The organism is Natrialba hulunbeirensis JCM 10989, assembly GCF_000337575.1.
Taxonomy (GTDB): domain Archaea; phylum Halobacteriota; class Halobacteria; order Halobacteriales; family Natrialbaceae; genus Natrialba; species Natrialba hulunbeirensis.
The window spans coordinates 1-97,467 of sequence record NZ_AOIM01000002.1; the positions used below are offsets into that span (position 1 = coordinate 1).

Below are 97,467 nucleotides of genomic sequence, written 5' to 3' on the forward strand. Positions count from 1 at the left end.
TACAGGACGTACTCGTCGGGGAAGGCAACCGTAGCGATGTTCGTGATGCCGAGGTCGATGCCTGCTACGCCGTCGCCAGCTGAATCCTGCGTCTCGAGTTCGACTTTGCAGACGAAGTGAAGCTCCCAGTCGTCACCGTTCCAGACGGCCCGAACGTTCTGGACGCGGTTGATTTCCGAGAGGTCAACGTCGGGGCGTGTCTGGTATTCACAGAGGATGAAGTCCGACCAGGTCTCTTTCAGACTCGACCCTTTCGAGAGTCGGACGCGATTGTTCTTGGGATCGTGTTTGAAACCATCTGCTTTGAACGTGATCGTACTGCGTGGTCGTTCATCGCCGTGTTTGCGGTAGCCAGGTGGGTTCGCATCGCTGTCTGTCTGTCNACCATCTGCTTTGAACGTGATCGTACTGCGTGGTCGTTCATCGCCGTGTTTGCGGTAGCCAGGTGGGTTCGCATCGCTGTCTGTCTGTCGCAGATCGAACCACGACTGGAAAGCGTCAGAAAGTTCTTCGATGACTTTCTGACTGGATTGGGCGTTCAAGTCTTTCCAGCACTCGCGGTTCTTCATGTACGCTTTCAACGTTCCTTCATCAGGGATTTCGCCGGTTGCATCCCAGATGCGGTCGGCTGTCCAGCGTGCGACGTTCCAGATTTTCGCGGCGGAATCGCCGAGCGAATCGAGGCCATCGTCGACCTGTCGCTGGTTCTGGATAGAACCAACGTAGGTGCGAGTGACCTCGATCGCCATATATAGCCTATGTAGATAAACTAACNAATATCCAGCCTGCTGTCGACGGTGGATCGTGTAGTTCAGTGACGCGATTCACGCCCACCGTAAACGGTGGGATTCTCTCGCTGTCCAAAGATAGGTCTTGGACGAGAACCTCTCTACTAAGATGAAAATTCGATACAGTTTTGAACTAGGGCTATATTCTACATAGTAGGTAACATACCTCGCGGTAGGAGATAGCAACGACGATCGATTCAACCAGTGGACGAGATGATTGACCGCCGAACGGCTCAGTGCCGCATCGGCGAATTTCAATCAAGCGACCGCCTCACGACTGGAGACCACTACCAACTTCACAATGTCAGGGAACGAAACCGCATCGGCAGGGCAAGACGATTCCCCCGATCCAGACGCACGTACCGCTCTCGAACCGGAGCCGCAGGATCAACGGCTGCTTTCACGACTACTACACGCAGATTTCCGAGCGGGGGCCCGCGATTCCATCGGGATCTTGCTGGGTCTCATTCCGTTCGCACTCGTCTTCGGTATTGCCGCCGACAGTGCAGGACTGTCGACACTGCAAACGATCGCGATGTCTGCGGGCATCTTCGCGGGGACCGCACAACTCGTCATGGTCGAACTGATTGACGCGAACGCGGGGCTCGTGATCATCGTCTTTACTGGCTTGGTGATCAACCTTCGAATGCTTATGTACTCGGCGTCGATCGCACCCCACTTCACTGAGTACGGAAAGAAGACGCGTGCGTATCTCGCATACTTCCTCACGGATCACGTCTACGCGGTGTCGATCGGCGAGTACGCAGATGAGGATAGTGACCGCAACAAGCGTCTGTACTACCTTGGCCTTGGCGTGAGTATCTGGCTTGTATGGGTTGCAACGACAATCGCTGGCTTCGTGCTCGGTGCAGGGATTCCCGACTCCTGGAATCTCCAGTTTGCGATTCCTCTCGTCTTCCTTGCGATCCTGATCCCTGCTATCGATGCTTACCCGCAACTCGTTGCCGCGCTCACGAGCGCTCTCGTCGCGATTGTTGCGGCACTCGCCGTCTCTCAGACCGGTCTTCCCGAGGGTGCTGACCTTCTCATCGCCGCGAGCGTAGGGATCGCTGCCGGCGTCGCCGCCGAGGAGGTGATGGGACAATGAACGAGTACTCAATGTTCAGCATCTGGGCTGTGATCGTCGCAATCGCCATCGCTACCTACCTCATCCGGCTCTCGTTCATTCACCTGTTCGGCCGGATCAACCAGGTTCCTGCGCGCATCAAACGCTTCCTCAAGTTCGTCCCTGCAGCTGTGCTGGCGGCGCTCGTTGCACCCCAACTCGTCACGCCAAGCGCAGCAGTCACCGAAATGATCCTTGACGAACGGCTGCTTGCCGGTGTTGTTGCCGCCGCAGTCGCGTGGTGGCGAGGCGACATCTTAGCGACGATCGTCGTCGGTATGATCGCCCTCTGGACGTTCCAATTCTTGCTCTTCTGACGGACTAGTTCCGTCAGATAACCGTTTTTCCAGTCGGCGATTGCTTCCCACTGAGACGAACACTCGAAAGAAAACGTATTTAACATTCTTCTGTGAACAATCTCATGATGGCGTATAGCTACGAGCCACATCACTACGAAGACTTCGAAGAAGGCCAAGAGTTCGAAAGTGTCGGTCGGACCGTCACGGAGGCCGACTTCGTCGTACACTCCGCGCTGAGCGGTGACTGGACAGAGCTTCATACCAACAAAGAGTATGCAGAGGAAAGTTCATTCGACGGCCGTATTGCCCACGGCCCGATGACGTTCGTGCAGGCAACGGGCTTCGTTTACCGAACTGGTATTGTCGAGCGTACGGCGTTCGCGTTTCTCGGTATGAACTATATGGACCTCCCAAACCCTGTCTACATCGGGGACACGCTCTCTCTCGAAATGGAAGTGAGCAAGAAAAAAGAGGTGAGCAGTCGTGACGATGCAGGACTTGTCGTCTTCGACACGGTGATGACTAACCAAGACGAGACCGTTGTCTTCGAAGGCGACATGAAGTTCCTAATCAAGCGTCAGGAATAACGGTCGACGTCTCGGATCACTCGAAGTGATTCGTCTACAGACCGAGGAACGCTTCTGCGTTCTCCCAGAGAATTTTGCGCTGGACCTCCTCGTCGAAGTCTAGCTTGGCGAACTGCTCAAGCCACGATTCGGGTTCAAGCATCGGGTAATCGGTGCCGAACATGACCTTGTCTGAGAGCAGCGTCTTGGCGTAGTGTAACACCTGCTCGTCGATATAGCGGGGCATCCACCCCGAGAGGTCCATGTAGACGTTGCCCTTCTGCTGGCAGATGGCGAGCTGTTCTTTCTCCCATGGGTAGGCTGGGTGAGCGATGAGGATCTGCAGATCGGGATGGTTAGCTGCCACATCGTCGATCAACATCGGGTTGCCATATTTGACTTTTAATCCACGGCCACCAGGCGAGCACGCGCCCAGTGTTGAGTTGCCACCGTGGAAGACGACTGGGACGCCAAGGTCCTCGATCGTTGCCCAGAGCTCTTCGTGTTCGGAATCAGATGGATCGAATCCTTGGGCGATCTGCTGAAACTTAAACCCTGAGAGGTCGAGGTCTTCGACGCAGCGAATCGCCTCCTCGACGCAGTCATCCTTGAGCGGGTCGACAGAACCAAACCCGACGAAGAAATCGTCGTACTCGTCACGGATGTCCGCGACGTAGTCGTTTGGCACCGGCGGGTTACCCGTGTTTGTTTCGGCGTCCCATCCAAGGAGGACGGCTCGACGGACGCCGGCTTCTCGGTACTCCTCGATCATGTTTTCGTAGGTGTCCGTTTCGAGGTCCGCACCGAATCGATCGGCAGCATCCTGCATCATCTGCCCACCGGCGTCGTGAAGAAACTCGCTGGTCGGTTGGTGAGCGTGCATATCGATTGCGCGCTGCTCGCTGGGGAGGCTATCGATTCCCATACGAGTACGGATGTAGTGATACCATAAAGGTGTACTCACACTGCATCATACTCTTCCCAATTGGAGAACGGGCTGGTGAGGTGGCATATCGCCCGTCGGCGTCCCCGTGTCTGATAGAGTGCTCCATGTCTCTCATCAGTATACACGGAAAACAGCAAAGTACCGCGGGGCAAGCCCTGAGGCACCCTTGCTGTATATCTGTAGAAACTGCTATCCGTTGTTCTGTCCGGAGTCAGAAACGTGAACTGTCTCGCCAACTACTAATCGTGGTCCCTTCCCGGGGATGGTAAATTCTGCAGCATCTTCTTGGACTTCTTGACCGACCTCAGACTTGAACGCCTCGTTGAGCGCTTGTGAGTTCTCGAAAGTGAGTTCGAGAACACCGTCGTATTCCACCTCGGTTGGATTGCCAGGGACGGACGTGCTATATCGTTCCAATCCTGGCAATTCAGAGGCAAGTTCGGCGTGTTCACCCTGCCAGTGCTCAACGAATTCCTCATGACTATACTCGTCATCTCGAACGAGAAACTCGACTAGCTTTACCATACACAGAACTATACAGTCAGCTGACTTTGTTCTATCGGTACTGCACATTTTCATTAGTCACTCTCTTCGAGATGGCTCCTGAAGCAACCTTGTTCGACACTAGTTCTCCATACAATCGATGACACCACGTATGGTTGTTTGGCCAATGTGTATGATTATGAAAACCATTAACACGGAAGGGACCTGAGTATCGTATGCAATGAAGTACTCCGGTCCGACAGACCTGTATATCGCAGGCGAATGGACTCAATCCAATAGTGGCGAGACAATCCAAACCGAAGACCCCGCAACAGAAGAGAAGTATGCGACAGTCCAAAAGGCGGGTGCTTCGGATATCGATGCAGCAGTGAAAGCAGCATCTGCCGCGGTCTCTCGAGGCTCAGAGTGGCGCAAGATGAGCCCTGATAAGCGTCGTGAGAAAATCCACGCAATGGCAGATGCCATTGAAGAGATGAAAGACGAGATCTCTATGGTTGAATCTCACGACAACGGTAAAACGCCATTTGAAGCGGGACTTGAGGTCGATATGGTGATCGACACGTTCCGATATTACGCTGGCTGGACCGACAAGGTCGAAGGCAGTGAGGTCCCAGTTTCGGATTCACGGATTAACTATACGACGCGTGAACCTGTCGGTGTGACTGCCCACATCTCTCCTTGGAACTTTCCGTTCCAATTAGCCGGTCGTAGCATTGCACCAGCGTTGGCTACTGGAAATAGTGTCGTCCTCAAACCGTCGAGCATGACGCCGCTCTCGGCACTATACTACGCAAAAGCCGCAGAAGAAGTCGGACTTCCGTCGGGAGTTATTAATGTCGTCCCAGGCTCCGGGTCTGAAGCTGGAGGGGCACTTGCCAGTCACGAAGATGTTGACCACGTTACTTTCACTGGAAGCACTGAGGTTGGTAAAACGATCCAGCAGGATGCTGCAGAAGCAGTAGCTGGTGTTACACTAGAACTCGGTGGAAAAGGTCCTGCGATCGTCTTGCCGGATGCTGACCTTGATGCAGCGTCTCGTGGTGTCCAGTATGGTATCTTCATGAATGCCGGTCAGATGTGCTGGGCGAACTCTCGCCTGCTTGTCCACGAGGACGTATACGATGAGATGGTTGAGAAGATTTCCTCAATTGCTGAGGGTATCCCACTGGGTGGTGGTATTGATGATGATGGTCAGATGGGACCAGTTGTCAGTGAGGACCAACAGCAAGAGATTCTTGACTACATTGAAACTGGGAAAGAGGAGGGCGCTACCGTGGTTGCTGGCGGAGGAACTCCTGAAGAAAAAGACAGCGGACATTTCGTTGAACCGACGGTGTTTGCTGACGTCACCAATGATATGACTATTGCCCGTGAGGAGATATTTGGACCTGTACTATCGATCATCGAAGTAGGCGACGACGCTGAGGCACTCAACGTCGCAAACGACTCACCGTTCGGATTGACTGCTTGCGTGTGGACGAATGATCTGAGTCGCGCACATACGTTCGCTGACCAACTCGATTACGGAATGGTCATGGTCAATGAGACGCCCAATACTTGGCCACAGACTCCCTTCGGTGGCACAAAACAAAGTGGCCATGGCCGTGCTCAGGGTGAGATGGCTATCAATGAGTACACAGAAGTCAAGAACGTACACATCAAGTTAGAGTAAATCGCCTCGGGGCCAAGCCACGAGGCTTTTGCTGATGCCGAGCAAGCGACGACCAGAGCCATTGCTCGTCGTAGTCGAAAAATCGAGAACGGGTGCCTTGAGTTGATTACTCGAGTACCCGAACGGAGGCAGGATCGATCCCCACCGAGACGGTATCGCCCCGGCTGTACAACGTGCTCCCCTCGGTCCGAAGCGTGACAGTACGGTCGTCTGACAATCTCACGAGGAGTTCCGTGCGCTCGCCGAGATACGTCACCCGTTCAACTGTCGTCTCGAGTGGCCCACCAAAGTCAAATGCCTCGGGACGAACCACCGCACAAACGGCGCCACTTCCATCGAACATGCCTTCTATAGTAACAACAGCTGATCGAGAAACGGATTCTACTAAGCACAGCTAACAGTGAAGAAAAGTAAGACCACACCGGCTTTCGAGTGAAAACACCCTCTGTCAGAAAACTAGAATCGTCTATCTAGTCGAACGTGATAGGAAAACGGCGAAAATTGAGTCACAGAATAGTGTTGCCACTCTCGAGATTCAAACCCGGAACGGCGGCCAGCTTAGTCGATAGGCCGCATGAAGTTCGCTACGGCGGCGACGAACACCTCGAACTTGATGAGCGGTTCACCAGCGAACTCCATCCCGAGACGCTTTTTCGCGAGCCGATCGACGAGCATCCAGGTGTTGAACAGCAAGATCGCGAAGAGGAAGTAGAACAACCGGGGCCGATGGTCGGAGCTTCGGGTCTCGGCGATGAATTTCTTGACCTCTTTGAACCCGTTCTCGATGATCCATCGGTCACGATAGCCGTTGATGAATCGCCGTAGGTCCGCCGGATCATCGCCTTGGTGGTTCGTCGCGAAGACGACCCGGTCAGTTTCCTTGTCCTCGATATCGTCTTTGTCCCACTTCCCGATCGCCACGAGCGTCGTGTGAGCATTTCCACTGCCGCTGTGGTGATCGCCGAAACCGTAGTTCCGCTTGATGCTCAGTGGCGTATCGCCCTCTTCGAATCGGTGATCGATTTTATACCGCTCCTCGAGAACCTCACGTCTCACACGCTTTCGCTCTTCCATCTTCGCGACGTACTCGACGTCGAATCGGTCGGCAGTTCGGAACCCGCGGCCGTAGTGGAACTGGTTGTGAACCTCTGAACAGCGCCCGTAGGCGGCGTCCATATACACCGTGTCCACGACCACGAGGTCCTGCGCTCGCTCGACGAACTGACTGACGTGGCCGGCGAGTTCTTCACCGCTTCGCCCGTCAATCGGTTCGACGCCGTAGATCATCGGACAGGTATGCTCAGCGAATGCCGCAGCGGCGAACTGGAAGCCGTATTCGATATCCTCGTCTTGCTTTTTAGTGCCGTTCACCCACTGCACACAGTCCCGTACGCGCTTGGCAGCAGCCCGTTTATCTGGGTCGTCGAAGTTCGCGTGCTTGATGTCCGCTGGGTCCTCGCCGACGATCGGCTCGAGCTCCCACTCCTCGATCGCCTCTTTCGCCTCTGACCGTTCGCGATCGCCCCAGTCGTCATTGTCGGGGTCGGCGATCGTTTCGAAGCTGAACGTCTTCCCGATCCCGGTGTACTCGACGGTCGTCACGTCGATTGCAATGTCGACGGGCCGGTCGTAGAGGCCGATATCCTGTGCCCCGCCGACCATACTTTCGATTGCGGCGTCGAACATCTCGAGCATCTCCTCGAGACACAGCCCCTTCATGTGGTCAAAGAACGTCTTCCCGTGGGGCAGTTCACCGTCCTCGGGGCAAGCGTAGATATCGAAGACGTCGCCGCCACCGTAGACACTCGAGTTCGTCAGCCCGCAGTGGGCGATCACCTCGAGAAAGAGGTTTTTGCGGATCTCCTTGCTCTTCCCGCGTTGGAAGCTGATATTCGGACAGACGTGGCGCATCAACTCGTTCACGAGCCGTCGAATCTGCTGTTTCGTGAGGCCGTCCGGGTCGAGTTCTTCTTCCGACTCGCCTGGATTCAGGTCCTCGTCCTCGCTCCATAGCTCGTGCATCTCGACGAGGTGGGTGTGTCGGCGGCAGTAGGCTTCGACCTCGTCGGCGACGTCCGTGATGAACTTCTCCGCTTGAGCGAGGAATCGCCGGTTCGCACAGCGAGTGATCGTCGTCTGGTGAGGCGTCTCCGGCGTGTGGTACACCTGGAGGGCAGGATACTCGTTTTCGTCACCGAAGTCCGGTTCGAAGCCCAGTGTGAACGCGATCGTGGGGTTGCGCTCGAGGAAGTCCGCGAGATCCTGGTGATAACGGATTCCTCGGAGTTCGGCGTAGATGAACGACCGGAGCATTACCTCGAACTCGTAGATTTCTGGGTGGTCATCCCAGTAGGGATCGTTGAATTTCTCGAGTGGGATATTCGCGTTTGTCACGGCATTGGCCACGTCGATCTCGTCGTTGAGATCGTCGATAATTTCGTGGGCGGTGGTGAGAGCAGCTTGATGGGTAGAGTGTTTTGGATCAACTGGATCAGCAGAGTAGAAACTATTATACGGGTTTTCTCCAGGCTCTCGGGAAATGTTATCTAGGTCAATCGAGTTTAATGTTTCACGGTTGCGTTCCTCCCACGAACGAGAATCAGCAGAAGTGGATGCAGTAGAAAGAGAGGNGTTATCTAGGTCAATCGAGTTTAATGTTTCACGGTTGCGTTCCTCCCACGAACGAGAATCAGCAGAAGTGGATGCAGTAGAAAGAGAGGTGTTTTGTTCCGGGAATCTGTTTGTCATTACCCCATACTTTCCTGAGTTCGAATAAAAAGTATACGCTCCCAGAGTGAAAGTATAACCCATTACCATCGATTGGGTATTCGACAACACGTGGTTTCTTTTCCGTTGCTTGACCTGTTGATTATGCGCACAGGGCACGAATGTCGTACGTTATCTAGCCTGACTATGCCATATTGAACACCACAATTTTAGTTAGCTCTTATCGTTATCTCCATTAGCTATAAGTGTATTTTCACAATACATAGAATCATGGATGCGGAGAAAGCGCACGCCGCCTACATGGTCCTCCACAAACGGTCGTCGATATTCAAACGACTCATCGATGGCCCGGCTTATCAAAACCAACTGGTCGACGAGGTAGACGCCTCACAGTCGACGGTTTACCGTGGGCTCAAACAACTCGAAGATCACAATCTAGTCAAAAAACAGGATGGTATGTATGCACCGACGACGTTTGGCGAAATCATCTATACACAGTATGAGCGAACCGATGAAATCGTCCAGACGTTTGTAGAATCGAAGCAATTACTCGAAACAAGACAGGAGATTGGATCGGTTCTTGATCCGTCAGTCGCTCTTGATGCAACGACACTTGTAATCGGGAAGACGAGACCAGATCGTGTGTACGAATATCTTGAAGAACAAGTCTCTGAAGCGGCTAAGATTAGCGGTGTTGTGCCAACTATTTTCTCGGCTATGGTAGAGACGTATTTGACTCAGGCGACAGCGAACCAACTGGATGCCGAATTTGTTTTCGGAAAGAAGGCGACTGAACATGTGCAAACGGAACTCAGTAACGAATTCAAAACACTCCTTAATACCGGAAATTTCGAGGCTTATTCGTACTCTGGTGAAGTCCCGATGGGAGTCGTCGTGATCACAGAACCTGTCGAACATGTTCTTGTTGTCCTTCACGACGATATTGGTGTTGTTCGCGGCGTCATTGATTCTAAGGACAAGGCCGCAGTTACGTGGGCGAGAGACTGGTATTCAAAATATGAAGCCGAGAGTATGCCGCTAACACTCTCTTGAACCCTCCTAACAACAGTTCTGATTTTGACAGCCATATTTCACTCTATTGGTGTGTTTAAAAAATATAGTGCTCAAGTTTGAGACTACTGATCGACACTTGTTGAATACTGTGGCTATCAAGACAGTATCGCTGATCAAACACCTTGACTTTGAGTTTCTGTCGGAATACGACGTGTTTGTTTCCGCTTCAAGGAGACAAATACGAGTGTTCTTCGTGTGTGTTTGTTCCCCCGTCATTGTGACTACCACTCGGGGGAATGGTATTGATTGAAATACTTTGAAATTAATGTATTTGGGGAATTAATTGAGCTACTATTTCATCCACCTTATTATTGGCTAATAGGTTATTCACACATTGATTAATTAGTTGCGGCCTGAATATTTTTTCATGGAGTAAAGTAAAGATAGTTGTCCACAATCGACTAGACGCGATGTCGGACAATGTCCCATCGAAGAAATGGAGAGTGATCACCGATGAGTAGCCACTACAGCATAGGAATATTCCAGACAGAAAAGGCAACAGAAGAAGAGAACTGGTCACCGATGTCTTCAGCTGAGGATGCGGTAGAAGAGGTATTTGATGACATGGGTGAAGATGCCGTTGTAACATCATATTTCATCGAGATACCGGCACCGACAGAGAACCTCGATGAATCATTCCTAACTTGGCGTGAGAGTGATGCTTTTCCCGATCCACCACATCCAGCCGACGACAGAAAAGAATATGATTACTTACTTGACTGGTGGCGTGACTATGCGGAGTACCAGCTCGACGCAGGGCAAACATCCAGTGATTCGAATGTCCTCTTGACATACGATGCTGACGACATTTTCGGGAGGGCTGGTGCGGGAACAAACTCGACATTCGCCACCGCAGGAAAAGCTAACTGGATAGCAAATTTCGAGTGGGATGATGATAGTGGCCAATCAGAATTCCAGGATGATTCGAATCCCTACAGAGGCACAAGTACTGTGATTCACGAAATCGGGCATAATATTATCGAATACATGGATCATGAGCCAGATTGCTTCGATGACCCATCGGGAGCGGGTCATCATGTCATGGGGAATGCTTCATTCTACGAGGACGGTGGGATCATAGGAAGTGATGATTACGCGGGCACGCCAATGTCTCGGAGTGGGTCGTATTTCCCATGTATGGCTGAGGGTGGAGAAAATCTCTGTGGTAATGAAGTAACCGATGATGTTGATGAGGTTGATGCTAGTGACCTCCGATACAGTGATTGTTCACAGAACAATATTCGAGATCCTCTTTAGAAACAATGACAGATAACACTGACAGCGAAGACAGCCGAATTGACAGGCGAACAGTTCTGAAAGCATCCAGTGCCTCAATAGCGGGAGCCGCGATTTCGACACCAGTCTCTGCTGATTCCAATGAAGATGATCGAAATACTGCGAATCGCGACTCTCCGTATCAACCCGATGTTCGTATAATCGACAACTCATCTGATGATAAACCCATAGACGTGTCATATAGGCGGGTAACTGAAGAAGCTGATGCGGATAAGCAGCAACCCGATACAGACACCCAACAGGTTGGTACAGATGACCGTGAAATCGACAGCATTACTGTCAATACAGTCGGAATTAACAGTCAACAATTACAGGAAGAACTGGATGCTGCTGTGGCTAACGCCGATACAGATGGGGATAATATCGGAACCGAATCAACCGATAAAATAGACCCGAGCGCGATTTTGCAGGACGCAAAAGCCGAAATTGAGCGCATCGAAATCCCGCATAACGAACAGATCGAATTAGTCGCGATGTACGGTGATGATTCCGATTCTACGCGAATTAACGTAGGAGAGCGCGGTGCAGCTACAGAGGAAACTGCCCTCGTTACTGTTGATCCCGATGGATCGGTTTCAGTCAATTTGGATATCGCCTGTCACTGATAATTGACATCTCATTTGGGACTTCCCCGGTTTCACAGTTTTTTCGAATCTTGTCTTGAGCTATACCCAGTTGCCACTGAGCGATTGATCTTAGAGATGTCGCTCCAAATACACCTGTATGTGTAGTAGATGTGATTTTGAAAAGAGTGTAGGATCCGACCGCGCTATTTTCCCCTCAAAAATTCATACTGACTGGCCAATCCCCGCCTTCACTGGGTTAGGTTGAGCGAATAATCTCAACCACTTCAATATGTTATTTTGTATGGTATTACTGTTTAGGGCTCGTCGATTGGTATTGGGACAATATACTCAATGTAATCTCTGTTGGAAAGTTTCGCAACATTACACTTGTCTATCGGAGTATCTCTAGGAGTCGAATAGCCTCGAGTGTCCTCAGAATGAGTCGCATCATGTCCGAAGATACTCTCTAACTCTTTCAACTCGTCGTCCTCGATATCCTCTTGATATCCGATTTCCACATTGATTCCGTCATATTCTGGTCGGGTAGTGCTATCCCCTGATGGATCGTTGTATTGACTCTCATCAAGTGGTGCATTGATCTTCTCATCGTTGAGTTCATAGTCACATGATGAAAAGTCGTATCCTCCAGACATATCCTCTGATTCACCCTCTTCTTCTGTATCGGTTTCTTCATCGTCGGTATTGGTTTCCTCATCATCTCCACCGGTACATCCTGAAAGACCAACGACAGCAGACGCGCTAGCTAGAGCAAGCAATGTTCGCCGATTCATGTTTTTCCATTGTCCATAGTGTCCTAAATGTTTTCTGCTTGGTTTCCTTCGTTTCTGAACCGGGTATTGATTACTTGAGGATGTCGACCTTTAAGTCTAAACGTCGGGGGTCAACTGTGATGCCCTGAAAGTGCTCACTGTCGAGGTGTTTCTCGGCTGATTGAACCGAAATACGTTAGATCTTTCAGTGAGTTGTTGCAGCGGTGTCGCAATCGCCCACTGGTACAGGCTGACCGCGACTCATGATACGCCTGGGAGCTCGCACTCCTCAACTGTGACGTCCAAATCAACTTAACGACCTGGTCACTTCTCAAACGTCACGAGTTCGCTGATGACTGGCGGCAGCTCGCTGCGGGTGGCCTTGAGCAACCAGAGACAGACGTGAACCCACCGACCGACGTTGACATAGTCGACCTCGCCAAGTCAGTCGATGTCGATCGCCGCACTCTCGAGTGGAACGGTGATGTTTGGGTGCTGGCCGATCCCTCGCTGCTCAACCAGGATACGAACGATATGTTTCGTCGAACCCTTCGCGTCGTCACTGATCGGTTGACCGAAGGTGGCACCCACTACCCGTACGATCATCTTGAGAACAGCGGTCAGCGTGCCGAGTGGATCGAGCGCTGCCTCGAATCTGGGGAGATCGTCGATCCAAGGTCGATTCGTGCCGGCGGTCGGAAAGGCGTCACGGACGACCAACGAGGCCTTGATTCTTTCTAGAATCTGGTAGCTACCAGTATCAGATATCGAAGAGTATGGTCTAAATAGCCGGTTCGGTTGCTCTATCGCTGGAACAAAGCCGTGCTTATCATAGAGGTATCTCCATTAGCTGTAACAACTGCAACTATTCACACACTGATCGCACAGCAGTCGTGCGATCAGGTGTGCATTGACTTGCAGTGGCTACTATAGCTCGACGATGCCGAGATCCAGTTTGCCGTCCCGTACTGCTCCTCGAGCTCCGGCGTTCGTAGACATCCGTTGGTGTTCCGGTCTGCTTGAGCCGGCCGTCGTTGAGAACGGCGATCCGGTCGGACATAGCCATCGTCTCTGTCTGGTCATGGCAACGTAGAAGGCGGTGACATCTGTAGTAGGAATTAGAAACAATCACTCACTTTGGTATAGAGAACTGGTCAAGAGCTGTATCAACGCCGTCGTAAGACCGTCGAGTGACTCAAAGAAGTGGTTGCTGAGAGCAGCTTGGAGGTCCCTCCAGCACTCCGCAACAGGATTTAGCTCTGGCGAGTACGCCGGTAACGTGACGGAGTCAAGATCGTCACGAGCCGTCAGGTCCGTGACGGCCGTCGCCTGAAAATACGGCGCTCCATCCAGCATAATGAGCAAGCTCCTTTCAAAATCTTTTCATGACGTAAAAATAAAATATTTGGCGTGTTCGGCAGTTACGCACTCTTCGAATCGAGAGAAAAAGCTATCACCGAAGACGGTGGTCGCGCCCAAGAGACACGTCCAGTCACGTTGACCGGATAATTCCACAGACGGCCACGTTCCGCGGGAAAACCACGCGGCACGCGGCTCGACTTGCACGGGTTTTTTGGTTTGATCGATACAGACTACTGTGGCGTCCATCTCCCGCCGCTTTTTTTGAACTCTTCGCGGAACGTTTCTTGCTCGTCAGTATCAGATTGGGCAGCTGTACGGCGTGGTTTTTGATAGCTCAATCCCGCTTCTTTGAGCAACCGCCGGCAACTCGGGATTGAGTACTCAATATCGTAGGTTTCCTCAAGATACTGCTGGACGAGCGCCGGCGTCCACGCCGGCGCGTCGAGTCCAACTTCCTCAGGAGATTCGTGGACAGTTGCTTCAAACTGGTCTTGCTCTTTTCCCGACAGCTTTCGATTTCTCCCAGATCGATGAGCATCAGACACAGCTTGCTCAAGCGACTCATCAGTATCGAGTCGCTTGAGCCAACTGTAGATTGTCCGTCTCTGCACACCGTACCACTCGGCTAATTCAGTCTGATTAACACCGTTTTTGTACGCTATTGCGGCCAAGAGGCGTTGTGTCGGCTTCTTTTCATCCACATTGTCGAGAGCATCTTGCAACTCTTCAACAGAGATTTTGCCGAGGTGATCCACTATCTGTTGCGACACTCTGTGAGCAAGTAGTTCTAACGGTTACTATAGCGATACACTACATCTAGTTTGGCAGAAACTCCCAAACACCACCCTTGTCACACAAACTTATTGTCCGGTATTTCAATACGCTATACGTTGTGTCTCTCAAGCAGTCAAAATCGATCGAGCGGCTGTATCAAGAGGTCGCCGACTACGACCTCGTGATCGTTCCGGACTCGCCGCTCGCAGACGCTCTCAACAGACGTCTCGAGCGACCACACTTCGGGTCGTTCGCAATCACACCTCGACGGCTCGCAACGCGCCGTCGAGAAACCGCTGAGGATCGGACCGCGTTCCTCGAGATAATCGACGAGACCGATCTCAGCTGGAAGGAAATCGCCTATACTGTCGGAAACGTGCTTCAGTGTTGGGAGTACCGGGGCAGCGCCGATGCAATACTCGAGTACGATGCATTTGATACACCGGCAACCAGAACTGTCGTCGATCTCGTCGATTCGCTGCAGACATCCTCTCGACTGCTCACAGAGTACGAAATCGATGGTGGGACAGACAAGTCAGTCGTAGTCGTTGGTGAACGCCAGTTGACGAACCTCGAGCGGTCGATTCTGCCCAACGAGTATGCTTCGATCGACCGATTTACCGGGAAGACGTTTGATCTCCCAGCGTTTCGGATCTTCGACTCACCAGCAGCGATTGTCGACGCGGTTCTCGATACCGTCACCCAGGAGAACGCAGACGACGTTGGCATCGTCCTTAACTCGAGTAGCGACTACTCGCCGCTCATCGAGTCAGCACTCGAGACAGCCGAGATTTCATACTATGGCGGCCCTGGGTTCATGGACGTTCGCGATCACCGAGCGTTCGTCCAGTTGCTTCGCTGTACGACAGCTGGGTCTGACACCCGCGTACACTCTGTGAAGCCACTCCTTTCGTGCCTCGGTGCAACAGTGCCGGTCGAACACGACGAGAAGCGGCTTGTGGACGTCGATGATCCCGAGATTGACTGGCTTCGGGAGTTTACTAGACAGACGGACGCCCTCACGTTTGAAGCGGCGTTGAACGCGTACGAAGATCGAACAGGACGAACGCTCGAGGCGTTTCGTGACGAACTTGAGGAACTGGGCGTACTCGAGGACCCGATCACGGCAGACGCGATTGATCGATTGGCGTTCTACCTCGAGACGTACGAAGTGCCGATCGACCGGGATAACGAGGGAGTCCTACTGGCAGATGCAAAATCAGCGTCGTACGTTGACCGGCCAGTTGTCTTCTATCTGGGACTCGATGAGGAGTGGACGCATGACTCGCCGAACCGCCCATGGGTCGACCGTGATGCGGAGTACGAACGAAACATCGACAGCTTCCAGTCACTCCTCCAGAGCGGTGCGACACAGCACTATCTCGTCCAAGATGTGGCCGGTGGGTCACCGATCACACCATGCCTGTACTTCGATGAGTTGCTCGAAACCGAGTTCGAGCGGTTCAGTGATCTCGAGTCGGTCCGTCACGATCGGTCCAACCGATCACTCGGCGATGGGTTTGATCCGGAACCACTGGATGTAGCTGTCGAACCTGAGCGTGTGGAGGCGGTTAGTCAATCAAGTCTAAACAGCTATATAAATTCACCACGGGACTACTTCTTCGGTCGACTCGTCGAGACCCCGGACAAGCACTACTTCGTCGAGGGGAATCTCTTCCATGACTTCGCTGAGTTCGTTGTCAACCATCCCGAGTTCGTCGACGATGCGTGTCTCGAGGAGGTCGTCGATGTCATGATCGAGGAAACGCGTGCGTTCCATCGAACGCTCGACCTTGAGACACAGCGAACACGGTACCGAATCGGTCTCGAAACGATCTGTGAGTACCTCGACGAGCAGACGCCGACTGAAATGACGTTTCTGACACCGTCGAGTGGCTGGGGGACTAATTTCTTCGCAGAGTATTTTGATCGGGATGTCGACTCACCAGCGACTGAGCGGTGGTTCGAAGACGAAGACCTACGGCTCAAGGGAAAAATCGACCTCGTGCAGTCGCCGACACAGCTTGTTGATTTCAAAAGCGGATCCAGAAACTCCGCTTCACAGGTGATCAAACACGCATCCATCGAAGAACCGAGTGACAAGCCGAACTTCCAGGCACTGTGCTATCTTACCTACTGGCGCCAGCAACAGCCTGCCGAGCCACTCGAGTTCACGTTCTTCCACTTCCTCGAAACACTCGATGACGTGGTCGCCGGCGAGGCAACACTCGAGGACTGCCTGACGACGGTGACCTACCATCCGGCCGCGTTCGATGAGTACGTCCAGTCCCAACTGGTCTATGAGGAACTCTGTGAAGACGCTGCGAACGACTGTAACAAGACGTTCTCGAAAACCGACTACGAGACGTATGTGTCGGTGTTCGATACTCACGAAATTCCCAAAACGAGGGACGCAGACGAGATGGCTGACTCTGCCTTCGGCGAGGCGTTAGTCGAACACCTCGTCGAGGACGTGGGCGACTACAAGTACGTCAAAAATGGCTGTATGCAGGCGTTCAGGCATCTCTGTGGCTATCGCAAAGAAGGCTACTTCGAGGAAGACATCGATGCCTTCGAACGCTTCGTCGACGAACAACTTGAGGAGTTGAACCGGTATCGGCGTGGTGAAAATCGCTTCCCGATCTGCGGTCGTGCTGATGAACCGAACTATCGATACGTAAACAACCGCGATATGTTACTCACCGAATCCCGGCCGACTCGAGAGACCACTTGTAGTATTCAGATCGAAGAAACGGTTCCAACTGATCCAACGGACTCGGAGGTGAGTCGATGACACCACCGACCGATGAAGCAGCCCTTGCAACGCCGACTCCCAACGAGGGCCAGCAGGAACTAATCAGCAGTACGGATGGACTGTACCTCGTCGACGCCGGTGCCGGTACTGGAAAGACGTTCACAGTCACTCGTCGGTACGCGAATATCGTTGCCCAAGACGACATCGAACCCGACGATGTCCTGTTGATCACGTTTACCCGGAACGCGGCGACGGAGATGAAAGACAGGATCGTCGCCAGCTGTGACTACGATATGCGAGCGTTGAACGATGCACCCATACAGACCTTCCACAGTTTGTGTAACGACATTCTCGACCAGCACGGCTTTCACGCGCCGTCGTATCTCGGAATCGATGACGTGATCACCGGCTCGACACAGGTCCTTGAGAACGAGACGATCGAGCGGGAGTATTTCCGCGGATACATCGGTCGCTTCAGTGACGATCACGACGAGTACGCCGATCTCCTTCGGTGTCTCTCCGACCCGACGGAACTGCTCGATCTCATCAACAACCTCGCTTCGAAGGGCATCTTCCCGACATCAGACGACTGGTACCGCGATTCCAGAGCAGCTCTCGAGGGAAATTTTGACGCGTTCAAAGCGGCGTTCGATGAGATAAATCAGCCGCGAAACGGCGGGAGAAAGCAATCAAAGCTCCGTTCGAGTCTCGGCGGATACGGGAAGAACAAGTGCTATCTCCCGGATGCACCCGATCGGAACGAAGTACGCGGTGAGTATGGGTCGAAGTCCGTTCCCGAAGATGTCGCCGAACGGGTCTTTACGGAGAATCGCGACCATCTCATCGAGTTCATCCACGACGTCTACTTCGAGTACCTCGAGTTCGCCCTCGGTCGAAACTACCTGAACTTCTCGTTCCTCCAGCTCTTTGCGTTCGTCCTGTGCTGTGAGGATGATGCGCTCCGCGAGTCGCTTGCGTTCGAGTACGTGATGATCGATGAGTTCCAGGATTCGAGTGAGATCCAGTTCAAACTCGCCTTGTTTCTTTCGGGGACGAACAACTTCTGTGTCGTCGGGGATTGGAAGCAGAGCATCTACTCGTTCCAGTACGCTGCCGTCGAGAACATCACCGACTTTGAGTCCAGACTCAAGCGCTTTGCCGGCGAACTAAACGATGATGCCGACCGTGTCTCGTTCCCGCTCGAACCTGTGACCCGGATCGAACTCGAGCAGAACTATCGCTCGACACAGTCGATTCTGGATTTCTCCGAGAACGCACTCACCGCACCGGGCAGTAGTCGGGAATCCATCGATCAAGAGTCGATTCTAGAGCAGATCGTCTCATTGTTTTCGAACACCGATCAGGACCACTCACGGATTGAGGCGATCCAGCACGCTGACGAACACGAGGCGCTCCTCACGAAGATACAGGAAATCGTCGGCAACGACGAGTATGCAGTCGAAGAGGACGGCGAGTTACGCCCGCCAACGTACGGCGATATCGCTGTTCTCACTCGAACCCGTGATTACGGTCGGGAACTCCTCTCGACCGCTGAGACGTACAAGTTCCCTATTGCGTACGAGGGTGGGATAGAACTCTTCCGCACTGATCAGGCGAAACTCTTGCTGGCCTGGTTGCGCATTCTCGAGAACGGATCGGCAGCTAACCGTGGATGGGCAGTCGTCTTAGAGCGTGCCGGTTACACACTCGATGAGATTGACTACATCCTCGATCACGAGCGGTATCCGGATGCGATGCAGGAGTTCCGATCCGAACTCAATGCCCTCGAGACGCACACGGCCGTCACGCGACGCGTGTTCGATCGCTACGGCTACGACGGAGCGACACCTGACGTTATCCTCACGACGATACAGTCGCTTCACAGTTCGACGACGATGACTCGAGGAGGCCTGATTCGGATTATCGAGGATGGGATCGAAAACGGCTACACACAGGACGTTCAGGCCGCCGCAGGGGTTGATGCAGTGACGGTGCAGACAATCCACTCGGTAAAGGGGCTTGAGCATCCGATCGTAATCCTCGGGAATATGAACAGCAGGGCGTTCCCGCCGTCGGGAGGGTCCAGTGGCACCATCACGTACTCCGAAACGACTGGGCTCCGTCAGCGAAAGTGCTATGACGACACTCACGGCGACCCCCATATCTACGATAACTGGCGAGCCGACGTTCTGCGACGCTGTCAGCCGACCGAATACGATGAGGAACGACGGCTTCTCTACGTCGCGATGACCCGTGCTGAAGACCACCTACTATTTGCAGCTGGTGAGGAGCCAAACACCTTCCTCGAGAAACTCCCAGTCGAGATTGACGTACTCGAGCCGGATGTTTCGCCAGTCGACCGTGACGAGACCTCACGCACGCAGTTTAGTGTTGATATTCCAGCGTCACCCGGCCCTGACGGGTATTCACCACACTCGCTCATGGATGACAGCGTCTACGAAGAGGTTTCTGCTGGACGGGGGACGGACTTCGGTTCTCAAGTGCACACGTTCGCCGAAGAGTACGTGCTTGGGAAGGGCGTCACACCTGACAACGACGACGAACGCCACGTGAAGACGTTCCTCGATGAGCTTTCAGGGGAGCTACGAGTCGAGGAGCAAGCGTACCTCCCACTCGAGGTCGATGGAGAGCACGTCACGATTTCGGGTATCGTCGATCTGGTTCACGTGACTGACGACGCTGTTGAGATTGTCGATTTCAAAACGGATCTCAGTCGCCATGCCGAGTCTGAGTATCGAATCCAACTCAGTGTCTACTACCACGCCCTCGATGAGTGGTTTCGCGATCACGCTGTCTCTGCATCTCTCTTCTATACGGCAGAGGGTACTCGAGTCGAAATTGATCCGTTATCGGAAGCGGAACTTGCAAGACTCACAGACAGTTAGCCTGAGGTGCCAATAGCTGAAAGTACCTAGGTAGTCTGGAATTCAACGTCGGCACGGGATTTAATTTTACTATATCTGACACAATAACATTAATGGTTTTCAATGTTTCAAACACTCTTAAACTGTTCTAATGGATTGGACGTTTCTACAGAGTAGCCACGTTCGGTAGAAGGTCGTTTCGCCTGTTTGGTGATGGGTTTTCGTTTTGCGGAGGGTGCTGTCCCAGTTTCGAAGTGGGTGGGGTGTATGGCAGGAGCGGCAGACCCCGCCAACACCGGGGAGACTGATGGAATCGCGGTCGGTGGTGTGGCCACACTCGAGTGTGTTGCTGGACGGACTGCGTGCTTCGTTAATTTCAATCACTCCTTTTCCGGATAGAGGGGCAAAAAGAACGCTGCGGGGCGGTGTCCTGGGCTGTTCCCCAGCGCAGCCGAGCGACCGGGCAGTGTAGAGAGGCCGCGGGGAGGGGGAGGTTGACCTAGAAGTTATCGGCGCTGTTCGTCGATTGCTTGTTTCGCTCCAGTATAAGCAGCGTTCTCAACGTCAGTAATGATGTCTTCCGTGGATACTGGTAGTTCCTCAGCGTCGTTAATACTCTATTGTAAATGGAATCCAGCTCTGGATTCCCACCCAAGTCAAAGGGTATGATTTACAGGTACTCTCCACACTGGTGACGATAGTTCTTGCAGCGTCCGCTACCTTGGTGCTCTTTCGGTCGCTCAATGGAGGTACTGGCAACGACTAACTCGGAATATGCGGAGGTACGGCTCCTCAGGCTCTGTTTCTGTTGGTTTCAGTTTCACTGTGGCTGGATTGCTTATATCTTGCTCTGGGTTCGATACTGATTGTAGAGGGGGCGGACACACCACACCCTGTCGCAGTCACACGCTCTCCCCCTTTCACACCACTTTCAGTAACTCATGTCCACGGCGAACCCACCATCTCTCGGTACATGCCCGTTCTGTAACGCCGCGATCACGACGACCAACGTGATCCTCGAGTACGAAACAGAAACGGGACCGGCAGTATACGCCGAGTGTCCGGAGTGCCGAGACGTCGTGAACCCACAATAACCGCCGTCCTATGCTATTTGGAGGTATGAGTCGGTCGCTGGCCCGGACATCCCAGACAGAAGTCGTGTACGAATGCCGGCGCTGCGGAACCACTGTCGATAGAGAGACTGAAGTCTGTTCAGCATGCGAATCAGATGCGATTGTCCAGCACCGAATCTCCTGACACATGCCAGCAGAATACGACCGGATTCTGGATGTTGTGGCGGAGAACCCGGGAGCCACTGTCGAGGAGATCACGGACCTGGCACATCATCACGGCATCACCGACACACGTATCCCGGATCTCCTCTCAAAAGCGGAGAGCAACGACGACCTTCTCGAGTTTGACGGACGGTACTGGGTAATGCGGACAGGCAAGTATCGGTTCCATCTCTACGATCACCCGGAAACCTGACTCCCCTTCCAGGTTTCACAGGGAGGAAGTGGTATCGAGACCAGTTGTCAACTGCTGTTGCGTCTGAAGCCCTGTGTGGAACCGCTGAACGATCTTTGACTGATGCTTCGGACACGCCATTGGGATGAGAGCTCCATCCTGGACCTGAATCAAGGGATGCGACGAATTGTACGGGGCGAGACGGCAACCGGGACACGATACTCCGCCGGCTGGTCGATGATGCAGGAGATCAGCTGTGTCCTCGGACGTTAATCCACAGACCGACGAGAACTGCTCGAGGTGTTCGTCACAGCTGAGGACAGAGATCGTCAGCTGATCCAGGAGGAGAAACGCTACGTCTTGCTGCCCGTCAGACTGGACGACAGACTGGCACGCATCACATCCGATCGCCGACAACGGCTGCTGGACATCTGGTGCTGCCATCGTGTATCCGCATGCCGCCATACAGGTAAGTCATGGGGTGTTACACCTCCCTGCAACCGCTGGTGGGGACAACTTCCTCGAGTCTAGAAGAGCGCTCCAACAGCTGACCAGATGCTTGTGCAACATTGTCCTGTCCCTTCTCGACGAGGACGACCTCCGAGCGCAAGATGTGAAGTACGGACTCGAAGACGAGATCAACGCTCTGCTCCGGTACCTCGAGACACGCAGCGAGACTGAAGACGGCTTGTTTCCCAAGTGGATCGGGTTCCAAGAGCTTGCGGCTGACTACGAGGTGGACCTCCCACGATAAACAGAGCGCGAATGTTGCACTTGATTTGACTTAGTTTGCGCAGGATAGTCATCGCTCGGTACAGACAGTATATTTATCAAGAAGGTTGAAGATGAGCAGATGATGGTGACTGTACAGGAAGATTCGCACCGAGGCAAAGTCTGCAAAGCACTCTCAACTACGAATTGGATGACTTGCTACGATGTTGCCGATGCTATAGGATACTCGGTAGAGGGTACCTCAAGTGTTCTGTCAGACGTATATAGGGCCGAATACGTGGAACGAAGAGAGGTCAGAAACAATCAGTCTGTGGAGTACGAATACCAGTTGAAATCCAACGTCAGCGTTCAATAAGCATACCTACGTACCGGCTAATTCACCGTGTGAGAAAGCAATAATTCCCATGAGAGTCTTCTATACTACCCTGCTTTCGAACTAGCTCAAACATCAATCCATTTATGACACTCTTCACGAATGAGAGCTACCAATGAGCGTCCGGTTCCTACATACAGCAGATTTGCATTTAGGAAGTCAACTTAAAACACAGCATCGGCAGGCGACCGGATCGATCGAGACACTCAATTCTGCTATTTACACTGCTGTCGAACGGCTGTTCGACACTGCGATTAACGAGGATATCGACTTCGTGGTCATCGTTGGCGACCTTTACGACGAAGATTCTCGGAGTGTCAAGGCTAATGCGTTCCTGAAAGAGCAGTTCGATCGACTTGCGGATCAAGATATTCCAGTGTACGTCACCTACGGGAACCACGATCCAGTCGGCAGTGCAACGACGTATGTCGATCTGCCGGACAACGTCTACGAGTTCGATCACGAGGACCCCGAGGAATTTCACTACCCTAGCGAGGAGTCACCAGAAGCTCGGATCTGGGGCCAGTCCTACCGTGATCGCCATGAAAATCGGTCGATGTATCACCGGTTTACGCCAGCTGACGATCGAATCCCGAACATCGGTGTCCTCCATACAGGTCTGAACCCCGATGGCCGCCGGTACGTGCCAGTCTCCCGGAGCGACCTCGAGAGCAAGGACAATATCCACTACTGGGCGCTCGGACACATCCACGACCCACGAATCTACGAAAACGAACAGCCGATTGCCTACTCGGGCGTCCCGCAGGGCCGCCAAATCACGGAGCCAGGACTCGGCGGCGGCTATCTCGTTGAACTCGATGCTGACGGCGACTACGAGATCGAGTTCGTCCCGACGAGTCCGGTCGTCTGGCGAACCGTCGATGTCGACGTGGGAAGCGACGACATCGCTTCGATCCCGGACATCGAGCGTCGGGTCGAACAGAGCCTCAAGGAGTTTTCAGCGCCGACCGATCTGTTCGATGGCACCACCGTAGCTGTTCGCGGCCCTGACTGGGATATCGACGGTTACGTCTGCCGATGGAAACTGACCGGGAACGGCCCGGTTCACGAGACGCTATCGAACGACGACGAGGCAATCCACGAACTCACTCGACGGCTCAGGGATGGATTACCATCACGGCGGCCGTTCGTCTGGACTGAGGCCGTTCGAGACGAGACTGGACCTCCGATCCCAGCCATTGACGACCTCCGTGGCAGCGATCGGGTGATCAACGAGTACCTCGAGCTCGTCGACGAACTCGATGGAGAGAAGGCTCGCGACCAATACCGAGACGACGTCGGCATGGTTTGGGAGGCGGTGGCGGACCACGAAGACGGACGACCGGATGAACTGTCACTCACAGACGATCGACTCGACGACCTCATCGAGCGGGCACAAGAGCGTGTGCTCGAGGAGTTAGCACGTCGGAGGGCGACATAACATGTATCTAAACGAACTCCGAATCGACGATTTCGGCTGTTACAGGAACGCACGGCTCGACAATCTCGACGACAGTCTCGTCGTCATCGGCGGCCCACAACGAGCCGGAAAAACGACGTTCATGCAGGCGCTGCGGCAGTTCCGTGACGGCGTCAGTCAAAGCGACGGCCTTCCACCAGCAACTGACGAGTATCGGATCGACGCCGAGATCACACACGACGGGCAGGAGTACCGATACGTACTGAGTGGGCATTCGTCACCGTCGGTCTCCCCAATTAGTGGCGGACCAGAGATTGACGTCAACGATATCTTCGGACCCGTTACAGAACGCCAGTACAAGAACCTCTATACGATTAGCCTCGACGAGCTTCGACGGCTCCCACCTGGAATCGACGATTCGGAAGATCTGGCTCGTGTCCTGCTCGGTGGGGCATACGGTGATATCGCTGAAATCCCGGACATAGAGGAGTCGTTCAGCGATCGAGCCCATACAATTGGACTCTCGAAGGGGAATCCGAACACCAAAACGTCGCAACTCAACAGCCCATACCAGACGATTCGAGACGGAATCGAAGCCCGGAAAGAAGCGAGTCAGCAGGTCGATGAGTACAGATCAGTAACGGAGAACCTCGAAGACAAACGCGCTGAACAAGCCGAAATCGATGAAGAAATTGCCCGCAAACAGCAGACGCGCGACCGGCTGAACGTTCTCAAGGAGCTTTTCGAGCCACTACAGGAGCTCGAGACGCTGAACGCACGGCTCGAAGATGCCGATCTCGATGCGATCGACGAATTCCCGACTCACCTAACGGATCGACTCGAACACTTCGGGGAAGAATTCGAGACGGCCACAGTGGACTTCGCTGAAGCACGTCAGGAGTTCGACCAGGAAGCCACGATCGATACGACCGACGACTACTACGACTGGCTCCTGGAACACAAGACGGAGATCGACACCCAAACGGCTGATCGGAAGTTGTTGGCCAAGACCGCCGAGGAACTCATAGAGCGTGGGGAGGATCTTGAGACGAAAAAACAGGACATCAAGCGGAAGATATCGTCCTTACACTCCGAGTGGGACGGGTCGTTCGCCCACATCGACGAGATAGAAACCAGCACTGTCGACACAGCGCGAGTTGCTGAGCTTGCGTCGACGATCGAGGAGCTTCAGAGTGAACGGTCTGAGTTGCAGACCTCCATCGAATCAGCGCGGACACGAAAGCAGAAATTCGAGTCAGAACTCGAAGGGATGGAAGAAGAACACGAGGAAACCAGAGAGATTACCGTTCCGAAGCGCAAGCCAGCGATCGTCGCAGGAATCGCGCTTGCTGTCGGGACGGGCGTTGGATTTGCAGCCACACCTATCGCTGGCGGAATCGTTGGACTCGCCGTCCTCGCCGTCGGTCTCTATGCAATCGATTCGACGGTGACTGTCGAAACGACCGTCAATGCTGATCCATATCGCGAAGTCAAAGGCCAGGTAACGACGCTTGAAGGCGATATTCAGGCCAAATCGGAACGACTTGCAGAACTCAACGACGAAATCGAAAATAAGCAGGTGAAGCTCACTGCGCTCGTCACCGAGCTGGGACTCCCAGAAACGCTCCCGGCAAGCGAGGTACCAGGGTTCTACGAGCAGATTGTCGAACTCGACGGAGAAATTGCCGCCTATCGCGCGGAGCGAACCGAATGGGAAGGAGACAAAGAGCAATTCGCCACCGACCTCGAAGAGGTCGCGACGCTCCTTGCAGACGTAACTGACGTTTCATGGACGGCTGAAGCGCCGCTGAAAGATGTCGGCAACGTGTTGAACACACTCGAGTCGGTCGCCGACGATCTCGAACTGGCACGGGATGTCCGACGTGCCGAACGCGAACGCACTGAGTGTATCGAGGACATCGACGCCGTCCTGACTGAATGGGACGAAGACCGGTCGGTTGACCCGACTACTGACGACGAGGAAATTCTCCAGCATATCCAGGCATTCAATGACGAGGCCGAGCGAATCAACGAACTCGAGGATACAGTCGAGACACGCGGCCAAGTCGAAACCCAAGTTACCACCCGGCTCGAGAACGAGTCGGCACGAGATGCGTTTGAGCCGCTTCGAGAAGACGACGAGCCGTGGATCGATGTCGTTCACAATACTGCTACGAAGTATGCCGACACCGGCGCGATTGCAGATGAGATCCGCGTGCAAAACACGCAAATAACAGAACTGAAGGATCGACGAGATACGCTACGAGAAGCCTGTATCGGACTTAAACAGCGACAGGACGACCTCGCATCTGAAGACGATCTGCAGGAGGCCCAAGCACAAATTGACGAAGGCCGCGTCGAATTCGAACGGCTCGGTGAAGCATATGCGGTCAACCGGATTGCCGAGACGATGGTGAGACAGATTCACGAACGACTGATGGAAAATGTCGTTCATTCACTCGTCGATGATGCTAGCACGGTTTTCCGTAAGATCACACAGGAATACGAAGGCATCGAGCTCGAAGGTGACGTTCAGGACCTCAAGTTCCGAGCGCTCCGAGACGAGAAGCCTGCACACGGCGTTGGTGAATTGAGTCGGGCGACTGCCGAACAACTCTTCCTTGCTGTTCGCCTGGCACGGATTCGACAAACTGACGTGTCACTTCCTGTCGTTCTGGATGATGCTGCGACCAACTTTGATCCGAATCACATGAGTCGCGTATTTGATGTCATCGATGAGCTAACAGCGACGAATCAGGTGTTTTTCCTCACATGCCATCCACAATGCGTTCGAATCACAGCATCGAACGAGTGTGCTGCACAGTACTGGTCGCTCAACAGCGGACAGTTCACCCGACGAGAAACCGCGGATACGCTCGAACAGCAACTTTCCGCTGACTAGCAAGTTCTCCTCCTTCTCGTCAAGAAGAACTGGGTCTAGACATGCCGCACAATGGCATCTAAATCGAACAAACGGACGTCATCACGCTCTGACACAGCCTCCTGGACAGACAGCGTTGCACCATTTCGTGTGAATAATGCGTATTTTTTCTCTTTCTCACCATTATCCGGAGTCCAGCGGATTTCAGCAGCATGATCCTCGAGTGAGGCAAGGGCTCCGTAGTCAAGCGGCGCATTGGTGAACTTGCACTCCCCCACGACCATCGTCCCATCTGTGGTAAATCCAACAACATCAACTTCATGCTCTTTGTACCACCAGCGGCCGATATCGAGAAACGTTTGCTCTGGGTAGAGGTTTGGGAGGGCGTCCTGGCATAGTGTCTCGAACTCCGGACTAACGAAATTCGGAAGCTCTGGTTCAATAATCGCCTCGACTGCATCTTCACCTAAGCGTTCGTATCTGTCTTCTTTCCCGTAGACGAAGCGGAACCAGAAACGAAACAGGGGATCCAAGAGACGATAGCGTCCACGGCGTGACTTTGCTTTCTCTTCAGTGATGGGGACCTCTCGTTCGATAAGCCGTAGCCGTTCTAACTTTTGGGTATACGTCGAGATCTGCTTCCCATCGATACCGACTGCTTGGGCGATTTCGTTTGATGTCGTCTTCCCCGCCGCAATTGCGGTGAGGATCGCAAAGTACCGGTTTGGATTTGTCAGTTCGGTCCGGAGTACATACTCTGGCTCGTTGTGGAGATACCCCTTCTGGGAGAGTACTTCTTCAGCGAGGACTGTCCTGAGGTGCTGGTCGAGATCGACGCCGTCGAGATAGTATGGCACACCGCCGAAGATACCCCATGTGAAGATTTGCTCCTCGGGAGTGTAGTCGTCTGGAACAAACTCCTGTGCAGCAGCGAAGTTGAGGGGGCGGAGATCAATTTTTTCCGTGAATCGCCCATACAGAGGACTGTTCCCCAGAAGGGTCGCTTCTTCCATCATACTAATTGATGAACCGACCAGAATGAGTGTTCCTGAGGTGTGCTGGAGTCGCTGGTCCCACAACCGCTGGATGACCGATGGAAGACTTTCGTCGGCGTCGATAAGGTAGGGGAATTCGTCGAGAACTACGACTCCGTCTTGGTCACCGATGTATCCGAGCAGTGCTTCCCAGTCCTGTTTAATCTGTGTGATGCCGGGGAAGGTCTCAGATGCGACGTCAACGAACTCATCAAGTTGTATCTGGGAGGTGGTTTCTGTGGCCTGATAGACGACCGCATCATCCCGATCTGAGAGTGAGTGCTGGACAAGCTGGGTTTTCCCGAGGCGTCGCCGACCGAAGATGACGACCATCTCGCCGTCATCGGACTCGTAGCACCCACGCAATCGGGAGAGTTCGTCCTCCCGGTCTACGAAGTGGCTCATAGGTGTACACCGACCCAGCGAAGAATAATAGTTTCGACTAACCTATTTTGGGATAGGCTAATTGGGAATTGGCTATCCTCGAGTTCGTTAGTAACCGAGTTGGGTCAATGGCACGGCCCGTGGGTGCAAGCGGATACCCAAGCAAACCACGCTTCCTTCGAGGCCCGACGCACAAGTCCACAAACCACAGCTAGATCCCACGGTCTAGTCAGGGTGCCTTCGGGGGCTCAAGACCGACTCGCTGTCCCACGAAGGAATCCTCGCGCTTCAACGCGGGGAGGATGTCACCTCTGGGCACGCTGTTCCGGCTAGGCGACCGTAGTCCGTTATCTGCTGATGGCGTTGGTGGTCAGCTCCATAACGAAATCCTTCTCCTCTATCTTGAAACGGTTTAGGCAGAATTTTGGATAGGCATATTGGGATTTCGTTATCTATATCTCTTTGTCGGTGTGAATTGGATAACGATGCGACCTGAAGACTTTGTCGAGGGGGCTCCAGGCGAGGTGGAGATGGTTGACGGCATCTTCGCATTCAGCCCGGACCCGCTCCCCCCAGATCTCGACGCCACACACAATCTGGTTGATAAGAACGGGGATGCGATGTATGCCGTGGGTCAACTCTCCGATCTGGATACATGGCTCGATTCGCCGGAGGTCATTCTGAGCCCTCTCATCCATCGTGAGGCTGTCGACTCCTCAAACATTGAGACGACGACGCGACTCACGCTCTCGGATATCTACCGGCGGGAAGCCGGCGAAGAGCCTGGACAAACGGCAACGGAACGCGCTGATATTACGGAAGCACAAAACTACGTCAAGGCAATTACGACCGGGATTGAAGCGCTCCGCGAGGGTGCTGACTTGGACCGGGACTTACTGTGCCAACTGCATGAAATATTGCTGCAAGGTGCCCGTGGAGAAAAAAAGAGCCCAGGTGAATTTCGTGAAGACCTCGTGGGGATCGATCAGCCAGGAACGCCGCTCAGTGAGGCTCGGTTCGTTCCAACACCGCCGGCGAGTATTCCGTATGCACTCCGGAGTCTGCTCCAATATATTCGGTCAGGACCTACGTACGCGCCGCTAGTCGACCTAGCGTTGATCCATTACCAATTCGAGACGATACATCCATTTCAGGATGGCAACGGGCGACTTGGTCGCCTCCTCGTGATGCTGGCGCTCTACAAGTGGGAGCTATTGCCCGGGCCGTATCTGTATCCGTCGTCGTATTTCAACGCGAACCGTGATGCCTATCTCAACAGGCTGTTGGCCGTGAGTCGTGATGGTGCCTGGACAGAGTGGGTGTCGTTCTTCATTCAGGCGATCGCCGAACAGGGACGTGAGGCATATACTGTCGCCCGGGAACTTCTTGCTCTGCGTGATCGTTATCGGGAGCAATATCAAGACCAGGGCGTCGTCATCCGCGAACTCATCGATTTCATCATCGAACACCCGTATCTCACCGAACCACAGGCGGTCGACGAGCTAAATCGATCACAACCAGCAGTCAATCAGGCCATTCGACGCCTCTGGGACGACGATGTGCTACGAGAGACAACAGGCCAACAACGAAACCGCCGATACGAAGCCCCTGATGTCCTTGAGGTCGTCGAACCATACAACCCTTAAAAGGTGAGATCCCCCGGCAGCGAGGAGCTGCACGCAGAATACGCAGAACGGGGTCACCTTGAAGCGGGCTCGTGATCGGGATCTTGCTCTCCACCCCGGACAGGACATCGAGTACGTGGTCGTCGACGATGAGAAGACCTCGCGGAGACATGGGTACCGGAGTTGACGGCGTTCGCGAACACGAAGTAGAATTAACCAACACGAGAGTCATCACGAAAAGGTTTGTTGGTTAACCGTGACCCCTGCGAGGACGAACCCCCACACCCCGTGTGCGAAATGAAATTGGGAAGATGACGGGAGGAGTGTTTAAGCAGAGAGCCCATGAAACACGCAGAACAGAGGATTTCATCGTGGAAAGACCTCAAGGAGAGAAAATAGAAGTAACTACTGTTGGTCCTTAAGGGCCCCAAGCAAACAGTCACGATGTGCTCGAATCGTCGCCGGCGACGTGTTTGCACTGTCTGCAACCTCTTGCTGTGAGAGCCCGTAGCCAAACTCGTGGCTGGCTCGGTATAGACAGGTTGCAGCGAACCCTCGGGGATGACGTCCAACCGTGACCCCAGCATCTTCTGCGAGCGTTGCCAACTCGAGTGCTCGGTGTCGAATCTCGTCTGGTACCCCCAATGTGGCAGCGAGTTGCGGGAGGAAATTCTGTGGCTGTGGAATCGTTGTAGGAAGCTCGAGTTCGGTGTTCATCACCGAGTACGCACATTCGAGGTCTGACCGTGAGCACGTCGCCAGCTGACTGATCTCCTCAAGGGTCCGTCCGAGTCCGTTGCATCGACACACTGCGTAGACGCTCGCTGCTGCAACTCCATCGAGTGACCGGCCCTGACAGAGGTCCTCTGCTTGAGCACGCCGAAAGAGCGTACACGCCTGTTCGCATAGGGAATCCGGTAATTCGAGCGCACTTACGATCCGACGGACTTCGCCGAGACCGTATCCAAGATTCCATTCACGCTTCGTTCGCCACTGGCTGCGGCGATGCTCCCGCCGAAGGCGGTTGAGTTGACTCTGTTTTCGTCCGGGGATTGTGTTCCCTCTCCCATCTTTCTGCCATCCAATCACAGTTGACAGTCCGCGGTCGTGTCGGCCCGCTGTGAGCGGAGTACCAGTTCGGCGCCGGCTCAAGTTCTCAGGTGAGTCGAACCACTCCGGCCCGTAGTCGAGGTGGTCTTCATCAACGATCAAGCCACACTCTCGACAGCGTGTTTCGTGGTCTGCTGTGATGACCTCTCCTCGGCACTCAGGGCACGATGTCGTCGATCGCGTTGTTTGCGCTGTCTCTTGAGTACAGTGACTGCTGGATATCTCGTCTGTAGCCATCTTGCTCCGACGAGGCAACTGTCTGTGCACCCCGTCACCCCTTTCGGGGCCATAAACTGTCGCAAGACTACAGGAAACCCACCAACGGGCGTAATCGCGCACATCTTCACCGGAAGTGGTGGTGTCTGGCGTATATATACAAAGCCGATCACCGGAAACAGCGGAAGCAAAGGTTAAGGAGGTTGCCTCGAGAATTCTGCCATAATGGCCGAGTTTGGTTTCCAACCCACTGGAAACATATTCCGCGAACGCGAGGCGCTGCTTGAGGAGTGGACGCCCGACGAACTAGTTGGTCGGGACGAGGAGTTACGACAGTACCACGCTGCCCTCCAACCCGTGATCGAGGGGGAGACGCCATCCAATATCTTCCTCTATGGGAAAAGCGGCGTTGGGAAGACCGCCGCAACCCGGTTTCTCCTCGAGTTGCTCGAACGTGATTCCCGAGGCGTCGACGGGCTCGACCTTCATACCATCGAGATCAATTGCGACGGGCTCAACTCGAGTTACCAGACAGCCGTTACGCTGGTGAACGAATTGCGCGATCCGCGACAGCAGATCTCCAATACCGGCTATCCCCAGGCGTCGGTGTACGAATTTCTATTCGAGGAACTCGACAAACTCGGCGGTACGATTCTGATCGTCCTCGACGAGGTCGATCACATACAGGACGATAGCTTGCTATACAAACTGCCTCGAGCACGGTCAAACGGCGATATTGAGGAGGCACGACTTGGCGTGATCGGGATCTCAAACGATCTCAACTTTCAAGACCAACTCAATTCGAAGGTCCGCTCGAGTCTGTGTGAGAAACGAGTGTCATTCAGCGCCTACAACGCGAACGAACTCTGTGAAGTACTACGCCAGCGCGAGAGCGTGGCTTTCGAGGATGGCGTCCTCGACAACGGCGTAATCCAGATGTGTGCGGCCTATGGGGCGAAAGACTCCGGAGACGCTCGTCAGGCACTCGACCTCTTGCTCGAGAGTGGTGATATCGCCAGAGAACACAATGTCGAGATGGTCACGGAAGCCCACGTTCAGAAAGCCAGAGAGCGCCTGCAACGCGACCAGATTATCGAGGGGATCCGGAACTACTCTAGGCACGGACAACTTGTCTTGTGGGCGTTGACGTTGCTCGCCGAGGAAGGAAAGACGCCCGCCCGGACTCGAGAGGTTCGCCAGCCATACGAAGTGCTCTGTGAGAAAGAGATGAGTAATCCGGTCTCCGATCGGGCCGTTCGCGAGTATCTGGCCGAACTCGAGACACTAGGAATCATCAGTTCGAATCAGATCAACCGCGGAAAAAGCGGCGGGAAGTACAAAGAACACGAGTTAGAACAGTCGGTTGCGAGTGTCAAAGCCGGGTTGTCAGAACTGTTGGATACCGAGGCCTGACCCCACCACTTCCGCTGCTAGCGTGGTATGTTTTTGAGGACCGGTGAAACTTGAGCGGCGGGGGAGACACACCACTACTTCCGCTGCTAGCGTGGTATGTTTTTGAGGACCGGTGAAACTTGAGCGGCGGGGGAGACACACCACTACTTCCGCTGTTAGCAACGAGTTGTTCGGGGGATACTAGCGGGGGAGACACACCACTACTTCCGCTGTTTGTGTTGCCCGGTCGAGAGAGCGGAAAGTCAATCGTTGCTGGTACATTTCTAGTTATTAGAGATAAGTTTAAGTAGCATCCAAAATAACCGAAACCGTACGCTGTTATCACCGGACTCAAATCATCCTCTCAAAGAGAGGTGATGTAGTTGTTTTCACTCCTAACAGCGGAAGTAGTGGTGTGGGTGGGCTACTTCAGGTTTGTTCCTTGAGTGAAGTGACTGCTGAATATCTCGTTGCAGCCATCTTGCTCCGACGAGGCAACTGTCTGTGCACCCCGTCACCTCTTTCGGGGTCATAAACCGTCTTGAGCAATGGAATCGCTGGCAATCTGACTGAGCGAAACGTTTGTATACATTGTAAACATAGCATACTTCATGGGAACGATATCGACGCGAGTTCCAGACGAGCTCGAGGGGGAACTGGAAGAATACCTCGAGGAGGAACGTCTGGACCGGAGCACAGCAGTACGAAAACTTCTCTCAGAGGGGCTCGAGGAGTGGCGTCGTGAGCAAGCGCTCAAACGGCTCGCTGCTGATGAAATCTCGTTCACCAAGGCCGCCCAACTTGCAGAGATGTCCGTCTGGGAGTTTGCCCAACTCGCAAAAGAGCATGACATCACGTGGGTCTCTGGCGACCATCTCGAAGACGACCTCGAGGACCTGTGAATGTGGGTTTTCGACGCGACGCCGCTCATCTACCTCGCGAAGGTCAATCAACTTCAACTTGTCTCAAATCTCGATGCGCAGTGTTATATCCCTCAACAAGTCCACTCGGAAGTCGTTACCACCGGTCTTGAAGAGGGTTATACTGATGCCCGCCGTATCGAGCAGTGCATTGATTCCGGACTTCTCGAGGTCGTCTCAGTCGATGACTCTCAGCTTGTGGGCCAGCTACAGCAGAATCCGAACATGAGTGACCCCGATGTGGCAGCCCTTGGATGTGCTGCATCTCGTGATGCGATTGCCGTCATGGACGAAGCCTATCGGAGGACGGCTGCAGAAATTGAGGGTATCGAGACTCGAGGGACAGCATACATCGTTCTCTTGTGTGCGAAGCAGGGAGACATCAGCGTCTCCAAAGCGCGTGAGATCATTGACTCAATGATCGAAGCAGGCTGGTACTGTGCACCCAATTTGTACACGAAGCTCGTTCGAAAACTCGAGGCGTTCGAGCAATGACGACGCTATACATTATAAAGAAGATAGGAGTATACAGAACCACCACAATTGCCGACGCGTTGAGAACACGTCCAACATACGGAACGTAATTGAAGTTGGTGAGTATAGGCGAGGTTTGCGATCCGGAACGCTGAATGTCCCTGGAATCGTTGGTATGGGAAAGGCCGTTGAACTCGCTAACGCTGAACAACAGAAACGTATTGAGCACACACAAGAACTTCGGGATTATATGTGGTCAGAACTCAACGCTCGACTCGATGACATCGTGCTCAACGGACCCTCCACTGACGGAGAACGACTTCAAAACAATCTAAACGTCAGCTTCCTCGGTGTCGAAAATAAAGCTCTCGTCCGTAAGCTCCGTTCCGATATCGCGGTCTCAGCTGGTTCAGCCTGTACGACAGGATCCGTTGAAGCGTCACATGTTCTGCAGGCAATAGGAGGGGCAGAAGACCAACTACATTCAGCAATTCGGTTTGGGTTCGGTAAAGACAATACGGAGAAAGAGATCGATCAAGCGATCGATTGTATTGAGGATGCAGTAACAAGACTTCGAAGGTTTTCATTTTGAGTTGTGGCCAAATTCATTAAACAGATATGCACATAGTATAATTATGGATTCGGGTGGGTAGATTTCTGAATTGTTGGAAGAAATACCGTCGATTAATACTCTACTTTTATGCGTTTGAATAATGGTGAGGAATAAATTTTGTGGTGCTGGAACATCGTCGAATGACGACAGAGAATTACTTGTTGTTGCTGACTAATAATCTCTAGAAGATAGTTGCTCGACCAACTCAGGCAGACATTGGTGACTAACAGTCGAGATGTCTGTAGTGAAACGGAGGCCAGCGAGTAGATTTATATTATGATGCACTCATGAAGTTGGTATCGCATGAGTGAGGGTCCGAAGTCTGTGAAAGAGGAGATCCTTGATCGGTTTGAACAAAAAATTGAGAAGAATGAGGATATACCTGAAGAAATAGTCGCACTACTAAAAAGCGACTACGATAACGACTCTTTTGGAAAAGACGAAGAAGTTCGAGAGGTAATTGAGCAGATTATTGTGGAAAGTTCTGAGAGCGAATCATAATGCGGATTGATAAACTAACTCTGAAAAACTTTCGAGGGTATAAAGAGACTCAAAAGTTCGAAATCGGGGGTGAGCACGCACTCATCTCTGGTGGGAATGGTGCTGGGAAATCGTCGGCACTGGAAGCAATCGAGTTCATCCTGACTGGTAAGATTGACCGCCTGCATGGGTCTGGCACGCAGGGGATTCGTGCAAAAGAGCACCTTCCGCACCGCGATGCTTCTCCCCGCGATGTACAGGCTAGTGTTGGGTTCCAAACAGGAAACGACATTAAAGTAACAGCCTCACGTAGATTCACCGACCAAACAGTCGACATCAACCCTACCTCACCGCCAGCTGAATTTAATGACGTGAAGCGTCTCGTTGAACATGGACTCCATAAGCTAACTCGATCCGACATGATTGAATTGGTGGTCTCGACGCCGACAGATCGCGGGTCTTTGATAGATGAACTCCTCAACTTAGAAGGGGTGGATAACCGTCGAAAACAGCTTCGACGCCTCCGAAACCAGCATTATATAAGTAATATTAAACGAATCCAGAGAAGTATTGAGGAACAGGAAGAATTATTGCGAGAAACACTTGAGATATCAGAGGTTGAAGATTCTAAGCTACGTGATGCGGTGAACAGGGCTCGAGCGACGCTTGGTGGTGACGCTATCGACTCACTTGGAGACTGGGAATCGCTTGATTTCCGCCGTGACCTCGCAGGGCCCGAAGCACAAGAGATTAGCGCGTTCCAGCGAGAGGACGTAAAGAACCAACTCCGCCGGCAAGGAAAGTGGTTTGATCAAACGGAGACGGATCTGATTAGTGAGTTAGAAGAGCTGGAAACTGCTCGCCGGGAGTTGGCGGCTCAGGAGGCACGGGTTAATACAGATGTACTGTCCGTATTGGAACGCGGCCAAGGGGTAATCGATAATGAGACGGACGCTTGTCCCCTTTGTGGGACTAATTGGGACTCTGAAGAATTGATTGCTGTTGTTGAACGGCGACAACAGCAGTTCGAAGAGATTGCAGATCAGCGACAGAGCCTCCACTCTACCGGTGAGTCAGTGTTGAGTACTATCCAGTCGTATCTCAGCCGTTCTGAAGTGTTACTGGCGGTCCTTGGTGGTGAAATTGATGTTGGGGAAGACGAGTCGCTAAGGGCATACATGAACGCCCTTGGTGAGATCCAGAAAGTAGTCGAAATGATTAGGCAAGAGGAGTCTCAGGAGGTTCCCGATTTACGGGAGTTGACTGGAGAGTTGCCATCGGAAAGGGCTTCGAGGGCAAGTGAGCAGCTTCGTTCGAAGGTGGAGGATCAGCCAGCGAAGTCGGAGATGGAAAGGGCGTGGGAAGTACTTTCTACCGCGGAGTCACGGCTCAGCCAGATTGCGAAGCTTCAGAGCGAATTGGAAGTCAAGCAAGGGGCGAAGAAGGTGTGCACGGCAGCGCGCGATGAGCTTGTTCAAGCTCGAACGGAAGTGTTGGAAGACCGGTATTCAAGTGTTGAATCAACCTTCAAGAAGTATTATGAATCAACCAATCCTGATGAAGCAGATGTCAACGTTCAAATGGAGCAAACCAATGCCGGTGTGAAGTTCCGGATTGGGTTTTTCGATGACGAGCTTCATCCGCCGCACGCGATGCATAGTGAAGGCCATCAGGATATGATGGGCATTTGTTTGTTTCTGGCCTTGTCTAAGGAATTAAGCGAGCACCAGGATCGGTTCGTCCTCTTAGATGACGTAGTGATGTCCATTGATGGAGACCATCGCGAAGAGATTGCAAAGTTGTTTCAAGGCACGATTAGCGATGAGTTCCAGTTTATTATCACGACACACGATGAGATATGGGAAGAGCAGCTTCGACGACTGGGTGTGATCCCACTTGAGAATCAGTATCGAGTTGACTGGAGCAGAGAGAACGGAACAGTTGTGAGGAACTGATTCGAGGTCGTCCCCCAGGTCGTAATCGGAGTTGTTATAATGGCATCAAATGACACCGACGCTACGGCAGATAATCCCTCGGATCAGCTACTGGTGCCATTAGCGTTTCTCCGCCTCAATCACCAAACAGCGATCCGGGGCGTGACGAGATTTCAGGCCCTCATCTTCTTAGCACAACAGGGAGGCCTGCCATCCGACCCAATCAACCATTCGATCGACGAAGTGTTTCAGTTCACGCCGCACAAGCGTGGCCCGTATTCATCGACTTTGACGGAGACACTAGATACTGCATCACCTCATTATATAAGCCGTTCAGAGGTCCAAGGCGCTGAAACAGCGAGTGCCGAGCTCGAAATTACCGACGACGGAATCACGGTCTTAAATGCGAATGCAGAGGTCTTGCCCATAGAATTGATTCAGGTCCTGAAACTGACGAAGTCCCTGTACAACAGTATGCCGGTGGTTGAATTATTGGACAAAATATCGGCGGCCTATCCTGAGTATGTGAGTAATAAATGACCGATGGATTGGGACTCTTCCGATTGTACGCCCCAGCAAACCGGGTGAGGACGAGGCCGTGATGGGCACGTTAGTTGGACAAACTGGCGGGGTCTCATTTTCCCCCGCAGACGGAATTATCACGTTATTCATCCCTCTCTTGTTAGTTGTTCCTGGTCTCGTCGCAGTTCGATTGGGCCTGTGGACTGCTCGCCGTGAGAACCCATTCACCCAACTTGAAACACTAGTAGTAAGTGCACTCGTGAGTTTAGCATCATTATTTTTTATTTATGTGGGCCTATCCATCTGGCATTGGCATCCAACCGTCTTGAGCGATATTCAATCGCAATCCTTACCCTGGTTTGTCATTGGGTATTGCGTCCACGTATTTGTTGCAGCCTGCACCGGAATGGCTCTCGGCTCGTTCGCCTACAACTATTTGCTAGATAATGAAGCCCGAAGCCGGTACGACCCCTGGCAGTATGTGTTTCGACAGCTCACTGACTCTGCAACCATTGATGTACGGACCACCTCTGGGCTTTGGGTACGAGGCCACCTGACGAAAGCAGAAGAGTCTACAGAAACTCGTGACCTCCTGCTAACGTCTGTCAACTTCCTTGATAAAACACCAGAAAGGGATCCTCACGAGGCTGCAAATCAGAGTACTGAAACACTTGACAGAAATTCGATGACCACGGATTCTAAATCAAGTGAAATTCAGGATCATGATGAAAGACCAATACTGGCCGAAAGAACGGATGATACAAACACGGGTTCTTGGGAAACCATCGAACAGAACTTAGATGAATACTTTGAAGCAAATGATGAGATACAGGCTGCACTGGATGACAATAGTGCCGGGTATATGCAACTTGATGGAGCGGCTATTGAAGCAATTCGAGTTCCAGATAGCACAGACGTCAACACTAATGAGGTGTATGAAGAACTAAGTAATACGGATCGAGTTCATAAGCGGGCAGCACTGTTGGGCGACGAATTTGGATATTTCAGTATAGAGGCGTGCCTGCGGAGCTACTGCGCGGGCTTGAATCGAGCCATATTACGTTGGATTATTACGCTGCTGCTATGGATTACGATGCTGATAGTAACCATTGGATCGGTCGGAGTAATCGAAATCAGTGGAGAGGTTAGTGTACACCGAGCTGGACTAACCTGGATCGCATTGTGTACGGGGATTAGTACTGTTGAACTGATCCAACACTATTCGGACTCACCGATGCAATGGGCTGAGATCCCGCGCAGGATTGGTGCACTAACCCCATTTATCGCCAGCGTATTAGTGATCGAATGGTGGGTCGTTGGCAATTGGGAGATCTTACTTGATGCCCTTGCAGTGCTCGCAGGACTCCTTGGTGGGGTTACAGTTGGCACTGTTCTCCACCACCTTCGAGACGAATATACCGCGACAGCAGCCTTGGCGGTCGGTATAATTTCCACGAGCCTGTTGGCGCTTGTCACACTATACGCTTTCAGAGTCGTTGTCAAACCGGCTGTCGGACAAACCTTGCTTCTTGTTGCAGGTGCGGGTACTCTTGGATTGTTTTGTGAACGGATTCGGGTCGGAAAGGCAGGTGCATATGAGGACTGGGCGACCGTTTTAGCAGATACTGTCGCCATGGCTCTTGCAATTGGTGCTGCAGGACTGGTCTTCTGGAGTGTTGGAATTGCATCATCCCCAGGGACACCAGGGTTCTTTGCCGCGGTTATATTAGCGAGTATTGGGTTTCTCGCTGGAGGAGCTGCATTACACGGCGTTGTCGGAGTATCTCAATCGAAGAGATAAAATTATATTTATGCTTTGTATTTAAAATTGTGTGGTTGATTACCATACTACATCGATTTACGGTATGGGATTTTTTCTGCTCGAATTTTTATGGTGAAGATGTTTGGTAGCATACTCGAGAGACCCGTAGTACTGGAGCGGCCAAACGTTGGTAAAGGGAGTACAAAGGGGTCAGACCTCCCCTCCAACACTGTATGACCGTTCACCAAAGCCCATTTTGTCATTAACATGGAGGGGAATCTCGCAATCGGCTACTCAAACGTTGGTGTGGCTCCGAAAAGTCACAGCTTGGCACTTCGCGGGCGTTCTAAGAGGCCCAACGACCGAGTGAATGGAGGTGTGTTAGTACTTGTATTCTCGATCTTTGATCAGTACTGCGGTTTGAACGAGAGCTCATCGTGCCCGTAGGAGTACGACTTGATACTTGCCTCATCATAACGTGATTCGAGCTCCGCCGGCGGAACGTACGTCTGCTCACCAAACTCTTTTTCGAGGTGTTTGCAAAACACGATGGTAATATCCCGGTCGTCGTCATCGTCTTCTGCGACCTCGAGAACGACTGCTAAATCTGGATCATCATAGTCCGGTTTGATGACGTAGTCACCTGGAGTGAACGGATTCTCGGCGTACTCGAGGTTTGTGTGTTTGTAGGTATAGAGCTGAATATCCTGATCGTCACAGTAGGAGGCAAGCTTCGCTGGATGGATTTCACGCCAGTTCCCTGGCCCGTCATCAAGCATATTCGGGAATGCAACACTGACGGCTTCACCATCCATCGTCTGACCATAGAGAGAAACGTCCTTCTCAGGCGGTACAACCTCCACGACGACTGCAACTGACGCGTCATCATCGCCTGCTTTTCTCACTCTATCGCCGGGTTTGAACGGATTCTGCGGCTTCTGGTTCATATGGGCCATGTTCGGCCCTAGATCCTGCAACTCGTTCATTGGGCGAGCAGCGAGATGGGCGAGTTTCTCAGGCTCCTCACCAGAATACGCGTCCTGTGTCCTGACTTTCGACTTGAGGGTTTCAGTTCGTTCCCAGCCGAGAAGAATCAGTGCATCTTCGTTGTCGCGATGCCAAACCATCACAATGATGTCGTCGTCGGGGTCGTTCTCGAGGAGATTCGCTGGACGAAACGCCGAGACGTCTCTCGAGGTCTTCACGTCGATCTCGTAGCCAAAGACCTCGAAGTCGTGACCCGAGAAACTCTCGGCATTACAGCGGCGAATTGCTTCTTCGTTTTCCCACTCCCACATCTCCACCGGGAGATACTCCCGACAGAATTGCTCGAACGCGAGTTCACCAAGATTTCCGATCCGTTTGACGTCTAGATTGTCTGCACCCTGTATGACTGCCTGGTGATGGGCTCGCTCTCTATCGATTTCATCCGGCGTATAGAGATACATTACATTTCGATTAGTTGTTTCCGTAATATATCTTATGCATTGGTCAGCGCTAATACAAGAAGCCTTCCAGACCTACCAGATCACCGTCTTACTCGATAGTGCTGGGAGCACACAAGATTCGAGCACTGAAATGGCCAAAATACGCCCCTACTTTCATTGTAGTGGTCCGGACTCGACGGAACCACATTGGAACGATTATCGCGGAAGCGGCCTCGTGGGGGACGTGAATACGCTCCGTACGGTGTCTCTTTTCCACAACCTTTTATGAATTAGACTACAGGTTAGAATATGGAAGAATTTGTTGAACACGAAAAATTGGCTTCTCTTTTAAATAGTATTGGAAATCAGGTAGAAGACGACCACTCTGAGCGGGAGGTCGAGTTGATGTTCTTAAATCAGGGGTTTTTCCGGCTTCTTGGCTATGAGGATGTCGGAACGACGCTTCGGAGCGAATACACGCTACCGAGTGGGAAGAAAGCTGATTTCATCACATCCGGGCAGAAAGACGAGATACGAGATTCACAGACAGTCGTGTACGAGTTCAAATCACCTGGAAGGAAACTAACCCGTCACGAGGACCAACTATTCGGGTATATGACAGAGATTTCTGCAGAGTACGGGGTACTCACGAATGGCCAGCAATTGCGGCTGTATCAAAACACACCAACTGGACCCAGGCTGTTCCCTCAAGCCGAATTGATACTAGAAACGGTAACTGAAGGCGAAGCGAGTATGCTGATTATGCCGTTGGGATACCTGAGTATTGAAGAACGAAATATTCGTACAGTTGCCGAACATGCTGCCGAAGAGGTCGTAGAGACGATCTCTCCGAATCTTCAATTAGACTATTCTGAGCCACAGTTGGATGTCTTTGCCGATCACTTTGCAGACTATCTCCGGGACAAATACCGGGAGGCACGGTAATATGTCGTCAGAGGAGGCAACTAGCGATGGTTTTCCGTATCCACCGTATCTGATTCGCCTTCTTCCCAATGAGGCCATTCCACAACAAATCGTTCCTGTAGGGTCACGTCCTATCTATTACTACGAGTGGGTTCCGGTAGCAGCCGATAATGAAGAGCAACCCGGTGATGTGCAGTCCGCTATCGATGTACTCCTTGGTAGTGGGCCTCCAGAACTATCCATAGAGGGGACACAACAGCCAATTGTCGGAGACGTAGATCGGACCGAAGATGACCAGCTACGAGTGAACTACGTTAGGCTGGGCGAGTCGAAACCGCCAGGAACGTATGAATTCACGTTCCGACTCAAGTTGGACGAACCACTCCGTCTGTACCGGGGGGACGGTGTCAAAGATGTGTGGGCTGGCCAATACGAGTATTCCGGATCGTTTTCAGTGAGGCAGGTCGAGCGCCGAGGCCCGCTTCCAACGATAGAAAAGAGAATCACGACGACGAAACAGTTCGTCGACCCAGACTGGCATTGCTCGAGGTAACCGCAGTTCTCACCGACCTATATAGTACTGTTACCGATTGTTCCACTTGCCCCTGAGTAGGTGTAGAAAACGGACACTGTTTTCTCGAGTCAGTAGGTTTCTGTCTTCCCGTTTTCGGGGTCTATCTCGTTACGATTTGGGAAGAACGTATGCGAGCGAAGATTGCTCGTCGTCAATCAACTTCAGCTATGCCCGTGCTCCTCGAACACGGCCCCGAACCCTTCATCAAGAACCTGCTGCACAAGGTCAGCGAACGCGTCGCGATTGCCTGGGTCCTCAACGAATGAGCGAAAGGTGCTCTCGAAGTGATGTCCATGCGACGGTCGATTCGCACTTGAGGTCTGGTGCGCTGCTTCGTGCAGCAACACCAGATACAGGTCATGCATCCAGACTGCGCGCTGGCGACTCGTTACCGCCGAGTCAGTGATCACGATATACGACCTGCCATCGGTCCAGGCATCGGCACTGGCCTCACCATAATACACATCTCGATCGATACCAAGTTCTGAGGCCAACACGCGAGCAAAGCGGAGATAGCGTCGCTGATCGGCGTTCAGTTGTGACTCATCGTCGATTCGATGATACCCGGTCCACACGCCTTCTGACTCGGCTTGCTTCCCGACATCGAACGTCGACGGAAGGTCGATCGATGTCTCATCAGCAGTAGCCAGCTCACGAAGCCGATGTGTTGCTGTGTCGCTCGTATCGAGGACGACGTAGCCTCGCTCAACGAGTTTGTCCGCACCTTTCTCCGCGCCAGTGACCCAACCAATCTCCGGAGCAGCCTGGATCTCCTCGAGGCTAATACGGGACTCCGTTGCCAACTGGAACAGCTTCCGACTGGCCCATTGGTCCTCTCTCTTGGAATTAGCTGCCAGCTCTTCGACCATCACTTCCCGGCTCTCGGCTGTCAATCGGTCGTCCGAGACGTCTGAGTACAGATCGTCACGCGCCTGCTCGAGTGCGCGTTCGATCCGCTGCCAGCGCTTACAGCCAGACTGGATGTCGTTGCGCGCAAAGTTCAGCGTGAGATTCCCTTTCGAGACGATGACGCCACCGAGTCCGTACTCGCGTTTCGTCGTCACGTACAACCCGTTACTGTAGATGTCGAGTCCCTCATGGGGAGCGTACTCGAGTGCGAGGATTGCATCGTCGGTTACTCGAGTGAGTGAGGGACGGTTCGAGTCTGTCACCGACTCGAGTGGATCGCCCTTATCGACCGACTCGCCATTGATTACGACCGAGACGCCGGTTCGTGACCGCACGTACGCGAAGCGCTTGCGAAGATCGCGAACGTAGCGCCGCCAGCGGTAGCTATCCGAATCAGGGACTTCGTCCTCGTAGTGATCGATCTCGACGAGCATCCCCTCAAGGTGATGATCAGTATCCTCGAGCTGGCCATCGCGGCCGTTGATCTCTGCCCACGGTCCAGAGTCGCGTCGATCTCGGTAGTCAAAGTGGAGTGCAGTGTCGTGGCTCCAGATCCGAACCGCGCCTTTTGCGATGATTGCTCCCTTGCCGATTCCCCACTCACCGATTGTCTCGTCGTCCGATCGCTGCTTGCTCCCCGCGCCAAGTACCGAGAGGTTGCGTCGTCCCTCAGTGGATTTGAGATTGACACCAGCGCCATCATCGAGGATGAGCGACCGCTCTGGTGAGATGCTGACCAAGACGCGAGACGAACCAGGACTATCAATTCCGTTTTGAACTGCTTCACGAATCGCATCGGTAAGATCCGCCATCTGATCTTCGATGAGATACGTTGCGACCCGCTCGTCAGCCGTCATCGTCACGGTCTCGTCAGTCAGTTTCGAAGCGATCGTTCTCTCGCTTGCGAACTCAGACAAGGTCAGATGCTCTGTCATGGTGTCCACCCCTGTGGCACCACAAAAACCGAACAGAGCAACTCAGGTGCCTTCGCTAGTCGCGGTTACTATTGGAATTACTGGATGACTCGGATAACCATACTGTCTGTCCCGTCAATCATTCCTGCAAAACAGCTGTCGATAGCTAAGGAGATGCTGAAAATCCTGTTGAGTCACTCGTCTTCGAGCGCTGCGTAGATCTCTGCGTGGCGGCGTCCGTCAAGCTTCCCCATCTCAAGGGCAATCTCGTGACGTTCGGCGTCGCTCTCGGCCGCCTGATACCGTTCGTACAGTCGGCGGACTTCTTCGTCGATCGTCGCCGAGGAATCGGTGCTGGACGCCATCTCTGTATCGAATGTGCTCATTGTATCCCTTTATCAGTTGCGACGAGCACACGCTCGAAATTGGACTTAACCAACAGAAGGCGTGATAATTGAGTTCGTGTTGGTTAAAGGTCTACTTTTGACCTCGAAGTTCACGAACTGCTTTGCGGCTGACTGATGCTTTGTGCCAGCCGAGATGCTCGTCGAAGTACCACTTCTTGAACTCCCTCGCCGACGTCGTCAACGGCGATGAAGAGACATTTGTACGAGAGGAAATCTCGAGCGTTCAGTCTCAAGTACTGACGAAGTCAGTGGCAAGTTGCATAATTACGCCGCTCGGGTCGCACTGACATCCGAATTCGCAAACCCGTCTCTCGAATTATCTGCGCTAGTCGTGAATTCCCATTTCGGCGATTTGCTCTTGATACCGATTTCGAATAGTGACCTCAGTTACCTGAGCAACATCAGCAACTTCCCGTTGGGTCTTTTTCTTATTGCAAAGGAGGGCAGCAGCATAGATGGCAGCTGCGGCATACCCTGTTGGTGACTTCCCCGATAACAGCCCTTTCTCGGCCGTCGTATCGATGATTTCGTTGGCCTTCGATTGTACTTCGTCTGGAAGTTCGAGTTCGGAACAGAAGCGAGGGACGTACTTTTTGGGGTCAACAGGCTGCATTTCAAGACTCAGTTCCTTCGAAATGTATCGATACGTGCGGCCGATCTCCATCCGGTCAACCCGTGAGACGGCGGCAATTTCATCGAGAGATCGTGGAATGCCTTCCATCCGACAAGCTGCATACAGCGTACTCGTGGCCACACCCTCGATTGAGCGTCCTCGGATGAGATCTTCATCGAGTGTACGTCGATAGAGGACGCTTGCGACTTCGCGAACAGAGCGGGGAACGCCCAGGGCAGAAGCCATCCGGTCGGTCTCAGAGAGCGCAAACTGGAGGTTTCGCTCGCCAGCGTCCTTTGTTCGGATCCGCTCTTGCCATTTCCGCAGCCGATTCATCTGGCTGCGTTTCTCCGAGGAGAGAGACCGGCCGTAGGCGTCCTGGTTTTTCCAGTCGATCGTGGTGGTCAATCCCTTATCGTGCATCGTCTGGGTCGTCGGCGCACCAACGCGTGATTTGCTGTCACGTTCGGCCGCGTTGAACGCCCGCCATTCTGGCCCTCGATCGATAGACTCCTCTTCCAAAATTAGTCCACAGTCCTCACAACTGATTTCACTCTCATCAGCACTCCTTGCGAGCGCTGTTGAATCACATTCAGGACAGCTTCGAACACCCTCTTGCTCAGTGGTTTCTTGCCCGGTTTCAGTATCACGCTCTTTCTGCTGGGGCAGGCGTTCCATTACCCAGAATAATGTTCTCTGTCGGGTTAAGCGCTGGGTACAATACTTCCTTGTCAGCATTGTGGGCTGCTGTCCAGCCTTGATGGAAAAAGCAAGCTGAATGCTTGAATCAAAAGCGGCCCCACTTGGTTCGTGGACGTACACCCGCTTGCCAGGGACTGGTGTCACCAGATCGTTATCGACAAGTTCGGTAACGAGCTTTCGGGCGGCTATGTCGCCAATATCCGCTGTCATGACGCGAGTTGCATCCTGATCATGGGCAACGAGTCTGGCTTCGAATCGTCTGTAACAATAAAAACCGTGCTACCAACTACAGGTACCACTCATTGCAAGACCGGTTCAAGGGTTATGAATGGTCCTCTGATACCCTTGTCTCGGTAGCCCGTTCTACGAGGTCTTGACCACGGCCACATCGGATGGTGTCACGACCACACAGAATTCACCAACCGAGAATTGAATCTCGAGTTCAGTATGTGGACTCGTCGAATCCACAAGTTGCTCGAGTGCTTCAACATCGATCACTCGCTGCAGCTGGTACTCATCTCGGCCGAGCCCCTGTTCTTCGAGAGCGTCGATAATCTCAAACAACAACCGCTGATCACTCATCGCTCATCACCTCCTCAACGACATCGATGATCTCCTGAACGGTCGAGCTAATGCGCTCGAGTCGATCGAGGATCGTCTCTGGTTCGTCACCTTCCCACGCGGCGAGGTAGAACGCTGACCCACTCGTGTCCAATCCGAAATACCGACCGACAATGTAACCGACGGCTTCGGCCTCGAGTTCGCGTTTCGATCGTTCGTCTTCAGTATCGGTACCGCTGTGCAGCAGTGCGTGAGCGTACTCGTGAACGAGTGTAATGGAGAGATCAGCCTCGTTTTCATGATCACGGACTTCCACGAGTGGCTGCTTTCCTAGACGGTACTGACAGATGCCCTTGGCGCTGCCGTGAGACCATTCCTGAGGAGGTACGAGGCCAACATCCAACTCGAGTGCGGACGCTACCTCAAGGAGTACTGAGACCAGCTCGTCGGCGTCGCCGTTCGCCTCAGTCTCGAGCTCTGGGAGTGGCTCTCCCTCGGTCTGCGACACATCGAAGACCGACGCTGGTCGAAAGCCTACGAGTCCCTTCTCCCACTCGTCGGGTTCAGTGTCGTCGTACTCACAACCACTCCGTTCGTGGTATGAAGGTGAATTCTCGCATTCAGGGCACTGTCTCGCGATGATCGGTGCCCAGATCCAGATTGCCTTCTCACCCTCTTTCACATGCCGGTCGAACTCGTTTTGCCATGTTCGATAGCCGGCGACTTTGGTCGCGTGCGGACACTGGAGTTTGATCAACAACGTGTTCCGGTGAGAGTAGTCGTGGAACCGGCTCTGGACGTCGAGCCACGCTCTGAATTGCTCGCTCGAAACAGCGTCGTCAACCTCGCAGACGAGGTCTTCGAGCCACGTTTCTATCGTACTGTGCATTTCATCGTGCCGGGTGTCAGAATCGTCGAACGTCTCCCGGGTGCTGCTCGTAGCCATGATTGATTCATGCCTCTCGAAGCGATCTCGAGAAGGCCGTCACCTATTCTCGGCTGAAAAAACCGACAGAGTCTCGCTGTCAGAGTACCATCCGCTGGAACTGCCGCTCTCGTTCACGTTCCATTTGCCACCATTGCTCTCGCTGCCGACGTTCGTCGACAGGACTATCCCTAGCTGCCTGCTCAAGCGCCCGCCAGAGACGGTTCCTTCGTCGCTCGAGTTCATCGATGACTGCAACAGGAATCCCATCGCTATTGCGAGCTACCTCAATTTCCCTGGTTACCAGTTTGAGCTTCGCAGCACCTTCGTACAAGAACGGTGTCTGCTCTATCCCTGCGACGGCTTGTGCTTCCTCGAGCGATGGCTGAGACTCAGGTACCGTCATTTCAGAGTTCGTCTTTGAGCACATCTTGGAGTTGGTCGGCTACCGAGACTGGACGAGATTTCCAGCCGCTTTCATCGCCATCACCACACACTTCGCTTCCGATGAACTCGATCCAACGTCGAACGTCAGCTCCGCCGGCTCCATTCGAAGCGAGAGCGATATCTTCTGTGTGGAGAACCGGTCCTCGAAGCCTGAATCGAGGTACCGCCCCAGTGTCATCACGGTCGGCGCGAGTTCTCGTTACGATGATACGCTCACGCTTGCGATCGACGTGATGGTGACGACCATCTTGATCCTCGCCGAGATAGGCGTAATTCCACGATCGGGGTTCGAGGATGATGTTGCGATCACTACTCGTGGAACGCTTCTCGTGGTGAGTGAGTTGGTTGGTCATCAGAGCTCTCCTCGTCTCGAAACGAGACGTCTCTCAGCGTCTGTTTGGGTTTGTTTGCTATCGGTCGATTTCATCGATATCTTCGGGTGGGTTGTGTACGCCCCGCACCCCTTCTGGGGACGATAAACCAAGCGAGGCTCTAGACATGTACGAACCCCAGCTTCGTGTCAGATCGCCTCAAAACTGGACTGACGATTCACTATTCGTTGGGGATATTCTTAAGCGGACAAACGTGGAGAACCCAGCACGAAGACGCAATGAACGACATCATCGATCCACGACCACCGCTCCCAGAGTGGATTCTAGACGCCTACGATGTCATTTGTACTCAGGGAACCGACCCGGGGAATCACGGAACCCCGCAATCGGTTCCTCGAGAACAGGCTCACGATATTCTTCTTAGCACTGATGAACTTGCGCTCGAACCCATGGATGCAGACCACGCACTCACCCGACTACTCGAGAGAGGATATTTCTACGAAGTCGATGGCGAACTTCGTGTGACGACACCCGGGAACTGAAATCGTGAAGTACAACTGTTTACTATAGTGCTTACTGGCCAGTCCAGAACCGTCTCTACACAAAATCCATTGTTATTCAGACACATTATGTAGTATGCAGCGACGGTCATTCCTCGGTATGGGAGTGGGAATAGTCGGTATCATTAGCGAAGACCGATTCAAGTTTGCGTCGTTCCGTGACGATTCGGTTCCTGTTGGACTGATCTCGATTCGCTGTAAGCAGCTGGCTGCAGAGTTATCGATTTCTGAGGAGTAGTGCGGCGCACAGACTGAATCGATAGTAGTGCATCCGTGTGCCTCTGACAAATCGGCCCTGGGAGGGCCGAGCGATGGTTGGTGGTGGATCAGGGATGCATCCCATCGAATGGCTATCGTGGGTATGCAAGGGACTTGCCTTTGGACAGGCTTGTCCGGTGGGGGACGACCGGCGATGGATGTGGTCCCCTGCATTCGACCATATATGCGATGCTACGTAAATATATCGGCTATTTTAATAATATCGTCTGGAAATCATCTTCGCGTTCGAGGCACGTCCAATTTCACCTTCGTTAGTGAAGGTTCCAATAGTCGTGGTTCGTGGTTATTAGTCACTTGGCCAATAAGTTGATGGGCGGGCGTACTAACCAGTGTACCGGCGGGGAAGTCGAGGATTGTCGTTGCCAACAACGAACTTCCGACGAGACAGCTTCCTCGCCACTCCGACGTCTTCGGACGGATGCACGCGTTTGCGATCGTCTCTGGGACAGATCGCACGCAGCGGATTGCCAGCAGTTCTCCCACTGCCCTGCTGGCAACCGTATTCGACACGTGCGTTTCAGCACTCTATTCCAACCAAGAGTTTGTCGACGGCCTCGCGGAGCAGCATGTTGTGAATGCGTTGGATCACTACCAGTGAGTCCTGGTTTGGTATAAGAAAGCGATCTATTCGAGGCAGGTGTGTGCAATAAATACCACAAGGTGGCAAGAACAGTTATATTACTTACTTGAGAAATGGGGGTATGGCGACTGATGACACGGATCCTACAGAAGCAGTAGTTGGACAGGCAAGTTCAAGTAAAGAAATCGATATCGAGACCGAATACAAGGGGATTCTTCTAACGGCAGTTATTGCAATTTCTGGTGCTTTCCTTCCGTGGTACACGATCTTAGGGACGTCAATACGCGGATTCGAAGGGGACGGAATGATCTCACTCATTGTCGCTGCTATCGTCCTTGCTATAGTGTGGTTTTCTAACAATGAGAAGCGTCTACTGCTGGCAGGGATCATTGGCGGGGCAATCATTACGTTCGTAGGAATGTACCACATCACTGGTGTCTCTGCTATGGGTGTCTACGTAACGGTGTTCGCCGGTCTGGGAATGCTTGTTGCAGGTGGAAGCGGATATCGGAAATTACCCTAATGAGGGGGAAGGACACAACCCACTGAGTACGTGTTTTGTTTTGAGATCGTTCGCGAAACTAAGAATTGAAAAGCGGCGTGAGTATTACCAGGCAGAATCCTTGACGAGAATCTCGTGGTCTGCCGCGTCCTGAGCGCGATCGCGAACATCCCGTGAGGAGTAATCGAAGTCAAACGCCCACGTCTCACCGTCGCGAAGGTCGGTCACATTAGTCCACTGATCACCAAGAACGTTCCCGTCATCATCGTAGATTGTTGCAACCACTTCAACGTACGACTGTTCCTCACCAGTGTTATTTTCGACTTCACCTTCAACAGTCAGTTCGTCAGCCTGAACCTCCATATTGCTGTCAGCGAGTGATAGACCCTCTGTCGGTTCATAGTCGTCTTCATCAAACTCTCCCTCAAGTTCGTAATCGTCGACATCCTCCGCATCGGTGCCTAAGAAATAGATTCGTGCAAGCCATGTCTCACCGTCTTTGAGTGACGTAAGGCGCGCGTTGTCGTTATCGAGGTAGTTTCCATCCTCGTCATACCAGTCTGCCTGGAGTTCGATGTCTCCACTGGGGACCTCACCGCTGTTCTCAACGGTTGCTTCAACGTAGACATCAGTCGACCAAGAGCCTGGTTCGATAACAAGCTCACTATCGAGAATCTCTACATCTGCGCTTTCACTGGATTCTGTGTCTCCGTTCCCAGACCCGTTTTCGCCACCGTTTTCGTCACGTGTTCCACCCTCAACTTCTTCGGTCCCGTCCGAAGCACAACCAGCTAACGCAGTTGAAAGTGCAACGCTACTTCCAAGAAGGAACTTTCGTCGGTTCACATCAACAAAACTGTATTTCTGCCTGATGTGTCTTTTGAAACTCCCGTCAACGTGTTTCGAAATAACCTCCGTCAGCACTTTCAGATCCCCACAGAAAGGGTGAAGTAGACATTGCTAAAGTGCTGCATCAATTCTCACTATGCACAGGCGTATTTGACAGAATCCGCCGAGACAGATTGCTGCGCTGGTAACTGCTTGTCCCATACTTTCCACATCTATCATAAGCGTTCACCCTATAGAACGTTCTGTAAGCGAAAGCCCGGCAGCGAAACGGGCTACAGCCGTGAGCAGCCGGGAACGTGGAGGTGGTGGACGGTGGCGGTGCACGCACCCATCAGCAAAAAAGGGGCCAAGAACGGCTACTCCCACCACGCGTTACGCTCAGGGAAGATGACCTCCGACCACCGAGTAAGCGCGATTGAACACCGACCGTTGTACCAGTTCTTCTTGACTGCGCGCATCCGTACCCGCTCACCCTCTCGAACGATGTTAGGCCGCGACCGCTTCCAAGAGGTCCACTTCGTCCTTCCACTGTCGTCTTCGATAAGGCCAACTTGTTCAATCTTGGGTGAACTAGGCTCCCACAGTTCGATCACACGCCCTTCAACGCTGACCTCGCCGCGATTGATCTCCTCGAGTTTCCCAATCGGTACGACCGTCCCTGCCTCGTGGAGTAGTTCCTCTTTCGTCTCCATCACGGCCTCGAACAACGCTGTACCCGCAAGGATGCGGCTAGCGATTCGCTTCGCGATAACCGCTCGACTGTAGCCACCTTGGACGTTGTCGGCCAACCGCTGTGCCTGCTGATTGACCTCTGCCAACTGATTGCGATCGAGTTGTTCTCGGGGATCGGTTCGGGATTCCGACCGGCGCTGTTCACGGCGCATCGCTTCGACTTCCTGCCGGGTTCGTCGTGCCCGTCCATTCTGTTGACCGAACTCGGCCTGGGCACTGATACGCTCGAGTTCTTCCTCTCTGGCACGAATGCGCTCTTCCTGAGCCAGGGTCACGCCGTAGATCCGTTCATCATTCGTGTCGACGATCCCGTCAGGGTGGTTCGCATCCACCTTCGCCTGAATCTCCATCTCGACCGTCGCCCGGAACTCCGGGGTTTCGTCGACAATGTATTCTGCATCGGGATCGCGCTCCACTCGAGTGCCTGCCTGTTCGTATGCCTGTTCATCGACCGAAACGACCTTACTAGCTGAATTCTTAGTAGACATCGTTGTTACACCGAAGGCGCTCACTCGGCGTCTTCTTCTGACACCACGACTCTCCAGCCGTGGCTCTCGACGTCGACCGACTCATCCAACATGTGCGCTCTCGCTCGCGCCTTCGCTCGCGTCCCTGTAGGGCGCGAGCGAGAGCGCCTCTGGAGAACATTCAACCAGCACCGCGCGTCGTTCTGCCGAGCGGAGTGAGGCAGAACTCGAGGCGCAAACGGAGTGAGCGACTCGGCGACCCGCCCGGAGCGAGCGGCCAGCACACAAGCCGGTTTTGTGTCCGTCGAGCGAGCATCGGAGCGAGTGAGACGCAACCGAAAGCGCGCTTGGTGCTGGCGTCGAAACCAGATGCCCGGCAGGAACCGCACCGACTGGAGCGGAAGCCCGCCCGGAATGGTCGGTCGCGAGCGAAGCGAGGCGCGACCATTGGGGAGCGCCTCGAGGCGAACGGTGAACGGAGTGAACCGTGAGCAAGCGGAGGGCGGCAGCGACGAGCGGGGCGAGCCGTAAACGTAGAACAGTCAACCGGTTCAGACAGCCCCAATCAAACCACGTGGGTGAGATTAAAAGGGGCTGACGCGCTTGGGGAACCCCGACGACATCCTCGCGAACGAAGTGATTGAGGGGTCAGCGAGACGCACAGCGTCTCGCAGAGCAAGCACCGCAACTGTGTGAGGAGCGTGGTTCGGAAGACGCGATGCGTCTTCCGTCATCACGAGAGAGCGACGCTCTCTGGAACGACAGCGAGTCGCAGGACTCGAGCACGTCAGGGACTTTCAGTGGCTACGTGTTGGTTTTACCTTGTTAGTAGGTCGTAGCACGATCTCTTTATTCAGAATATCCTGGGAATGAATCGGGTGAGCGGTAACTATGTGTGTGTACTGACACTTGACGTTCTACCAGCTACAATAGATGTTCTCGGTGTCGTGCAAGATACAGAGCGCGAGTCGATCGACGAGGAAATAAATCCGAGCAAAAGAGAACGACGGCGTGAGGCCGAGTACGATTGACGAATAATTGGCACGTGCGAACTGATAATAGACGTACTCCACGAAGAACAGGACTCATGAAAACTGGAGGGTGTCACTACCGACGCCCGTATCCTCCCCGACCGCCGCGTCGACTATTCGATAAAAAATGCTTGATGACTGGCATCCACCGCCAAAACTTCGATCCGACAACGATGAAGCCTGCACCGAGGAGTATGAAAACAAGTCCGGTCGTCGGATCAACGAACAGGAGACGGAGTCCACCGAGTTCGAAGATGAACCCAATGAATCCGAGCGGCCCCGCTGCTGCGACAACGAAAAGGAGACCGCCTATTGTGATGAGGGCGGGGTATGCTTGGATGAACGCTAAGAGGGCGTTTACCGACGTGTCGTCTGGAGTGGCTGGTGATTCGGACATCACTTCGCCAACGAGGGCGAGCGCACCGGCGATGATGGAGACGGCGAGGCCTTCGAAGTTACCAGCCACGCGTTGGTTGTAGTCTTGAGCGAGGGACATTCCTGTTGTTCTACAACTTCTGACTTATTGAATTCCGGGGTGGGTAAAATTCGAGCTCGTTCGTGCTGTTGGAAGTGGGAGAACACAATGTGGACTACTGATGAAATGATCGACTTATTCTCTATATTCAGCAGATCGTTTCTGACGCCTATCAAAGAGGTGGGTAGCTGCTCTGGCAACTGTACTTCCTGTACTGACCGCGAGTGTCACACTTCATTCTAAATGCAGATACCATACTACCAACTACGCCTAACATAAAAGCTGAAATTCACGTAGTGCTGAATTGAAATCGTCCTCCACAATGCGTGTCTCCTACCAACATGCGAACGTTCACAGCGGTAACGAATCGACGCTCTTGCGCTTCACCACTGAGGATGGCACGCGTGCGTGTGTTCTCGTCGATGCTGGCGACGGTGTCGACGTCGAATCCATGCTCGGTGACGACGAGTATCTGAACGCGATTTTGCTCACTCACGCCCACATCGATCACTACCGAACACTCGCGGGAAACGTTCACCACAGCGCTTCTATTCACACCTCACCTGCAACGGCGACAGTCCTCGAGCAGGCGTTACCTGAAGCCCAGAAGGACAACGACCTCGGCGATATCTCAGTTGCGCTCGACGCTCTCGAACCGATCGACGACTGGACATCGATCCTCCCCACACTCGAGGTTCGACCGATTGCAGTTGGACACACCCCTGGTGCTGCCGGATTCATACTCAGATTTCGTGACGAGAACTCGAGTGACGGCCCCCTCACTGGCGAACAGCATATCCTCGTCACCGGCGATTTCACAACTCGACCGTGTGCCGGGTTTCCGGGCCTCGAGACCACGTATCCGTTCGATATCGACTGTGTGTTGCTAAATGTCTCAAGCGACGATTCGTACACGGCCGCACTTAACGAGTCACTCGAGACAGTGCTCGAGCGTGCGTTCGCCGGTTCACAGGTCGTGATCGCAACGAGCTCGCTCACCGGCGTCCACTACGCGACGCTCCTCGCCCACGTTGCAACAGCACTCGAGCGCGAGTTACCGATTACCATCGTCGGGCAGGCTGCCAAACTGTACAACGCACTCGAGTACGACGAGCCATCAGTCACACCTGTTGAAGTGTTCGAACGACCTTCGGAGGTACTCGAGAACGGTGGTGTGACGATTACAGGCCCGGAGTCGGCGACGACTGGAAGTTCTCGGCGACTGCTCGAAACAATTGGCGACGATCCAGGAGCGCTGTTTCTCCAACTCGCGACAGGAAACGGTGACGGCATCCCGAATACTCAGTGTACGACGCAATCGGTTCGGCTATGCAATCATCCCACACTCGAGACGATCGACGACATCGTCCGCTCACTCGCTCCGACCGAGGTCGTGATCAAACACGCGAGAGGCGATACGCTCAACCGGTTTCAACGCCGCTACGATCGGTGTTTCACCTGGGGGACGAACGACCAGGACGTTCACCGACTCTACGAAGATGGACGCTGGAACGCCCCCGGGTGGATCGCGGACACGACTGCGAGACGGATTCGCAGACGCCACTGGGAGGCGGTACAGGAACAGTCTCTCGAGACTGATACCACGCTGGATAGCAACCGTGGCGAATCGATCAATCTCGAGGCTGAAGGCGTCAACCTCGACGTCCTCGAGGAAACGTTTGCACGGACTGCGGCAGATCCATATGCGTCGACGGACTCCGATGGTGTGACAGCTGACACTGAGACCCTTCCTACAGAAACCGAATCACCTGAAGAAGAGTCGCTTGAGGCGGAGCTCCTCGCTCGACTCGATGCGATCGACGCGAAACTCGAGTGTTCCGAGGACACAGTCAGGGCTCGCGTGTTAAGTGGGGAAGAAGGCGATCACTTTCTGCACCTTCTGGATCCGACGGAACTCGAACCTGGGGAGATTATCGAAATAACGCTCAAGACAGATCCACACAGCGAGTAGCCGAAAAGCGGATCATATCGGAGGGGTTTCCAATCGACTGACCTAGACACCATCCTCACGAAATCGGACTAAATCGACATCGATCGGAAGTGCCTCAAAGTCGTCATCAGCACCGGCGATGAGTGTTGCATCCCTCTCGTGGGCGAGTGCAACGCCATGAGCATCCGCGAACGAAATGTGACCATCCGCCTTCACTTCCGCGGCAAGTCGCCAGTCAGCTCGTTCGATGTGAATTCCCCACCGCTCGAGCGCACGGAGATCGCGATCGGCAGTCCGAAGTGAGTCTGTCGTGGGTTTGTCGTCGACTCCTTCAAAGCGTGCAACCAGATAGAGTACTTCACCAGCGTTGGTCTCTGCCAGCAGCCCTTCGACATCCCCGTCACGAACGTCTCGAAGATACTCTTCGACGACGCTCCGACCTGGCTCGTCGTAGAGATATGCGATGATCGCTTCGGTGTCAAAGACGTACTGGTCGCTCATTCATCCTCCGAGTCAGCCGGTCGGAGTCGGTCAGCACGGGCTTCTTCACGCTGCCGTTCCTCGTGTTTCAGTTCGCGAACCCGCTCGAGCACCTCGCCGCGGTTGCGGTCGGTGTCGGCGTGAATCCCACCTAACTCTTCGAGTGACGGGATTGGTTCGACGATGATCCGCTCGTCTTCCTCGTAAATGAACACCTCGCCAGGGGTGTCAATCCCGAACCTCTCTCGGAGCGTCTTCGGGATCGTTGCCTGTCCCTTCTGCGAGACGCGTACTACCTCTGGGTCTCGAGTACTACTCGACATGTTATGTTGTACTATGGCCTCAGGGTACTACTAACTGTCGGTGAAAACCTCCCGGCTCATCCAATGTCCTCACTCGGGAGAATCTGACTCTGCTGGGGCGCCATCTACCTCGTCAAGGGAAGAAAGATCCATCTGATCGTGGACATCCGGAAACAGATGCTTGAAGAAGGGATCATGCGTCCGGCCAACAGTCAGCGCTGGCTCGAGTGCGTAGATAATCATCATCGCTTCGGTGTCGCGAACGTCAATATCGGTCGCGACCCTTCGTTGGGTCGTCTTTCCTGCAAAGTGAAGCCCTGCACCCCGTAACGCAGCGATGAGCTTCCCGGCACCATACCGATCCATGAAGTACTCGACGTCCTCGTCAACTTCCTGGAGCGCAAGTGCGTGCAGGACCGTCGGCGTGATGACGATGGGGACGTACTGCTCAACGATGATGATCGGATCGGCCGTCAATTGCTGCGGACGTGTCGAGTCATCTCGATCGACGAGACCGAGGTCGACCAGTTGGTCGACGTATTCGTAGGTCGTCGATTTCGATAGCTCGAGACCGTCCATAATCTCCGGCGGCGAAACAGGCCCCCAATAGCAGACGTAGACATACACACGAGCGAGTGCTGGCTGATTGAGGAGCTGAACAACTGTCTCGAGGCGAGGTGCGTTCTGGGCAAGCGCTGCCGGGTCGAGCGTCTCTTCGTCCATGATGTCTGTCGGTGGTGGGTCCAACGCGTCGATTCCACCATCGGGACGAATGCGATCCGTATTGGTCATACTCGTTTGTTCGAAGTCCATGTACTTCAGACTACCGCCGATTCTTCTCACGAGGTCAACTCGAGCTTCCTAACGGAGCTTTGGAGGCGGATGGCAAGCTGAAGCGCTTCCCGCATCTGGATATTGGACTCCCATTCGTCGATAGTTTCGAGGCCCTCACTTCGATCGCTGGACGACAGATCCTCACATCCAATACTCCGGCGAAGTTCTTCGAGTGACTCGATGTCGTACATTTGGGACGAGAAGTTGAGGAACGCCGTCGGCTTCCCAAGCTGTACGATTTCGAAGCGCTTCTGACTCACTGCTAACTGGTTGTGATCTCTGAGACCCATGGTTCAGAGGGAGAATTCTATAACTCCCTCGCCCCTCAGGGAGCAAAAAACACCAGTTACCCCACACTCGAGACGATTGACGCGAAACTCGAGTGTTCCGAGGAGACAATTAGCGCTCGTGTGCTGAGTGGCGGAGAGGATGAGCAGTTTCTCCAACTGCTGGATCCGACAGAACTCGAAGCAGGGGAGGTCATTGAATTATCGATTAAACCAGATTCGCGCAAGGAATGACACCCCCATAACCGCATAGAAGAGCACTTCTGTGTTGAATATAAGGGAGAAATAAGAGTTCGTTCCAAACAGGGACCGCGATCTGACCTACTCAGAAAACAGATCCTGTGCTCGCCGGTAAATCGGCGATTCAAGCCAGTCACGAGTTTCTGCCAGTGTTTCTACCCTGCTCTTTACCTCTCTTTCAGTGAGCCGGTTCCGTTTGACCAATGCTTTCAGCATAGGCTGTCGCACCGGGTATGTTCGATTCCCCCGTACTCCCTCCCGGGGGGTCAAAAAACTATTCCCAGCTGTTACCCTCTGGCGTTACTGGTCTGCTTTACTCTCAAGAACAGCAACGATATCGGATAGATCGAAGAGACGAAGATCATCACGCTCGTCTGCAGCTTCCTCAACCGAGCGTTTGAACCCAGAGCGGCTGAATAGGGCGAGTTCATACGTCGGCTCACCGCCTGTGGTGGGCGTCCAGTCGATGTGCTCCACGTCGTCTTCGAGGTCAGCGAGTACATCGTAACCGAGGGGAGTGCTGGTGAATTTCGCTTCGCCAGCGATCAGCGTTGACTCGTCAGTTGGTGCGACGACATCGACCTCTCGGCCCTTGTACCACCACTGGCTTGGCACCTGTGTGAGCTGGTAGTCTGCATAGAGCGCCGGCACCGCCTGGTGACAGAGTGATTCGAACGTTTCACTGACGAAGTCGGGCAATTCCGGTTCGATGAGATCCGCGTAGGCGTTCTCGCCGTAGAGTTCGTACTGTCCCCCGCGGCCATAGAGATAGCGAAAGTAAAACCGGAACACTGGATCCCGGATCTGGTATCGAGTCCGCTTGCTGCGTGCCGGGTCGGCGAGTGCTGGATGGTGTTTCTCGATGATCTGGAGGGTTTCCAGCCGGTCGAAGTAGTACGACGTGTTGGTGCTCTCGATGCCGGCTCCCTGGGCGATCTCGTTTCGACTGCGGTTCCCGCTGGCCATCGATTCCAGTACGGAGAAATACGTGTTCACCTCGTTGAGCTCCATCTGGAGGACGGTTTCGGGCTCGTCGTGGAGTGGGCCATCCGGGTCACACAACAGCCGCGTGATGTTCTCTCCGAGGCTCTGTGATGGATCGAGAGGGCTGAGATATCGGGGTGTGCCGCCGAAGACGCCATAGACGAACACTCGTTCTTCGGGATCGTACGTCGGCACGAACTCTTGGATGGAACGAAACGGCAGCTGGGTGAGTTCGAGGCGGCCATTCGGTGTCTGGGATACCCGGCCGTAGAGTGGCGCACCGCCATCGAGGACGTGGGTATGAATCATGCCGATTGCAGAGCCTGTGAGTACGAGCGTCGCCTGACTCTCGTCGACAGCAGTATCCCACAGGTGTTGAATGACCGACGGAAGCCCCTCGTTCGATTCAATGAGGTACGGGAATTCGTCGATGACGATGATGGCGTCTCTGTCGGTGAGGTACGTTAAGAGCGGTTCCCATTCCTCTTTGACGGCTGTGATGTCTGGATAGGTCGTCGCTGCTGCCTCGACGAATCGCCTGAGCTGTGTCGTCGCTGTTCCTTGGACTGCCTGATAGTATACGGCATCGTCGCGGTCGGCAATCGATTGGCGGACGAGTTCGCTCTTGCCGATCTGGCGGCGCCCATAGATAATTGCGAGTTCTGCAGCGTCACTCTCATAGAGGGCCTGCAACCGATCGAGTTCATCGATACGATTGACGAACTGGTCCATACTCCCAGTCGTGGTGGGAGATACATACGCGTTCCGAATTTAGGAGCAAGACTATAATAGTCTGAACTATAATAGTTTAAGCTCTAATTTAGCGGGCCAACGATTCGAGCTACCACCCACTAAGGCTCCGGCAGACGTTTCCGAATGTCCCGTCAGTCCCCTTGTGAGCGGGTTTCGTTGGCCTGCTGTTCAAGCCGACGGAGGATCTAAACGCATCCCCGGTTTGCATTCTACTGACATCCTCCGACCAACCAACCAACCTAAACAGGGACTAGTTCTCCGGATCAACTGGGCCTTTGTATTTTGAGCGTATCTTTTCTCCATCCCGCCACTGCCAGTAGTAGTAGCGGTTGTCGTTAATCTCCTTCACTGTGATTGTCGCCTTCGAGGGGACGCCATCTGGACGGTCCTCTGATCGCTCTTCAATCTGGTTGTTCTCTTCGTTTTCCGCTAGTCGTGCTTCTCGCTCATGGTATTCCGCGAGCTCCTCGGTATACCTGGCGACGTGCCGAAGGAGTTCAGGCGAGTAGTCGTTGAGTGTATCGACGACATCGGCGGGAAGTTCCTGTGGAGGTGACGGTGGCTCGTAGGACATGTAACTCAATCCACGTTAACCAACAAGGGCGTTACTACCGTAGGATTGTTGGTTAAGTCTGTGTGAGACGGCTCTCGTTCGACTCTCGCCTCTGGTGTAACACTACTCGAAACTCGTTTAAATACATGTTTCGTGCTGTGTCACAACGCGCTGCGACGAATCGAACTTGAAGTCCTCGCCACCATCGAACGTGGCGATACAATCTCGAAGCTCGCGACAAAGCTTGACCACAGCAAGAGTTACCTCTCCCGTGCTGTCGGAGATCTCGTCGAGAAGAGACTGGTCTACACGGGACGTGACGGCCGTCGGAAATGCGTTGTTCCCTCGGATTCCCGGGCAGTTGAAATATTTCAGGATCTCGTCCGCCAGCACTCTCACATCGACTTTCCCGAGTTGTTGACGGGCAAAGCTCTCGAGGTACTGTATTACCCGCAGAGGAAGTCAACAAAGAGGTTTGAGAAGAACTCAAGTTAACTGCCGCGGAGCAACCGCTTCATGCGATTACGGACAGATCGCTCATCTACAAGTTGATCGCGAGTGTTCTCCAGTTCTTCCTCTCGCTGATCAAGGAGCGTACGCAGCTCGTCACGTTCTGCAGTGAGCATTTCGAGTTGCTCACGTTGCTCAGCGATGGCCCCCTCGAGTTCATCGACTCGTTGCTCGAGCAGTCGGTTTTTCTCCTCGAGGTAGGTCTGCTCAGGCCTCGAAGCATCGTTCTGGATATGGCCCTCGAACGGAGAGTCAACTCCAATTTCCGTCGTCTCTCCTGAGCCGACTGCTGACGGATCGTAGAACTCGTCCGTTGCACCGATAGCCCGTTCGATCGTTTTCTCACCATACGTCGACCCATCCGCATAGTGAACCTCGTCCCACTTTTCGCGGATCAATCCTGACTGTCGAAACAGATGGTCTATCCGTGTGCGATCCCCGCCCGTCCAGAACGCAAGCAAACAACACAGCGCCATATCGGCTTCCGACTGGCTGTCGTAGCCAGCTGTTGATCCTCGCCACAGTCGATCAAACTTCTCCCCGTTGCTCGCAGACCGTGCTTTCTCGAGGAGGTCCTCATCCTCGAGTTCCAGTGATTGATCAAGAGTCCCTGTGTTCGGCGGATCGGCATCAGCAGCGTCAGCCCCGTCACTCACCTGGGATGCGATGAATTCCTCGTGAACCTCCTCGAGTGCCTCCTGGCGCTCGTTGATCGACGTCGGTGTTCCGTCGACGTGGTCTGCGGTCACCGTAAAGAAGCGAGCTTGATCGTACATCTCGATCGAGCCATGTCGGTTCCGACCATCGGGAAGATCCCCCTCGATGAGTACGTGATACCCCGTTCCCGACGGCGAGACCTCGGTGAACGAATCTAGCTGTTCGATGATTGACGGCGCCGGCTCGAGTGGCTCGCCTGTCTCAGGATCGCGGCAGTCATCCAGATCGACGCCGACCAGTGGATCCGTCGCCGTGAATACGAAACCGATCCCATCGGCTGCACCAGTAGCTGCGTACTCGAGTGCCTGTTCGAGAGTAGTCCACGTCCGATCATCTGTAGTCGAGGCAAAGCTCTCAGTCGCAGGATCCACTGGTACCTTTGTCGCCTTTCCATCGCGGTCCTCTGTTCGCCAGCAAATCCACTGTGTTCGCTCGGCGAGTGTGTCCGGTAATGCTTCGATATCGATTATAGGTGCTGTCTGATCACTCATGGTCGACCTCCATCGATGATGACTCTCCATCCCTGACGGAGTCGAAAAACTCGAGGCTCCGAACTGATGCTTTATTTCGAACCCCCTGACCGACGGGGTGACCTCCCTCTATACTAGTCGGTTTTGGCCTCGAGGTTACCCGGACATCCGCCGCAGTCTTGCGGTTTTTATCTGGACACCCCTGTCCAGGCATTTTTCTACTCTTCAAAATGCCTGGACGACGACTGTTACAGATAACGTCCAACCAGATCATGCGTATGGATACCATGATTTATTCGAGGAAGGTCCGACCATAGGCAGACAGCGTGATACCAGTATAGTGGCGCACACGCTTGCCGTCACGTGTCGGGCGGTACTCGTCGTACGAAACATACTCGTTCAGCTTCCGGCCGAACCAGGATTTCGCGTACGCCTCTTGGCCGTGTGTGTCTGCCCACGCTTCGTAGGCGTTGTAGAGTTCGTCTTTTGCGATCTCGGCATGTTCCTGTTCAACGAGACAGTCCTCGACAAACGTTCCGAAATCCACGTCTTGTGGTCTATCTGACGGTTTGCTTTCGGATAGGTTCTCTGAAGGGTCAGGAGTGGGTGGTCCACATTCAGATTCTGAGTGAAAAGTCGAGACGGACTCATTGGACTGCTCCTGTTCAGCGAAACTGAGAAAGGGGTCAGTGGCTAGCGAGTCCAGTTCTTCGACAAGACCATCAAGGGAGTGTAGCTGTCCATCACGATAGACCCGTAGTGCGTCGGTATCCCTGTCGAGCACAGCAATCACATATGGCGCGAGAGGTTCATCCGATTTCGACGTGACTGCATCAGGGACGAATGGTTCACGGATCGCCACCCACTCTTGTTCGAACGCCGATCTACTCTCGTAGCGATGGCGTTTGATCGGCTCGTAGACAACGTACTCATCGGCAGTTCTGTCATAGCTGTACACGGCAGGAACATCACTTCGTGAGAGCGAGTCCAACGACGAAACGGTCGCGAATTCAGTTCCCGTTCCGTCGCTTAGACGGTACTCTCCTTCTTGCCGAGTCCACACAGAGCGTCTCGAGTCACCAGTCGCTGGTCGAACTGCAGTCACGCCGTCCCGAGCGTTCGCACCGCCATTGAACGTGACGTGCGAGTCAGACGTGTATAATCGGACGTCGCCGGACTCGAGTTCGTTGACTGGTGAAGAAAGGATATCCTCAAGACGAGCAGCAGCCTGCAGTTCGTCATCACTGTCTTCAGAGGTGGCAACGACGAACAGAGGGACGTGACCAGCATCTCGAGCCCGCTGGAAGTTTCGAAGGATCTTCACCGGTTTGTCGACCGTCGTTGACTCGACCTCAATATCGAAGATGTGCTCGCAGTCGGGATGAACCGCTCTTCCATCCGGTTTCTCGCTTCCATCCTGTGTGAAGACCGTGACATCGAAGCCCTGCCGAGAGAGTTCCCGCTCGACGACGAACAACAACTCATCGTGAAGATCACTTCCCGAAGATCGGACATCACCCGTATCTGGTTTGGTCACCGCTTGGCCCTCGCCGGTCAATCGAACGACGATCTCGCCGTGTTCCTGATCGAGCGTTACCTCAAGCAATCGTGAACGGCCCCGTATTTCTCCAAGCTCTTCGATCGACGGTGGTGACGCATCGGCGGCCTCGAATTGTGTTTGAAGTACCTGATCGACCGGCTGAACAGGAACCCATCCGTTCTCTTCACGAGTATCTTGTCGGAGTTGGATCGTCCGAACTGCGTTTGCGAGGGCAATATCGATATCCATAGACGCTAATTCGAACGTCTCGCGAACGGTATCCGGAGTCCGACTCGTTGGAGGGGACTCAGAGACAGTACCGTACTCGGTCTCTGCTCGCTCGTGAATCCGCTCGAGTGCGTTCTGGAATGCCTGTTCCTCGCAGTCAGTGAGCGGCTCATCACTCTCGGGGTGTCCTGGCGGAATCGGTAGCGGAGCCAGACTGAACGGCTCTGGGCCAGTCTCGCCGAATGTTGGACTCGATAAGCGAACGATCCACTCCCCACGTGGAAGTGACCGGATCCGATTGGCGAACTCGACGGGGTCCATGTCTTCGTGGGCCATCACCTTCGCAATCTCATTGTCGACGGCGATCTTGCCGATAATCGGACTCCCCACGTCGTTCAGAACGTTCAGGTAGACTTCACGGCCACCCTTGACATCGAGTTGCTCGGGGAACTGCAGTGAAAGACCAACTGAGAGCCGGAAGCTTCGCCCTTTCTCCAAGAGCGTGTTCATCACGTCAGAAACAGCCAGACTCGAGGCCTCGTCGATGAGCAGGTTGATCACGTAGTCGTCCGGCTTCTGTTGAATATCGTCACCACGCTCTCTCAGCGCGTTGTAGAGCTCCGTCAAAATCACACCCGTCATCGCCTTCGCCGAGTCATCTCGAAGTCCACTGAGGTCGAACAGGATTACCGTGCGATCGTCGAGGACGTCGCGGAAGTCGAACTGTGGCTCAGTGTTATTGAACACTCGCCGGAGATGCTCGTCCTGGGAAATGTAGTCCAGACGGTTACTGACGCCACCCATTACGGTCGCAAATGTGTTCGGATCGAGCTGGAGTTGCCGGTCAATCCGCCGCTGTACCTGTGGATGACTCGAGTGTGGCGCAGCACCTTCCTCTGGCTCTGGTGGTCCGGCACGCCAGAGTTGATCGACAATGTACTCGAGTTGATCGTGAGCGAAGTAGTCGACACTCTCACGGTAGCGGCCGTTCTCACGGCCATGTTCGTCGTCGTAGAGCGTTTTGATGAGATACTTGATGAGCGTTGGCGCGACGACTGCCCGCTCGTAGCGCTCTACACCCATCACCATCTTCAGAATTTCCTCGTAGTGATCGGCCTTGTTCTGGACCGCGTCGACGCGTCGAACCCCGTTCTCGAGCTGTCTCTCGATGTTGAAGAACGCGAATCCAGGCAGTACCTCGGGAATCGGGAAATGGACGACGTTCTCCTCGAGGTCGTCGACACCGAATCGACGAGCGTGGGCTCGCATGTAGTCCTCACAGAGGCCATCACCCTTTGCGTCGATCAGGATGATCGGGCCGTCAGTCTGCTCGTAGAGTGAGAGCTTGTCGTTGGTCAGCGATTTCGACTTCCCGCCGCCGGTCGTTGCTGCACGGACGTAGTGAGTCGGAAGCAACGACGGCGGGATACGGACTGGCTCCTCTTCCGGCTCGCCGTTCTCATCGATCGCATACCCGATTGTCATGCCCTCTCGGAACTCGTCCATGAGATCCGGATGCGGCCGTGGGAGCGGATTCCGAGAGCGTTGCTCGGAACGTGTCCCTCGGCTTCCTTCGACCGTCAGATCTTGGGACGATGGGACAACAGTGAGGTTCGCAAGTTCATCAGCGTTCAACACGAGGTCTGGTCTACATTTCCCCCGACCAGTGGCCAGTTCTCCATCGAGCATGTTTTCGAGGACCGCTCGAGCACGTTTTCGCTTCGTTCGATTCAACACGCCCTTCGATCGGAGTCGGTGCCCCTCGAGTTCGTAGAACGGGCCATCCAAGGCGTTCAGCGATTGAGCGAGTTGATCAAGTTGGGTTTCGAGATCGTTGTTCGCCTTACCGGTCTCAGTAGGTGGAAGTGCGACTGCTCTAGCATTGACGGTGAAGGTTCGTTTTGAGTGTTTAGCTTCGATCCGGTCGATCCGGTTTTGGGCTTCAGTTCCGATATTCCGCTGTTGGTCCTCTGGGTCAATCTCGCCAATCTCGAACAACGGACCGATGTAGCGCTGCCCGAACGTATCTCGTCCGTCTCGAAGGTCTTCGATTCGCAACTTTGCATCGGCGTCCCACTCGGGTTTGCGTTGCCAGACTACCTGGAACGCAATCGGATACTCGAGTTCGGTGAGGTGATCGATCAACGTCGCGAGTGGGGGCTGCTCAGTATCGTACTCGGTTGGATCCGGATCCCGGTTCGCGAACGGTTTGATCGTCGTCATCCAGTCGCGTTTGCGCTCGGCCCGGCCGTGCCACTGGACACCGATTGGTTCGATTTCCTCGAGTGATGGTCGGGTGAAGGTGGTCGCGGACTCTGAAGTGGGCGACGCTCCTTCATTAAGCGCTGAATCCGCGTCTTTAGTAGACTCGTCGGAGGTGTACTCGAGGACCGATTCATCATCAAATTCAGCGTCGACAGCATCGGTCTCGGGGTCAGTGAACTCAGACCCGTCGCCGGTCGAACGACCACCGTCAGTTCTCTCGACTGCGTCTTGCTCGTGGTCTACCTGTTCATCAGTGTCCGGAGACTCCAGCAGCCTTCTATCCTCAGATTGCTCGTCATACTCGTCCTGCGTGTACTCAACTGGTTGGACGAGTTTTCGCTCGAGTTCCATCTCACACCGAGCGACATCGAACGTTTGCGGGTAGATCGTCTTGAGCTGTTTCCCGAGCGTCTCGAGATGGGCTGGTTGGTCAACACCGTAGTAGAACTCGACTGGCTCGTCTTCCCCTTCGCTGACCGCGAGGAATTCGAACGTCGGCGGAGTAGTATCAGCAAACGGATTTAGTCTGTCCGACAACCCCCGTACATTTGGGTTCGTTAGTTTGTGGAGGCTCTCGAGTGCGGCTGGAATCTCTGCGGTATGAAGTTCTTCAGAGGTTGGGGTCACTCGGATATATTCACTCATCGGAGTGGTTACCTCCATCAGTCCACGTTAGCACCTCGTTGCCTGTCTCTCGCTGCTCTTCGGGGCCTGTCTCGTCTGGTCGCGTGTCCTCTTCGGGTTGTCGTCCAACTTCTTCAGAGACTCCGGGCAGCTCTGTTCGAGATTGCGCTTTGGCGTCGAAGTCGATCACGTCCGTCTCCTTCTCAAGTGCGTGGACCTCGATACCCCGCCAGTCACCGTCGACACCGACGAGCGCTTCCGAATACCCGATGTCCTCACTTCCCGGGACAGCGTCCTGGACGAACCGCATCTGCGCCGAGTTCAGCCCGAACTCGTTGGCCCAGTGCTGGTCCATCCCATCGAGATGGTGGAATTGCTTGATCGCACACTGATCGAGGATCGCCTCGGACTCAGTGTGCTGGAAGAACTCATCGACAGTCTGGGTTATCATCCGAATGGAGAGATCGTGATGACGGTGGTGACGGAACACGATCTCGAGGTACTCGAGACTCGCTGCATCCTGCATCAAGTATCGAGCCTCGTCAATGACGAACACGACTTCCTTATCCGTCTCTTTCGCTCGCTCGTAGACTAACGTGATCAACAGCTGCATGATGAGACTCGTGCTGCCCCCGAGACTGCCCTCCTGTTGGGCCAGGTCAAGGTAGATCACCTTCTCGTCGCGAAGGTCGAACTCGGTTGGTCGCCCAAGATTTTCGTAGCGACCGTCCGCTGCAAAGGATCGTAACTGGTCAATCAGCCACGTTGCATCCGACTCGATCTTTCGAGCTTCCTCGTCTGTCCGAACGACGAACCCCTCCGGATTGTTGACCATCTCCTCGAGGATATCGAGGACATCTCGCATCGTCGGACTTTGGTTGTCATGTGTCGCGATGTCGTCTGTGATTCCCTTTCGAACGTACGCTTCTTCGATGGCCGTCTCGAGTGTCGTTCGTTTATCGCCGAGTTGGATGCCACGAAGGGCGAAGTAGTTCGAGAGGAAGCTCATCACACTGTCGAGCTTTTCTCGGTACGGGCTCGCGTCCTCACCCATCGCTCGCTGGATCCGTTCGGGAGTTGGCTTGATCTCGAGTGGGTTCAGTCCCATATCGCCACCGACCGTAATTCGCGTTCCACCGAGGGCTTCGGCGACGCCAGCCCAGTTGTTCAGTGGCTCGAGGATGATCCCGATTCGATCCTCACTCTGTTCGATCGAGCGGATGAAGTTCTGTTTCGCGCCAAACGACTTTCCGGAGCCGGGATCACCGATGGTGAACATTGCGTACCCGTTTTCGCGAGCGAACGGATCGATCACGACGGGACTTTCGTTCTTCCAGTGGGTTCCAAACTCCACACCACCGTCCTCGAGAATCGTTGCGTTATGCGGTGACGCGAGTAACGCGCCAACGGCGCCACCGAGTGAGATTGCTTCGCGGCCAAACGGATTCGAACCGATCGGTGCCGCGGCCTGGAGCGCAAGATCCTGCTTACAGATCCCTGTCTTCGGTGAGAGGCCAGCGGGTTGCTCACGAAGCCGGCTCCGGATTGTTCGAACAGTCTCTCGAAGTTCGTCTCTCGTATCCGCTCGGACAGTGACGAACATCCCCTGATCGAACACACGGCTGCCGTTCTCGACCGCCTTGTACGTCGACACCGCCTCGTTGGCCCGCTCCTGCAGGTACGCACCACGAACGCTCTGCTCGAGGTCAGCGTCAACCTGAAGATCGTCCGCGACCCGCTGGAGTTCGTCACGAGCTTTCTGCTGATTCTTCGGTGTGATATGGACGGTGAGATCGAACTCGATGTCGGTCAGTTCGAACAGTTCGTTCAGATAGCCGTCTTTGGGATAGTCGGGATAGTCAGCAATGTACAGCGTGGACGTCCACTGCTCACCGACCTGCGCAGTTCGGGTTTCCCACGTGATCGCCGATGGAGCAACAGCGCTCTTGTGCCGTTCAGCAATATCTTCGAGGAGTGTTCCTTCGACATCACCGGCTTCGAGTGTCTCCTCATCCAGGAGGTCTGAGAGGTCGACTTCCTCCTCGTCGTCGTTCGATCGTCCCCGATAGGCCTTCACGCCAACACCGAGGAGAACAGCAACCAGAACCAGCCCTGCAACGATGTGAGTCGGCTCAAGTGACGCGAGATACTGCTCGAGATCGGCGACAGAGACGTCGACAACGGTGATTGAACTACTCATCGTCATCCCTCCGTTGGTGACCGATAACAGGCTGTTCGCGAACGGCGTTGCTCGCGTCGTCGTAATCGTGCTCTTCGCCGTTCCAGAAATCCATCGCAAGGACAAACAACTCGACCGTACTCAGGCGACGAGCCGACCATCCGGGTGCCTTCTGGACCAGTTCGGTCTGGACAGCCCGACAGCGACGGTCGAGTTTATCGAACATCTTGGCGCGAACTTCCGCATCGTTCAGATCCTCACGGCGGGTGACGAAGGGGTTGAACAGAAACCCAACGACTGGTAACGCAGTCAGTTTCTCAGCAGGTGACTGTTCGTCACGATATCGATTGTAGACCTCGAGTGGGTTGACCTGAACGCCGATGAAGTATCGAATCTGCTGAGCACCGTCGAGATCACGAGGACGTTGCTCGCGGTATTCTGCTAGTAATTCCTCAAAAATTGGGTTCTCAGAAACGTCTTCGTCCTCGAGTCGCTCATCGATCTGCGTGATCAGGTCCTCAACGGGGAACGACCGAGTCGTCGCATGGAACTTCAGGTTGTAATCGAGTTCTTTGTTCGCGAACTCGGCGGCGACGTCCTGAACATGGGCCCAGTCGCCGCTCATCGCGAAGTCCATATTCCCCGGGTCAATCTCGAGGAACGCCTCCATTGTCCCGTCGGTACGTTGAACGGTCCTTGCACCGGGCCACGCTCGCTTAATATTGGTTAGATCCTGCGTTCGCTCGTCCGGTGCGAAAGGTGTGTAGTTGACCAGTCCACCTTCGTTCTTCGTCGAATTTGAGTGATCGTGGCCGTGTTCGTCCTTTTCGGGGACACTGTATGTCACCCGAGGGCGTTTGCAGTAGTGGCGATAGACATCGATGAGCCACGTTGCAGCCGACAGATGCGACGGACTGGCATAGACGGAGGCCACACCGAGAACGACACCAACCAGTACGAGCGGGAAAACAAGTGCGTCGATGCCGCTGAAGCCGCCAATGAGTAATCCCGCAATCGGGAATCCGAGGAGGACATAGACATCACCCTCGTCGACGTTGACGATCGGAACGCGATTCTCTTCACCCAGTTCGTCCATAATCCGTCGGGAAGCTGCTTCTCGGTCTGCCATGGTTAGTAGTATCCAGGATCGTTCTCTGTACGTCGATACTGTGGAACCCCTCGCTGACCGTAGGCGTCCGTCACGACGTTATCGTGAGCTGTTCCACCGTTTCCACCTGAACTCGAGTGGTCGCTACTCGAGTGACGAGTTGGGGCATGATGCCGGCTGTTAATCTGCTGGCCAGCGACTTGCCAGGCGGCTGCTTTCGGTCCCCAGCGAGCGGCCGTCGCAGCTGCAAGCGGCCCAGCCACTTTCGCAGCACCGATCGTCGCACCCACCGTGACCGCGCCTTTCGTGGCGCCTCCAATGGCCTTCGCCGTCAGCGGACTCGCATAAGCGAAGAGCTTCCAAATCAAGATGAGTGCGAATACTGGAAGCGATGCTCCGATGAGATAGCTCAGGAAGGAACTGTCCGGTGCAAGTGAGGATTCTGCCCCGGTACCAAAGAGAAGGTCATATCCACGGAAGAGGATCGCAACCGGAAGTGGCATAATCGCCAGTGGAACGAATTTGATGGCGATCTGCTTCCCGATACGAGAGACGACAGGAAGATACCCGTACGCAACTGCGATCGCAATCGGCATCGTGTACAAATAGATGTACAAGAGGATCTCTCGGATGAAAAACAGCGCCTGTAAGATCCACATCGCAATACCACCGATCGCGGCCATCAACAACGCCAGAGCGGGATTAGAGATGGAAACCTCAAGGAAAGATATCAAAGCCTCTCTGAGCGCATCGAAGTCGGGTACTAAAGCAATAGTAAAACCATTAACGAGGAATAAGATAAGAACCGCAATCCAGTACCAGGTCACGATCAAGAAAGCTCCGGTCCACGCAGAACGCCGAGCCTTTCGAGCTCCATAGACGCCTCCAAAATCAAAAATGCGGATAGTATGATGCCCTTGGACGAATATCAGTAAGAGAAGGAGGGAAAGGAGCATAATCTCACCGGTGACAAGTGCATTATGGAGGCCTACCCAAGGGTCATTTGTTGGGGTTCCAAAGACGAAGTTCCCAGACGTTTCAGGTACTGGTGTTCCGAACACTGACTCAGTGAAATCGTGGTACCCCTCAACAACACCCTCCTGAAACCACTCAATTATCGTCTCAATAATATCTTCGAACCATCGGCGGCCGAATTCTAGGAGGGAACTCATGAGTTTACCTCAATTTCGATTGTACAGTCATTCAACTCCTCACCTGTGAACGATACGCCATATTCCTTGGAGGGAGAGTTTTCTTGGACAACAGTCTCAAGAATTACTCGAAACGCTCCTTCTTCAGTCTCTGGAGAACATGAGGCATTCTCTCCCGATGCAGAGAAGGGCATCAGCTGACTATAGAGGATGATTCCTTCACCGGGTGGAAGCTCTATGCTGTCGGCTTCTCTACGGATACTGCTCTCTTCATCGTAGATACCACTCCCATCATACTCATCTGGAGTTGGTCTGGGTGCATCTCCGGAAAAAGTAAGCCTAACAGCTTCATCCGGACCAGTACCCAAATTCTCGACCGAAATTATCGTTTCCGTTCGGATATCGATATCACTCGCACCCTCGAACATCTCATCCGGGTGGTTTCGAGCGAGGCGGAGATCGGTGATACGAACATCTGGCTTGATTGTCACTGACTGCGTTGTCTGTTCGTCACCTCCCTCAAGTGCGACGACATCGTAGTCACCGGGTTCGTATTCGGTCCCGATTTCGATTGTCTCACGATCAACACCGGCTGCAATGGACCGCTCAGCGAACGACTCACCGTTTGGATCGATCACGTTCACCTGCTCGACCGACGAGTTCTCCGTGAACTCGAGTACGAGTTCGGTTCCCTCGACGAAGATGTCCTCAAAGAGTTCGTCATCATCGAGGTCAGGGACACCATTTTCTGAGCCACCATTCTCGGAGCCACTGAGGCAACCACTCACGGCGACAGCTGCGCCGGTCACGATTCCACTAAGGACTGTACGTCGGGTAGTGTGCTTTTGTTGAGTCATGGATTGTATTCATCTGGTGTTCGGAGGAACGAGCCGAGTTTCAGACCTGCATACAGCGCGACCAAGAACGGAATTGAGAGCCAGAAGACATCGACAAAGAGTGTGAACCAGCCACTGGCCGTCGCCAGTGGATGCCACGAGACACTCGCCGTATCTCCGACGTAAGCAGGGTCGTGTGTTCGCCACGAGCCAGGATGGTATGTTGCGGTGTGGATCCCTGGTTGGGAGATGGTGACTGTCGCACGACCAGCCGAATCCGTCTGAACATATTCGTCGGCAATCGCGATGTAGCCATCACGTGTGTCGATACCGATCGGTGCAAATCGACTGTTGCTCTGGAGTGCGATCGGATCACCGGTCTTGGCATCACGAAGTTCAAGCTCGACCGTTACTGCAGACTCGTTTTGCTCGAGAATCTCCACTGAGAGATTACTCTCTCGGATTTCGCGCTCTGTTCCACCGTCCGGTTCGATGAGTGTGGCAGTCGTGCCTCGAACGATGCCTTGAACCTCGAGATGGTCACGATCAACCGCATCGTGACGAATTGCAAGGCCAGAGGAGCGAGTATATGGCACCTCAACGACGTCGATTTCGACGTTCTCGTGGATGGTTGCGTTTGGTGAGGAACTTTCTGTTCCCCACACCTCTGCAATATCTGGCCCATCACGAATAGGATCTGCACGGGGCCCAATATCTGACGGGTACGCTCGCACGTACACTGGCAGCGCGTCAGAGTGGGCTACATCCTCGTCAGTTGCCGACGATTCAACGAGTCGATCCCAATCCGTATCCCGAGCGGTGTAATAACGCCAATTCCCGCGAACAACAGCATCACCGTCTTCGGACAGTATGTATCCGTGCCACGGCTGTGCCTGATAGATCGCGACACCAGCACTGCCATCGGGATACTCTGCGTAGTAGACCACCGCAGTCAGATCGTAGACGTGGACCTCGAGGTCACTCGAGACGGTTAGCTCGTCGATTTCGAGTTCAGTTCGTGTTTCAGTCTGATTTCCGACTCGCTCTGTTATTTCACGCTCAAGTCGGACCTCGATATCTGCCTCGAATGTGAGCGTCGACGGACCACTCCCTCCGAGATGATACTCGAGTGTGGGTGTGTGCTGGCCTTCCTGAGCAACGACCACGTCATCATCCTGTTTCAGTCGAACTTCATCGAGTTCGTGTTCGAGAAGGGACCACTCGGTGGTTCGGTTACCATCGACGTTTCCATCCGGAACGCGAACTCGATAATCGACGAGTCCTCGAAATTCTCCATCAGGAGCGACGTATAGCGGTGTCTCGTTTTCGTCTTTGTGAACGATCGTGGACGGTTGAACAGCAAACGCGGTTGCATGAGCGTCCGCGATTGCGAGTGAGTCCTCCGTCTCGGCGGACGCTGGGTACACGGACGTGTCACTACCACCGGACTCGAGTGACTCGAAGTCGTATGCAGTCCAGGTTTCCGCTGTATCTGGGGGCTCTGCAAACGTGATATCGGTGCAGTTTCCAAGCGCGTGAAGGTCAGTGCGGTTCTCTCCGTAGCGGTCGTAGTACTCCTCGTCACTGAGACACTCGTTTGGTTCCTTTGACCACAACGTGGCTGTCTCGTTTTCGCCAAGACCGCTATCGTCGGTCCCGGGTCGTGGAGGATGGTCGCCACTCACGAGACCAACAGCGGCGATGAGACTACCGAGGGCCAGGACAATCCCGCAGGTGAGGGCTAACTGACGCATTCGAGGGTCGTGTAGATGGGCGTGTTTAGCCTAGTGATGATGTTACCACGGGACCAGATCAACGCACTCCGCGAGTGGAAGTCCCATCGTCGAACCGGCGACTGTGTAGAGAGGACCGAGTACCAGCAGGATCACTGCTGATTTCATCGCGGTTCGTTTGTGCTGTTTCAGCCCCTTCTTCTGTTCAGGGTTCACCGTGAACATTTCGGCAAGTGAATCCGCCTGCCAAACAACGACCAGCCCGATAATTCCGAGTGCCGTCGTGATCTGGAAGAACCCCGAAATCATACTCGGGAGTTGTTCTGCTTCACAAACAACGCCGTCCTGTGCAGCGACCGGTTTGATTGCGGTGATACTGATCAAGACCAGTACAAGGGTAAACTGGCGAACGAGACGCCATTGAATACGATCGAAGGTAGGTTTCGTTCCGGTTGAATCCGTGTTGCTATGCGGGTTAGTAATCATCGTTGCTTACGTTGAGAGGGTGTTGAATGTAACTCTGTTAGTCTGTTCTTGGCGGCTACGTTGAAGCCGCACTACTCTCTACGAGACGTTCTAAATCATCAATCCGATTCGTTTGTTTGAGGATTTCATCGAGTTCGTAGCCTTGTTCTTCTGCCCGCTTGAACAAGTCGCGAAGCTCATGTGGATCGATATCACGAACTCGCATCTCTTCTTTGAGTGCCTGCCGAAAGAGGGCTGACGCGTTAATGTGGTCGTTCCATTTGAGGAACAACTCGTCAATCTCTTCGAGCGTTATTGACCGTGATTGCATATGGCATCTGGAGGGATGATGATGAGTGAATCACGATACCTCACCACCCAGTATAGATTCAGCATACATAAAATTTCCTAATGGTGTGATGAATCAGAATGAGTATCAAGTCCCACATTGATGGTAACAGGTTTGGGAAAGTAACTATCGGAAACCGGCACACTACTCGTTCATTCGTTCTATGAGGAAGTCACACCCACCACCCATTCATTCGTTTTATAGGGATACCACCCACCACTCGTTCATTCGTTTCACAGACACGCTGACTAGATAAGAGACACACCACCTGTTCAATCGTTTTGGCAGAGGGAGTGAGAGATACCCACCACCTGTTCATTCGTTCAAACTGAATGATGGGGCCACCACCGATTCAAACGTTTTGGAATGGTCGTGTCGTGATCAACGCGTAATTCACCCACCACCGATTCGTTCGTTCCAGCGACACGGAACAGAATGAGGTAGGACACACCACCCGTTCAAACGTTATTGATTGTTCCAGAGGGAGAGAGACACCACCCATTCAATCGTTCTGGTGAAATAGCTCCAAGAGTCGATATCAAACCTAAAGAGATATATTTAGCAAATAGAGAGGCTGTAATTCAGGAAATCAAAGGATAGAGCGTTACGAATAGGTTAGAAGAACCGAGACCGGAACTAGACACCCCACCCATTCAAACGTTTTCCGTGCTACTGCAATACGGATATGGTTTTGACGCTATCACTATAAAACTAGGCCTGTTCCAAAACCGATTCGCAGTACTTCAGAAGCCTAGGGGCACTCTCGTAGGGATTAACGATTGAATCAGTGGTGTGTGTGTGTGTTCAGGAACGAATGAAACGCTGGAATCGTTTGTAACGATTGCGCCTATGGTTTTATGTGGGTGAAATACAATCACTCTGTAATGGCACTCTTCGAGCGGAGTGAGGAAATCTTCGACAATGAGAACGTTCTTCACGACGATTATCAACCTCAGTCCCTCGAAGAGCGTGACAGCGAAATCGAGCAGTTCACGGGTTATCTACAACCCGTGATCAATGGTGCACAGCCACGGAATATCTTTCTCTATGGGAAAACTGGCGTCGGCAAGACAGCCGCAACGAAGTATCTCTTGCACCATCTTGAGGAGGACTCTGAGCAGTACGACGATGTCACGATCACGACCGTCTATCTCAACTGCGAAGATCTTACGAGTAGCTACCGTGTCGCTGTTGCCCTTGTGAATAAGTTGCGTGACCCCGAGGAACAGATTAGTCGAACCGGGTATCCGTTGAATGCCGTCTACGAAATGCTGTGGGACAAACTCGACGAACTCGGTGGAACGATCCTTATCGTTCTCGACGAGGTCGACTACATCGGTGACGATGATTCAATCCTCTACCAGCTCCCACGTGCTCGGAGCAATGGCAAGATCGAAAACTCCCGTGTCGGGATCATCGGAATTAGTAACGACTTCAAATATCGCGAGAAGCTCGACCCGCGTGTCGAAGACACGCTCTGTGAACGCGAACTTCACTTCCCGCCGTATGATGCCACCGACCTACAGAATATCCTCTCAAAGCGCGCCAATCATGCGTTCAAAGGCGATGTGCTCGACGGCGATGTCGTTCCGTTGTGTGCGGCGTTCGCGGCTCAAGACAAGGGCAGTGCACGCCAGGCGCTCGACCTCCTTCTCGAGGCCGGCGATCTCGCACGGCGGGAAAGCGACCCAGTCGTGACGGAGAATCACGTTCGTGATGCCAAACAACTCCTCGAGAAACAACGCATCGAAGAGTCGATGAAAGAACTCACGTCCCATGGACACCTGACGCTATTGGCTGTTGTCGCGTCGACGGTCGCAGACCCAGAGGCACCACTGCAGAAGCAAACGATCTACGAGCAGTATCAGGACCTTGCCAAAGCGACCGATCGGGACGTACTCGGTGGTCGAGCGTTTCACAATCATCTCGCTGAACTCTCGATGCTCGGGATTCTCGACCGTGCGAAACGCAACGAAGGTCGTGCTGGTGGAATCTATTACGAGTACGAAGTGGACGTACCACTCGAGGCTGCACTTTCGACACTCGAGAACCTACACATGAGCGACGAGCTTGACCTCGACTCGTTACGGCAGAACGCACAAGAAAATGGGCTTCTTTGAACTGTTTGTCATTGTTGAGTTTTGATTTATTGACTCAGATGTATTTCAGGCCGTGGATATGCACTGTTAGTCAGTGTCATGTTCTATTCTTATAGATATTGACAGGGTCGGCATGCTGAATACAGGGAGGTATATGATCTGTGCACGAGAACCTCAAATATGGAGTTGCCTCCTTTTGAATTGGAACGGTGGCTTGATAAATACGAGGCGGACGCCGACTTGATGCTCGCTGAAAGCGGCGTTCGAAGTCTTCCCGCCGATCGATTCGATCTTGAGGTGGGTGAAGTCGGTTACGTCATTCCGACTGACGGATCGCCAGAGTTCCGCGCTGCCATTGCTGAGCGCTACGGACGTGACCCCGAAGAGGTAGTCCTCACTTGTGGAACACAAGAGGCCGACTATCTCACGTTCATGGCACTCTTGAATGAGGGGGATCACAGCGTCGTCGTCTCACCGACTTATCAGTCACTTGCGAGCGTGCCCGCCGCTATCGGCGACGTGACCGAAGTCAGAACCGAACCTCCAAAATGGGAACTTTCCGTCGATGCCATAGCGGAGGCGATACGTCCAGAGACTCGAGTAGTCATCCTAACGAACCCAAGCAATCCGACAGGTAAGTACCTCGGGTCAGAGACGATGCAAGCGTTGTACGACCTCGTAGAGGAGAACGACGCGTACCTCCTCGTTGACGAAGTATACCGAATGCTGTCCGATGATCCATATGCTCCGGCTGCGTCGCTCGGGCAGCGAGCGATTTCGACTGCTGGCGTCTCAAAGTCGTATGGCCTTGCTGGTGCGCGTCTCGGCTGGGTCGTCGCAGATAAGGAACTCGCAGACACAGTGCGGAAATGGAAAGACTACACGACCATTTCGCCGCCGATTCTCGGTCAGCACATTGCTCGACAGGCGCTTGGCGAACAAGAGGCCGATATTCTGCATGCGAACCGTGCCCACGCGAAAGCGAACCGAGAACGCGTCGCCAAGTTTGTTGATCGCTACGACCTCGACTGGTTTGAGCCGACAGGCGTCAACGGCTTTCCAACTGTTCCTGATGGGTTTGAGAACGGAAAGGAGTTCTGTCGGTCGCTGTTCGAAGCCGAGAGCGTCGTCCTCGCACCTGGCGATGTTTTCGGATATCCGAATCGGTTCCGAATAGGCTTCGGTCTCCATACTGACGAGCTTGAGGAAGGTCTTGAGCGGATCGGTCGGCACATCAAAACCCACAGCTGATTTCTTTCGCCCATACTATACTCGACCTACACGCTGTATACCTTGCCCGCCAACAGAACCCGAAGTTCTCGATTTACTACCACTGATCTATTAGGTTAGGAGTTTGCTTGTACCGACGATCACGTCGACCCCGATGTCGATGGCTGCCTCATCGATGTCGAAGTACGCCATATGGTGACCGGCAGGATTGCTCGCACCGATTCCAAGGTATGTTGCTGTGCCACCCTGTTCTTGGACGCGTCGGATGAGATACGAGGCGTCTTCACTGCCGCCAAACTCTTTCGTGACGATCTCATCTACTGCATCGATTCCGTTCGCCGCTGTTTCGACACGTGCAGTCAGATCGTCATCGTTTTCGAACGTCGTTGTCTTCCCGTAGAGACTCGTTTCGTAGCCGACGTCGTGCATCGTCGCCGCACCATCAATTACCTCGCGTGCACGCTTGAGCATGTATTCGTTGGCGTCGTGGGTTCCACCACGAACTTCGACGCGCATCGTTGCTTCCTCGCAGATGACGTTCTGTGCGTTGTCAGCGCTTACACGGCCGACGTTGATCCGAGTTCGTTCGTGACCGTGCCGTGCAATGCCGTACAGATTTCCGATCGCCGCTGTCGCGGCCTGAAGCGCGTTCTGCCCGGCGTTCGGCTCGCGACCCGCATGTGCCGGTTTCCCCTCGAACGTCACGTCGAGTTTGGCGTTTGCGAGCGGTGCGTCATAGCTGGACAGCACCGTCCCGGTCGGTTCGTCGAGTCCGACGTGAACCGCAAGCAGGTGGTCGACGTCGTCGAGGTGTCCTGATTCGGCCATCGGCTTCCCGCCGCGGCCTCCCTCTTCGGCGGATTGGAAAAAGAGTTTCACCGTTCCGTCAAATCCGCTTTCAGCGAACTCGCGGGCCACGCCGAGTCCAATCGTTGCGTGTGCATCGTGGCCGCAAGCGTGCATCTCGCCGGGATGACTGCTCGCGAACCCTTCTCGAGCGGGTCGATGATCGTCGTCCATCGCTTCCTGCATTGGGAGGGCATCGATGTCGGTTCGGAGTCCGATTACGGGGCCGTCACCGAATGTCTTCGTCGCGATAACGCCGGTAATATCTCCCATCGCATCTAGATACTCTTCCGGCGCCCCTTCGTTACGGGCGCGCTCTCGAGCGGCGGCGACATCATCCGCCGGCGGGACTCCCAGTCGCTCGTCGGGATCAACCGTCTCGGAACCCAACAGCACATTGTATCCGAGGTTCTCGAGTGCGTCCGCGAGTAAGGCCGTCGTTCGGAATTCTTTCCAACCGGCTTCTGGATGTGCATGGAGATCCCGTCGAACGTCGCGAAGCGGTGCATCAACGAATGTCTCTCGTGTGTCCATGCTAGTGACACTCTGGCAAAGATGAAAAATCATTGGTTGGCGGCGAGTCGATTGGTATCGGTCATCCCAATTGCGTCTCCCGTCTGCTCAAACAGGGCAAGATTTTGTCGTTCCCGGGGATCTTCCCCCCTTGTCGTGACGAAGATTCAAGTTTCGAGACCGGAAACGGGAACCAATGAACGAACGGGGGGATGTCGTTGATGCGGTCGATGAACTACTGACGATTCTGGAATCGGACAACAGGGTTTCCTTCGCGGAGGTCGGCGGAATTACGAGGAACGCGACGGAAATTGTTGTCACCGAAACCGGGGTACGAAGCGACAGTGAGTGGACGACGACCGGCGTCTGGTGTCGCGTCTTTGCCGATGGGTCCGCAGCGTATCGGTTTACGAGTGATCTCTCGTCCGATGGACTCTCGGAGGCTGCCAATCGCGCGACGACCGGTGGCGGCCAGCTTGCTCAGTCGGCACCCGAACGCATCGACATCGAGTCGAGTCACCGGGGGGTCCACGACGGCTGGGCACGCGAGTCGGTCACAGATCGATCCCTCTCGGAGAAGCGTGTATCCGTAGAGGCCGCCCTCGACGCAGTCGAGACGCCGCTTGACCGAGCCCGGGTAACGTATGCTGACGAGCATGTGGACCATTCGGTCGGGACGACAGCGGACAGCGTCGTCCGAACGACAGTTGATCGGGCGAGCGTAGACGCGACAGTCGCGCCCATCGACGGTCCGAAGCTCCGGCGCCACCACGGCAGTACTCGCGGTGCAGCGCTTCTCGACCGCCTTCCGACCCTCTTTGCGGAGATCGATTGTGACGCGAGTACGATCGCAAATGCGGCCACAGCCAATCCGCCATCCGGACCCATGACCGTTGTGTTGAGTCCATCGGCGACCGGACAACTCTGTCACGAGATCGGCGGGTATCTCGCGGCCGACGTGGCGGCGTTCGGGTTTTCCCCGTTTGAGTTAGGTGATCAAGTCACCGACGCTCCGCTAACAATCGACGACGGAGTCCGGGCGGGATCGTGGGCCGCCACGGCGTACGACGCCGAAGCTCGACCAACCACGCCAGTTAGACTTGTCAACAGGGGGCGAGTCGAGTCTTACCTCCATGACACGACGACAGCTGCAGAAGCAGAGGAGATCCCGACAGGCAACGTGATCCCGGCAATCGGGTTCGAGCAGGCACCGCGAATTCATCACCGCCACCTCAACGTCCACGCCGGAACGGCGACCAGAGACGAACTATTGGCCGATGCGGACGTGTACGTCCGCCGCTTCGGCCCGTCCTTTTATCGCGATGAGTTCGAACGAACGCAGCGCAGCGGTGCCATGCCGCCGAGTTCTCTGTACGCTCACGATGTCGCGGAGCGAATGGGCGACCGCCCCGACGCTGGTACCGTTGAACTCCCAATCGCCGAAGGGTTCCTCGTCAAGGACGGTGATCTCGGTCCCGCTGTCGATTCGACAGTCGTCTGGACGGCCGACGCTCTCGACACTATCGACAGTATCGGTGAGACACGATCGACCGTGACGGGCGTCGCGTCAAAACACAAGTCACGGCTCCCGTACGCCGTTACGGCACCCTCGATCCGGCTCGACGTCCGGTGCGAAAACTGAGTTCGAGATCGAGGGCTACGATTGTTTTCCGCAACTGTCGTACAGATGGCAGGATACTTCACGGTCATCGTCGAACTCTGCCTTCTGTTCGAGTGAGGGCGAATCGGTCTCGCAGATATCGCCGATGTACTCTGAACACCGTCCGTGGAATCGGCAGCCGGAGGGTACGTCGATTGCATCCCCAACCTCTCCTGCAAGTTCGACCCGCTCGCGCCCCACGTCGGGATCGGGAACAGGTACCGCGTTGATGAGGGAGCGAGTATACGGGTGCTGAGGATTCTCGATTATGTCTTCCGTCGCTCCCTTTTCGACGATTTCGCCCATGTACATGATCGCGAGTCGATCACACATGTGACGAAGCAACGAAAGGTCGTGACTGATGTACACAACGGACAGATTGAACTCCTCCGTCATTCGCTCCATTAACGACAGCACGCCCGCACGAAGCGAGACGTCGAGCATACTGACGGGTTCGTCGGCGACGATGAAATCGGGATCCAAGACGAGCGCTCGAGCGATGGCGACCCGTTGTCGCTGGCCGCCAGACAACTCGTGGGGATACTGATCGAAGTAGTGATCCGGCGGCTGGAGTTCTGCGAATTCGAGAGCTCGCCGGATACGAGCGGTTTCGTTCTCGATGTCGTGGATCCGCAACGGCTCGGCAAGGGTGTCGTACACCGTCATTCGGGGGTTCAACGACTCGAACGGATCCTGAAAGATCATCTGTGCGTTCTGCCGAAACTCGTCGAGTTCCTCGTCGTCGGACTCCGTGAGGTCCATGCCTCTGAACTCGATTCGCCCGTCCGTCGGCTCGTGGAGTTTCACGAGGGACATTCCTGTTGTCGTTTTGCCACAGCCCGACTCGCCGGCAAGCCCGAGCGTTTCACCGCGCTCGAGCTCGAAGCTCACGCCGTCGACGGCATGGACGTAGTCTGCTTCCTTTCCCATGGTCGCACGGAGGAGACTGGATATCAGTCCCTCGTTAATCTGGAAGTGTTTCTGTAGCCCCTCCACTCGAAGGAGCGGGTTCTCGTCCGAGACGTCAGGTGCACCAGTGTCGCTCATTTCAATCGTTCACCTCCGCAACCGTTTGGGCGGACCGAGCCGCTTCCGTGTCTTTCCACGTTTTGGGGTCGTCGGCCCGCGACCGGAATCCGTCATCTATCTCGTCGGCGTAGTGGCAGTACGTCCGAAGACCGTCTTGATGATGTGCCTTGGGCTCGACCGTCCGACACTCGTTAGTCGCCATCGGGCATCGTTCCGCAAAGCGACAGCCCGACGGCGGGTCGGTCAGCTCCGGCGGATAGCCGGAGATTGAGAGGAGATCCTGATCTGACTCTCGAATGTTCGGGAACGCGCGTTTGAGACCGATTGTGTACGGATGATACGGTTCCCCGAATATCTCTTCGACAGGACCTTCCTCTGCGATCTTCCCGCCGTACATCACGATTACGCGATCGCAAGTTTCCGCGACCACGCTTACGTCGTGGGTGATCACCATCATCGAGGAGTTGATGTCCGCCTGGATCTCCCCGATACGTTTCAAGATCTGGTCCTGCATGATCACGTCGAGCGCCGTTGTCGGCTCGTCCGCGAGCACAAGTGACGGCTCGAGCGCGAGCGCCATCGCGATCATCGCACGCTGTCGCATTCCGCCGGAGAACTGGTGTGGATAGTCATCCGCTCGCTCTGGATCGAGACCGACGAGATCGAACATCTCAGCGACGATTTCGTTAGATTCCGTTCGTCCCGTTCCGGGGCGATGCGTCTCGATCGCTTCGACAATCTGCTCGCGGATCGTGTAGACGGGATCAAGCGCGTTCATTGCCGACTGGGCAATCATCGAGATCTCTTCCCACTTGTATCGACGCCGTTCCACATCGGGCAACTCCGTGAGATCTTTGCCGTCGAACTCGATCGAGCCACGGTTAACGTAGCCCTCGTCCGGGAGGATGCCAATGATCGCCTTCGCAAGCGTGGTTTTTCCACAGCCGGACTCGCCGACGATACCGAGGTTCTCCCCTTCTTCGATGGTGAACGAAACCCCGTCGACTGCCTGTGCCGGTGCCGATTCCGTTTCGTAGTAGACTTCCAAATCCGATATGTCGAGTACTGACATTTATCTGAGCTCCGGGTTCGTGATTTCTTCGTATCCACGGCCGATCAGGAACCCACTGATGACCACGAGACCGATGCAGATGCCTGGCGGAATGAACCACCACCAGGCACCGAAGTCGAGTGCGGAGTATGCGCGTGATGACTGCAGCATCGTTCCCCACGAGACCGTGTTGGGATCGCCGAGCCCGATGAACGACACACCGGCCTCCGCGAGGATCGCCCAAGCGATAGCGAACGCTCCATAGAGGAACGACAGCGGGAGCACGTTCGGCGCGAGATGTCTGGAGATGATATGCCAGTCGCTCGCACCAGCAACCTGTGCTGCCTTGACGAATGGCCGCTCACGAAGCGACAACGCCTGTGACCGGATCACCCGTGCCGTCGACCGCCACTGGAGCACGATGATCGCGAAGAGGATGTTCCACAGGCTTGGTCCCATCAGGGCGACGAGAATGATCACCGTCGGCAGGAGCGGCATCCCATACAGGAAGTCGACAATCCGCATCAACGTGTCGTCGATCTTTCCGCCGTAGTAGCCTGCCGTCAACCCGACGAGCGTTCCAATTCCCGCGGTAAACACTGCGGCCACCAGTCCGACCAGCAGGGCGGCACGGGATCCGTACACGAGTTGACTGAAGATGTCGAACCCTTCGGCAGTCGTCCCAAGCAGGTACTCCGACTCTGACGACAGAAACGACGGTTCCACCCAGTCGGCGATGATGATCCCCGCATCGCCCTCATACTGCCGGGTAAGCGGTCCACGGGGTGCGATGAACGGCGCGAACACGGCGACGATCATGAAGAAAGCGATGGTGATCATGGCGAGCCGAACCATCAGATCATCGGTGAGCATGCGCCACTGTTTTGCGAGCGTCTCGCGCCACAGTCGCAGGTTTCGCCTCCATCGGTCGACGTTTTCATCTTCTTGATCGACCTCTCCCTCGTCGATGTCTGCGAAGATTGATGATTTGTCCTGAGTTGCCATAGTTAGTCGTAAGTCACCCGTGGATCCAAGTAGCCGTACAGGAGGTCGGCGATGAAGTTCAGGATGATGATCGTTGCGGCGAGCACCATGAACGTGCCCTGCGCAACCGGGAAGTCACGGCGCAACACCGCGTTGACCATCTCCCGTCCAAGGCCGGGCCACCCGAACACAGTCTCGATGAGAACGCTTCCGCCCACAGCGTAGCCGAGCGCGATCGCTGCAGCCGTGATGATCGGTAGCAACGCGTTCCGTGCTGCGTGTTTGAACATGATTGCCCGCTCACTGAGCCCTTTCGCACGGCAGACGTCAATGAAGTCCTGCGAGAGCACTTCCATCATGCTCGAGCGCATGATCAGGAGCGGGTATCCCATGTAGTAGAACGCGAGCACCGCTGCGGGAGCGACGAGGTGGTGCAGGAAGTCGAGAGTGAAGATCCGCGCCCAGAACGAGTCGTAAGACTGTCCGGCCGTCCCCATTCCGCTCATGGGGATCACACCGAGGCCCGCACCGAAGAGCCACAGAACGATCAGTCCCACGTAGAAGGTGGGGAGGCTCCGTGCGGTCAGCGCAGTCACGACGGTCGTCTTTTCGAATCTGGAGCCGCGGTACCATCCGGTGAGCACACCGAGAACGATGCCGAGGATGTACGCGACGACGAACGCGGACAACATCAAGACCAGCGTGTTCGGGAGGTACGTCCAGATAACTTCCCGAACTGGTTGGTTCGTGTGGAACGACTGCCCGAAGTTAAGAGTGAGCGCGTTCTCAAGGAAGCGCACGTACTGGATGTACAACGGCTCGTTGAGGCCGTAGCTCTCGATAACCTGTTGCCGTGCCTCCGGTGTCATCTGTGCGGAGACGACGAACGCGGTCGGATCGCCCGGCATGAGACGGAACAGGAAGAACAACACGGTTCCGACTGCCCAGAAGGTCACGCCGAGTTGGAGCAGCCGTCGGACGACGAAACTTGCTTTACTCATGTTGGATTATATTTATTATCATTTAAATTGAATCACAACCGCAACCGGGTGCCTATTCAACTAGGAAGTGAAGCATTCCGTTTTCGTCGTACCCGTACCCGCCATCTTGGAGACGTTCGATCGCGATGTCGACACCCTCCTCGTACTGGGTAACATCGTCCGTGTGGAGCGGACCGAACGCTTCAGTGACGACGTTGAAGCCGGGATCGGGAACGCCGAAGAGAATCTGGTCGACAATTGCCGACCTCGGAACTGCGTTGAACACCGCCTTCCGGACTTCGGGATCGTCGAGTCCGTCGCTTCGCTGGTTGGGAGTACAGTGCCAGAACGAGGTCGCTGGGACCGATTGGACGCTGATCTGGTCTTCATCCCGGTTCTCGTCGAGTGGACGGTCGATTCGGCCGAACGGCTCGTAGTTGAGGTCGCCGTTGCGGAGGTTCTCCCACACCGTGGATGTCTCCGGAATGATCCGCCAGAACCGTTGCTCGAAATCAACCGGCGCGAAGTGGTCATCAAAGCGTTCGAGGCCCAGTTCCGCACCCTGGTCCCAGTAGTCGAACTGGAGCGGGCCCGAGCCCACGGGTTCTTCGACGTTCACCTGGCTCGGTTCGTCGCGGTCGGCCCACCGGTGCTCGGGAAGGATCGGGATCTGTGTGCCAACGAGCAGGTTGAACGGACCGAGCGGGTTGTCATCCGGCATGTGGATCCGGACAGTGCTATCGTCGACCACTTCCGCTTCATCGATGAAGTTCGACTGGACCGAGTACACCGGGACCTCGTTCTCACTGATGTAGTTGTAGCTGAACGCAATGTCCTCGACGGTGAGTGGCTCGCCGTCGTGGAAGGTGTGGTCGCGGATGGTGTACTCCATCGTCGTCGCATCGACTCGCTCGTAGTCGGTTGCGAGACTCACGTCGGTGTCGATCTCGCCCTCGTTATCGAGTCGGACGAGGGTATCGTATATCACAACGAAGTTGTACGTGTGTTTGTTTTCGTCGTTGTGACCGAGGACGTTCATCGTGTCGAGCGCCTCTGGCCAATACCCCTTCAGGGTGTCCTCACCACCTTGCATTTCGAGGTTAATCATGGTCCAGTAGGAGTTGAACCCGTGCGGAAGGTCTGCCTCCCAGTTGTCGACCTGCTCGTTGTTATACACGGCTAGGAACGGCATGTCGATCACTGGCATCTGCGGCAGGTCCTCCATTAGGGTCCGCTGGAGGTCGTGGACCAAATCGATCCGAGTGTCAGCGTCGGGTTCCTCGAGGTACTGATCCATCAGGTCGTCGGCGTCGGGGTTCTCGTACCCGGCGAAGTTCCCCTGCCCCGGTTCGGTGTTCTCGGAGTACATCGTCGAATTGAGCTCCAGAACCGGGTCAATGGTGAAGAACGTGTGCCACAAAGAGAAGTCGTAGTCGTATTCGACGTCGACGCGATTGAACAGCGTCCCCCACTCCAGCACTTCGACCTCCATATCGAGCCCAATCCTCCCAAATTGGTCCGCCATGAGGTTGATCGCGTCATGGCGCGGGGGATTGTAGCTCTGTGCGTTGTTGAGGAACTGGTACGTCGGTAGTTGCTCGTCGAGCATGTCGGGATCCGTCGCCTCGACATTAGCGCCGCCGTTCTCGTCATCATCACCAGCACCGAAGCAGCCAGCGGTCATAGTGAGCCCCACGAGACCCGCCGTTGCGCCCGCCTTGTTCAAAAAGCTCCTGCGATTGGTTGTTGCCTTGTTTGTCATACTCTACCACAATACTGTATCTACGGTTAATAAGTTTTTTGGACAGTATGTCAACAAACTTGAAAAGTATCGGAAAGAGGAATGGTCGTTTAAGTGGCTGTATTTATATTGGTGTCATTCACAAACATATGTATTTCAGCCTTCACGATGGTGGTTTCTCATTTGCGAGCAGTGTCGTTCTCGACATCGCTTTCGGCCCGTGCCGCGCGTCTGACATCCACGAGCCGTCGTCGAAATTCCCAGTATCCGCCACCCATCAACAGTCCGCCCAGTAAAATTCCGGTCACGGGATCACCGCGATACCAGAACCAACCGACCGCAGCCGCCGCCATCAACGCCGAGAGACCGAACGCGACCTTCGCACGGGCCCTACTACGTGCAATGTCTACCATTCTACTTGCCTCGTTCCATCAGTCGCCGGCACTCGTTTCGATTCTCTGTCCAGAAGTTCCTCGGACAGGAGTCGGTACTCGTTGGTTGGTGACGGGATAGTGAACAGATCCACTTCATGATACCGGTGCATCAGACTCTAACAGCTAAACTCCTCCGGCGCCGTTCGCTTCAGACGAGAGTACGACGATATCGACTGGTCTGTCGTAAAGAATGAGCAAAGTCGATTTCGGCTGCCTGTCTGCGATCGTCTCGATCCAGGATGACGACCTTGTGTGCCGTTTTCCACTCTTCCTTTGTGCTTTGGACCGACAGGAACGTCAGTGAGTTCTCACTCGAGTTGGTCGTTCCACGGCCACGGGCGTGGCTCTCCCCACGGCCACGTGGCCGTCGCCTTCATGCCGATGTCGTATCCTTCCTCGACAGCCTCGGCGCGGATCTCCTCTCTTGGGCGTTCTTCGACCGACCGATCCGCTTCTGCAAGCTTTGCAACCCCGGCAGCGGACAACACCGACAGGTCACGGAGGTCACGTGGATCAAGCTTGTCGAACGTATCCCCGTGCGTGTGTCCCCATCCCCGTCCGCTGCCGTCGGAGCTCGATCGGGCCTGAGCGCCGGCGACGCCACGCTGAACGAACGGCCAGTGATCGCTGTGGGGACGCAATCCGTCTTTGATCTTGATCGGAATCCCGAACTCGTCGCTCACCTCGGCAAACGCCTCACCGATCGCTTCAATCCCGTGCGTATGGATCTCGAGATTTCTGGAGTAGCCCGCTCCGTCGGCGTTGACCACGCATTTGACGCGGTCGAGATCGTGGGTGTGTGTCCAGTAGTACGAACCGTACAGGCCGGTTTCCTCCGCGCCGAAAACGATGAGGCGGACTCGAGTGTCGAGATCCTCCTCGATCGACGCGAGGATCCGCGCTACGCCGACGACGAGTGCGGAACCAAACCCGTTGTCGTTCGCACCGGTGCCGACATCGTGTGCGTCGACGTGGGCAGTAAACAGCACTTCGTCCTCCGTATCCGGGCCGACGACCGCCTCAATGTTCGCGGAGGTTGCGGGCTCGTTTCGTGCCTCGACCGACAGCGTCGCTTCGATTCCGTTGTCCCCCTCAACGTCTTCACAGTGCCGAACGAGACGTGCACCGACCTCTTTGCTGAGGCCGACTGCCGGGATCGGCCCCGGTCCGTCGATGCGTCCAATGCTGCCGGTCGGCGGGAGTGCCCCCTCGATATGATTATAAAAGAGGAACGCTTCAGCACCTGATTCAGCCGCGTAGCTGTATTTCTCGCTTCGGTGGACCCACCGACCGTAGTCATCAGGGGTTAGACTTGACGCCATGGCGATCGATCCCGAGAGATCAACCCCCTCGAAGTCCTCCGGAAGGCCATACCCCATGTCAATGATCTCTCCAGTGACGTCCCCCGATGGTGTCCCGGGCAACTCGACCAGTTCGTGCGAATTAGCGAAGGTACTGTCCTGACGCTCGAGATGAACGGTCAGCGAGGCCTCCTCGCGCCACCATCCGGGGATCGGAAACGACGTCTTTGTGACATTCTCGAGTCCTGCTTTGCGAAACTCGTCCGCGATCAGATCCGCACCGGTCCACTCCCCTTCGTGGCCTGGCATACGATTGTCGAGATCCGAGAGGTCGGCCAGGAGATTCCATGCTGTCGTATCTGTATACGCTTCACCGATTGTTGATGTGGGAATGTTTGACACGGTATGAGGGGTATACTGGGTGATGATTTGAATCTATCGGATTGTTTGAAGAAGCCAGAGACGTTCCTCGATGGTACGCGGACCGCTTAATGTCCATCGTCAACTCTACAACTACGTCTGTTGGGGTCATAATGATGGTAGAGTTAATATATAAATATGCAAACGATTTCTAATTTATACATCACAACCCGTTTGTCCTCGCACTGTGCGCTCGAGTGCTGGTTCTTCTCTGTTGCTGAAATACCAGTCCTATCGGGAGGTTTCTGCCACCAATGGTTTCTACCCCAAGTACTGCCAGTGGATCCTCTACCTAAGTTAACTTAGCTACCTTAGGCAACTATGGTACTAATGAGTGATTGTCTGCCTTAGCTAAGTTAGCTGAGTCACCTGGTTCACCTGAGGTAGATGGACCACCCACCTGAGCAAGGCAAACTGCCTAAGGCAACGCAATCGCTCCAGGTAGTGCTCTAAGCTACCTAAGGTGGCTTAGCTGACTTAGCTGACTTGGGTGAGGATGCTAAGTTACCTAAGGCAACTTAGCCAACTGGCTCAACTGGTCCGACGGAAATAAGTAGGATTGATTGAATGAGTCGAGTGTCCGTCGACACAGTCGTTCGGTCCCGACCGACGCTGCGGCGGGTGAAATCATACAAATGACAGCAAACCCAGAACCACGAGCAGTCTGTTTCCCGATGCTCAAGGGCGGTTTCGGAAAGAGTACGTTCGTCAGCACACTCGGCGGTATCCTTGGGGATATGCGCGGACACGATGTTTTGGTCGTCGATCTCGACCCGGCTGGCCACCTCTCGACTGGACTTGGATACTACACGCGCGAGAACGACGAGGCGACAGACCTCGCAGACGTACTTCTGGGCGACGAGTCTATCGATGCGATTGTCAAAAATCCAGGCCACGGCTTCGATTTCGTGCCGGCACTGAACCTCGAATCAGTGACTGACGCACTCTCGAAGGACTCGGTTCTCGCATCGGATCTGAAGATGAAACAGGAGCTCGTTGACGAACACCTCGGTGACCGGTATGACTACATCCTGTTCGATGTCCCAGGGTCACGGAACAAACTCACGAACAACGCCGTTGTCGCAGCACCGAACGCCATTCTTCCGCTCATGCCGGTTCCTGAGGCACTGAACGGGCTTCGAGAGACAGCTACTCGACTCGTCGGTCCGATCCGCAGCCAGCTCGGGACCTTCGAAATTCTCGCGACTGTGCCCAACGACATGAGTGCTCGTATCGATCACCAGACCAAAGACCGGAAGCTACTCGAGTCGATGAACACGCAGGAGAGTTTCGCGTCACTCCTCCTTGCCGGCCGAGATGGTGTCGACGCCCGAAGCGGAACGCTACCTGAGGGAACTGAGGTTGAGACGGTGCTGGATAATCACGTCCCACCGTTCGCGCGCATCCGTGCTGATGAGTGGGAAGCGATCGACGCCGGCGAGATGGACCCACCGAAGCCGCCAATTCGCCACACCGGTGCGATCGGCGATGCCTACGAGGCCCGCGAACCGCTTCCGTCCTACGATCCAGAGAACTCCCAACTCGAGTACTTCGGTGAGATTGCGGATATCATCGAACGCGGAGGGATTGAACAATGACCGGCTTCGACCTCGGTGACCCTGCTGACGATGCAGACGAACCGACCGATGAACAGGCTGACTCGAGCCCCGATCAGGTGCCGGATCCAGTCGCGGAACCCCCAACGTCGGAGCCTGAGTCGGAACCAGAACCGGAGTCAGTGTCCAAAGCAACTGATTCAGACCCAACTGAGACCGGTCCGGCGTTTCCCTATAGTGAGGTCAAACAGAGTCCACTGTATGCCCGTGAGGAGACATGGACTAAGTTTGAAGACCAACTGGATTTCACTGTCACGCCTGAACTCCGCCGTATGGGTATTCGCGACGACGAACTCCGTGAGGTTCACGATGTAGTCTTGGAACTTGCGCTCGACAATATCGACGAAATCCCGGAGCGGCTTGCGGAGAAGCGTCGTGAGCTGTGAGACAAAAACTGGAGAACTCCTGTTTACAACGACTGATGCGTATTCCGCCTCCCAATAATCCCTGTGGGTCCGACATAGATATGAATTATATTCTCGACAGTTCATAGTATTACTTTGGAAACTCGACATTCGGCCGCTGATCAAACACCGGACCTTCGCCTCGTATAATCATGCATACAACGCCCGTATTGATGAAGATCGTACGCTCAAATATCAATGGCTGAAACAGTCAACTCTGCTGTCGAGCACTCGCTCGGCTACGCCGTGCGAGCACGTAGCTGGTATCATGAATTCCGTAAAATCGATCTGATGTGTGTCGTCTATAACATCAAAAGCGGCATCAAACAGTGAAGTCCACCGACTTACAGCGATTCAACAAAGCCGTTTTCTCCCTACTGCGACCCTTTAGGGCGTTCACGGAGGCGCTCTCGACGCTGATGTTTCAATCCCGTTCTGGGTTTTCTCCCTACTGCGACGATTGTCGACGACGCGACGCTCACGCTACGATTCTTGTTTCAATCCCGTTCTGGGTTTTCTCCCTACTGCGACCGAGATAACCGACTGTTTCGACCTCGCCATCCTGTTTCAATCCCGTTCTGGGTTTTCTCCCTACTGCGACACGAACTGCGCGCCCACCTGGAGGACCGCCGCGACGTCGTTTCAATCCCGTTCTGGGTTTTCTCCCTACTGCGACAGTATCCAGATCAGCAGGGAGCGATCAAATGGCACGACGTTTCAATCCCGTTCTGGGTTTTCTCCCTACTGCGACATGCCTGCGAGCACGAACCGCCAGAGAACATCGACGCAGTTTCAATCCCGTTCTGGGTTTTCTCCCTACTGCGACCCGCCTACGCGTTTCGCAACGACGTTGGATCAAGCGCGTTTCAATCCCGTTCTGGGTTTTCTCCCTACTGCGACCGGCGCATTCCTTGTCACGGAGAACGGTCACTTCGTTTCAATCCCGTTCTGGGTTTTCTCCCTACTGCGACTTCGCTGCCGCCAGTGTCGGCATCCGGGAGATCCGTTTCAATCCCGTTCTGGGTTTTCTCCCTACTGCGACAGGGTCCGTCTCGTCTAAGGCGTCCTCGAATACGTCGTTTCAATCCCGTTCTGGGTTTTCTCCCTACTGCGACCCCCTGCAAGGTTGATTGCGGTGGTAGTCTTGCCGGGTTTCAATCCCGTTCTGGGTTTTCTCCCTACTGCGACCCCGGTTTCCCATGAAGGCAATCGGAGCAGTGAGTTTCAATCCCGTTCTGGGTTTTCTCCCTACTGCGACATTCGGTAGTCTCCTTGCGCGAACCGGAATACGTTTCAATCCCGTTCTGGGTTTTCTCCCTACTGCGACAAGTGCACAGTCGTCGAACGCAGTTACTGGGATCGTTTCAATCCCGTGCTGGGTTTTCTCCCTACTGCGACTACTCGGCTCCGAACCATCCCCTGACATCCGGACCGTGTTTCAATCCCGTGCTGGGTTTTCTCCCTACTGCGACGGTAGCGGTTGGACTCAAGCCAGCTGACAACGTGTTTCAATCCCGTGCTGGGTTTTCTCCCTACTGCGACGATTCGAGGGAGAACACGGCTCGTGTAGGCGGTCGAGTTTCAATCCCGTGCTGGGTTTTCTCCCTACTGCGACGTCGTACTTGTCGGTCGAATAGTAGCCGACGTGGACGTTTCAATCCCGTGCTGGGTTTTCTCCCTACTGCGACTCGACGCGACGATTATCCGCGACGGGGACGAAGTGACGTTTCAATCCCGTGCTGGGTTTTCTCCCTACTGCGACCATAGCGACGGGATCGACGAGTACTTTACAAACGTGTTTCAATCCCGTGCTGGGTTTTCTCCCTACTGCGACTCGATCCTGTGGATCTCCGTCGTGTAGATAATAGTGTTTCAATCCCGTGCTGGGTTTTCTCCCTACTGCGACCGCCGAGATCGTCCATGTCCGCGGAGTGATTCTCCAGCTGTTTCAATCCCGTGCTGGGTTTTCTCCCTACTGCGACTTGCGTGATCGTGAACGTGCCCGACCGAAGCGCGTTTCAATCCCGTGCTGGGTTTTCTCCCTACTGCGACCATCGCGACCACCGTTCGCGCTGGGACTCGAGTTGTTTCAATCCCGTGCTGGGTTTTCTCCCTACTGCGACGAAAAATTACGAAGAAGGGTGGTCGTCAGTCGATTGTTTCAATCCCGTGCTGGGTTTTCTCCCTACTGCGACAAGCTCCGCGACTCGCCTACTGCTCATCGGACTGTTTCAATCCCGTGCTGGGTTTTCTCCCTACTGCGACACGTCGTTCGCTTCAACGGAGGTTCTGAGACACTCGTTTCAATCCCGTGCTGGGTTTTCTCCCTACTGCGACATCGCCGTTGACCCGCTTGCGTCAGCAGTCAGTGGTTTCAATCCCGTGCTGGGTTTTCTCCCTACTGCGACGGAACCCCTGCACGAGTGCCGCGTAGTCGACCGCCTCGTTTCAATCCCGTGCTGGGTTTTCTCCCTACTGCGACGATAGGGTTCTGGTCGAAACGGACGTGGATTATGCGTTTCAATCCCGTGCTGGGTTTTCTCCCTACTGCGACGGTACATTGACACCGCTTCGGCACTGTTCGGAGCAGAGTTTCAATCCCGTGCTGGGTTTTCTCCCTACTGCGACCTACGGAATCCACAAGATCAACCACTACGAGACGCTGTTTCAATCCCGTGCTGGGTTTTCTCCCTACTGCGACCACTGCTGTGATGCTGATCGAGGACGCGCAGACAACGTTTCAATCCCGTGCTGGGTTTTCTCCCTACTGCGACGTACCAGAAACGTGCCCAAAAGACCGGCTTTAGCTTATGTTTCAATCCCGTGCTGGGTTTTCTCCCTACTGCGACGCAACAAATCCACGTCTTTGGGGATGTAGCCAACACGTTTCAATCCCGTGCTGGGTTTTCTCCCTACTGCGACAGGGGGTTGAGATAGCGGGAGCAGGCAAATAATTGTTTCTCCAGCCATGAGAGTTGCGCCTCAATTCATGAAAGGGGGCTGTACAGCATCTTTAAAAAGGTCCATGAAAGGCGGGTCAGGGACTGCTAGCTCGAGCCAGCGATAGTAGCTCTCCAGAGAAGGCAATGCGAATTCGTTTGGCCTTCTCACTCGTATCTGACTCGACGAGACCTGCGTCCTCGAGGTCATTCACGTGCCGAATAACGGTGCTCTTCGACTGAGCTGTTTCGTCCGCAATCGTAGACAGTGAAAGCCAGTCGCCAGCCGTGACAATGGCTTCGAATGTATCTGTCGTTCGACTCGGAATCCCTGTAGTTAGATCGGGTAGTGGCCACTCCTGGACCGTATTATCTATGTCACTGAAAAACAACGCGTTGTCGACCGTTTGTGACAAGACGAGTGCTGCGACTGTCAACGGAAGTAGCACGTCCCGCGGACCGCCGCCGAGCGAGACGATCGCGTTGCTATCCGAGTCGATGTCAGCGAGGACTGCACAGCAGTCACGAACTGTCGCCTCGAACGTTTCCGTGGATATTCGCTCGATTGAACAGGATGCCATCGGTTCAATTTCCTGCAGCAGTTGTTCGACATCTGCAACTGCTTGCATTGCCTGTTCCGTGTCGGATTCCTCACTCGGACGCAACAAGACTACCGTATCCTCTGCTCCAAGGCCCGTCTTCACCACCGGCCGGGTCACACGACGGGTGTCGTACCCAATCGGCGAAATATACGTTCGCACATGTTTCACGATTCGGACGAGTTGCAAATACCTATCGCTGCAAAACAGTGGAACGTTCCACACCAGAAAACATTCTGTTGCATATATCTGTCTTCTTGTAAACAGTACTAAGTAGACCCCTTCCAAACGTCGAGTATGGCAACAACCAACGGGATGGACGCGATGTCTGCCTCGCGGGTACGGCGGGTGACGGCGACACTCACTCCCGAAACCCGGTTTCCCGTTCCAGAGTCCGATGGTTACTCTGTCTACTCGGCATTACTGTCTGTACTATCGAATGTTGACGCCGAGATTAGCGCGAGTATACACGACTCACCGATGGGGAGCCTCCACTGTAGCGGATTACAGGGCCCATTCGGCGAAAGCGACAGATCTCATCACAAGACGCTGCTCCCTGGCAAGACTTACGACCTGTCGCTCGGGATCGTCCACCCCGACGACACCGACGTCTTCCAAGCACTCGTGAACGCGCTTGTGCTTGAAGGTGAGTCCATCGAACTAAGCCACGGTAAATTGCGGGTAGAGCGCTTTGAAAGTGAGAACACGTCTCACGCGGATATCCTCGACGAAGCAGCTGGCGTCGACGATCCCACGCTCGAGTTTGACTTTCGAACAGCGACATGTATCGAGGAAACCGGATCTGTCACCACGATGTTCCCAACGAGGCAAGCCGTTTTCTCGAGTCTCCTTGGAAAGTGGAACCGGACCGCGCCCGACGATCTAGAAGTCGACATCGATCGGGAGACGATTTCGTCGTCCGTGATCGAGAAACCAGACGCCTCGAGCTATTGTACGCACAGTGTTCTCGTTAATCGCGTTGAAGGAAACGACGGGAATCCGCGCCCAATCTTCAGACAAGGCTTCACCGGGCGTTGTGAGTATGCCTTCAAGGATGCAAGTGACAGTGTGGAAAACGCAGTGACGGCACTCGCACTGTTCGGCGAATACTCTGGCGTCGGAAGTGCAGTGGCTCGAGGGTGTGGTAATGTAACTGTGGAGGTCAGTGATCAATGAATCCTGAGGCTGCTCGAGAAGCGCATGAGACTATCGTCGGAAGCACTGATCTGTACGGGAATATCATCGATGCAGCGGGGGAGTACGATGCCAAAGTAGATTCTACTGCGAACTCCTCACTTGCGGCGCACATCCTTAATGCGATTACCATCGGCGTGAACGCGTTCGTGTACGAAGCAGTTAGCCCAGACGAAGACCTGTTTGAAGACTACGGCGAGGACGTGCAGGTTCTTGCAGCCGCGCTTGCGCTCCACGACACGAATAAGTTCGTCCAGGAAGCCTACGGCGTAGACGTCGACGGAAACAATGCCGAGGCGTTTGACTGGTACTTTGACCCTGAACTGGACGGGAATGGTGAACAGCGCGAAGGAGACCCGTTTGGAATTGAGGCGTTCCTCGGCGATGGGTACCGGGACGATCTCCAGTATCTCGTCCAACGAACGGAAAGTACAGAGGACAGCTCTGGAACGCGTGGGATCAACTCTTCATTCCGGGGACTCGAACGGTATTGCCGAATCGGTGATAGTACAGCCTCTGTTGCGCTACGAGATGGAGTCGACGGAGTTTATGACCAGCTGTGCACCTTGATGGATTCGGACAATGTTCACAAAATCGAGTTCACGCAACTCGAGCAGCCAATTTTGAATGACGTTCTCCTTGGTACGGTGAAGGAGGTTATATCGGGTGATTCTGGCAGCGAGGCATGTGGTGTCGTCATTGGGAGTACCCCCAATGAGATCGTGTACCTGGGTGAGCCACTTGAACGATCTGTACTCAAAGAGGAGGTTACAGAACGGACACCAGAGCGAATTAGTGCAGACTTTGACTTCGAATGTAAACTCAACTGGAACTCGTTCGATTACGATGTTCTTGCAGAAGTGAACATTCCTGTCGAAGAGAAAGAGCAGAAAATTTCAGATGCCTTTCGAAGCCTGCTCGAGCGAGGATCTGCGGGCGTCGAATCATTTGAATCGATACCCGAGGAGTTCGACCAGTATTTCCCCATCTTAGCGAAGACGATTTACATCGATGGTCAATCTGAATTTTCTGATGAGGATGTGCAGAAGTCCTATAACCGAATTGAGGAGGAACAGGGAGTCCAAAAGGTCAAACTTCACTTCGTCGCCTATCTCGTCCAGAATTACGATGACCACGCAGAGTTCTTAGAGGAACTTGCTGACGAAGTCCAGCCAGCCCTTCACGACGATCTGGAACCGGGAACGGATGCAATCGGTACTGTCATTGATCGATTCTTCGATGGGAGTATCGCTCCGGATCTGGGCTCTAAAGACGAGATGTGCTTCCTGTGTGGTGCAGAGACGGATACGAAGTATCAGAAGGGGCTCAGTGCGGTTTATCGCACACAAGAATACTCCCGTCGTGTTCCACCGCATGCGAAGTACAAATCGATCTGTGAAGTGTGCAATCTCGAGTACGCGCTGTTCTCCTTCGTCTGTGAACAGAGTGATGTTAGCACGAACAACGCTGTGGAGATTGCCTATTTTTACTTCGATGATTTCCTTGGAGATGTTCGTGTTCGAAGCGGTCGGATGGGGAATCTGGTTCAGGGGGATAGCGACGAATTTGATGACCCTATAACACGGGCCAGTCTGGTAGAACCACAGTACTTCCTCCAGCCGATCTATGTGCTGAACGAAAACCATCGGATGGCAGTTGTTCGGCAGGTGATGCAAGCTGCCCAGGAATCTGGGATGAAGGTGGTCATCGGACGGCCGTTCACGCGCTTCGAGAGCGCGGATACGGTTTTTGCTGATGAGGAGGCCACCCGACCACAAGAACTCCTCAATCTCGACGACGCAGAGCGATTCGGACCGATGCCGTCGTTCGTCACGGAAGACCGAACGGACTCGCACCTCAGACGTGCACTTCAACTGTTCAAAATCATGAGTATGGTCGGGCAGGACGCGAATATGAGCAACTCCTACCTTCATCTCGACCGTGACACCTTCCACAGTATCGCTGACTTTGCAGTCGTCAATCACGACAACGCAACCAGACTCCCGGACCTGCGGGAGTACTTCGAAAACTACCACCAAAATGCACTTATGGACATGAAAACCGTCGCTGAACGGGGAATTGACCTGTTCGGCCCACAGTACAACAGCAAGTATAAGAAGACGAAAGTATTCCGCGAGGCACTCGATGCCTTCCTTAGCGGAAAGAGCCAACAGATGGCTGACGACGAGCTCGTCGCATACGTCGAGAG

At 54.2% G+C, this 97,467-nt stretch carries 76 protein-coding genes, 5 pseudogenes and 1 CRISPR repeat array; of the genes and pseudogenes, 40 read left to right on the top strand and 41 right to left on the bottom strand.

The window, feature by feature from the left end:
• Positions 1-749 (bottom strand): annotated as a pseudogene (locus tag C483_RS00010) (hypothetical protein); the annotation flags it as partial.
• A 340-nt stretch (positions 750-1,089) separates the two neighbouring features.
• Here C483_RS00010 and C483_RS00015 point away from each other — a divergent pair.
• The 3 genes from C483_RS00015 to C483_RS00025 all read left to right on the top strand — a co-directional run bounded on the left by C483_RS00015 (position 1,090) and on the right by C483_RS00025 (position 2,800).
• Complete coding sequence (locus C483_RS00015; RefSeq protein WP_006651283.1) at positions 1,090-1,896, top strand: AzlC family ABC transporter permease; 807 nt, start codon at positions 1,090-1,092, stop codon at positions 1,894-1,896.
• Positions 1,893-2,231, top strand: coding sequence for an AzlD domain-containing protein (locus C483_RS00020; protein WP_006651284.1), 339 nt, complete (start codon positions 1,893-1,895; stop codon positions 2,229-2,231). The genes C483_RS00015 and C483_RS00020 overlap by 4 nt, the downstream gene beginning before the upstream one ends.
• A 107-nt stretch (positions 2,232-2,338) precedes the next feature.
• Positions 2,339-2,800 (top strand): MaoC/PaaZ C-terminal domain-containing protein, encoded by a 462-nt coding sequence (locus C483_RS00025; protein ID WP_006651285.1) that lies wholly within the window; start codon positions 2,339-2,341, stop codon positions 2,798-2,800.
• 34 nt (positions 2,801-2,834) lie between these two features.
• Here C483_RS00025 and C483_RS00030 read toward each other — a convergent pair whose 3' ends face one another.
• Together C483_RS00030 and C483_RS00035 are read right to left on the bottom strand one after the other, a co-directional pair.
• On the bottom strand, positions 2,835-3,704 hold the full coding sequence (locus C483_RS00030; RefSeq protein ID WP_006651286.1) for an amidohydrolase family protein: 870 nt from the start codon (positions 3,702-3,704) through the stop codon (positions 2,835-2,837).
• Positions 3,705-3,914: 210 nt separating this feature from the next.
• Entirely contained in the window at positions 3,915-4,250 is a 336-nt protein-coding gene (locus C483_RS00035; protein WP_006651287.1) for an EthD family reductase, read from the bottom strand.
• Between the two features lie 199 nt (positions 4,251-4,449).
• Between C483_RS00035 and C483_RS00040 the strand changes: the two genes are divergently transcribed.
• Entirely contained in the window at positions 4,450-5,901 is a 1,452-nt protein-coding gene (locus C483_RS00040) for an aldehyde dehydrogenase family protein (protein WP_006651288.1), read from the top strand.
• Positions 5,902-6,007: 106 nt separating this feature from the next.
• Here the strand turns inward: C483_RS00040 and C483_RS00045 are convergent, their stop codons facing one another.
• A complete protein-coding gene (locus C483_RS00045; protein ID WP_006651289.1) occupies positions 6,008-6,244 on the bottom strand; it encodes a TOBE domain-containing protein in 237 nt (78 codons plus the stop codon).
• 215 nt (positions 6,245-6,459) lie between these two features.
• On the bottom strand, positions 6,460-8,295 hold the full coding sequence (locus tag C483_RS00050; protein WP_049912332.1) for a transposase: 1,836 nt from the start codon (positions 8,293-8,295) through the stop codon (positions 6,460-6,462).
• 603 nt (positions 8,296-8,898) lie between these two features.
• On the opposite strand from C483_RS00050, the gene C483_RS00055 reads away from it, so the two are divergent.
• From C483_RS00055 to C483_RS00060, 3 genes are all read left to right on the top strand, one after another.
• A complete protein-coding gene (locus C483_RS00055) occupies positions 8,899-9,681 on the top strand; it encodes a helix-turn-helix transcriptional regulator (protein WP_006651291.1) in 783 nt (260 codons plus the stop codon).
• A 474-nt stretch (positions 9,682-10,155) separates the two neighbouring features.
• Positions 10,156-10,959, top strand: a complete 804-nt coding sequence (locus C483_RS19740; RefSeq protein ID WP_006651292.1) for a hypothetical protein — start codon at positions 10,156-10,158, stop codon at positions 10,957-10,959.
• A gap of 5 nt (positions 10,960-10,964) precedes the next feature.
• Positions 10,965-11,603 (top strand): hypothetical protein, encoded by a 639-nt coding sequence (locus tag C483_RS00060; protein ID WP_152419796.1) that lies wholly within the window; start codon positions 10,965-10,967, stop codon positions 11,601-11,603.
• A 275-nt stretch (positions 11,604-11,878) separates the two neighbouring features.
• Here C483_RS00060 and C483_RS19200 read toward each other — a convergent pair whose 3' ends face one another.
• A complete protein-coding gene (locus C483_RS19200; RefSeq protein ID WP_083860364.1) occupies positions 11,879-12,355 on the bottom strand; it encodes a hypothetical protein in 477 nt (158 codons plus the stop codon).
• Between the two features lie 381 nt (positions 12,356-12,736).
• Here C483_RS19200 and C483_RS20575 point away from each other — a divergent pair, with 381 nt between their 5' ends.
• A complete protein-coding gene (locus C483_RS20575; protein WP_160166242.1) occupies positions 12,737-13,075 on the top strand; it encodes a hypothetical protein in 339 nt (112 codons plus the stop codon).
• Positions 13,076-13,466: 391 nt separating this feature from the next.
• Here C483_RS20575 and C483_RS19205 read toward each other — a convergent pair.
• Positions 13,467-14,451: pseudogene (locus tag C483_RS19205) on the bottom strand (IS630 family transposase).
• A 137-nt stretch (positions 14,452-14,588) separates the two neighbouring features.
• Between C483_RS19205 and C483_RS00085 the strand changes: the two are divergent.
• The 7 genes and pseudogenes from C483_RS00085 (at position 14,589) to C483_RS00115 (ending at position 27,004) form a co-directional block, all read left to right on the top strand.
• Complete coding sequence (locus tag C483_RS00085; RefSeq protein ID WP_006651298.1) at positions 14,589-17,264, top strand: PD-(D/E)XK nuclease family protein; 2,676 nt, start codon at positions 14,589-14,591, stop codon at positions 17,262-17,264.
• Positions 17,261-20,131: a UvrD-helicase domain-containing protein gene (locus C483_RS00090; RefSeq protein WP_006651299.1), complete on the top strand. Its 2,871-nt coding sequence runs from the start codon at positions 17,261-17,263 to the stop codon at positions 20,129-20,131. Before C483_RS00085 ends, C483_RS00090 begins: the two co-directional genes overlap by 4 nt.
• A 920-nt stretch (positions 20,132-21,051) precedes the next feature.
• The gene (locus C483_RS21300; RefSeq protein WP_449289177.1) at positions 21,052-21,204 is read left to right on the top strand and encodes a DUF7837 family putative zinc-binding protein; all 153 of its coding nucleotides are present in this window, start codon (positions 21,052-21,054) and stop codon (positions 21,202-21,204) included.
• Between the two features lie 166 nt (positions 21,205-21,370).
• Positions 21,371-21,598, top strand: coding sequence for a hypothetical protein (locus tag C483_RS00095; protein ID WP_006651300.1), 228 nt, complete (start codon positions 21,371-21,373; stop codon positions 21,596-21,598).
• Between the two features lie 532 nt (positions 21,599-22,130).
• Positions 22,131-22,331: pseudogene (locus C483_RS00105) on the top strand (transcriptional regulator TrmB); the annotation flags it as partial.
• Positions 22,332-22,797: 466 nt separating this feature from the next.
• Positions 22,798-24,123 (top strand): metallophosphoesterase family protein, encoded by a 1,326-nt coding sequence (locus tag C483_RS00110; RefSeq protein WP_006651303.1) that lies wholly within the window; start codon positions 22,798-22,800, stop codon positions 24,121-24,123.
• A 1-nt stretch (position 24,124) separates the two neighbouring features.
• Positions 24,125-27,004, top strand: a complete 2,880-nt coding sequence (locus tag C483_RS00115) for an AAA family ATPase (protein ID WP_006651304.1) — start codon at positions 24,125-24,127, stop codon at positions 27,002-27,004.
• Positions 27,005-27,039: 35 nt separating this feature from the next.
• Here C483_RS00115 and C483_RS00120 read toward each other — a convergent pair whose 3' ends face one another.
• A complete protein-coding gene (locus C483_RS00120; RefSeq protein ID WP_006651305.1) occupies positions 27,040-28,422 on the bottom strand; it encodes an ATP-binding protein in 1,383 nt (460 codons plus the stop codon).
• A gap of 464 nt (positions 28,423-28,886) precedes the next feature.
• Between C483_RS00120 and C483_RS00125 the strand changes: the two genes are divergently transcribed.
• On the top strand, positions 28,887-30,047 hold the full coding sequence (locus tag C483_RS00125) for a Fic family protein (RefSeq protein WP_006651306.1): 1,161 nt from the start codon (positions 28,887-28,889) through the stop codon (positions 30,045-30,047).
• Positions 30,048-30,431: 384 nt separating this feature from the next.
• On the opposite strand, the gene C483_RS19215 is transcribed toward C483_RS00125, so the two are convergent.
• Positions 30,432-31,373: a transcription initiation factor IIB gene (locus C483_RS19215; RefSeq protein WP_083860365.1), complete on the bottom strand. Its 942-nt coding sequence runs from the start codon at positions 31,371-31,373 to the stop codon at positions 30,432-30,434.
• A 204-nt stretch (positions 31,374-31,577) separates the two neighbouring features.
• Between C483_RS19215 and C483_RS00130 the strand changes: the two genes are divergently transcribed.
• The 8 genes from C483_RS00130 (at position 31,578) to C483_RS19750 (ending at position 39,488) form a co-directional block, all read left to right on the top strand.
• Complete coding sequence (locus C483_RS00130; protein ID WP_006651308.1) at positions 31,578-32,765, top strand: orc1/cdc6 family replication initiation protein; 1,188 nt, start codon at positions 31,578-31,580, stop codon at positions 32,763-32,765.
• 590 nt (positions 32,766-33,355) lie between these two features.
• On the top strand, positions 33,356-33,646 hold the full coding sequence (locus C483_RS00135) for a UPF0175 family protein (RefSeq protein ID WP_006651309.1): 291 nt from the start codon (positions 33,356-33,358) through the stop codon (positions 33,644-33,646).
• On the top strand, positions 33,647-34,159 hold the full coding sequence (locus tag C483_RS00140; RefSeq protein WP_006651310.1) for a DUF3368 domain-containing protein: 513 nt from the start codon (positions 33,647-33,649) through the stop codon (positions 34,157-34,159).
• Complete coding sequence (locus C483_RS19220) at positions 34,104-34,730, top strand: cysteine desulfurase family protein (RefSeq protein ID WP_275039985.1); 627 nt, start codon at positions 34,104-34,106, stop codon at positions 34,728-34,730. Before C483_RS00140 ends, C483_RS19220 begins: the two co-directional genes overlap by 56 nt.
• Positions 34,731-35,054: 324 nt before the next feature.
• Entirely contained in the window at positions 35,055-35,252 is a 198-nt protein-coding gene (locus C483_RS00145; RefSeq protein ID WP_006651311.1) for a hypothetical protein, read from the top strand.
• A complete protein-coding gene (locus C483_RS00150) occupies positions 35,252-37,186 on the top strand; it encodes an AAA family ATPase (protein WP_006651312.1) in 1,935 nt (644 codons plus the stop codon). The genes C483_RS00145 and C483_RS00150 overlap by 1 nt, the downstream gene beginning before the upstream one ends.
• A 39-nt stretch (positions 37,187-37,225) precedes the next feature.
• On the top strand, positions 37,226-37,705 hold the full coding sequence (locus C483_RS00155; RefSeq protein WP_006651313.1) for a hypothetical protein: 480 nt from the start codon (positions 37,226-37,228) through the stop codon (positions 37,703-37,705).
• Positions 37,706-37,766: 61 nt separating this feature from the next.
• Positions 37,767-39,488 carry a DUF6338 family protein gene (locus tag C483_RS19750; RefSeq protein WP_152419798.1) on the top strand — a complete coding sequence of 574 codons (1,722 nt, stop codon included), beginning with the start codon at positions 37,767-37,769 and terminating at the stop codon, positions 39,486-39,488.
• 368 nt (positions 39,489-39,856) lie between these two features.
• Here C483_RS19750 and C483_RS00160 read toward each other — a convergent pair whose 3' ends face one another.
• Positions 39,857-40,897, bottom strand: coding sequence for a hypothetical protein (locus C483_RS00160; RefSeq protein ID WP_006651314.1), 1,041 nt, complete (start codon positions 40,895-40,897; stop codon positions 39,857-39,859).
• 288 nt (positions 40,898-41,185) lie between these two features.
• On the opposite strand from C483_RS00160, the gene C483_RS00165 reads away from it, so the two are divergent.
• Together C483_RS00165 and C483_RS00170 are read left to right on the top strand one after the other, a co-directional pair.
• Positions 41,186-41,821, top strand: a complete 636-nt coding sequence (locus C483_RS00165; protein ID WP_006651315.1) for a type I restriction enzyme HsdR N-terminal domain-containing protein — start codon at positions 41,186-41,188, stop codon at positions 41,819-41,821.
• A gap of 1 nt (position 41,822) precedes the next feature.
• Positions 41,823-42,353 (top strand): hypothetical protein, encoded by a 531-nt coding sequence (locus C483_RS00170; protein ID WP_049912311.1) that lies wholly within the window; start codon positions 41,823-41,825, stop codon positions 42,351-42,353.
• Between the two features lie 182 nt (positions 42,354-42,535).
• Here the strand turns inward: C483_RS00170 and C483_RS00175 are convergent, their stop codons facing one another.
• The 5 genes from C483_RS00175 to C483_RS00195 form a co-directional block, all read right to left on the bottom strand.
• A complete protein-coding gene (locus C483_RS00175) occupies positions 42,536-44,218 on the bottom strand; it encodes a hypothetical protein (protein ID WP_006651316.1) in 1,683 nt (560 codons plus the stop codon).
• Between the two features lie 173 nt (positions 44,219-44,391).
• A complete protein-coding gene (locus C483_RS00180) occupies positions 44,392-44,583 on the bottom strand; it encodes a hypothetical protein (RefSeq protein WP_049912313.1) in 192 nt (63 codons plus the stop codon).
• Between the two features lie 346 nt (positions 44,584-44,929).
• Positions 44,930-45,895: a transcription initiation factor IIB gene (locus tag C483_RS00185; RefSeq protein ID WP_006651318.1), complete on the bottom strand. Its 966-nt coding sequence runs from the start codon at positions 45,893-45,895 to the stop codon at positions 44,930-44,932.
• 387 nt (positions 45,896-46,282) lie between these two features.
• Complete coding sequence (locus tag C483_RS00190) at positions 46,283-46,501, bottom strand: HalOD1 output domain-containing protein (protein ID WP_006651319.1); 219 nt, start codon at positions 46,499-46,501, stop codon at positions 46,283-46,285.
• Positions 46,494-47,426 carry an ArdC-like ssDNA-binding domain-containing protein gene (locus C483_RS00195; protein WP_006651320.1) on the bottom strand — a complete coding sequence of 311 codons (933 nt, stop codon included), beginning with the start codon at positions 47,424-47,426 and terminating at the stop codon, positions 46,494-46,496. Before C483_RS00195 ends, C483_RS00190 begins: the two co-directional genes overlap by 8 nt.
• 410 nt (positions 47,427-47,836) lie before the next feature.
• Here C483_RS00195 and C483_RS20580 point away from each other — a divergent pair, with 410 nt between their 5' ends.
• The 3 genes from C483_RS20580 (at position 47,837) to C483_RS00220 (ending at position 50,126) form a co-directional block, all read left to right on the top strand.
• On the top strand, positions 47,837-48,331 hold the full coding sequence (locus C483_RS20580) for a hypothetical protein (RefSeq protein WP_160166244.1): 495 nt from the start codon (positions 47,837-47,839) through the stop codon (positions 48,329-48,331).
• Between the two features lie 131 nt (positions 48,332-48,462).
• Positions 48,463-48,726, top strand: coding sequence for a hypothetical protein (locus C483_RS20675; RefSeq protein WP_006651323.1), 264 nt, complete (start codon positions 48,463-48,465; stop codon positions 48,724-48,726).
• Positions 48,727-49,724: 998 nt separating this feature from the next.
• The gene (locus C483_RS00220; RefSeq protein ID WP_006651325.1) at positions 49,725-50,126 is read left to right on the top strand and encodes a hypothetical protein; all 402 of its coding nucleotides are present in this window, start codon (positions 49,725-49,727) and stop codon (positions 50,124-50,126) included.
• Between the two features lie 84 nt (positions 50,127-50,210).
• Here C483_RS00220 and C483_RS00225 read toward each other — a convergent pair whose 3' ends face one another.
• On the bottom strand, positions 50,211-51,029 hold the full coding sequence (locus tag C483_RS00225) for an FxLYD domain-containing protein (protein WP_241431450.1): 819 nt from the start codon (positions 51,027-51,029) through the stop codon (positions 50,211-50,213).
• Positions 51,030-51,310: 281 nt separating this feature from the next.
• A complete protein-coding gene (locus C483_RS00230; protein ID WP_049912317.1) occupies positions 51,311-52,174 on the bottom strand; it encodes a DNA-binding protein in 864 nt (287 codons plus the stop codon).
• A 348-nt stretch (positions 52,175-52,522) separates the two neighbouring features.
• Here C483_RS00230 and C483_RS20170 point away from each other — a divergent pair, with 348 nt between their 5' ends.
• Entirely contained in the window at positions 52,523-52,684 is a 162-nt protein-coding gene (locus C483_RS20170) for a hypothetical protein (RefSeq protein WP_160166245.1), read from the top strand.
• Between the two features lie 576 nt (positions 52,685-53,260).
• Here the strand turns inward: C483_RS20170 and C483_RS00235 are convergent.
• Positions 53,261-53,680 carry a hypothetical protein gene (locus C483_RS00235; RefSeq protein WP_006651328.1) on the bottom strand — a complete coding sequence of 140 codons (420 nt, stop codon included), beginning with the start codon at positions 53,678-53,680 and terminating at the stop codon, positions 53,261-53,263.
• A 301-nt stretch (positions 53,681-53,981) separates the two neighbouring features.
• On the opposite strand from C483_RS00235, the gene C483_RS00240 reads away from it, so the two are divergent.
• A complete protein-coding gene (locus C483_RS00240; protein ID WP_006651329.1) occupies positions 53,982-55,631 on the top strand; it encodes an MBL fold metallo-hydrolase in 1,650 nt (549 codons plus the stop codon).
• A gap of 42 nt (positions 55,632-55,673) precedes the next feature.
• Here C483_RS00240 and C483_RS00245 read toward each other — a convergent pair whose 3' ends face one another.
• From C483_RS00245 to C483_RS00270, 6 genes are all read right to left on the bottom strand, one after another.
• Positions 55,674-56,111: a PIN domain-containing protein gene (locus C483_RS00245; protein WP_006651330.1), complete on the bottom strand. Its 438-nt coding sequence runs from the start codon at positions 56,109-56,111 to the stop codon at positions 55,674-55,676.
• Positions 56,108-56,413: an AbrB/MazE/SpoVT family DNA-binding domain-containing protein gene (locus tag C483_RS00250; RefSeq protein WP_006651331.1), complete on the bottom strand. Its 306-nt coding sequence runs from the start codon at positions 56,411-56,413 to the stop codon at positions 56,108-56,110. Before C483_RS00250 ends, C483_RS00245 begins: the two co-directional genes overlap by 4 nt.
• A gap of 69 nt (positions 56,414-56,482) precedes the next feature.
• Positions 56,483-57,205 (bottom strand): DUF7437 domain-containing protein, encoded by a 723-nt coding sequence (locus C483_RS00255; RefSeq protein ID WP_006651332.1) that lies wholly within the window; start codon positions 57,203-57,205, stop codon positions 56,483-56,485.
• A gap of 26 nt (positions 57,206-57,231) precedes the next feature.
• The gene (locus tag C483_RS20585; protein WP_006651333.1) at positions 57,232-57,516 is read right to left on the bottom strand and encodes a hypothetical protein; all 285 of its coding nucleotides are present in this window, start codon (positions 57,514-57,516) and stop codon (positions 57,232-57,234) included.
• A 537-nt stretch (positions 57,517-58,053) separates the two neighbouring features.
• The gene (locus C483_RS00265) at positions 58,054-59,469 is read right to left on the bottom strand and encodes an ATP-binding protein (protein ID WP_006651335.1); all 1,416 of its coding nucleotides are present in this window, start codon (positions 59,467-59,469) and stop codon (positions 58,054-58,056) included.
• 271 nt (positions 59,470-59,740) lie between these two features.
• Positions 59,741-60,064, bottom strand: coding sequence for a hypothetical protein (locus C483_RS00270; protein WP_006651336.1), 324 nt, complete (start codon positions 60,062-60,064; stop codon positions 59,741-59,743).
• A gap of 150 nt (positions 60,065-60,214) precedes the next feature.
• Here C483_RS00270 and C483_RS00275 point away from each other — a divergent pair.
• A pseudogene (locus C483_RS00275) lies at positions 60,215-60,511 on the top strand (MarR family transcriptional regulator); the annotation flags it as partial.
• 23 nt (positions 60,512-60,534) lie between these two features.
• Here the strand turns inward: C483_RS00275 and C483_RS00280 are convergent.
• From C483_RS00280 to C483_RS00320, 9 genes are all read right to left on the bottom strand, one after another.
• Positions 60,535-61,761: a phage NrS-1 polymerase family protein gene (locus tag C483_RS00280; protein ID WP_006651338.1), complete on the bottom strand. Its 1,227-nt coding sequence runs from the start codon at positions 61,759-61,761 to the stop codon at positions 60,535-60,537.
• Positions 61,762-62,032: 271 nt separating this feature from the next.
• Positions 62,033-66,418 carry an ATP-binding protein gene (locus C483_RS00285; protein WP_152419800.1) on the bottom strand — a complete coding sequence of 1,462 codons (4,386 nt, stop codon included), beginning with the start codon at positions 66,416-66,418 and terminating at the stop codon, positions 62,033-62,035.
• Positions 66,411-68,603: a VirB4 family type IV secretion system protein gene (locus C483_RS00290; RefSeq protein ID WP_006651340.1), complete on the bottom strand. Its 2,193-nt coding sequence runs from the start codon at positions 68,601-68,603 to the stop codon at positions 66,411-66,413. Before C483_RS00290 ends, C483_RS00285 begins: the two co-directional genes overlap by 8 nt.
• Positions 68,590-69,705: a hypothetical protein gene (locus tag C483_RS00295; RefSeq protein WP_049912320.1), complete on the bottom strand. Its 1,116-nt coding sequence runs from the start codon at positions 69,703-69,705 to the stop codon at positions 68,590-68,592. Before C483_RS00295 ends, C483_RS00290 begins: the two co-directional genes overlap by 14 nt.
• Positions 69,706-69,707: 2 nt before the next feature.
• Positions 69,708-70,856 (bottom strand): hypothetical protein, encoded by a 1,149-nt coding sequence (locus C483_RS00300; RefSeq protein ID WP_006651342.1) that lies wholly within the window; start codon positions 70,854-70,856, stop codon positions 69,708-69,710.
• Positions 70,853-71,644, bottom strand: coding sequence for a hypothetical protein (locus C483_RS00305; protein ID WP_006651343.1), 792 nt, complete (start codon positions 71,642-71,644; stop codon positions 70,853-70,855). The genes C483_RS00300 and C483_RS00305 overlap by 4 nt, the downstream gene beginning before the upstream one ends.
• Before the next feature lie 44 nt (positions 71,645-71,688).
• Positions 71,689-73,425, bottom strand: coding sequence for a hypothetical protein (locus C483_RS00310; protein ID WP_006651344.1), 1,737 nt, complete (start codon positions 73,423-73,425; stop codon positions 71,689-71,691).
• A gap of 42 nt (positions 73,426-73,467) precedes the next feature.
• The gene (locus C483_RS20680) at positions 73,468-73,890 is read right to left on the bottom strand and encodes a hypothetical protein (RefSeq protein ID WP_241431452.1); all 423 of its coding nucleotides are present in this window, start codon (positions 73,888-73,890) and stop codon (positions 73,468-73,470) included.
• 55 nt (positions 73,891-73,945) lie between these two features.
• Positions 73,946-74,200: a hypothetical protein gene (locus C483_RS00320; protein WP_006651346.1), complete on the bottom strand. Its 255-nt coding sequence runs from the start codon at positions 74,198-74,200 to the stop codon at positions 73,946-73,948.
• Positions 74,201-75,102: 902 nt separating this feature from the next.
• Between C483_RS00320 and C483_RS00325 the strand changes: the two genes are divergently transcribed.
• Both C483_RS00325 and C483_RS00330 read left to right on the top strand, forming a co-directional pair.
• Complete coding sequence (locus C483_RS00325) at positions 75,103-76,338, top strand: orc1/cdc6 family replication initiation protein (protein WP_006651347.1); 1,236 nt, start codon at positions 75,103-75,105, stop codon at positions 76,336-76,338.
• Positions 76,339-76,497: 159 nt separating this feature from the next.
• Positions 76,498-77,568 carry an aminotransferase class I/II-fold pyridoxal phosphate-dependent enzyme gene (locus tag C483_RS00330; protein ID WP_049912323.1) on the top strand — a complete coding sequence of 357 codons (1,071 nt, stop codon included), beginning with the start codon at positions 76,498-76,500 and terminating at the stop codon, positions 77,566-77,568.
• Positions 77,569-77,658: 90 nt separating this feature from the next.
• On the opposite strand, the gene C483_RS00335 is transcribed toward C483_RS00330, so the two are convergent.
• Complete coding sequence (locus tag C483_RS00335; RefSeq protein ID WP_006651349.1) at positions 77,659-78,927, bottom strand: amidohydrolase; 1,269 nt, start codon at positions 78,925-78,927, stop codon at positions 77,659-77,661.
• A gap of 175 nt (positions 78,928-79,102) precedes the next feature.
• On the opposite strand from C483_RS00335, the gene C483_RS00340 reads away from it, so the two are divergent.
• Positions 79,103-80,548: a metallopeptidase TldD-related protein gene (locus C483_RS00340; RefSeq protein WP_006651350.1), complete on the top strand. Its 1,446-nt coding sequence runs from the start codon at positions 79,103-79,105 to the stop codon at positions 80,546-80,548.
• Between the two features lie 15 nt (positions 80,549-80,563).
• On the opposite strand, the gene C483_RS00345 is transcribed toward C483_RS00340, so the two are convergent.
• The 6 genes from C483_RS00345 to C483_RS00370 form a co-directional block, all read right to left on the bottom strand.
• Complete coding sequence (locus C483_RS00345) at positions 80,564-81,613, bottom strand: ABC transporter ATP-binding protein (protein WP_006651351.1); 1,050 nt, start codon at positions 81,611-81,613, stop codon at positions 80,564-80,566.
• A gap of 1 nt (position 81,614) precedes the next feature.
• The gene (locus tag C483_RS00350; protein WP_006651352.1) at positions 81,615-82,667 is read right to left on the bottom strand and encodes an ABC transporter ATP-binding protein; all 1,053 of its coding nucleotides are present in this window, start codon (positions 82,665-82,667) and stop codon (positions 81,615-81,617) included.
• On the bottom strand, positions 82,668-83,651 hold the full coding sequence (locus C483_RS00355) for an ABC transporter permease (RefSeq protein WP_006651353.1): 984 nt from the start codon (positions 83,649-83,651) through the stop codon (positions 82,668-82,670).
• Between the two features lie 2 nt (positions 83,652-83,653).
• Positions 83,654-84,631, bottom strand: a complete 978-nt coding sequence (locus tag C483_RS00360) for an ABC transporter permease (protein WP_006651354.1) — start codon at positions 84,629-84,631, stop codon at positions 83,654-83,656.
• A gap of 52 nt (positions 84,632-84,683) precedes the next feature.
• Positions 84,684-86,294 (bottom strand): ABC transporter substrate-binding protein, encoded by a 1,611-nt coding sequence (locus C483_RS00365; RefSeq protein ID WP_006651355.1) that lies wholly within the window; start codon positions 86,292-86,294, stop codon positions 84,684-84,686.
• 799 nt (positions 86,295-87,093) lie between these two features.
• Entirely contained in the window at positions 87,094-88,488 is a 1,395-nt protein-coding gene (locus tag C483_RS00370; RefSeq protein WP_049912325.1) for a M28 family peptidase, read from the bottom strand.
• Between the two features lie 653 nt (positions 88,489-89,141).
• Here C483_RS00370 and C483_RS00375 point away from each other — a divergent pair.
• The 3 genes and pseudogenes from C483_RS00375 to C483_RS19235 form a co-directional block, all read left to right on the top strand.
• A complete protein-coding gene (locus C483_RS00375) occupies positions 89,142-90,104 on the top strand; it encodes a ParA family protein (protein WP_241431453.1) in 963 nt (320 codons plus the stop codon).
• Positions 90,101-90,508 carry a hypothetical protein gene (locus C483_RS00380; RefSeq protein WP_006651359.1) on the top strand — a complete coding sequence of 136 codons (408 nt, stop codon included), beginning with the start codon at positions 90,101-90,103 and terminating at the stop codon, positions 90,506-90,508. Before C483_RS00375 ends, C483_RS00380 begins: the two co-directional genes overlap by 4 nt.
• Positions 90,509-90,620: 112 nt before the next feature.
• Positions 90,621-90,859, top strand: a pseudogene (locus C483_RS19235) (IS5/IS1182 family transposase); the annotation flags it as partial.
• A gap of 88 nt (positions 90,860-90,947) precedes the next feature.
• Positions 90,948-93,448: direct repeats of the CRISPR family, unit length 37 nt; unit sequence GTTTCAATCCCGTGCTGGGTTTTCTCCCTACTGCGAC.
• Positions 93,449-93,563: 115 nt separating this feature from the next.
• Here the strand turns inward: C483_RS19235 and csa3 are convergent.
• Positions 93,564-94,352 (bottom strand): CRISPR-associated CARF protein Csa3, encoded by a 789-nt coding sequence (gene csa3, locus C483_RS00390; protein WP_206537388.1) that lies wholly within the window; start codon positions 94,350-94,352, stop codon positions 93,564-93,566.
• A gap of 9 nt (positions 94,353-94,361) precedes the next feature.
• Here csa3 and cas6 point away from each other — a divergent pair, with 9 nt between their 5' ends.
• Together cas6 and C483_RS00400 are read left to right on the top strand one after the other, a co-directional pair.
• Positions 94,362-95,240 carry a CRISPR system precrRNA processing endoribonuclease RAMP protein Cas6 gene (gene cas6, locus C483_RS00395; RefSeq protein WP_083860368.1) on the top strand — a complete coding sequence of 293 codons (879 nt, stop codon included), beginning with the start codon at positions 94,362-94,364 and terminating at the stop codon, positions 95,238-95,240.
• A partial coding sequence (locus tag C483_RS00400; RefSeq protein ID WP_006651363.1) for a hypothetical protein occupies positions 95,237-97,467 on the top strand: 2,231 nt, incomplete at its 3' end. The genes cas6 and C483_RS00400, both read left to right, overlap by 4 nt.

Excerpts from the sequence above, each read along its gene's own strand:
- C483_RS00135 (WP_006651309.1), top strand. The coding sequence starts at position 33,356 with ATGGGAACGATATCGACGCGAGTTCCAGACGAGCTCGAGGGGGAACTG.
- C483_RS00035 (WP_006651287.1), bottom strand. The coding sequence starts at position 4,250 with ATGGTAAAGCTAGTCGAGTTTCTCGTTCGAGATGACGAGTATAGTCAT.
- C483_RS20170 (WP_160166245.1), top strand. The coding sequence starts at position 52,523 with ATGCCCGGCAGGAACCGCACCGACTGGAGCGGAAGCCCGCCCGGAATG.
- C483_RS00130 (WP_006651308.1), top strand. The coding sequence starts at position 31,578 with ATGGCCGAGTTTGGTTTCCAACCCACTGGAAACATATTCCGCGAACGC.
- C483_RS00285 (WP_152419800.1), bottom strand. The coding sequence starts at position 66,418 with ATGAGTGAATATATCCGAGTGACCCCAACCTCTGAAGAACTTCATACC.
- C483_RS19215 (WP_083860365.1), bottom strand. The coding sequence starts at position 31,373 with ATGGCTACAGACGAGATATCCAGCAGTCACTGTACTCAAGAGACAGCG.
- C483_RS00230 (WP_049912317.1), bottom strand. The coding sequence starts at position 52,174 with ATGTCTACTAAGAATTCAGCTAGTAAGGTCGTTTCGGTCGATGAACAG.
- C483_RS00185 (WP_006651318.1), bottom strand. The coding sequence starts at position 45,895 with ATGGAACGCCTGCCCCAGCAGAAAGAGCGTGATACTGAAACCGGGCAA.
- C483_RS00155 (WP_006651313.1), top strand. The coding sequence starts at position 37,226 with ATGGCATCAAATGACACCGACGCTACGGCAGATAATCCCTCGGATCAG.
- C483_RS00180 (WP_049912313.1), bottom strand. The coding sequence starts at position 44,583 with ATGAGCACATTCGATACAGAGATGGCGTCCAGCACCGATTCCTCGGCG.
- C483_RS19750 (WP_152419798.1), top strand. The coding sequence starts at position 37,767 with ATGGGCACGTTAGTTGGACAAACTGGCGGGGTCTCATTTTCCCCCGCA.
- C483_RS00145 (WP_006651311.1), top strand. The coding sequence starts at position 35,055 with ATGAGTGAGGGTCCGAAGTCTGTGAAAGAGGAGATCCTTGATCGGTTT.
- C483_RS21300 (WP_449289177.1), top strand. The coding sequence starts at position 21,052 with ATGTCCACGGCGAACCCACCATCTCTCGGTACATGCCCGTTCTGTAAC.
- C483_RS00295 (WP_049912320.1), bottom strand. The coding sequence starts at position 69,705 with ATGGCAGACCGAGAAGCAGCTTCCCGACGGATTATGGACGAACTGGGT.
- C483_RS00375 (WP_241431453.1), top strand. The coding sequence starts at position 89,142 with ATGACAGCAAACCCAGAACCACGAGCAGTCTGTTTCCCGATGCTCAAG.
- C483_RS19740 (WP_006651292.1), top strand. The coding sequence starts at position 10,156 with ATGAGTAGCCACTACAGCATAGGAATATTCCAGACAGAAAAGGCAACA.
- C483_RS00110 (WP_006651303.1), top strand. The coding sequence starts at position 22,798 with ATGAGCGTCCGGTTCCTACATACAGCAGATTTGCATTTAGGAAGTCAA.
- C483_RS00015 (WP_006651283.1), top strand. The coding sequence starts at position 1,090 with ATGTCAGGGAACGAAACCGCATCGGCAGGGCAAGACGATTCCCCCGAT.
- C483_RS00235 (WP_006651328.1), bottom strand. The coding sequence starts at position 53,680 with ATGTCCCTCGCTCAAGACTACAACCAACGCGTGGCTGGTAACTTCGAA.
- C483_RS00335 (WP_006651349.1), bottom strand. The coding sequence starts at position 78,927 with ATGGACACACGAGAGACATTCGTTGATGCACCGCTTCGCGACGTTCGA.
- C483_RS00195 (WP_006651320.1), bottom strand. The coding sequence starts at position 47,426 with ATGGCTACGAGCAGCACCCGGGAGACGTTCGACGATTCTGACACCCGG.
- C483_RS00090 (WP_006651299.1), top strand. The coding sequence starts at position 17,261 with ATGACACCACCGACCGATGAAGCAGCCCTTGCAACGCCGACTCCCAAC.
- C483_RS00325 (WP_006651347.1), top strand. The coding sequence starts at position 75,103 with ATGGCACTCTTCGAGCGGAGTGAGGAAATCTTCGACAATGAGAACGTT.
- C483_RS00020 (WP_006651284.1), top strand. The coding sequence starts at position 1,893 with ATGAACGAGTACTCAATGTTCAGCATCTGGGCTGTGATCGTCGCAATC.
- C483_RS00290 (WP_006651340.1), bottom strand. The coding sequence starts at position 68,603 with ATGACGATGAGTAGTTCAATCACCGTTGTCGACGTCTCTGTCGCCGAT.
- C483_RS00255 (WP_006651332.1), bottom strand. The coding sequence starts at position 57,205 with ATGGACTTCGAACAAACGAGTATGACCAATACGGATCGCATTCGTCCC.
- C483_RS00140 (WP_006651310.1), top strand. The coding sequence starts at position 33,647 with ATGTGGGTTTTCGACGCGACGCCGCTCATCTACCTCGCGAAGGTCAAT.
- C483_RS00055 (WP_006651291.1), top strand. The coding sequence starts at position 8,899 with ATGGATGCGGAGAAAGCGCACGCCGCCTACATGGTCCTCCACAAACGG.
- C483_RS00250 (WP_006651331.1), bottom strand. The coding sequence starts at position 56,413 with ATGTCGAGTAGTACTCGAGACCCAGAGGTAGTACGCGTCTCGCAGAAG.
- C483_RS00270 (WP_006651336.1), bottom strand. The coding sequence starts at position 60,064 with ATGTCCTACGAGCCACCGTCACCTCCACAGGAACTTCCCGCCGATGTC.
- C483_RS00340 (WP_006651350.1), top strand. The coding sequence starts at position 79,103 with ATGAACGAACGGGGGGATGTCGTTGATGCGGTCGATGAACTACTGACG.
- C483_RS00310 (WP_006651344.1), bottom strand. The coding sequence starts at position 73,425 with ATGCGTCAGTTAGCCCTCACCTGCGGGATTGTCCTGGCCCTCGGTAGT.
- C483_RS00320 (WP_006651346.1), bottom strand. The coding sequence starts at position 74,200 with ATGCAATCACGGTCAATAACGCTCGAAGAGATTGACGAGTTGTTCCTC.
- C483_RS00040 (WP_006651288.1), top strand. The coding sequence starts at position 4,450 with ATGAAGTACTCCGGTCCGACAGACCTGTATATCGCAGGCGAATGGACT.
- C483_RS00220 (WP_006651325.1), top strand. The coding sequence starts at position 49,725 with ATGGCGACTGATGACACGGATCCTACAGAAGCAGTAGTTGGACAGGCA.
- C483_RS20675 (WP_006651323.1), top strand. The coding sequence starts at position 48,463 with ATGAACGACATCATCGATCCACGACCACCGCTCCCAGAGTGGATTCTA.
- C483_RS00345 (WP_006651351.1), bottom strand. The coding sequence starts at position 81,613 with ATGAGCGACACTGGTGCACCTGACGTCTCGGACGAGAACCCGCTCCTT.
- C483_RS20680 (WP_241431452.1), bottom strand. The coding sequence starts at position 73,890 with ATGATTACTAACCCGCATAGCAACACGGATTCAACCGGAACGAAACCT.
- C483_RS00060 (WP_152419796.1), top strand. The coding sequence starts at position 10,965 with ATGACAGATAACACTGACAGCGAAGACAGCCGAATTGACAGGCGAACA.
- C483_RS00115 (WP_006651304.1), top strand. The coding sequence starts at position 24,125 with ATGTATCTAAACGAACTCCGAATCGACGATTTCGGCTGTTACAGGAAC.
- C483_RS00170 (WP_049912311.1), top strand. The coding sequence starts at position 41,823 with ATGTCGTCAGAGGAGGCAACTAGCGATGGTTTTCCGTATCCACCGTAT.
- C483_RS00330 (WP_049912323.1), top strand. The coding sequence starts at position 76,498 with ATGGAGTTGCCTCCTTTTGAATTGGAACGGTGGCTTGATAAATACGAG.
- C483_RS00025 (WP_006651285.1), top strand. The coding sequence starts at position 2,339 with ATGGCGTATAGCTACGAGCCACATCACTACGAAGACTTCGAAGAAGGC.
- C483_RS00095 (WP_006651300.1), top strand. The coding sequence starts at position 21,371 with ATGCCAGCAGAATACGACCGGATTCTGGATGTTGTGGCGGAGAACCCG.
- C483_RS00245 (WP_006651330.1), bottom strand. The coding sequence starts at position 56,111 with ATGAGCGACCAGTACGTCTTTGACACCGAAGCGATCATCGCATATCTC.
- C483_RS00365 (WP_006651355.1), bottom strand. The coding sequence starts at position 86,294 with ATGACCGCTGGCTGCTTCGGTGCTGGTGATGATGACGAGAACGGCGGC.
- C483_RS00355 (WP_006651353.1), bottom strand. The coding sequence starts at position 83,651 with ATGGCAACTCAGGACAAATCATCAATCTTCGCAGACATCGACGAGGGA.
- C483_RS00045 (WP_006651289.1), bottom strand. The coding sequence starts at position 6,244 with ATGTTCGATGGAAGTGGCGCCGTTTGTGCGGTGGTTCGTCCCGAGGCA.
- C483_RS00190 (WP_006651319.1), bottom strand. The coding sequence starts at position 46,501 with ATGAGTGATCAGCGGTTGTTGTTTGAGATTATCGACGCTCTCGAAGAA.
- C483_RS00300 (WP_006651342.1), bottom strand. The coding sequence starts at position 70,856 with ATGAGTTCCCTCCTAGAATTCGGCCGCCGATGGTTCGAAGATATTATT.
- C483_RS00030 (WP_006651286.1), bottom strand. The coding sequence starts at position 3,704 with ATGGGAATCGATAGCCTCCCCAGCGAGCAGCGCGCAATCGATATGCAC.
- C483_RS00150 (WP_006651312.1), top strand. The coding sequence starts at position 35,252 with ATGCGGATTGATAAACTAACTCTGAAAAACTTTCGAGGGTATAAAGAG.
- C483_RS19200 (WP_083860364.1), bottom strand. The coding sequence starts at position 12,355 with ATGAATCGGCGAACATTGCTTGCTCTAGCTAGCGCGTCTGCTGTCGTT.
- cas6 (WP_083860368.1), top strand. The coding sequence starts at position 94,362 with ATGGCAACAACCAACGGGATGGACGCGATGTCTGCCTCGCGGGTACGG.
- C483_RS00280 (WP_006651338.1), bottom strand. The coding sequence starts at position 61,761 with ATGAGTGATCAGACAGCACCTATAATCGATATCGAAGCATTACCGGAC.
- C483_RS00350 (WP_006651352.1), bottom strand. The coding sequence starts at position 82,667 with ATGTCAGTACTCGACATATCGGATTTGGAAGTCTACTACGAAACGGAA.
- C483_RS00165 (WP_006651315.1), top strand. The coding sequence starts at position 41,186 with ATGGAAGAATTTGTTGAACACGAAAAATTGGCTTCTCTTTTAAATAGT.
- C483_RS00160 (WP_006651314.1), bottom strand. The coding sequence starts at position 40,897 with ATGTATCTCTATACGCCGGATGAAATCGATAGAGAGCGAGCCCATCAC.
- C483_RS00175 (WP_006651316.1), bottom strand. The coding sequence starts at position 44,218 with ATGACAGAGCATCTGACCTTGTCTGAGTTCGCAAGCGAGAGAACGATC.
- C483_RS00125 (WP_006651306.1), top strand. The coding sequence starts at position 28,887 with ATGCGACCTGAAGACTTTGTCGAGGGGGCTCCAGGCGAGGTGGAGATG.
- C483_RS00380 (WP_006651359.1), top strand. The coding sequence starts at position 90,101 with ATGACCGGCTTCGACCTCGGTGACCCTGCTGACGATGCAGACGAACCG.
- C483_RS20585 (WP_006651333.1), bottom strand. The coding sequence starts at position 57,516 with ATGGGTCTCAGAGATCACAACCAGTTAGCAGTGAGTCAGAAGCGCTTC.
- C483_RS00265 (WP_006651335.1), bottom strand. The coding sequence starts at position 59,469 with ATGGACCAGTTCGTCAATCGTATCGATGAACTCGATCGGTTGCAGGCC.
- C483_RS00360 (WP_006651354.1), bottom strand. The coding sequence starts at position 84,631 with ATGAGTAAAGCAAGTTTCGTCGTCCGACGGCTGCTCCAACTCGGCGTG.
- C483_RS00120 (WP_006651305.1), bottom strand. The coding sequence starts at position 28,422 with ATGAGCCACTTCGTAGACCGGGAGGACGAACTCTCCCGATTGCGTGGG.
- C483_RS00240 (WP_006651329.1), top strand. The coding sequence starts at position 53,982 with ATGCGTGTCTCCTACCAACATGCGAACGTTCACAGCGGTAACGAATCG.